The organism is Arcobacter ellisii, from assembly GCF_003544915.1.
Lineage (GTDB): Bacteria > Campylobacterota > Campylobacteria > Campylobacterales > Arcobacteraceae > Aliarcobacter > Aliarcobacter ellisii.
The window spans coordinates 2479869-2595211 of the sequence record NZ_CP032097.1 but is presented as its reverse complement, the minus strand read 5'-3'; the positions used below and the strand labels follow the sequence as shown (position 1 = coordinate 2595211).

The following is a 115343-nucleotide window of genomic DNA, read 5'->3' as shown; positions in this document are numbered from 1 at the left end:
ATGAGTTATTTGAAGAAGTTTGTAAAAAAGCTGAATCTGAAAAAGATGGAAGAAAATTTTTTATAACAAACTTTCAACCATATAAATTAATTGATAGTAAATCAAGTGATGAAGGTACTATCACAGGTTATTATGAACCACTTTTATATGGAAGTTTGAAAAAAACAAAAAAGTATAAATATCCAGTTTATAAAATTCCGAAAAATCTAATTTTTTCAGATGATGAAAATGTGAAAAATCATAAGTCAAGAGGAAAAATGGTTGGAAATAAGATTGTTCCTTATGACACAAGAAAAGAGATAGAAGAAAATCCTAAAAATCCAAATTTAGAAGTAATTGCTTATGTTGATGATAAATATGATCTATTTTTTCTTCATATTCAAGGTTCAGGGAAAATTCAATTAGATAATGGAAAATTGATAAATGTAGGTTATGCTGAACAAAATGGCTGGCCATATACAGGAATTGGAAATTATATGCTTGAAAAAGGGTATTTAACAAAAAATGATTTATCTATTCAAGGTATGAAAGAGTTTTTTATAAAAAATCCTTCAAAAATTGATGAAGTTTTGAATATAAATGCGAGTTACATATTTTTTAAAGTTTCAAAAGAGGGAGCAAAAGGAAGTCTTGGTAGTGTATTAACAGCAAAAAGAAATTTAGCAGTTGATAGAAGTTATATTCCTCTTGGAATGCCAATATTTTTAAGTACAAAAAATCCAATTACAAAAAAACCGATGAATCAATTAATGGTTGCTGCTGATGTTGGTGGGGCTATAAAAGGTGAAATTAGAGCTGATTTTTTCTGGGGATTTGGTTCTACTGCTTTTGAATATGCTGGAAGAATGAAAGAAAAAGGGAAAATGTATATTTTAGTTCCTAAAAAATAGTTGTTGCTTACATGCAACAACCATTTCCACAGCAATTATCTCTTGCTTCTGTATAAAATGAAATCACAAAATTATTAAACATCTCTTGAAGTTCAAAAGTGTGTTTTTTACAAAATTCTGTATTCATAATATTTCTCATTTCTATTGCTTTTGTTAATGCTTCATCTTTTGATTCAAAAGTTAAATTATTTTGTAAATTAGAATTTTTGAAACATCCACATTGATTTGCTACAACTATTTTGTACATTAAAAATATCCTTATAAAAATTGTTAAAATTAAAATGAAAGACTAGCTAAATTTCTATTAAAGCAATTTAAGAAGAAAAAAAGGATAAAATAATATCTTAACTGATTAAAAAAAGGAAAATAATGCATATTACAAATCTAATTTCTCAATATTTTGGAAAGTTCGCTAAAAAAGAGTTCCCAACATTTATTCAAAAAATTATAAATGCAAGTTATGTAAAACTGATGGGACTTAACATGAGTGAATTTAAAAATGCAAGATATTATAAATCTTTAAATGATTTATTCACTAGAGAACTAATAATTAAAAGAGAAATAGATACAGATATAAATACGATTATTTCTCCAACTGATAGTTTAATCACAGAGTGTGGAATTTTAAAAGATGATATTGCATTACAAATAAAAGGTATGGAATACAGCGTAGAAGAGTTATTAACATTCTACTGTACGGATAATTTTGAGAGATTAAAAGATGGTTCATTTATGAATTTTTATCTATCACCAAAAGATTATCATAGATATCACGCACCATGTAATTTTAAATTAAAAAAATTAATTCATGTTCCGGGAAAACTTTATCCTGTAAATTTAAAATATCTAAATAAAGAGTTTGAACTTTTTGTTCAAAATGAAAGAGTAATTTTAGAGTGCGAAAACAATGGAAAACTTTTTTATATGGTTTTTGTTGGAGCATTAAATGTAGGACAAATGGTATTTGAATTTGAAAATAGAGTTGAAACAAATACAGATACAAAAGAGATAAAAGTTTATACTTATGACAATATTGAAATAACAAAAGGTGATTGTTTAGGTTACTTTAAAATGGGTTCAACTGTTGTTATGATTTGGGAAAAAGATTCTGTACAAATAGAGGATTTATTAAATCAAAATGTTAGATTTGGTCAAAAAATAGCAAAAATATAATTTTAAAGAAGTAACATATGAATACTAGAATTTTTCTAAAGATTGCTTGGTTGTTTATTTTAGGACTTTTGTCTTATTTGTTTTTTGTTGTTTTCTTTTTATCGCCAAAAATTAATTATTTTTTAACAAATACAGAAATAAACAATTCTAAAACTCAATTTGATAGAATGGTTTGGGTAATAAATGAAAAATCTAGAAGTATTGAAAATAAAGAAAATTTTGAAAAAGAGATTCAATTATTACTTTCAGGAGTAATTTTAGGAAAATCAGGATATGCCTTTATCTTTGATAGTAAAGGAAAGATTATTTTTGACCCAAGTGGAGAATTTACATCAAAAGAGTTTGACAAATCTTTAATTCCTGGAGTTGAAAAAAAATATTTATTTGAAGAATTGAAAAAAGCTTATAATGAAAAAAGAGTTTTTGAATATAACTGGAATAGAGTTTATGACCCACATAATTATTCTTATGAAAAACTATCTTGGATTGATTATAATGAAAAATTAGATTGGTATATAGTTTCAAATATTTATAAAGATGATTTTACAAGTTTTGTTGCTGGAACTAACTCTTTAATTTTAAATATTTCAATGGTTTTATTTGGTGTATTATCAATTATTGCAATTATAATTAGTGTTAAAGTTATTGCACCTATAAATAAAATGTTTAAAGAAGTTCAAAAAGCAAATGTAACAACTGAGTTTGAAAATGGCGTTAAAGAAAAAGATGAAATAGGATTTTTAGCAACACAATTTAATACTTTACTCGACCAAGTTGAAAATAATAGAAAGAATTTTGAAGAACAAGTTCAAGTTAAAACAAAAGAGATTCAAGATAGGTTATATTATGATGATTTAACAAATCTAAAAAATAGAACAGCTTTAGAAGATGATATAAAAGATAATGATTTTGTATCAATTGCTTTAATTGATGTTGATGCTTTTGGTGATATAAACGAACTTTATGGTTTTTCAACTGGAAATTTAGTATTAATAGAAGTTGCAAAAATATTAAATGAATTTGCAACAAAATTTAGTGTTACTCCATATAGAATTTATGGAAATGTATTTTGTTTAGCAGATAAAAAAATGATGGGTTTTACAAAATATGACGAGTTTATAAGTGAACTTTGTACAATATTTAAAAATAGACCAATTCGTATAGAAGAGTTAGATATTGATGTTTTTATAAATGTTACTTTAGGTATTTCAATTGCTCAAGATGAACCAATAAAAGCAGCAACAATTGCACTTAAAAAAGCAAAAAAAGCAAATATGAAGTTTTTTGTTTACAATAATGAAATTGACACAAAAGAGATTATAAAAAAATCAATGTATTGGAGAGAAAAATTAAAAACAGCAATTGAAGAAGATGCTGTTGTACCTTTTTATCAACCAATTTTTAATAGAAATAATGAGATTGTTAAGTATGAAACATTGATGAGAATAAAAGATGTTAATGAAAAGGGTGAAACTGTTTATTTAAGTCCATTCTTATTTTTAGATATTTCAGTTAAAACAAAACAATATTTACAATTATCAAATCAAATTATTTCAAAAGCTTTTCTTGATTTATCAAAAACAAAAAGACAAATAACTTTTAATTTAAGTTTTAAAGATATTTTAGATACGGATTTTATAATCTCTTTAGATAAAAATATTGATAAATTAGAAAATGAAAATAAACAAAGAGTTGTATTTGAAATTTTAGAAAGTGATTATATTAGTGATTATACTTTGTTAGAAGATTTTATTTTAAAGTATAGAAAACAAGGTATAAAAATAGCAATTGATGATTTTGGAACAGGATATTCAAATTTTGCTCATATTCTAAAAATAAGACCAAACTATATAAAAATTGATGGTTCTTTAATAAAAAATATTAATAATGACAAAAACTCTTATGAAATGGTAAAATCAATAGTTGATTTTTCAAAAGCTTTAAATATAAAAGTTGTTGCAGAATTTGTACATTCAAAAGAAGTATATGAAAATCTTTTAGATTTAGGTGTTGATGAATTTCAAGGTTTTTATTTGGGTGAACCTTCTTTAAAGATTGAGTAATTTTAATTAAACAAAGGTTTATTTTTGTACAATAAAATTAAAATAATAAAGGATTAATATGTCTACAATTACTGAATTAGGAACAATAGCACTTTCTGGTACTAAAAAAGGAAAAATTTCTATCTCTAATGTAACTGAGCCTTATGGAAAAGATACAGCAGATATCGTAAGTATTGGTATTTCATTAAATGGACAAGATATCCAATGGAAATCTCATATCCCTTATGAAAACTTAGAAGAAGTTATCTCAATTTTACAAAAAGCATTAGAGGCTAAAAAGTAAATTTTGTAATTTTTCTGGAATAGTTTTGTGATATAATTAGCTTTTTAAGAGGTAAATTATGTCACAAAAAAAGATTATAGGAAGAAGAGAAATAGTTGATATTTTAGATTTAGAACTATATGGTTTAGATGCTAAAATTGATACAGGAGCTGATTCAAACTCATTACATTGCGATGATATTTTTATTGATAATGAAAATAAAATTGTAACTTTTAAATTATTGGATGAAGTTCATCCAGCTTACCATGGAAAAAAAATAGTAATGCCCCTTTACAAATTAAAAAAAGTAAAAAGTTCAAATGGAACAGTTCAATTAAGAGCGACAATTCAAGTAACAGTCTCTTTTTTTGGAAAAAAATATAAGACAGATATATCATTAACAGATAGGTCAGATATGAAGTATCCTATGTTAATTGGTAGAAAGTTTTTAGTTAATAGATTCCTAGTTGATGTTTCAAAAGAATATCTAACAAAAGTTATATAAAAGAAGGTTCCTATGAGGATTTATATATTATCAAGAAATAAAGATTTGTATTCAACAAAAAGATTAGTTGAAGAGGCAAATAACAAAGGCTGGGAAGTAAGAGTAATAGATTATTTAAAATGTACTATAGAAATTATGAAAGGTGAGTTAGTTGTAAATTATGAAGGTAAAGTTTTACCTCCACCTGATGCTATTATTCCTAGAATTGGAGCAAGTAGAACATTTTATGGGACAGCGATGGTGCGACACTTTGAGATGTTAGATGTATTTAGTACAACAGGAAATTTAGCACTAACAAGAAGTAGAGATAAATTAAGAAGTTTACAAGTTTTATCAAGAAATGGTGTTGATATGCCAAGAACAGTTTTTGCTTCAAATAAATCAAATGCAAAAGATGTGATAGCTTTAAGTGGTGGAGCACCTTTAGTTTTAAAGATTTTAGAGGGAACACAAGGTGTTGGAGTAGTTTTAGTTGATAGTGAAAAAGCTGCTAAATCAGTTCTTGATGCCTTTTATGGAATGGATGTAAATTTACTTGTTCAAGAGTATATTGAAGAAGCGGGTGGAGCTGATATTAGAGCTTTTGTTGTAAATAATGAAGTTGTTGGAGCTATGAAAAGACAAGGTGCAGAGGGAGATTTTAGGTCAAACTTACATCAAGGTGGAAGTGCAACAGCTTACAAACTAAATAGAAAAGAAAAAGCAACAGCAATAGCAGCAGCAAAAGCTATGGGGCTTGGAGTTTGTGGAGTTGATATGATACCATCAAGTAGAGGACCACTTGTAATGGAAGTAAATTCAAGTCCAGGTTTAGAAGGAATTGAAAAATCTACAAATATAAATATTGCAGCAAAAATAATGGATTATATTGAAAAAAGTGTAAAACCAAGATGTGCAATTAATCCTCAAAAAAGAAAAATCAAAAAAGATAATATTGGGGCTTAGGAGTTTTTTAAACTCCTAATTTTTAAAAAGTTTATAAGGAACAGTTTCTCTTTGTTCTTGTTGCCATAAAGCCATTCCTCCAAATAGATGAGCACAATTTTTATAACCTTGTTCGATTAAAAAATTTCCTATATTTCTAGTTCTATTTGCATGGGCACAAATTAAAACAAAAGTTTGTTCTTTTGATGTTACAAGTTTTTCAAATTCAGCCATCCATTTTTCAATATCATAATCACCAAATTCATCAAAAAAAGTAATCAAATGAGCATTTTTTATTACGCCAGTTCTAACCCACTCATCAGGTCGTCTTACATCAATCATCACAATATTATCATTTATCATTTTTTCAACAATTCTTGGTTGTAAATCAACTAATTTATTCATAAAAATATCCTTTATAAAATGTGATGTTAACATAAAATATATAATAAATTCTTATATATAAAAATAAATTTAAAATTATAAATTTGTATAAACAAACTCTTTACAAAGATTAAATATAATAAAAAAAATTTAAAAAGGTAAAGAATGAATAAAGTAATTTTTACACTTCTATTTAGTGTAATTTCTGTTTTTGCATATGAAAATCTAAATATAGATAATTTTGAGTCAAAAATAAAAGGTAAAAATGTTATCGTAGATTTTTATGCTTCTTGGTGTCCTCCATGCAAAATTTTGGCAAATAACTTAGAAGATTTCGATGTTATAAAACCTGAAAATGTTGAAATTTTTAAAGTTGATATTGATGAACAATATGTTTTGGCTAAAAAATATGGAGTTTCAAAACTTCCAACTCTTGTATATTTTAAAGATGGAAAACCAATTAAAGAGTATGTTGGTATTTTAAGTAAAGAAGAGTTACTTTTAACTTCTCAAGAAAATTTTAAATAAAAGATAAAAAATGAAAAAAATTTTACTATTTTTACTTACTTTTGTATATTCATTTTCATTAGAATTAAATCCAAAAGTTTTAGAACCTGAAGAGGCATTTAAAACAACTTTTACGAAAAATCAAGATGATTTGAATATAAAATTGGAGTTAGGCAAAGATATATATTTATATGATGATAAAATCAAGATTCTTGTATCAAAACCTCAAAAAATTGATATTACAGAAGAGCTTAATGTTCCTGAACCTGTAACTTATGATGAGTTTATAGTTCATTTTAATAATTTAGATTTAACTATTCCTTTTAGTTTATTAAAATCAAAAATTGATTCAAATGAATATGAAATAGAGTTTCATTTCCAAGGTTGTTCAAAACTTGGGCTTTGTTATGCGCCAATTAATGAAAAATATCTATTAACTTTGGCTGAAGTTGCACCAAAAGTTGAAACAAAAAAAGATATAGAGCAAAAGATAGAAACAAATGAAAATCTTAGTGAAACAGATAGTATTGCAAATAGTTTAAAAGAGAAAAATCTACTTTTAGTTTTAGTTACATTTTTTGGATTTGGATTACTTTTATCTTTAACTCCTTGTGTTTTTCCAATGATTCCAATTTTATCTTCGATAATTGTTGGTGCTTCAAAAAATGAAACTATGACAGCTAGTCGAGGTTTCTTTTTATCTTTAGTTTATGTTTTATCAATGAGTGTTGCATATACAATAGCTGGAGTGATTGCAGGAATTTTTGGAGCAAATTTACAAGTTGCTTTACAAAATCCTTATGTTTTAGTTGTTTTTGCTTTAGTTTTTGTTGCACTTGCATTTTCAATGTTTGGCTATTTTGAAATAAAACTTCCACAATCTATTCAAACAAAATTAAATAAAACTACTGATGGAAAAGAGAAACAAGGAATCGCTGGAATTGCTATTATGGGATTCTTATCAGCACTTATTGTTGGTCCTTGTGTTGCTCCACCACTTGCAGGAGCATTAGTTTATATTGGACAAACTGGTGATGCTCTTCTTGGTGGATTAGCTTTATTTGTTATGAGTTTAGGAATGGGAGTTCCATTACTTCTAATTGGTTTAGGTGCAGGAAAATTTATGCCAAAACCTGGTGGTTGGATGGAAAGTATTACAAGAATTTTTGGAATAGTAATGTTAGGTGTTGCAATTTGGCTTTTAGATAGAGTTTTAGATGCAACTATAATTATCTATTTATGGGCATTATTACTTTTAGGAAGTGCAATTTATCTAAAGATTTATCAACATATTTTAACTCAGTTGATTACAGTTGTACTTTTCATTTTAGGTGTTGTTTTATTTGTAGGGGCAATTAGTGGTGCAACTAATCCTTTAAATCCTTTGGAAAAATTCACTTCATCAAAAGCAGTACAAAGTTTAGATGAAAAACTTGTATTTACAAAAATAAAAAATATTCAAGAGCTTGAACTTGCAATTAAAAACTCAGATAAACCTGTGATGTTGGATTTTTGGGCTTCTTGGTGTATTGCTTGTAAAGAGTTTGAAGAGATAACATTTAAAGATGAAGAGGTTATTAAAAAACTTCAAGGTTTTACACTTTTAAAAGCTGATGTTACAGCAAATAATGATGATGACAAAGCTTTACAAAAAATGTTTGGAATAGTTGGACCTCCAGGAATTATTTTCTGGGATAAAGATAAAAAAGAGATTACCTCTTCAAAAATTGTTGGATATAAAAATCCAAAAGAGTTTTTGGAAATCTTAAATAAAAATTTCTAAACTTAAATCAAATTTATCTATAATAAATCTTTTTTAGGATTTATTATGGATTTTACCACTGACTTTTTAATTATCTTTTCTATTATCCTTTTAGTCTCTTCTTTAGTTCATGGAACTATTGGTTTTGGTTTTCCTATGATTGCAACTCCACTTTTAGCTATGGTAACAGATGTTAAAACAGCAATTTTATATATTGCAATTCCTACTCTTTTTATAAATCTTATATCTATTTACAGTGAAGGAAACTTTATACAAGCAGTAAAAAGATTTTATCCAATAGCAATTTTAGCTATGATAGGAAGTGCAATAGGAACACAAATATTGATTTTTAGTAGTTCAGATTTTTTTAAATTATTACTTGCACTTTCAATATTTTTATATCTATTTATTCAAAAATTTAGAATTGAAATGAAATGGATAAGGGAAAAGAAAAGATTATCTATGGTTGTATTTGGATTAATTGCTGGAATTATTGGTGGTTTAACAAATGTAATGGCATCTATTTTAATAATATATTCACTTGAATCGAAACATACAAAAAAAGAGATAATTCAATCAACAAATTTATGTTTTTTATTTGGAAAAGTTATTCAAATAGTTCTTTTTACAATTCATGGTTCATTTACTGAAGAGTTGATAATAACTTCATTTAGCAGTTTGATTATTGTATTTATTTCCATGTTTATTGGACTTAAAATTAAAGATAAAATTCCTCAAGAGAGTTATAAAAAAGTTATAAAAATAGTTTTATTTATGATAGCTTGTTTTTTAACATATCAAACGATTATTTAAAAGAGAGAAACTCTCTTTTAAATATTTTAGATAAATATAAATGCTCCAACAACAATAACGGCAAGATAAAGTGCTCCAAAAATTGCACCTAATGCCCACCATCTTGCTTGAGAGATATATCCAGCACCATACCAAATAGGAGAAGGTCCAGTTCCATATGGAGTGATAATTCCCATAACCCCTAAACTTCCAGCTAAAATAACTGTAAATGGAATTATTTGTTCTGGTGGTAACAGTGTTGCTGCAATAGTCATAAATACAGGAATTAAAGCTGTAACATGAGCAGTAACACTTGCAAAGAAATAGTGTAATAAAAAGAATAATATTACTAATGCTATTATCAGAGTTGTTGAATTCATTCCTGACAACATAGTTTGAGTATTTGCTCCAATCCAGTCTAAAATACCTACTTTTTTAAGTCCAGCTGCCATTGCAACTAAAGTTGAGAACCAAATAAGTACATTAAATGCAGCTTTATTTGAAAGTAAGTCATCCCATGTAATAACATTTGCTAAAACCATAATTGCAACAATAGAGATGGCAACAGTTGTAGAATCAACACCAAACTCTTTTCCAAAAATCCATAAAACAAGAGCAATTGTTGCTAAAGATGCCATTAAATACTCTTTAAAAGTAACAGGTCCTAGTTTTTTTAACTCTTCACTAGCCCAAGCTGGAGCTTCTGGAGATTTTTTTTGTGTTGGTGGATAGATTACATAAGTTAACCAAGGAGTTAATAAAAATAATGGAATCATTAATGGTAACATTACTCCTGCCCATTCTCCCCAACTAATAACATGACCTGTACTTTTTCCAATTAAATCAACTGCTAATAGATTTGGAGCAAGAGCTGTTAGGAACATAGAACTTGTAACACAAGTAGTTGCAATTGCAACCCAAGAGATATATGCACCTAATTTTCTTGGATCCTTGTCAGGATATGAGTCGAAAATATGTGGAATATTAATAGCAACAGGATAAACAGAACCACCACTTCTTGCAGTGTTTGATGGCATAAATGGTGCTAAAATTAAGTCAGAAAATGCAACAGCATATCCAAGACCTAATGAGCTTTTCCCCATAAATTTAACCATGATTAAAGAAACTCTTTTCCCAAGTCCTGTTTTTTCGTAACCTCTCGCAAACATAAATGCTGCAAAGATTAACCAAATAACACTATTTGAAAATCCTGAAAGTGCCCAAGTGATACTCTCTTTAGGATTTCCAACTAATCCTATTAGTGCAACAAATGAAATACCTGTAAAACCTACAAGCGCAGCAGGAACAGGCTCAAGAATAAGCCCTACAACAACAGCAAAAAATACTGCTAAAAAATGCCATGCGTTAGCTGACAAACCTTCTGGTGCAGGAATGAACCAGAAAATGACTAAGACTGCAAGTGGTGCAATCATTTTTAACATTTGATTTGACATAAATCCTCCTTATTGAAATTATGAAAACATTATATAATAATTTAGTTACAAAATAAATATAAGCTAATATTAAAAAATACGTATTTATCTAATATTTGTTATACTTCTAAAAAATTATTTATAAGGTTTTTAATGAATTTTGAAACAATTTTAGGAAAAGTAGATTTTTTAGAATTTTTGAGGGGTAAAAAAGCAACTTTTTTACTTAGTTGCAGTGTTACAAAAACATGTGAAATTCCAAACATTTCACAAGCTGGAATCCCTGGAAAACTTTATCTTACACCAACTCTTGATGCTGAGTTTTTATGCACAAAAGAAGTACGTTCACTTCCTGATATTGCACAAACTCCAAAGGGTGTTCCAACACCTGCACTTATAACAAGAGCAATCCATGAGTTAAATCCATATTCAAATATAGAGATTTTAAATTTAGGATTGGAGGTAATTCCTCAAATTAATTATTTTAAAATTCATAATTTTGATATAAAACCAAGTGAATCAATTACAGCTGGTGCAAAAATAGAAGCTATGGAAATATTTCAAAAAGGTTTAGAGTTTGGACAAAATTATCAAACAAAAGATGAATATGTGATTTTAGCTGAAACAATTCCAGCAGGAACTACAACAGCAAATGCAACTGCAAAAGCTCTTGGTTATGAATGTGATGGATATTTTTCAAGTTCATTTAAAAATAATCCAAGTGATATAAAAAATGAAACTATAAAAAAAGCACTTGATACTATAGATAAAAATGATGATATTTTTGAAAAATTATCAAAAGTTAGTGATAATATGATTATTTTTAATGCGGGATTTATACTTGGAAGTAGGGTAAATGAGTTAAAAGTTATTCTTGCTGGTGGAACTCAAATGGCATCAGTTTTACTTGTGGTAAATTCTATTTTAAAAAGTATGGATGGAGAGATAGATTCTTCAAATCTTGCCCTTTGTACAACTAAATGGATAAGTAAAGATGAAAATTCAAATATTAAAGCAATTTTAGAACAACTTGATTTTCCTATTAATACATATGCAAGTGAGTTTGATTTTTCTTTATCAAATCATCCTGCACTTAAACTTTATGATGAAGGTGAAGCAAAAGAGGGAGTTGGTTGTGGAGCAGCTTTATGTTATGCCACTATAAATGGTTTAACAAAAGAGCAAATTACAAATAAAATAGAGAGTTTTTTAGGATAAAAGATGAAAAAGATTTTGATATTGTTTTTTGGAAGTATGATTATGTTACAAGCTTGGCAAATACAAGATGACCCATATTATAAACATAGAAAGAGCCAATTTGAGATGTTGAAAAATAGTGATAAATATGAAACTATGATGTTAGGTGATTCAATAACAGACGAAGGTTTATGGGATGAACTTTTAGAAAATAACAAAGTTCAAAATAGAGGAATTAGTGGAGATACTACAAGTGGAGTATTGGATAGATTAGATAGTATAAATAAAAGTATAAAACAAGTTTTTATAATGATTGGTGTAAATGATATTATGCGAGGAAAAGAAGTTGATGAAATTTATAACAATTATATGAAAATAATTAAAACTTTTAAAGATAAAAATATAAAAGTTTATATTCAATCAACACTTTTTATTGGTGAAAAAAGAATGGAAAATTTTAACCCAAAAGTTGAAGAGTTAAATAAAAGATTAGAAAAATATGCAAATGAAAATCAAATCACATTTATAAATCTAAATCCAATTTTTGCACCACAAAAAGTATTAAAAAAAGAGTTTACATCAGATGATTTACATCTAAATGGAAGTGCCTATAAACTTTGGGCAAATGAGATTAAAAAATATTTTTAATCTTTATATAATTTAGGATTTTTATGGATTTATTTATTTCAACATTTTTAAAAATGTTTTTTATTATGGCACCTTTTTTTGCTTTGACAGTATTTTTAACTGTAACTCAAGAAGCAAGTGCAAAACAAAAAAAGGCTTTGGCTATTAAGGTTACCATTTCGGTAATCATTACAAGTATGATATTGTTATTTTTTGGAAAACATATATTTACAATCTTTGGAATTACCCTTGATGCCTTTAGAATAGGAGCAGGAGCTTTACTATTTTTAACAGCTATTGAGTTGGTAAAAGGAAGTAAAGATAGTGCAAAAGTTGGAGATAAAGATGTCCTTCAATTAGCTGTTGTACCTTTATCAATTCCTGTTATTGTAGGACCTGGAACAATAGGTATTTTACTTGTTATGGGTGCCACTTTTGAAGATACTTCTTCTATGTTAACTGGAAGTTTAGCTTTGATTAGTGCTGTTTTAGTAATAGGTTTTATGCTTTATAGTTCAAGTATATTTGAAAGAATGATGGGAAAACAAGGACTTTTAGTTATTTCAAAAATCACAGGTTTGATTTTGGCTGCTTTATCTGCTCAGATTGTATTTACTGGTATTAAAAACTTTTTGGAACTTTGATGAAAATATTTTATTTTGGTGGGCAAAAATCAGGAAAAACAAAAGCTGGAATTAAAAAAGCTTTAGAATTATCAACAAATGAAAAACCATATTATGTGGCAACTTATGATAACTCTTTTGGGGATGATTCTATGCAAAATAGAATAGATAAACATATTTTAGAGAGAAAAGAAGATTTTATCACTATTGAAGAGCCAAAAGATTTAACGAAAATTGTTGAAGTTAATAAAACATATTTGATAGATTGTGTTTCTATGTGGCTTTTTAACAATCTTGAAGAGAAAGAAGAGACTCTAAAAACACAGCTTCAAAAGATTTGCCAAATAGAAACAAATATCATTTTTATTTTAAATGATGTCTCTTGTGGAATAATTCCATTTGATAAAGAGTCACGAAGATTTGTAGATTTTTCAGGTCTAATTGGACAAGAGTTAGCAAAACTTTGTGATGAGGTTTATGAGGTGAAATATGGAATTGAAAGAAGATTAAAATGAAACAAATATCAAACGCTTTTTTCTTTGCACTTTCTTATTTTACTATAATTCCAGTATTTGTTAAAAACATGGAAATAAACAATGAAACTTACAAATATACTTTAGTTTTATTGCCACTTGTTGGAGCTATTTTATCTTCACTTGTAATTGGATTAAATTTTGGTTTAAATGAATTTTTTAATCCTTTATATTCTGCTTTTGTTTGCGCAGTTGTATATCTAGCACTTTATGGATTTATTCATACAGAAGCAATAATAGATGTGGTTGATGCTTGGTTTGCTTCATATAGTGGAAAAGATGCTTATAAAATCATGAAAGAATCAACTATTGGAGCAATTGGTGCTTTATATGGTGTGGCTTTTGTTTTATTAAAAGTAGGAATACTCACTTATGTTTTATATGAAAAACAATATGTTTTATTTTTGATTGTTTGCATTCTTTCAAGACTAAATTTGATTTATTTGCTTGGATATTTTAAATTTAGTAAAGATAGTTTTTTATCTTTGGCTTTTGCAAACTCTGGGATTTTTCAACTAAAAATTTTTGCTTTCATTTATGTGATTTTTGCATTTTTTATTGGCTCAAATGTTTTGGTTTTATTTGTTTTAAGTTTAGCTAGTTTTTATATTATTCTAAAAATCTTAAACAATAAATTCGGTTTTGTAAATGGTGATTGTTTAGGTTTTACCCTTGAACACACAGAATTAATACTTTTAAATATAGGACTAGCGATAATATTATGAAAACATTTGAACATGGTGGACAAATAGAAAAATTTGCCTTTGATTTAGGTTGTAGTGTGACTGAAATAATTGATTTATCTTCAAATATAAATTTTGTAAAACCTCAAATTAATATTGATTTTAACACTTTAGATATTTCATCATATCCAACTTATGATAAGTTATATGAAAAAATAGCTTTTAATTATGGAGTTGAAACTTCTCAGATAGAACTTTTTAATGGTGGAAGTTCTGCTATTTTTACTCTATTTAAACATCTAAATCTAAACTCTTGCACTATTTATTCACCTGCATATTTAGAGTATAAAAAAGCTGCTTTAAATTTTGAATATGAACTTCATACAATAGATAGATTTGAAAATATAAAAGAAGATGTAAAAGAGAACTCTTTAGTGATTTTTGTAAATCCTTCAACACCTGATGGAAAATATTATGATTTAGAAGAGTTGATGGAATTTTGGATAAAAAAATCTTGTACGATTTTGATAGATGAGAGTTTTTTAGATTTTTGTGATAAACCAAGTGCTATAAAATACCTAGAAACTTACGATAAATTGTATATTCTAAAATCAATGACAAAGTTTTATTCAAGTGCTGGAATACGAGTTGGAACAATAGTTTCTACAAAAGAGAACATAAAAAAACTAAAAGAGTTTGAACCTATGTGGAAATTATCACAGTTTGATTCAAATTATTTACAAGCAGCACTTGAAGATAAACTTTTTAAATCAATTTCAAAAGCTATAAATATTAAAAATAAAATAGAGTTAGAAAATATTTTAAAAAACTCAACTTTAGTGGAAGAGATTTTTGAAAGTAGTGCAAACTATGTTTTAGTAAAACTAAAAAATCTAAGTGCAAAAAAGTTTCAAGAGTTATTAAAACCATATAAAATTATGGTTAGGGATTGTTCAAATTTTGATTATTTAAACTCTTCACATGTAAGAATTGCAGTGAAAAGTTCAAATGCAAATGAAACTTTACAAAAGGCATTAAACGAGATATGTTAATAGAAAATAGATTTTTAAAATATCTTTCTTTTTTAATCTCTTTTGTTTTTATAACTTATGTGATTTATATAATCATCTCTTCATTTTTTATAGTTAAAAATCAGTTTATAGATATTGGGGATTCAACTTATGTAAACCAAGTTAGAACTGATGATTACACTATAAAATTAGCAGACTTTTTAACAAAAAATTGTAATAAAAATAAAATCTGCGAAGTTCAAGCAATGCTTGATTTTACGACAGCTATTCCATATAAAATAAATGAAAGTATCGCAAGAAGTGCAAAACAAGTGGTTGAACAAAACTTTGGAGATTGTGATGACAAATCAAATCTTTTGATTTCAATGTTAAAAGTGCGTGGATATGAAGCCTATTTTGTACTTGTTCCTGAACATATTTTTGTTATTGTGGATTTAGAAAAACTACCAAATAAAAAAGCACTTTATGTAAATGATAAACGGTTTTATATTTTAGAAAGTACAGCAACAAATTCTAAAATAGGATTTCCTTTAAAATATAAATTAGACGAAATAAATGCAATAATTGACCCTTTTGTAAATAAAAAACTTGTAGTAAATAAATTAGAATATAAGTAGGTAAAATGAAAAACATTATAATAACTGGTGCATCACATGGTATTGGACGAGCAATAGCAAAAAGTTTAAGAAAAAAATATCATGTTATAAATATAGATATTGTTGAAAACAAAATGGAAAAAGTTGATTTTTATAAATGTGATTTATCTGATAAAAGTCAGCTTTTAAAAACAATTGAAAAAATAAAAACAAATATTGATTCACTTGATGTACTTATTAATAATGCAGCGATTTTCTCTTCAAAAATTTTAGAAAAACAGACTTTTGAAGAGTGGGAAAATATAATAAATACAAACCTAACTGCTCCATATATTCTCTCTAAAGAGTTTGCAAGTTTTTTAAAAACTTCAAAAGGTCATATTATAAATATCTCTTCAACAAGAGCTTTGATGAGTGAAGTTGGAACGGAAGCTTATAGTGCTTCAAAAGGTGGAATTAGCTCTTTAACTCACGCTCTTTCTATGTCATTAAGTCCTGAAGTAAAAGTAAACTCAATAACTCCTGGTTGGATAAATACAAATGAAGAGTATATTCCAACAAAAAATGACAATCTTCAACATCCAAGTGGAAGAGTTGGAACTCCTGATGATGTGGTTGATGTTGTTAAATTTTTACTAAAAAATAAAGGTTTTATAACAGGAAGTGATTTTGTAGTTGATGGTGGAATGACTAAAAAAATGATTTATGTTTAGGAATTTATTATGGAAAAATCAAATCAACAAAGATTAGAAGAGTATTTAGTTGGAACTAATGGTTATTTGAAAAAAGATATTTCAAACGGTAAAGTTATTATGTTTTCTGGAAAATGGGGAAGTGGTAAAACTTTTTTTTGGAAAGAATTAAGTAACAATGAAATAATACAATATCAAGAAGAAAATCAAAAAGCTTATGTTTATTGTAGTTTATATGGAAATACATCAATTGAAAAAATCGAAGATAATATTTATGCACAAGCTTATTTGTGTTCTGTTGGTGGAGAAAATATTGTTTTGAAAGGATACAAAAAAGCTAAAGATTTTGGAAAAAGATTTGGTAGTTTTTGTTCACTTTTTGATGTATCAAAATTAGTTGATGGCATAGATGAAATTCAACAAAATAATATCAAAAAAAGTGCTTTATTATATCTTTCAAATGGTGGATTAATCTGTTTTGATGATTTCGAAAGAAAATCAAAAGATATAGATTTAAATGACTTATTTGGTTTAATTTCACATTTTGCAATAGATTTAGATTGTAAAGTAGTGATTATTTTAAATGATGATGTTTTTGAAGGTGAAGAAAAAAAGATTTTTTCAAATGTAAAAGAAAAATCTGTATCTAAGTTTTTGAAATATGAACCAACTATAAAAGAACTTTTTGAAACTATTTTTAGTATTGGAAAATATAGAGTTTTAGATAACTATAAAGATATTATTTTAAAAACTATTAAAGAAACAGAAGAGTTAAATGCAAGAATTTATATTCAAGTTTTAGATAATTTAGTTGAGTGGATTGATAAAAAACAAGAAACAGATGAAGATATTTTAAGATGTTTGATTTTGGTGAATATTAATTTTATTTTATATCACACAACTTTATGTAGAGAAAAACCTAAAGATGAGAAAAAGAATTTTTATATACATTATATTGGAAAATTAAAAGATTGGGAATTTGACTATTTTATGATTAATTGGTTTGGAATGGCAGGAGTTGATTTCGATTATACTGTTGACACAATGGAAAATGCTCATGTAAAACATCCAGAAAATTTTGAAAAATATGTAATTAGATTAAAAAATAAGAAAATATATAAAAAAGATATCTCCGAAGAAAAAGCTAACGAAATAAAAAAATTCATAGAGGATAATTTAATACTATTCAAAAGTGATTATTTCGCAAATAGCCTAGATATTTCAAAAAATGTAAATGATAAAACTTTCCAAAAAATCAACAACTTTATAGAAACAGGAATATTAATCTAAAACACAAACTATTTCAAAGGCAATTTGATAATAAATTTTGCACCAAATTGCCCATTTTTTGCTTCTACTGTTCCTTTAAAATATTTTTTGATTATATGGTAAGTGATATATAATCCAAGACCAGTTCCTTGACTTTGGTGTTTTGTTGTAAAGTATATATCAAAAACTTTTTTTAGATTTTCTTGTTTTATTCCACCTGCATTATCTTCAATCTCTATAAAAATAAAAGAGTTTTCCACATAAGTTTTTATATAAATCTCTTTATTTTCAATTTGATTAGTGATTAGAAAATCCCTTGAATTATTAAAAATACTTAGTAGTGCTTGGGATAATTTTGTGCTATTTCCTACTATAAAAATTTCATCTTTATAAAAATCTTTGTTTATATTGATATTGTAGGTTTTTAAACTCGAATCTAAAACAAAAAGAGTTTTTTCGATTATTTGATGTAATTTTATATTTTCCAAAATTTCATCAATTTTTATAAACTCATTAAAATTATTTATGGTATTTGATAGATAATCCACTTTTGACATAATAATATCGATTTTATCTGTTAGTTCTTCATTTGAGATTTTTATACTACTTGCAATAGTTGATATTACTGATAAAGGTTGTCGCCATTGATGGGAAACATTTACGATTACTTCTTCCATTTGTGAAAAATGAAATTGTTGTTGGATTATTTTCTCTTTTTCTAAATTTTCTTCTATAGCTTCATCTATTCTTGTTTTTAAAGAAGCATTTAGTTCATTTAACTCTTTTTCTTTTTGAGCACTAATTCTAATAGAAGGTATAACGATAAACAAGGCTTCAAGCAAAATTGTTAAAATAGTTCCAAATAGAATAAATTTTTCTCTTTTTAACAACTCTGCTGTTTTTTCATCACTCTCTTTTTGAAAAACATAAACAGCTTTATCTAAAAGAGGTAATAACTCAAAAGAGTCTTTTTCAATCTCTTTTAAAAGATTAAAATCATTTGATTTATAAAATTGTTCTACCAACTCAAAATAGTTTTTTACCTTTTTATCTAAATTATCATTTTGGGAAAAATAGATATTCCAAACTTCCTTTGAAGTTAGATTGTTTGAGATATGAAAGTAATCCTCTTTCATTAAGTTGATTAACTCTTTTAGATGAGTTTTTAGATTTTCATCTTTTGATTCAAAATATCTTTTTGCTATAAGTGTAGTTTTTTGGGAAAGCATTCTTTGTTTTCCACTAAGATTTATTATTTTGGCATAAATTTCTTGATTGCGAATTTGAGTATTCATTGTAAAATAGGCAAAAAATGCCCAAGCAATAAGACTCGAAAATACTATGAAGTAAATATATTTAAGGTTGAAAACATTTACAAATTTTTTCATTTTTTATTCTTTATTTTAAGAATTAATACATATACTTAGCTTTCATATTATATCTGTATTCTTAAAAAATTAATAAATAAACTGTATATAAAATAACTATAAAAAATATTAAAAAATCGGAAAAAATGATGAATAAAAAACTTCATAATATCTCAATCTTCGGCACAAGTAGTGATGCTGGAAAATCCACAATAACTTTTGTAATAGCAAAAATACTTCAAGATTTAGGTGTCAGCGTTGCACCATTTAAAGCTCAAAATGTATCAAATAACTCTCATGTTTGTGATGATGGAAGTGAGATTGCTATTGCTCAATATTTTCAAGCTGAGGTTTTAGGTGTAAAAACTTCATATCATCTAAATCCAGTTTTATTAAAATCTGGTCGTGGAAGTTCTGCTTCACTTATAGTTGAAGGAAAAGTTGTAACCAATAAAGATGTTAGGGAATATTATAGGGATTTAGATTTACTAAAGCCAGCTGTAAAGCGATGTTTTGATTATTTGGATGCAAAATATGATTGTGTTGTTTGTGAGGGTGCTGGAAGTCCCGTAGAGTTAAATCTTATGGATAAGGATTTATCTAATATTTTTATAGCTACAGAATATAACACAAAAATCATTTTAGTGGCAGACATAGAAAAAGGTGGAGTTTTTGCTTCTATTTGGGGAGTTTATAATCTTTTACCAGAAAAGTTACGAAAAAATGTAATAGGTGTAATTGTAAATAAATTTAGAGGTGATTTAACACTTTTTGATGAAGGAATAAGAATAATAGAAGAGGAGTTTAAAATTCCAGTTTTAGGAGTGTTGCCATATTTACCTTTTAATCTTGGATTTGAAGATAGTGCATCTTTAAAAAACTTTGTTCAACAACCACGAAATAAAAAACTTGATATTGCAGTGATTGCTTATCCATATATGAGTAATTACAACGATTTTGAGCCTTTGATTGCAGATGATGAGGTTTTTGTAGAGTTTGTTAGTTCAAATATTTCACTTGAAAAGTTTGATTTAGTGATTTTGCCAGGAAGTAAACTTGTAATCAAAGATTTAAAGTGGCTAAAAGAGAGTGGACTTTTTGAACAAATAAAAAACTACGAAAAAGATATTTGTGCCATTTGTGGTGGATATGAAATGATGTTTGAAAATCTTGAAGATAAATACTCTTTGGAAAATGAAGAAGCCATCAAAGAAGAGGGTTTTGCTTTAATTGATGATGTGATAACTTTTGAAAAAGAGAAAATCTTAGAGAAAAAAACTTATGACTTATTTGGTGAAAAAATAGAAGGTTTTGAAATACACCACGGAATGTGCCAAAATTATCCTTTATCTTTTGAAAAACAAAATTTCAAAGGAACTTTTGTACATCAAATTTTTGATAATAATGAGTTTAGAACAAAATATTTTAAATCAATAAAAGCTGATTATATAGGTTTTGACTTTCAAGAGTACAAAAAACAAACGGTAGACAATTTCATCTCTACTTTAAAAGCAAAGTTAGATGTAGAACACTTAATAAAAAGCATAAGCTAAAGAGCTTTTGCCTTTTTGATTATACTTTTTATCATATTGTTAAATACAAAATAGTGTAGGGGAACTAACGCATACCAGTATAATCTTCCCAAAACACCTTTTGGATAAAAATATGCTGATTGGATTAGTTTATTATCTTTGATTTTAAACTCAAGCCAAGCTTCCCCAGGAACTTTCATTTGAGCATAAAGTAAAAGCCTTTCATCTTTTTTTAAATCCACAACTTTCCAAAAATCTAAACAATCACTAATTCTTAAATCACATTGGCTTCTTCTTCCTCGTTTTAGTCCAACTCCACCAATCAATTTATCAATAATTCCTCTTAATTCCCATAAAAAATCAAAGTCAAACCAACCATTTTCACCACCAATTCCTATAAATGATTGATAAACTTTTGAAGCTTCTAAATTTGAAATATCTACTTCTTTTCTATCGATAAATACAGCTTTTGAGATTTCATTTTGAGCATTTTTCTCCCAAACACCATCTCCTTTGTCATTCCATCTGCTGATTACTTGATTCTCTTCTATCTCTTTTATAGCGTTTTTTACAGCTTCTTCATAAGAGATTGGTGTTATGTTTGGAAAATATTTTTTTGCGTGATCATTTTGAATTATTACCTCTGATTTAAGTCCTTCGATTAAAGCTTTTGCAACGGTAAAAGGAACAGGAGTAAAAAGATTTAACCAATATGAAGAGAGATTTATACTCATAAAAGGCAAGGTAATCAAATATCTTTTTAATCCCAAAACTTTTGCAGTTTTTAACATCATATTTTTATAACTTAGTTGTTCACTTCCAATATCAACAATCAAATTTTCTTTTTCATTCAAATACAAACCATTGTGTAGGTAGGATAAAACATCACTTACAGCGATTGGTTGAGCTTTTGTATTTACCCATTTTGGAGTTGTCATAATAGGAAGTTTTTCTGTTAAGTTTCTAATAATCTCAAAACTTGCACTTCCAGAACCTATTATTACACCAGCTCTAAACCAAATAGTTTGTACATTTTTATTTGAACTTAAAATTTCGCCAGTTTCTATACGGCTTAATAAATGTTCACTTGTATTTTCATTTTTAACACCAAGTCCACCAAGATAAATGATTCTTTTTACCCCACATAAAGCAGCCACATCCAAAAAGTTTTGAGCTGAAATTTTATCTAGGTCTTTATAGTTTTCATTACTTAAAGAGTGAATCAAATAATAAGCAACTTCCACATTTTTTAGGGCTTCTTTTAAAGATTCTTTATTAAATGTATCCCCTTCAATAATCTCTATTTTTTTATCTATAGATGAAACACTTTTTTTATTTCTAACAAGAAGTTTTAACTCTATATTTTCATCATTTAAAAGTATCTGTTTTAATCTTCTTCCAATATATCCAGTTGAGCCTGTTAGTAGTACTTTCATTTTGGACTCCTTTTAATAAAGTAATGATACTATTGCAACTTATAAATTATATCATTAAAAAAGAATTTAAAAATAGGGAATTTGTCATTTCGATGTTTTATGAAGTAGCTTTAATCGCATATATTATTGATAGAGTTTTTGGTGAGTTTGAAGATTTGAAATTTTTCAAACATCCTATTATTTTAATGGGAAACTATATCTCTTGGTTTCAAAATAAATTTTATAAAGACTCTATTTTTAGAGGAATTTTACTTACAAGCTCACTTTTAGTTATAGTTTTTTTTATCTCATATATTTTATCTTTGTTTGATAATGTTTTAGTTCAAGGTTTTTTAGCATCATTTACAATATCATCAAAAATGCTTTATGATAGTGTGAAAGAGGTGATTTCAAGTGAAAATTTAGAGATAAAAAGAGAAAAGATTTCTATGTTAGTTAGTAGGGATACTTCAAATCTAACTAATAGTGAAGTAAATAAAGCAGCCGTTGAAACTTATGGAGAAAACCTAAGTGATGGAGTTATTGCACCACTTTTTTATCTTTTATGTTTTGGAATAGTTGGAGCTTTTGTTTATAAAGCTATAAATACCCTTGATTCTATGGTTGGATATAGAAATGAAAAATATGAAAAATTTGGTAAATTTTCTGCAAGACTTGATGATGTGGCAAACTTTATTCCATCAAGAATAACTGCAATTTTAATTTCAATTCTATTTTTTAGCCTAAAAGCACTTTTAAAATTTAGAGAATTTGGGGAAAAACATGAAAGTATCAATGCTGGATTTCCAATATCAGCAATGGCACTAGCTATAAATGTTAAACTTGGTGGACCAACTTCATATTTTGGAAAAATAAAAAATAAACCATTTTTTGGAGATGGCAAAGAAAATATTGAAAATGAAGATGTTTTAAAGGCTTTAAGTCTTAGAAATCGTTTAGATATATTTATAATAATTGTATTAATTTTAGGAGTTTATATATGACTTATGAAGAGTGGTTTTTAAAACAAGGAGAACTACACGCAAATGTAATGAAAAAATTAACAGATAAATCAGTTGATGAAATAATAGAGTATTTTAGATTTGAAAATATGGTAAAAAATGAACCAGATTTTTGTCCACTTTATAAAGATAATAAAAAATGCCACGATATGGAAGATTTAAACTGTTATTTATGTGCCTGTCCAAACTTTAGATTTAAAGATGAGGGATTTGAAAAAGTTGAAGATAAAACTTTGTACTCAAAATGTAATATAAATTCAAGGGATGGAAGTCAATATGTGGGTGAAAATTATATTCATCAAAACTGTTCAGGCTGTATTGTTCCACATAGAGAAAAATATATCAAAAAGAATTTTAGTAGAAATTGGTTTGAAGTTATGAAAGATGTAAGAAGTTAAGAAATAACTACTTTGTCATATTTATGATAAAGTAGTTTTTCCCGTCTTCATATTTATATTCAAGTTTAAATCCATGTAAACTTACTATTGTTTTTACAATATAAAGTCCTAATCCAAAACCATCACTTCTTTTTTCCTCTTGTGAAAAAGCTTCTGTATAGTATGAAAGTTCATTTTTCAAAGGCTCACCTAAAGAGATAATTTCAATATGTTTTTTATTTGCATTGATTATTGCTTTTTTATTTGTTGAAAATTTTATTGCGTTATCAATTAAGTTTTTTAATGCAATTGACATCATATAAATATCAACATTGAATTTAAAATCTCTTATTTTAGCTGTTATATTTTCAGGATTTATCATCATAATTTCTAAAGTTTTTGAATAAATATTGAAAAAATTTGTTTCCTCTTTATAAATCATTGTATTTTTAGAAGTTAATTTCTCAACAGTTGCTAACTCTTTGATAATATCATCCATTCTTTTAAATGCTCTTTGAAGGTTTTCTCTTGTTTTGTCATCTTCTAAAGTTTCAGCAATAAACATAGCTTTTGTAATTGGAGTTTTTAATTCATGCATCATATTTCGCATAAACAAATCTTTTGATTTAGATTGATTATTTATAATATTTATTGCTTCATTAAAATTTCTAGCAATTGTTCCAATTTCATCATTACTTGTATAATTTAGTTTTATATCTTTTTTACCAGCTGAAAATTCTATAATTTGTTTATTTAGTGTATTTAAAGGTCTTAATTTTCTTTTTAAAATTTCATATAAAAATAAGAATGTAAATAAAGATATAGCAAATCCAACGATTATAAAAGCCATACTATAATTGTGATTTGCAGAATCTTTTAACATCAAGTTATATCCATATTGTTGAACATAAATATAGTATGTATCATTATATTTGTAAACTCTATAAGTTCCAAGATAATTTTGAGTGATTGTTAATTCTTGAGCATTTTTGATAATCTCTAATTTTTTGTCCCTATCTTCAACAGGCATAACTTGAAACTTTTTATATAAAGCTATTAAAGATTCAATTGTTGGCTGATTTTGGAATGAACTTAAAAAATTTTCTGCAATTAGTTCATATCTATTTTGAAGTGAAAGTTCATGTTTTTGTTTATCATAATTGATAAACATAGCAAAAGTTATAAAAATAGAGATAAATGCTAATGTAAATATGATATTTACAAAAGTAGAAATAGAGATATTTTTTATCATATTAACTGATATCCAATACCTCTTACTGATTTAATATGAGTTTCACTATCATCTATTTTAGATAGTTTTGTTCTAATTCTTGAAATAATTACATCGATATTTTTAAGTGAAGAATCATCTTCTATATTATCACTTGCATAAATAAAATCTTCCCTTGCTACTACTCCGTGATTTCTTTGAATTAGTAGTTTTAAAATATCATATTCTGCTAATGTAAGAGTTAATGCAACACCTTTAAAAAATATTTGCATATCACTCTCTTTCACTTCAAATAAAGAGTTTTGCTCTGTTTTTTTAGATTCATCTTTTGATTCAACTCTTTTTAGAATAGTTTTTATTCTAGCTTGTAGTTCTCTTGGATTGTAAGGTTTTGGAAGATAATCATCTGCACCTCTTTCTAATCCCATAACTTTATCTAAAATATCATCTCGCGCTGAACTAATGATAATTGGAATATCAGATTTTTCTCTTATTTTTGGAATTAACTCTAAACCATCAATTTCAGGAAGAGTTAAATCAAGAATAATAAGTTGATAATCTTTATGTACATTAAGCATTGATAGTCCATTGTAAGGACTATCTGTGTTAATAACTTCTATGTCAAATGATTTTAAATAATCAGTGATGATTTGAGCTAATTCTAAATCATCCTCTATCATAAGTACTTTTATTATGGCTTATCCTTTTATTGAATTACAAACATAATTGTTTGTCCATATCTATTTACATAAACTCTTTTATATTTGTTATTATATCTTTTTAATGCCGTTTCGATATTTGTAAAATTTTTAATTTCTACATCTTCTATTTGAATTATCACATCTCCTGCTTGGAAACCAACTTTTTCTGCTTTAGATTTTGGTTCCACATCAGAAATTAAAATTCCTGTTGTATCACTTGATAATCTAAATTGTTTTTGTGTTTCTGCATCAATTTGACTAAGTTTTAAACCACCTAAGAAAGTATTATTGTCTGATTGAATTTGTACTAAACTTGTTCTATCTCCTAGAACAATATTAAGTGACATATCTTTCCCGTCTCTTTCTAAATCTATTTTGATTTTTTCATCAGGTTTAAATGATGCAATTGTGTTTTGTAAAGAGCTTCTATCTTTTATTTCTTTTCCATTTATTGCATAAATTAAGTCACCTCTTTTTAGTCCATATTTAGCAGCAGGAGTTTCAGAAGATATATCTAAAATTAGCGCACCTTCTTTTCTTTTATAAACTTTTGATAATTCACTATCCATATCAGCAATAGCAACACCTAAATATCCTCTTGTTACTTTTCCATCTGCAACAAGTTTTTCAACAACATCTTTTACCATTGCTACTGGAATTGCAAATCCAATACCATTATTTCCACCACTTTTTGAAATAATAGCTGTGTTTATACCTATTAATGCACCTCTACTATCAACCAATGCCCCACCAGAATTTCCAGGATTTATAGAAGCATCAGTTTGAATATAGTTTTCATATCTATTTATCCCAACTTTATTTTTATTTAGTGCTGAGATAATACCTTGTGTAACTGTACTTCCTATTCCAAATGGATTTCCAATTGCAAAAATAACATCACCAACTAATAAACTATTTGAATCTCCTAATTTTATAGGATTAAGTGATACATTTGATTCAATTTTTATAACAGCAATATCACTATCAGCATCACGACCAATAAGTTTTGCGTTATATTCAGTAGTATCATCACCAATTGTTACAGTGATCTCTTCAGCATTTTCAATAACATGATTATTTGTAACGATGTAACCATCTTTTGAAACAATCACCCCTGAACCTAAAGATCTTTGAACTCTATTTTGTTTTAATTGGTTACCAAATTGGTCTCCAAAAAATCTTTTGAAAAATGGATCATTAAACATTTGAAGAGGTAAAGTTTCTAAACTTGTATCAACATGTCTTTTAGCAGAAATATTAACAATTGAATTTACAGAATTTTTAATACTACTATTAAATGACAAAATTTCATTTGTTGAATTTGGAGCAACTCTTACAGGATTTTTATCCATCATCTCAAAATCTATTGTTTTTGCAAATAGTTGAGTCGCAAGTATTGTAGAAATTATTAAAAGTTTTTTCTTCACTTTTATATCCTTTTTAGATTTTATTATTTTGACATTTTAAAGTATAAGAGTAAACTATTTTCCAATAAATAGTTAATAAAGAGTTAATTAAAATAGAGCAAAAGCCCTATTTTAATTATAAATCAGTTTTTAGAACAGCTCCGCTACTTGCATTTGTAACAAGTGCTCTATATTGTCCTAACCAAGAAGAGTTAAGAGGTTTTTTAAGTGGAACAAACTCATCTCTTCTTTGTGCAATTTCTTCAAATGTAAGATTTACACTTAAGATATATTGGTCAACATCGATATGAATTTCATCGCCATCTCTTAATAATCCAATCATTCCACCCTCAGCAGCTTCTGGTGAAACGTGACCGATACTTGCCCCTCTTGTAGCTCCAGAGAATCTTCCATCAGTAATAAGTGCAACTTTATCTCCAAGTCCCATTCCCATGATAAGTGAAGTTGGTGCCAACATCTCTTGCATTCCAGGACCACCTTTTGGACCTTCATATCTGATAACAACAACATCACCAGCTTTTACTTTACCACTTACAATTCCTTTGATAGCTTCAGGTTGTCCATCAAAACATACAGCTTTTCCTGTGAAAACTCTTGAACCAGTAATTCCAGCAGTTTTAATAACAGCACCTTGTTCTGCTAAGTTACCATAAAGAATCGCTAATCCACCAACTTGTGAATAAGGATTATCAATAGTATGAATAATATTTGTATCTTTAATATATGCATCTTTGATTTTTTCTAATACAGTTTCACCAGAGATTGTAAGGTTATCTAATAAAATATCATCACCTCTTTTTGTCATCTCTTTCATAACTGCATTTACACCACCAGCTTTGTTAATATCTTCCATATGAACAGTTGATAAAGATGGAGAAATTTTTGCAATATGAGAAACTCTTTTAGAAATTTTATTAATATCTTCAAGATTAAAGTTTACATTTGCTTCTTTTGCAATTGCTAACATATGTAAAACTGTATTTGAACTTCCACCCATTGCCATATCTACAGCAAAAGCATTTTTAACTGCATTTTCATTTAAAATATTTTTTAATTTATATTGTTCTCTAGCTTGTGCATCAAGTGCAATTTCACAAATTCTTCTAGCTGCTTTTCTATATAACTCTTCTCTTTCAGGAGTTAAAGCTAAAATAGTTCCATTTCCAGGAAGTGCAATTCCCATTGCTTCCATAAGTGTATTCATAGAGTTAGCTGTAAACATTCCTGAACAAGAACCACCACTTGGACATGCATTACATTCGATATCTTTTAACTCTTCATCACTCATTTGTCCAGCTTCATGTTTTCCAACAGCTTCAAATGCAGTAGCTAAGTCAATAGGAGTTCCATCTTTTGTGTAACCTTTTTCCATTGGACCACCACTTACAAAAATTGTTGGAACATTTACTCTTAAAGCACCCATAATCATACCTGGTACGATTTTATCACAGTTTGGAATAGCAATCATTGCATCAAGTTTATGTGCATTCATAACTGTTTCAATAGAGTTTGCAATTAATTCTCTTGAAGGAAGAGAAAATAACATCCCATCATGTCCCATTGCAATTCCATCATCTACTCCAATAGTATTAAACTCAAAAGGTACACAACCATTTGCTTTAATCTCTGCTTTTATAATATCTGATACTTTATCTAGGAAAAAATGTCCTGGAATTAATTCAATAAAAGAGTTTGCAACTCCAATAAATGGTTTATCAAAGTCTTCGTCTTTAAGTCCTGTTGCTCTTAATAATGATCTATGAGGTGTTCTATCAAATCCTTTTTTTACTTCATCACTTCTCAATGTATTATCCTTTAAATATGCGTAATTTATATGGCTAGATTATACATTTATTGCTGTTCATTTTTTATTAAATAGAATAAATATTTAGAAATTTACAATTTTTCTCAAAAAACTCTTGACAAAAAGAAAAAAAGCTATTATAATTCCAGTCCAATTTGAGTGAAAGACTTAAATTGTCTTACCTATAAAAGCGAGTGTGGCGGAACAGGTAGACGCGTTGGACTTAAAATCCAATTCCCGTTTGGGAGTATCGGTTCGATTCCGATCATTCGCACCATTATTAATGAGTAGAGAGTTGACAGAGTTGGTCGATTGTACCGGTTTTGAAAACCGGCGAGGTTCACGCCTCCGAGGGTTCGAATCCCTTGCTCTCTGCCATTTTTTAAACTTAAATCATTTAACTTTTTATCATTATTTGATTTAAATTATCCAATATTTTGTTGGAGGTATAGCAAAGCTGGTAATGCCTCGGATTGCAAATCCGACATGCGTTGGTTCGAGTCCGACTACCTCCTCCACTTTTCAATCTAAACTAACCCCAGAAAATAAATACTTTTAAAGCTTTTACTATAACTACACATTATTTATTTTTTACATTAAAATTCTTTTTCTCAATAATAAATTTTATATGTATATTGTTATTTATCTTTTATAAATAATGATTTGTTCGCTATAATCATATTCTACGAAAAAGGGAACAAATGGTATTTGAAAATGAAAAAAAGCTATTAAGAATTATAAAATATACTCCTACAATTTTTGTTCTTACAATTACAATTTTTGTTTTAACTGCATCTTTTTGGGATAATAAAAAGAAATTTGAAAAAGATAAAGAAAAAATTCGTTTAGAATATATTCAAAAAAATGAAGAACTTATTAAACAAAGGGTTTATGAAGTTTATGATTATATTAAAAGAGAACAAGAATATACAGAATTAGAATTAAGAAAAACTTTAAAAGAAGCAATTGATACAGCTTATAATATATCAAATACAATTTACCAAAATAATTTAGATAAAAGTAAAGATGAAATCAAAAAATTAGTTATTGATGCTTTAAGAAATGTAAGATTTAATAGTGGTAGAGGTTACTATTTTATATATGAAAACAGCGGAAAAAATATTTTATTACCACATAATAGAGAGCTAGAAGGAAAAAGTTTTTGGAATCATCAAGATGCAAAAGGTTCATATATAATAAGAGATATGACAAATCTTTTATCTAAAAATGACGAAGCATTTTACGAATGGTATTGGTACAATCCAACAAAGCCAGATGTGCAAAGAAAAAAAATTGGATTAGTTAAAAATCTTCCTCAATTTGATTGGTTTATTGGTACAGGTGAATATTTAGAAGATTTTGAAAAAGAAGTTCAAGAGAGAGTTTTAAGAAATATAAGAGAAATAAGATTTGGAAATAATGGATATATATTTATTATTAATTATGATTCAATATATTTAAGTCACATAAGAAAAGAGTTTATAGGACAAAATGCAATAAAAAATAATGATACTGTTGAAATAAAAAAAGTTATTGAAGATTTAATTGAAATATCTAAGAAAGGTGAAGGATCTTATACATATATTCAAAATAAAAAGCCAGATAATGAACAATCTATTAAAAAAATAAGTTTTGTAAAAGGTCTGAATAATTGGTCTTGGATGATTGGAACAGGATTTTATGAAGATGATATGCAAAGAGCTATTAATGATAAAAAAGAAGAATTAAATCAAGAATTTAGAGATTATCTTTTTAAAACGATAATATTTACATGTTTTTTAATCTTATTTTTACTGATAATATCTATTTATTTTTCAAAAATTTTACAAGAAAAATTTAAAAAATATCAAAATGAAAGAACTAAACAACAAAATATTATAGCTCAACAAGCAAAAATGGCTGCAATGGGTGAAATGATTGGAAATATTGCTCATCAATGGAGACAACCTTTATCTTCTATATCCACATCAGCAACAGGAATGAAGTTACAAAAAGAGTTAAATATTTTAGAAGATAAGTTTTTAATTGAAGGATTAGAACAAATAAACAACTCAGTACAATATTTATCAACAACAATTGATGATTTTAGAAACTTTTATAAACCAGATAAAAATAAAAAAGAGTTTAGAATTTTAGAAACAATAAATAAAGTTATAAATTTAGTTGATTTACAATTTAGGTCTAACGGAATAACAATAATAAAAAATGGTCAAGATGTAAAAATAAACTCTTTTGAAAATGAGTTAATTCAAGTATTGATTAATATTTTAAATAACGCAAGAGATGAACTTATCAAAAAAGATAAAGATTATGAAAAATTAATTTTTATTGATGTTTTAAAAAAACAAAAAAATCTTTTAATACAGATTAAAGATAATGCAGGAGGAATTTCTAAAAATATTATTACTAGAATATTTGAACCTTATTTTACAACAAAAAATCAATCTCAAGGTACTGGAATAGGTCTTTATATGAGTAGAGAAATAATTAATAAAAGTATGAATGGCGAAATAAATACTAAAAATGTAACTTTTGAGTATGAAGGAAAAAGTTATGAAGGTGCTTTATTTGAAATAATAATTCCAATTGATTAATAAAAGCTATTTCACACAATTCTTCCACAATAGTTTTGATATTATTCCACATTGTTTTTGAGGAAACAAAAAATTCAAAAAAGGACGCAATCCATGAAAAAAATTTTATTAGGAACAGTTGTAGCAGTAGCTTTATTAACAGGTTGTACAGAAGAGAAAAAAGCACCTGAAACTAAAACAGAAGTAACTACAACAGAAACTAAAACTGAAGCAACAACTCCTGCGCAAGAAACTCAAAAAGAAGAGACAGCACCAGCTGCTCAAACTGAAAATAAATAATTTATATTTTTTAAATCTGTGCTTTTTTAGCACAGATTTTTATAAAAAAACTCCATTAACTAAATAATATCTAATCACATAAAAAGAACATAAAAATACAAAAAGAGTATTAAATATCAAAGAGTATTTATATGTATAAGCTAAATCTTTATTAATAAAATTTTTTAAAATAAAACTAGAAACACCAAAAAAAGTTCCTAAAAATAGTGTTCCCCAAATAAAATATCCAATAAAATAATACTCCCTTTGAAGCATACAAAAAGGGCATTGATGAGTTGGAAGTTGATAAATGTAAGTTGAGAAAAAGTAAGTTACAGCATAATAACCAATATATAAAAACATAAAATTTATTATTAGATTTAGGAAAGATGATTTTTGTAAACTTAAAATAGTTGTTAAAATATATAAGAGATAAAAAACAATCAAAAGATTAGAAATTGATAAATCAAAAGGAATTTTACTTCCAGTATTATTAACTCCAAATATTACAGAACAACACATAACAGGCTCTTTTGTAGAAATATTCTCTAAAAATGAGAAATCTAAAAAAAGTTCAATAATAGATAAAATAAAAATAAAAATATATAAAAAGTATTTTTTCTTTGTAAATGGATATGTTTTTTCTTTTAAATCTAAAGAGTTTATTATCAACCAAACACCAATAAAAAACAATATCAAAATTTTTAAAGTTAGATTTATTTGACCAAATTCATTTGCTCCAACAATTCCAGCTGCACACATAGCACCTGGAACAATATTTGATAAATTATCTAAAGTATATGCAAAATAAGGAAATAAAACTATTTTTACAATTAGTGTAAAACTAATGATTAAAATTACTAAATAAGAGGTTTTTTCGAGTTTATATTGTTTGTTTGTAGTTTTGTTAAAATCCCAATTTTTTATAATAGAGAGTGAAAAATAAAAAGCAATACTTAATAAAATAAAAAGAATAATTTGAACAAATAAAAATATAATGATTTCATTTGATAATAAAATACTACTCACAAATCATTCCATTTTTTATGTTTATAACTTTATCAACAAAATCAAGATTATCAAAAATTGGGTCATGAGTTGCAACAATTATCGTTTTATTTAGTTTTTTTAACTCTTTTAGATTTTCAATAAATTTGATTGAATTATCAAAATCAAGATTTGCAGTTGGTTCATCACAAAGAATAATATCAGGATTATTTACAATTGCTCTTGCAATTGCACATCTTTGTTTTTCTCCACCTGAAAGATTTGATACTAATTCATCTTTTTTATGTGAAATATTTGCTATTTCTAAAGCTTTTAAAACTTTTTCATCTATCTCTTTTTGAGAAAATCCAAGAGGAATCAAAGGAATTGAAACATTGTCTTTTACACTTAATTCATTGAATAGATTATATGATTGGAAAATAAATCCTAGTTTTTTTGCTCTAAAATTAGAGCTATGTAAATCTGGAAGTTTTGCAACACTTTCATCATCAATAATAATTTCACCACTTGTTGGTTTTTCCATAGTTGCAATAAGTGATAAAAGAGTTGATTTTCCACTTCCACTAATACCTTTTAAAATTACGCAAGTTGAAGTTTCTATTTTTAAATTTATATCTTTTAGCGCATAAAACTCTTTTTTACTATTTTCGTAAAATATTTTATTTAGATTTTTTATTTCTATCATTTCATACTCTTTGTTGAATCAATAATTGCAACTTTCCAAACAGGAATTAAAATAGCACTTAAAAAAGGAATCATAAAAAATAAAAATAGGGTGATTAAACTACTTATTTCAATATTTGAAGATATTATAAAATCATTTTGAATATTTGAAAAACCTATAAAAATATTTTTTAGAATAGGAGCATTTAAAATGAATATAAAAATATAAGCCAAAATAACTCCAATAATAAATGCCATAAAACCAACTATAAAATTTTCCATAATTTTAAGTTTGATAATATCTTTTATACTCCAACCAACAGCTTTTAAAATACCAATTTCTCTTTTATCAGTTGAACTTATCATTGAGTATCTTTGGTATAAAATCAAAATAAAAGTAAATAAAACAACAATAAATAAAATTAAAAATATTCCGCCTTTATAGTTGAACATATTTTCATACATCTTTTTTAATTCATCTTTTTGTAAAACTCTTATATTTGAATGCTTTAATAATATTTGTTCTTTTACATTTTGTCTTTCTAAATTATTTGGAACGTTTAAAATAATATCTGTGGCTTCATCTTCATTTATGTTTAATATTTTTTTTGCAAGATTTATATCCATAATTATCAAATCATTTGCAACTATGTTTGCCTCTTTTGGCAAATCTTTGAAGATTTTTATAGTCTCTAAATTATTGTTTTGAAGTTTAAAATCATAAAAATCAAAATAGTGATATTTATCAAAGATTTTTTTTACTCCATTTCCTATAATCATCGAGTTTGTCTCTAAAAATTCAGAGATATTTAAAATATTTAGAAGTTCTTTTATATTTTTATTTATGTTTTCTTCAAACAAATCAACACCAACAATTGTAAAATAGATATTTTCTGGCATAAAATAATAGTATCCATAAACTCTTTGTTGAATCTGTTTTACACCATTAATTGAAGAAAAATCATCAATCCATAAAGTAGGAATATTTTCAATTTTTCCACTATTTATTTTTTGTATTATAAAATCACTTTGATTTTCTAAAGTAGAATTTACCTCTTTTTGTAAAGAGTTTTTTAAAAATAAAATTGATGATGTTAAAAAAACTATTAATATAGAAATTATAAAAATTGCTAAATGTTTTGATTTATGTTTACTTAAAAGTAAAAATAAGAAATTAAAAAAAACACTATTTTTCATATACAAAATCCAAATAATTTATTTGTATAGAAAGTGGATAAAGATTTGTTGAATAATCTTTATACTCTTTTATTCTAGCTTCAAAAATATTATTTGAATAAGCAAGATTAGGAAGTTTTGTAATATTTGTAATTTTTGATGAATAATCAACTCTTTTATTTAAACTTGGATGAATAAAAACAAAAAATAAAAATATTGATATAAACATTGATATAAAAGAAATATAAATTTTTGATAAAGTAGTGATAATAAACTCCTTTTGTTAAAAAATATTGTAGCAATTTTAAGTTAATTAACTGTTAAAGATAAATCAATAAAATTTATAAAATATATATTTTTTTGTGATTTTTAATATTATTTAATTTATTTAAAACTCCTTGAAATAGGGGCTTAAGCCTTATTTAATAAATTATATATAATAAAAAGTATATAATTGCGCGAATATTTAAGGAGAGAGTATGCCAAATAAAAATCAAATCGATGAGTTAAAAGAGATATTACTTGGAAGAAAAGAGAATATTTTAACGAACATTCAAAATAGTAGATCAAATATTGATCAACTTAAAGAACAAGATATTAATGATGAGTTAGATTATGCTGAACTTGTTAGTGATTCTTTCACTGAAGGAATGATTGCAAATCATCAATTAGATGAATTAAATCAAATTGAAGAAGCACTTAAAAAAATATCTGCTGGAACTTATGGTATTTGTGATATGTGTGGAGTTACTATTCCTTTAGGAAGATTAAAAGCGAAACCATTTGCAAAGTTTTGTACAGAGTGTAGAACTGTTTACGAACAAGAAGCTGGGAAAAGAGCAAAAAATTGATAAAAAGATTTTATCCTTTAAACGATAAAACTTTAGATTTTAAATTTATCCAAAATGAAGAAGATTTTATAGTTGAAGAACAACCTATAAAATTTTCTTTAAGTGGTAGTTTTCTAGTTTTAAAAATAAAAAAAACAAATTGTGATACATGGGAACTAATCGATAGATTAGCAAAATTCCTTGGTATTTACTCAAATGAGATAGGTTATGCTGGTTTAAAAGATAAAAGGGCAACAACTACTCAATATATTTCAATTCCTAAAAAATATTCAAAAGAGATAAAACTTTTTAAAAATAAAAAAATAGAAATACTTGAAACATATTTACATAATCAAAAGCTAAATATAGGCGATTTAGAAGGTAATAGATTTAAAATCAATCTACATAATGTAGAAGTTCCTGATATAAATCACATTCAAAAGATTATAAAAGTTATTACTAAAAATGGAATGCCAAACTATTTTGGTTATCAAAGATTTGGTAAAGATGTTATGGAAAATCTTGATAAAGCAAAATCAGTAATTTATGGTGAAGAGATTATAAAAGATAGAAAATTAGCAAAAATGTTAATCTCTGCTTATCAAAGTAGTTTTTTTAATGCTTGGTTAGTAGAAAGACTTAAATTAGATGAAAATGAATTTAAGTTACTTGATGGAGATATTTTTATGGATTTAGAAAAAGATAAATTATTTACTCCAAAAGTTATAACAGAAAAAATAACAAAAGATTTTAAAGATTCTAAAATTGTTCCAACTGGTTTACTTCCAGGAAGAAAAGTTTTTAAATCAATTGGTGAAGCTTTAAAAATAGAAGAAAAATATGATGATTTATATATCCAAGAAAAGGGTTATAGAAGAGAAGCTATAGTTTTTCCTAAAGATATCTCTTGTAAATATGATGCTTCAAAAAAAGTATGTAGTTTAGATTTTATTTTACCAAAAGGTTCATACGCAACTGTATTAGTGGAATTTTTAGCTAATAGAAATTTTTCTTAATAAAGATTATGGAAGTTTGAATCTAATCAAACTTCCATAAAAGATTTTTTTATGGAAGAGTTATATATTTTGAGTTGTAGTATATTCTATTGCCAATTGCAATCATTCTTTCTTCATTATCAAAACTGAAATCATAAACTGCATCTTGTTTAAAATCACTACTTACATTGATTAAAAACCCTTGAGATTCAACTGCATATAAAGAGTCTGTAAAAGCTAAAGCATGAATTTTTGCATATTTATATTTTTTCTTTGCAACTTCTTCTAGATTTGCTGTTAATTTAATTAATTGACCATCGATAGTTGCAATATAAACATTTTCTTTATTCACAATAATATCTCTTAAATCATACTCTTTTGATAAAACTTCTTTTGGAGAAATAGAAACAATTTTATTTGGAGTTGCAACAATTAATGTTTGACTACTTTCTATTACATTTAAAGAAATAATATTATTAAATTCATTATCTGGGTCAACAGCTATGTTTTTAACTGATTCATTATTAAGTGCAGAAACAATAATAACTTTTCCATTTAGTGTTGGAAATAAAATAAGATTACCCATAAAATATGGATTTGCAATTCTTGTATCATTTGCTAATGATATTGGTAAATACTCTTTAAATAGAGTTTTATCGTTATTCATATCAATTAATTCAATTGTATTATTTGAGTAAACAACAGCCAATTTACCATTTTTTATAGTTGCAGCAACAACTACATCTTTAACTTTTTTCTCTTGATTTCCAATTAATAATTTATCTATGTAATTAGTTGCAATTATTTTTCCATCATCAGTTAGATTTATAAAATCAAAACCTTCTGGTAACTCAAACTCCGATATACCATTTTTTGTGATAATTCTATTATCTTCTAGTGTAGCACCAATTTTATTCATAGATTTGATTGATGAAGACATTGACTCTTTGTTTAATTCTATATTGCTACTTACATCTTCTGGTTCATAATATTTTTTACTAGAACAAGCTGTAAATAAAAGTAGCGCTGATAATGAAATCAATAAATGTTTCATGTTTTTTCCTTATTTTGTAAGTAAATAGTGATTTAATAAATTTGCTAATTCATATGCTTTTGAAGTTTGTGGAATTTTGTTTAATGAAGTTTTTGCTTCTTCATATTTTCCTTCATTAACTAAAATTAATGCTTTATTAAATATTGCAAATTCTTTTATCAAAAAATCATTTTGTAGCGATAAATTATCTAATTTTTCAATATTGTTACTATGTGTTGCAAGTTGAAATTCTAATAACTCTTTTAACATTGGAATATCAATTTGTGCTGATTTATTCTCTTTTTTTGCATCTAAAAATAAAGCAATTTCATAAAGTTTTTGATTATTGTTTTTTAATATTTCTAAAGCATTTTTATCACCATTATTAAAATAATTGTTAAGAGCAACATTTGCTTCAAATTTATTTGCATTATCAATATTTTTTTTGATAATGATACCAATTGACCCAACAATAATTATAACTATAAATGCAAAGATTAATGTTTTATATTTTTTAAAAAATCTTTCACCTTTCACGAAATTTTCGAGAAATTTCTCTTCGTTACTTAGTTCATTTTTTACATAATTAACATCTTCTTTTATACTCATTTTAATGACCTTTTTCTAAAGTAGTTGATATGGTACAAGATTTTTAATAAAATCTTACTTTTATAAACTTTTTTGTATAATTTTTTTCTATAAATTTTAAAGGTTATTAAAAAAATGAATAGAATAATATTAGCTTCCACAATTGCATTAATCTTATCACAATCTCTTTTCTCAAAAGAGGAAGTTGTTCAAACTGAACAAAGTAGGTTTGAGTCTTTATCTAAATTAACAAAAGTTATAGGAACTGTTGAAAAATATTACGTTGATGATATTAAACTTCAAGAAATAGTTGACAAAGCATTAAAAGGTTTAATGCAAGAGTTAGACGCACATTCAAGTTATCTTGACAAAAAAGCCTCAAAAGAGATGAGTATTCAAACAAAAGGTGAGTTTGGTGGTTTAGGAATCACTGTTGGTATGAGAGATGGTGCTTTAACTGTTATCTCTCCAATTGATGATACTCCAGCATTTAAAGCAGGAATCAAATCAGGTGATATTATTTTAAAAATTAATGATACATCAACGATTGGTATGACTTTAGATGAAGCTGTAAATATAATGAGAGGTGAGCCTAAAACAGATATTGTTGTAACTGTTGTTAGAAAAGGTGAATTAAAACCACTTGAAATAAAAATGAAAAGAGATATTATAAAAATACAATCAGTTTTCGCTAAGAAAATAGAAAAAGAAGATGTGATGTATTTAAGAGTTTCAAGTTTTGATACAAAAGTTACAGAAGATTTAGAAAAAATAATAGCTGAAAACAAAAATGTTAAAGGGTTTATTTTAGATTTAAGAAATAATCCAGGTGGTTTATTAAATCAAGCAATTGGTGTTGTTGATCTATTTGTTGATAAAGGTGTTATTGTTTCTCAAAAAGGAAGAAGTGCTGAAGATGAAGAAAAATTTGAAGCATCAAGTTTTAACACAAAAACAAAATTACCTTTAGTTGTAATTGTAAATGAAGGTTCAGCATCTGCTTCTGAAATCGTAAGTGGTTCTTTACAAGATCATAAACGAGCAGTAGTTGTTGGAGAAAAAACATTTGGAAAAGGTTCAGTTCAAGCAGTACTTCCAATAGATAATGAAAGAAGTGAAAATATTAAATTAACAATTGCAAAATATTATTTACCAAGTGGAAGAACTATTCAAGCAACAGGTGTAACTCCTGATATTATAGTAGCAGCTGGAAAAGTAACTCAAAGTGATGATAATGCACTAAAAATAAAAGAAGCAGATTTGAAAAAACATCTTGAAGGAGAACTTGAAAAAGTAGATGATGTAAAAAAAGAAGAAAAAATCATAAATGATGAAACTAAAAAAACAATTACAGGTGAAGATTTACTAGAAGATAATCAATTGAATACTTCATTGGCAATCTTGAAAAGTTTAATAATAATGAATAAATAATAGGAAATTGAATGAAAATTAGTGATATTGTAGCACTTGGTCTTTGGCCAGAATCAAAAAAAACTACATCTTTAAAAGGTATTGCCGAACTTGAAGATTTAGGCTATAACTTATTTTATATTGGTAAAAATGCTGATCTTTATACTTGTCCAGGTGAAGATGCAAAAGTTTTATTAGTAAGAAGTGATAGATGTTCAGTATTTGATATTCCATTAAATCTTGAAATTGAAGGAAAAGGTGTTTCTCAAACTGCAATTTCAAATAATGGTGCAAAATTTGCTAAACAATCAGGTATTAGAACAGCTATTTTAGATGAAACAATTGACCAAAGTTTAAGTATCGCTCCTAGATGTCAATTAATGGAATTATGTAAACCATTAGAAGCAGAGATTGATGGAGAAGTAGTTCAATTTGAATTAATTTTTAGAAATTATTTAACAGGCTCTTTATTTGAAGCAACTAAAAAAGGTGAAGACCCTTATGGATTAAATCTTTCTTCAGATTTAAAAGAGTGGTCAAAATTTGAAACACCATTATTTACTCCTACAACAAAAGGTGTAAAAGATATTCCTTTAAATTCACAAAAAGTAAGAGAAATTTTCCCTGAAATTATCTCTAGTTTAGAAAAACTATTTAAAGAATTTACTGAATTTGCGCAAGAGAATGGAATTATTGTAGTTGATACAAAACTTGAAGTTTTTGTTAATTCAAAAGGTGAATGGATTTTAGGAGACGAAATTTTAACTCCTGAAAGTTCAAGATTTATCTCTAAAGAAGATTTTGATGCAGGTAATTATATCTCTATGGATAAACAAATTTTAAGAGATTTTGGTAAAGCTCAAAACTGGAAAGAACAAGCAAAAGAGTTAAAACCTGGTCAAAAATTAGAAGTAAATGTTCCACAAGAGATTAAAGATAAAATTTTAAGTGGATATACAACTATTCTTAATAGATTAAGTAAATAGGTAAAATCAAGCTAAATTGCTATAAGGCAGTTTTAGATATAATCGCAAAAAATATAAATTGAAGGTGACAAATGAAAGCAATTGTAAATGTAGGATTAAAACAAGGTGTTCTTGATGATCAAGGTAAAGCAACTCATCATGCTTTAGATACATTAGGTTTTAAAGAGATTGTTAAAGATGTAAGAATTGGAAAACAAATTATTATTGAATTAAATTCTTCAAACAAAGAAGATGCTGAAGTTGAAGTTAAAAAAATGTGTGAAAAACTTTTAGCAAATACAGTTATTGAAGATTATAATATAGAAATAGTAGGTTAATATGAAAATATCAGTATTACAATTTCCTGGAACAAACTGCGAATATGATACAAAATATGCTTTTGAGCAACTTGGTTGTGAAGTAGAAATTATATGGCACAAAGAGAATAAAATCCCATCGGACACTGATTTAGTTGTAATTCCAGGAGGATTCTCTTATGGTGATTATTTAAGAAGTGGAGCAATTGCAAGATTTGCAAATGTTATGGAATCTGTAAAAGAGTATGCTTCAAAAGGTGGAAAAGTTTTAGGAATTTGTAATGGATTTCAAATTTTATTAGAAGCTGGATTATTACCTGGGGCTATGAAAAGAAATGATTCTTTACATTTTATCTCTAAATATCACACTTTAAAAGTAATTAATAATGATAATACATTTTTATCTTTAACAAAAAAAGGTGAAGTATTAAATATTCCAGTTGCACACCACGATGGAAATTATTATATTGATGCACAAGGTTTAAAAGAGTTAGAAGAAAATAATCAAATCCTTTTAAAATATTGTGACAAAGATGGAAACTTAGTAAATATGAATGGTTCAGTTTCTAATATTGCTGGAATTTGTAATAAAGAGAAAAATGTATTCGGACTTATGCCACACCCTGAAAGAGCTATTGAAGAAATTTTAGGTTCAGTTGATGGTGTTAATATGTTAAAGGGTTTTTTACAATAAAGAGATGATAAATCTCTTTATGTAAAAAAATAAAATGAGAAAAACATTTTTATTAATAACTTTACTTTTCACTTTCTTTTCAATTGAGCTTTTTGCTGCAAAAAATTTATATTTATCTTATAAAAAAATTCCAAGTAATGTATATAAAAATCAAAAATTTGAAGTTGTTGTTAAAGCTTTAGTTACAACAAATAACTTTACAAATCTAACAAGTTCTTTTTCTGAATCATCAAATATAACTTTATTAAATCCAAACTCTTCATGGAAAAAAATATCAAACGATACTTATGAAAATAGTTATTATTTTAAAGTAAAATCAGGAAATTTTAGATTACCTGATATAGAAGTAAAACTATGGAGTGGTGATTCATTAATTGATATTAGCCAATTATCAAGTACACCAATTAGATATTCAGATATTGGAAATGGTGATGATAGATTTTCAAATATAATTGCAGATAATATTTTACTAAAAGCATATAAAACTAAACAATATAATAATAAAGAAGCATTGACAATCATAGATATAGATGCACAAAATTCAAATTTAGAAGATTTTAAATTAAAAAATATAGAAGAACAAGGTATTTCAAATATAAAAGAGTGGGAAGGAACACAGAATTTAGTTTATTATTTTGTAACACCTATTTATCAAAAAAATTTGATATTTACCTATTATAATTCAATGACTAAAAGTTTTAAAGATGTTAAAATTCCTTTAATTTTACAAAATGAATTAGTAAGTACTCAAACAGACTTAAACCCAAATGATTCTACTTTTGAAAAATATAAAAAAGTTGCAGCAATAATTGTTTTTATTTTATTTTTATTACTATTTATTTGGAAAAGAAAAAAATGGTTATTATTACTTGTTGTAATTACTTTTGTAGTTGCAGTTCTTTATAATTTACCAAATCAAAAAGGTATAGTAAAACAAGACTCTTTTGTTTATATTTTACCTACAAAAAATTCAACAATATTTTTCAAAGTTGATAAAGAAGAAAAAGTTGAAATTTTACAAAGAAAAAATGGTTTTATAAAAATTTTAGGTGTTGATAATGGTTTTATTGGCTGGATAAAGGAAGAGAGTTTTGGCACGAATTAGAGGAATCATACTTTTTATACAATTTTCAATAACTGTTGCAATTACAGTATTATGTATGTACATTTTTAGAAATCATACACATAAAGTAATAAAGGTTTGGATGAATTTTCAAATGTTTGTTCTTGGAATAAAACTAGAAATTGAAGGTAAACTTGATGAATCATGTGATATGTTAATTATGAATCATCAATCGTTACTTGATATTATTGTTATTGAATACATTCATTCAAGAGATTTAGCTTGGGTTGCAAAAAAAGAGATTACTGACTTGTTTTTCTTTGGTCATATTATAAAAGCTCCAAGAATGATAAGTGTTGATAGAGAAAATAAAGCAGGAATCATTCATTTATTAAAAGAAGCAAAAGATAGACTTGATAAAAAAAGACCAATTGCAATGTTCCCAGAAGGAACTAGAAGTGATGGAACTAAAATGGGAAGTTTTAAACCAGGTGCTAAAATGGTTGCAAATAAATATAATTTAAAAGTGCAACCAATTATTTTATTTAATACAAGAAATATTGTAGATTCAAAAAGTCTAAAAGCAGCCCCTGGTGTTGTAAAAGTTGTTTTTTTAGAACCAGTTCAAGCTTCAAAAGATTCAACTTGGTTTGAAGATACAGAAATAAAAATGAAAGAAGTGTTTAATAAAGAGTACAAAAAGTATGTTTCTTAGTTGGCAAACAATTTTAGCTATTGGTTTTGGAGGATTTCTAGGAGCAATAGCAAGAGCATATGCAGTTCATTTTACAAATAAACATATTCCTTTAGAATTTCCACTAGGAATATTATTAGTAAATTTAATAGGTTCTTTCATTATAGGTGTATTATTTGCCTATTTCTCTCATTATACAGTTTCAATGAATTTAAAAGCTTTTTTAACAACAGGTTTTTTAGGAGCTTTAACTACTTATTCTACTTTTGCAATTGAAACTTATTTACTATTTGGTACTTCAATTTATCTTGCAATTTTAAATATTTCATTAAATTTAATAGGAACAATTTTATTCGCTGGTAGTGGGTATAAGTTAGTTCAATTTTTTCTAAAGTAAGTATCACAAATTTTTTTAAGCATTATGTAGTTATAATATTTTCCAAAATCTATAGAATAAGGATAAGTCATGAGTATGCCAGGTGGTATGGAGTGGTTATTAATAGCATTAGTTGTATTATTATTGTTTGGTGGTAAAAAAATACCTGAGCTAGCAAAAGGATTAGGTTCTGGAATCAAAAACTTTAAAAAAGCTGTAAAAGATGATGATGAAGAAGTTGCAGATGCAAAAAAAGTTGATGAAATTGAAAAAAAATCAGAAGTAAATACAACTGATAAAAATGAAACAAAACAATCATAAGAGAAAGTATTGCAAAATTTAGTAAAAGAATTTATTGAAAAAACATTAGAGACAAATGTAGTCCTAGAAAAACCAAAAGATATAACTTTTGGTCATTATGCGACGCCAGTTGCATTCTCTTTAGCAAAAGAGTTAAAAAAATCACCAATGGCTATTGCTGATGAATTAGTTTCAAAATTTGATAACTGTGAAATGTTTGAAAAAGTTGAAGCTGTTAAAGGATTTATAAATTTTAAACTCTCTTCATCTTTTTTATTATCATTAGTAAATGATGCATTATTAAATAAAGATAATTTTGCAAAACAAGAAAAAAAAGATGAAAAAATTCTATTAGAGTATGTTTCTGCAAATCCAACTGGACCATTACACATAGGTCATGCAAGAGGTGCAATCGCTGGAGATTCATTAGCTAGAGTGGGAAGACATTTAGGTTTTGATATTACAACTGAATATTATATAAATGATGCTGGTGCTCAAATGGATATGTTAGGATTATCTATTTCTTTAGCAGCAAGGGATTTTTTATTAAATGAAGATGTTGAATATCCTGAAACTTACTATAGAGGTGAATATTTAATAGATATTGCAAAACAGATTCAAGCAACTCATGGAAATGAAATATTTTATGATGAATCAAGATTTAAAGAGATGGCTAGATTTGGTAAAGATGAAGTGATGAAAATCATCATTAAAGATTTAAAAGATTTAGGTATTGAGTTTGAAAATTTTGTTTCAGAACAGTCTTTATATTATGCTTGGGATGAAACAAAAAAAGTTCTTGAAAAAAATGGTTCATTATATGAAAAAAATGAAAAAATCTATTTAAAATCAACTCAATATGGTGATGATTCAGATAGAGTTGTTGTAAGAGATAATGGAATACCAACTTATTTAGCTGGAGATATCATTTATCACAAAGATAAATATGATAGAAATTATGACAGATATATAAATATTTGGGGTGCAGATCACCATGGATATATTCCAAGAGTAAAAGCTGCAATTGAATTTTTAGGAAATGATTCTTCAAAACTTGAAGTTATTTTATCTCAAATGGTTCAATTACTTAAAGGTGGAGAACCTTATAAAATGAGTAAAAGAGCTGGAAATGTTATTTTAATGTCAGATATAACTGAAGAAATTGGTGCTGATGCATTAAGATTTATTTTCTTAACAAGAAAAAGTGATACTCATTTAGAGTTTGATATTGATATGTTAAAAAATCAAGATTCATCAAACCCAATTTTTTATATAAACTATGCACATGCAAGAATTAATCAAGTTTTTGTAAAAGCTGGAATAACACAAGATGAGATAAAAGATATAAATTTTGAGAATTTAAACCAAGATGGTTTAAATTTAGTTTATGAATCACTACTTCTTGAATCAATATTAAATGAAGCATTTGCAAAAAGAGATATGCAAAAGATTACTGAGTATTTATATTCACTTGCATCATCAGTTCATAAATTTTACAATGAACACAAAGTTATTGGTAGTGATGAACAAAATTTATATTTAAAAGTATTAGCAATGGCAGCATTAAGTATTAATGTTGGATTATCTTTATTAGGGATTAAGGCTAAGGATATAATGTAATGAAATGGGTAATTGGGATTCTGATTATTATAGTTTGTTATGCGATTTATACAGGTAATATGGGTGGGGCAAGAGATGCAGCATCTAATTACAATAAGCTTTTAAGGGGAGGGGGAGAATAATAATTCTTCCCTTTTTTTATATCTCTTTATTACCTAAAGTAGATAAAAACTCTTCAAGTGAATATTTTGTTCTATATTTTTCACTCATTAAATGAATAAAAACATCACCTAAATCAATAATTGTCCACTCATCATCTTCATCAACTCTTAAAAACTCTTCACCTTGTGGTTTTAAATCTGTTTTTAAGTAGTTTAAAAGAGCAAAACCATGTTTTGGATTTAATGTTGTAGCAATTACAACATAATCAACAATATAGTCTTTTGATGTTAAATCAATAACTTCAATATTTTCTGCTTTTTTATCATCTAATATTTTTTTTATGTTTTCTAATCTTGTATTCAAAAACTTTTACCTTTTGTTAGATTTAATATATCATTTTTAATTTCAGATGGAATATATTTTATATCAATTTGTTCTCTTAATGAACTTGAACTAATATTTATATTTACATCCAAAATTTTAAATTTCTTAGCTTCATTTGATTCAAAACCTTTTCTAGTTACAACTACAAATTCTGTAATCTTTTTTAAATCTTCAATCTTATACCATTTATTTAAACTTTCTAGGTTATCTTCTCCTAAAATAAAATATATTTTAGAAGTTTGATATAAGTTTTTCAAATAAGATACAGTATCAAAGCTATAACAAACTTTTTCTTGATTTATTTCATAATCAGAAATTTCAACTTTTTTAAATTTATGAAAAACTTTTTTTAATAGTTCAAATCTAGTTTTAGGTTCAAAATAAAAGCTATTTTTAAAGGGATTCAAATATGTGGGAACAATTATTAATTTATCAATATCAAGTTGTTTTAATGCAGTTTCAACAATAGCAACATGAGCTATATGAATTGGGTCAAAACTACCACCAAATATTGCAATTCGCACCTATTTAAAACCTTTCTAATATACTTAAATATTATTATAGCAATTTTTCGATAAAATATCTACCATTTAGATTTATATTAAAGGGAACAAATGGCTGTTAAAGTTGCAATAAATGGTTTAGGAAGAATCGGAAGATGCGTAGCAAGAATAATTGCAAGTCGAGACGATGTTGAGTTAGTGGCTGCAAATGCTAGTGGTAGTGAAGAAATGATTCAATATAATTTAAAATATGACACAGTTCACGGACCAAGACTTGATGTAAAAGTTGAAGATGGATATATTTATATTGGTAAAGATAAAGCTAAATTGTTAAGTGAAAGAGACCCTTCTAAAATCGATTTTGCTTCATATGGTGCTGATGTTGTTTTAGAGTGTACTGGTGCATTTCTAACACAAGAGTCTTGCCAAGCTTATATTGATAATGGTGTAAAAAAAGTTGTTATTTCTGCACCTGCAAAAGATGATACTCCTACATTTGTAATGGGTGCAAATGAAGATACATATGCAGGACAACCAATTGTATCAAATGCTTCTTGTACAACAAATGGTTTAGCACCTGTGGCACGTGTATTAGATGATGCATTTGGAATTGAAAAAGGTTTAATGACAACAATTCACTCATATACTTCATCTCAACCAATTTTAGATGCAAAAGATAAAAAAGATCCAAGAAAAGGAAGAGCTGGAGCTACAAACTTAACTCCTTCAAGTACAGGTGCAGCTAAAGCAATTGGATTAGTAATACCTCACTTAAAAGGTAAATTAAATGGTCAAGCAATTAGAGTACCAACTCCTAATGTTTCTTTAGTAGATTTAACAGTAACTCTTAAAAAAGATGTAACTAAAGAAGAAGTAATTGCAGCATTTAAAACTTCAGCTGAAGGTAATTTAAAAGGTATCTTAGGTGTTGATGAAGAGTACAGAGTAAGTTCAGATTTTAATGGTGAAACTTTATCAACAGTTGTTCCACTTGATACAATTCAAGTTATTGAAGGAAACATGGTAAAAATTTTATCTTGGTATGACAATGAGTGGGGATATTCAACAAGATTAGTGGACATGGGTGTTCACGTAGCAACAAAATAATTTTTTCAAGGATAAAAATTGAAATTACAAGAAATCAAAAATATTGACATCACAGGAAAAAAAGTTTTTATTAGATGTGATTTTAACGTTCCAATGGATGAAGACAATAATATTACTGATGATAGAAGAATTAGAAGTGCATTAAATACAATTAGATATTGTATTGATAATGATTGTTCTGTTATTTTAGCATCACATTTTGGAAGACCAAAAGGTGGATTTGAAGAAAAATACTCTTTACTTCCAATTGCAAAAAGATTACATATTTTATTAAAACAAGATATTAAAATGGCACCAGGTGTTGTTTGTGACGAAACACTTAAAATGGCAAATGAATTAAAAGCTGGTGAAATTTTACTTCTTGAAAATATGAGATTTGAACTTGGTGAAACAAAAAATGATGAAGAGTTAAGTAAAAAACTAGCTTCAATGGCTGATGTTTATATCAATGATGCTTTTGGAGTTTCTCACAGAGCTCATGCTTCTGTTGAAGGTATTGCAAAATATTTTGATATGAATCATAAAGCTGCTGGATTCTTAATGGCAAAAGAGATTAAATTTTTCCATCATATAGTTCATAATCCAAAAAGACCATTTGTATCAATAGTAGGTGGTTCAAAAGTTTCTGGAAAATTAGAAGCACTTTATAACTTAGTTCCAAAAGTTGACAAAATCTTAATTGGTGGAGGAATGGCATTTACATTCTTAAAAGCATTAGGATATGAAATTGGAAACTCTTTAGTTGAAGATGATTTAATCCCTGAAGCACTAAAAATTATGGATGAAGCTAAAAAATTAGGTGTAAAATTATACTTACCTGTTGATGTTGTTGCAGCAGAAGCATTTAGTGCTGAAGCAATTGCTAAAATAGTTCCAGTTCAAGAGATACCAAAAGGTTGGATGGGATTAGATATTGGACCAGCAACAGCTTTATTATTTGATGAAGCTTTAGAAGATGCAAATACTATTTTATGGAATGGACCAATGGGTGTATATGAAATGGATAAATTTGCAAAAGGAAGTACAAAAATTTCTCACGCTGTAGCTAGTTCATTTGCAACAACTGTAGTTGGTGGAGGAGATACGGCAGACTTAGTAAGAATTACTGGTGATGAAGATGATATGACATTTATTTCTACTGGTGGAGGAGCTTCATTAGAATTAATTGAAGGAAAAATTTTACCAGGAGTTAAGGCTTTAGTTCTTGAGGAAGATAATTAATGTCTATAATTGCAAGTAATTTTAAAACAAATCATACAAGAAAATCAACAGCTTTATTTATAAATGAAGTGAATGAATATTTAAAAAAAGAGAATATTTTAAGTGAAGTTTATGTGTTCCCTACGGCAACTTCTCTTGATTTCTTTGAAACTGAAGCAAATTTTATTGTAGGAACTCAAAATGCTTATGCAACGGCAAGTGGTTCATTTACTGGTGAAATTGGTACAGTTCAACTTGATGAGTTTGAAATTAAAACAATTTTAATAGGACATAGTGAAAGAAGACATATTTTAGGTGAAACTCAAGATTTAATAGCTCAAAAATATGAATTTTATAAAAATTTAGGATATAAAATAATATATTGTATAGGTGAACCTTTAGAAGTTAAAAATCAAGGTATTGAAAAAACTTTAGAATATATTTATGAACAATTTGTTGGAATTGATACAAATTATGAAAATCTTATTCTTGCATATGAACCTGTTTGGGCCATTGGAACAGGAGTTACTGCAACAAATGATGATATAAAAAATGTACATAATGCAATAAAAGAGAAAATTAATAAACCACTTTTATATGGTGGAAGTGTAAAAGTTGAAAATGTAAGAGAAATTTGTCAAATACCAAATGTTGATGGTGCTTTAATTGGAACAGCTTCTTGGAAAGTTGAAGACTTTATACAAATAATAGAAAATACAAAGGATTTATAAGATGTTTATGAAAGGTAAAAAAGGTGTAATTTTAGGTGTTGCAAATGATAAATCAATTGCTTATGGAATTGCAAAAGCATGTGCAGCTCAAGGTGCACAAATAGCATTTACTTACTTAAATGATGCTCTTAAAAAAAGAGTTGAACCAATCGCAGCTGAGTTTGGAAGCGAAAATTTAGTTTATCCTTGTGATGTTTCAAAACCTGAGGAAATTAAAGCTTTAAAAGAGTCTTTAGAAAAAGATTTAGGACAAATTGATTTTATTGTTCACTCTATTGCTTTTGCTCCAAAAGAGGGATTATCAGGAAGATTTTATGATATTTCTAAAGAGGCATTTGATATTGCTATGGATATTTCTGTTTACTCTTTAATTGAAGTTGTAAGAGAATTAAAACCTTTATTATCTGAAAATTCATCTGTTTTAACTCTTTCATATTATGGTGGAGTAAAATATATTCCAAACTATAATTTAATGGGTGTAGCAAAAGCTGCACTTGAAATGACAACAAAATATTTAGCTGAAGATTTAGGAAAAGATGGAATTAGAGTAAATGCTATTTCTGCAGGACCTATTAAAACTTTAGCAGCAGCTGGAATTGGTGATTTTAGATTTATGCTAAAATGGAATGAAGCTCACTCTCCACTTAAAAAGAATGTTTCAATTGATGAAGTTGGAAATTCAGGAATGTATCTATTATCAGATTTAAGTAGTGCGGTAACTGGTGAAATTCATTATGTTGATAGTGGATTTAACATTATGGGAATGCCAGCAGTTGAGTTTGAAGATGGAAAACCAAGAATTGCTTGGAATGGTGAAAAGTAGTCAAAAGCTTTTGCTTTTGACTATAAAATAAAATTTTACTTTTAAATTTATAAAAATTTTAAATTAAGATTTTAAAGATAGGATAATTATAAAAGATGAGTATTAATTTTAAAGAGTTAGCAAATAAATATCAAACACCATATTATGTATATGATTTTGACCACATTACAAAACAATATGAAGAATTAAAAGGTGCATTTAGAGCAAGAAAATCTCTAATTGCATATGCAGTTAAAGCAAATTCAAACTTAAGTGTAATTAAACATTTGGCAAATCTTGGAGCTGGAGCTGATTGTGTTTCTATTGGTGAAGTAAAACGAGCTTTAAAGGTTGGAATTCCAGCATATAAAATCATATTTTCAGGTGTTGGGAAAATCGATGATGAAATAAGACAAGCTTTAGAACTTGATATTTTAATGATAAATGTTGAAAGTGATGCTGAATTGCAAAGAGTTGAAATTATTGCAAAAGAGTTAGGAAAAGTTGCAAGAATTTCTATTAGAGTTAATCCAAATATAGACCCAAAAACACATCCATATATTTCTACTGGATTACATGAAAATAAATTTGGAGTTGATATTGATACAGCAAAAAGAATGTATATTCAATGTAAAAATTCTGAAAATTTAGACCCAGTTGGAATTCACTGTCATATAGGTTCTCAATTAACTCAATTACAACCAATTAAAGAATCAGTAAAAATTATTGCAGATTTAGTAAGAAATTTAAAAGCAATAAAAATCGAACTTTCATTTATGGATATCGGTGGAGGACTTGGAATTGTTTATAAAGATGAAAAACTAATTGATACAAATGAATATGCACAATCTGTATTAGAGACGATGTTTGGTTTAGATATAACAGTTATTTGTGAACCAGGGAGATTTATGGTTGGAAATGCTGGAACATTTGTAACAAAAGTTTTATATGAAAAAGTAAATGGAAATAAAAGATTTGTTATTGTTGATGGAGCTATGAATGATTTAATTAGACCAGCTTTATATAATGCTTATCATAAAATTGAAGTGTTAAATGATAATCAAGAGTTCTCTGATTGTAATTTAGTTGGTCCTGTTTGTGAAAGTGGAGATTTTTTTGCAAAAAATATTGAATTACCAAAAACACAACATAATGATTTAGTTGCTATTTATAGTGCTGGAGCTTATGGATTTACGATGTCAAGCAACTATAATACAAGAGGAAAAGTTGCTGAAATTGCTATTGAAAATGGACAAGATAGATTAATTAGAAGAAGAGAAACTTTTGAAGATTTAATTGCTTTAGAAGAAGAGTTTATAAAATAGAAAGGTCATTATGAGTGATGAAAATGGATTATTGGAACTAAGAAACCAATTAGATACAATTGATAATAAACTTTTAGATTTAATTAATGAAAGAATGCAAATTGTTCATAAAGTTGGAGCCTTAAAAGCCAAAAGTGGTGGAGCAATTTATAGACCTGAAAGAGAAAAAGCAATTATTGAAAGACTTGAAAAAATAAATCAAGAAAAAAAAGGTTTATTAAATAAAAGTGCAATTGAAGCACTTTTTTTAGAGATTTTTGCAATTTCAAGAAATTTAGAATTACCTGAAAATATTGGTTATTTAGGACCTGAAGGAAGTTTTACACACCAAGCAGCAGAAGCTAGATTTGGTGCGATGAGTTCTTATATTCCAATTAGTTCAATCAAAGGTGTATTTAAAGAGGTTGATACAAAAAAAGTTAAATTTGGAGTTGTTCCTATAGAAAACTCTTCAAATGGAATTGTAAATGATACAATCAATGGGTTTAGTAAATATAATTTAAAAATTATTGCAGAAGTTGTACTTGATATTCATCACACTTTAGCTTCAACTTGCGATAAAATAACTGATATTAAAAAAATTTATTCAAAAGATATTGCATTTGACCAATGTAGAAGATTTTTAACAAATTTTGGTTTAGATGAAGCGGAATTAATTCCAATAGAATCAACAACAAAAGCAGCAAAAATAGCTGCAAGTGAACCAAATAGTGCAGCAATTTGTCCTCATGTTGGTGCAAAACTATACAATCTTCCAATATTATTTGAAAATATTGAAGATAAAGATAACAATAAAACAAGATTTTTTATAATTAGTGATTTTGAAAATGCTCCAAGTGGAAATGACAAAACATCAATTTTAGTAAAATTTCCAAATGAACAAGGTGCACTTGTTAGATTTTTAAATGATTTTAATGATGCAAAAATAAATTTAACAAAAATAAAATCACATATTGTTGAAGGAAATTCAATCTTTTTTATAGATTTTGATGGTCATAAAGATGATGAAAATGTGAAAAAAGTTTTAGAAAAACACAAAAATAGTGTAAAAATCTTAGGTTCTTACGTAAAAGAAGTAAACGATATATAAAATAGGAAATATTATGGAATTTAATAAAGTATTAGAAAATGTTTCAACATATGAAGCAGGAAAACCAATCGAATTAGTTGTAAGAGAGTATGGGGTTAAACCTGAAAATGTAATCAAATTAGCTTCAAATGAAAATCCTTATGGAACATCTCCAAAAGTTGTAGCAAAGATTCAAGAATTAGCAAAAAATATGTTTGTTTATCCAGATGATTCAATGTATGAATTAAAAGAAGCTTTAGCAAATAAATTTGAAGTTGATAGTAAAAATGTAATCATAGGTTCTGGAAGTGACCAAATTTTAGAGTTCTGTGTTCATGCAAAATGTGAAAAAGGTTCAAAAATTTTAATGGCAAAAACAACTTTTGCTATGTATGAAATTTATGGAAAACAAACTGGTGCAACTATTATTAAAACAGATTCTGAACAACACAATCTTGAAGAGTTCTCAAAACTATATAAAGAACATGGTGCTGATGTAATCTTCTTATGTATTCCAAATAATCCTTTAGGTGAATGTGTAGATAAAGATGATGTTTATGCATTTTTGCAAACGGTTAGTCCTGAAACTTTAGTAGTTGTTGATGGAGCTTATCAAGAGTATGCTTCTTTTAAAGATGAGAAAAAAAGAATTGTAGCAAAAGATTTAATTACAAAGTTCCCAAATGCAATCTATTTAGGAACTTTTTCTAAAGCTTATGCACTTGGTGGAATGAGAGTTGGTTATGGTATCGCGCAAGCTGATATTATTCAAACTTTATATAAATTAAGAGCTCCATTTAATATTACAACTTTGACTTTAGCGGCAGCTATTGAAGCATTAAAAGATGAAGAGTTTGTAAATGAGTGTATTGCTAAAAACTTTGAAGAGATGAAAAGATATGAAGAGTATGCAACAAATAAAGGATTTGAATATATTCCTTCGTATACAAATTTTATAACAATTAGATTTGCAGATAAATTTGTATCAAAAGTTGTAGCACAAAAACTTCTTGAACGTGGAGTAATTGTAAGAGATTTAACTGGTTATGGTCAAAATGCAATTAGAATTACAATAGGAAGAACTGAACAAAATACAAAAGTATTTGAACAATTAGACGAAGTATTAGAAAATTTAAAATAAAGTTTGTTTGAAATGGAAATAAAAGATAAATCACTAGAAGAGTTAAAAGAACTTTCTTGCGAAATAAGAGAAAGAATCATTGATGTTGTATCAAGAAAGGGTGGACACTTTTCATCTACACTTGGTGCAGTTGAGTTAACTCTTGGTATGCATTATGTGTTTGATGCATATAGTGACCCTTTTATTTTTGATGTATCCCATCAATGTTATCCACATAAATTATTAACTGGACGTTGGGAAGAGTTTGAAACTATAAGACAATTTGGTGGCTTAAGTGGTTTTACAAAACCAAATGAATCTGTCGCAGATTATTTTGTAGCAGGGCATAGTTCGACATCAATTTCACTTGCAGTTGGTGCAGCAAAATCAATAAAATTAAAAAATGAAAATAGAATTCCAGTTGTTATGATTGGTGATGGTTCTATGACAGCAGGAATGGTTTATGAAGCTTTAAATGAGCTTGGTGATTTAAAACTTCCTGTTGTGATTATTTTAAATGATAATGAAATGAGTATTGCAAAACCAATTGGTGCAATTTCAAAATATCTTTCAAAACTTCTTGCTGGAAAATATTATCAAGGTTTTAAATCAAAAGTTGATAAATTTATAAGAAATAATATGCCTGAAGGTACTACATATATAGCTAAACGTATGGAAGAGGCTATGAAACTTATTACTCCTGGAATTTTATTTGAAGAGATGGGACTTGATTATATAGGTCCTATTGATGGACATGATTTAGAAGAGGTAATTGAAACTTTAGAAATTGCAAAAGCTATGCAAAAACCTGTTATTGTTCATGCTCATACAATAAAAGGAAAAGGTTATAAAATAGCAGAAGGTCAACACGAAGAGTGGCATGGAGTAGGACCATTTAACATTGAAGATGGTGAATTTGTAAAAAAAATAGCTCCAAAATCAGCAACAGCTGTTTTTGCTGATGCTTTAGTTGAACTTGCAACAAAATATGAAAATGTTGTGGGTGTAACTGCTGCGATGCCAAGTGGTACAGGAATAAATAAACTTATGGATAAGTTTCCTGAAAGATTTTGGGATGTTGCAATTGCAGAACAACATGCAATTACTTCAATGGCAGCAATGGCAAAAGAGGGATTTAAACCATATATTACAATTTATTCAACATTTTTACAAAGAGGATTTGACCAAATAATCCATGATGTTTGTTTGATGAATTTACCAGTTGTTTTTGCAATGGATAGAGCTGGAATTGTTGGAAATGATGGAGAAACACATCAAGGTGCATTTGATATTTCATATTTAAGATTTATTCCTAATATGGTTTTATTTGCTCCAAGAGATAATAAAACTTTAGAATTAGGTCTAGAATTTGCTTATGGTTTACAAAGTCCTTGTGCAATCAGGTATCCAAGAGGAAATTTTAAAGAGTTAAGTAATTTATCTACACAATTTGAATTAGGTAAAGCTGAAATCTTAAAAGAGGGAAAATCAAATAAACTTTTTATTGGTTATGGGGCAGGAGTAAGTCGTGCTATTGAAACAGAAGCTTTACATGAAGAAGATATATCAATTTTAGATTTAAGATTTGTAAAACCAATAGATAAAAATAGTTTGATTGAACTTTCAAAAAAATATGATGATTGGTATGTATTTAGTGATTCACAAAAACAAGGTGGAGTATCAAGTGCTATTTTAGAAGTTCTAAATGATGAAAAAATTCATAACGTACAACTAACATCTTTTGAATATGAAGATAGTTTTATCGAACATGGTGACACAAAACAAGTTGAAGAGAGTCTAGGTTTATTACCTTCTCAATTAGTAAAAAAAATAAAATGATAAAAGATAATTTCACAAACTTATTAAATAATTCATCTTTAGAAGAGTTATCAACTCTTTTAGAAAAAGAGATTATCCAAAGTAATGAAGCAGATTTTTGGAGAGAAAAAACAATACCTTTTTTTGAAGCAGTTTTATCTGTTTTGTTGCCTTTAAAAGAACAAAATTTACTTTTTAATCCTGAAGGGAAAATTGTAGAAAAGTTAGATAGTACTCTATTTTTTAGATGGAGTGATTTAGTTTGTTTAAGAATTTTATATTTTATAATCAAACAAAGTAATGAAAAACAACAACTGTTAAGAACAGGGTATCAAAATAAAACCTACCAAATAATCAATATAGAAAAATTAGAAAACTATCTTTACTCAAATAGAATAAATATTTCAGATGAAGATATTTTAGACTTCCCAATATCTATTTATAATCTTCATATTGGTATAAATTCTATAATAAAAAATCTACTTAAATAAAAAATATTTATATCTTTATAAGTTCAATCAAGATAAAAAATATCCTAAATTAATCTAATAAATCCCATTAAATAGGATATTTTTTATCTTAAATTATAAGAAAAAATTATAAAAAAAATAGTATAAAATTAATTTTCATTTAATAATAATTATCCTATAGTTAAAATTATTAATTTAAAGGAGTGTTTATGAAAATTGTAACATCATTAGCAATTTGTTTATTGGGAGCAAGTTCATTATTTGGAACAACTTTAGTTGAAAAAGCTAAAAATAGTGGTTTAGAAGCAATACCAGCTGATAAAACAAAATTAATGAAGATGATTGATGATAAAAATGATCCAATTACAAAAGAAAAAGTTGAACTTGGTAAAAAATTGTATTTTGATCCAAGACTTTCAAGAAGTGGATTAATTTCATGTAATACTTGTCATAATTTAGCTTTAGGTGGAGCAGATGGAGTTCCTGCTGCAATTGGACATGGATGGACAGCAAATCCTCATCATCTAAATTCACCAACAGTTTATAACTCTGTATTTTTTAAAGCACAATTTTGGGATGGAAGAAGTCCTCACTTAGCAGATCAAGCTCAAGGACCAGTTCAAGCAGGACCTGAAATGGCTGCACCTCCTGCACTTGTTGAGCAAAGAATAAATTCTATTCCAGAATATGTGAATGAATTTAAAACAGCATATGGAAAAGATGTAAAAGTTGATTTTGCAAAAATTACAGCAACAATTGCAACTTTTGAAAAAACTTTAGTAACTCCATCAAGATTTGATAAGTTTTTAAGTGGTGATGAAAAAGCTTTAACAAAAGAGGAAAAAGAGGGATTAAATACATTTATTGACAAAGGTTGTACGGCTTGTCATAGTGGAATAGCTCTTGGTGGAACAATGCAACCATTCCAAGTGGCTTCACAATATAAATTTACAAATGTAGGTGATTTTAAAGGTGATGCAAATGGTATGGTTAAAACACCAACATTAAGAAATATTACAGAAACAGCACCATATTTCCATAATGGACAAATTTGGTCTTTAAATGAAGCTGTAAAAGAGATGGGTTCAGTTCAATTAGGAATTAATATTTCTGATGAAGATTCAGCAAAAATTGTAACTTTCTTAAAATCATTAAAAGGTGACAAACCACAAATTATCTACCCACAACTTCCAGAATCTACAATGGAAACTGAAAAACCAACATTTAACTAAAAATTTAAGAGGAAATATCCTCTTAAATTAAAAAAACATTTTTAATTTTTCAACACACAATCCCATTGCACAACTTTCATATCCAACAACGTTTTTAATATAAGGTTTACAAAAACCTTCTACCATTATTGCTCCTGCTTTTCCAAAACAAACTCCAGAATCTAAATAATTTTTTACATCTTTTTCATCAAATTTTTCAAACTCATAAGAGGTAATAGAAATATCTATAAGTTCAATTTTTTTTGATTTATAAATCATACAAGTAATAACAGAAGTTTTATTTCCACTTTGAAGTTCAAGCATAGCTTTAGCGTCATTATAATCTTTTGCTTTTCTTAAAAGTTTTCCTTCACAAGTTACTACAGAATCAGCGACAAGTAAAGGCATATCTTCGATTCCATATTTTTTATAAAGTTCTTGAAATTTTCCAAGTGTTGCTTCATAACAAAAAGATTTTGGATTTGTTGTTTTTATTGAATCTTCATCAAAATTTCCACCATTTTGAATAAAATCTATTCCAAAATTTTTTAATAATAGTGCTCTTGTTGGTGAATTTGAACCAAGTCTTATCAAAATTGTCCTTTTTTATTTGGATTATACTCAATTTGAATATAATAAATTTTTAAAAATAAGATTTGAAAGTTAATTATGAAGTATTATGTTTTTTTAGTGTTGACTGTACTTTTTTGGTCAGGAAACTTTATTTTTGGACGTTTAGTATCTACAAGTATTGAACCTATGCAATTATCATTTTTTAGATGGTTTTTTGTACTTATAATATTATTACCTTATATTGTAATTCATTATAAAAATATATTTAGTGTGTTTAGAAAAAAGTATATTTCACTTTTGATTTTAGGAACTTTAGGAATCTCAGGTTTTAATACCTTTTTATATTATGGTTTACAAACAACAACAGCAACAAATGCTTTATTGATTAATTCGAGTATCCCAATATTTATAATAATTTTATCAGCATTAATTTTTAAAACAACTATTACAAAAATACAATTTATTGGAGTTCTTTTTTCAACTTTAGGAGTTATTTATTTGATTTTAAAAGGGGAAATAAATCATATCTTTGAACTAAAATTTACTATTGGAGATTTATGGATAATTGGTGCTTGCATTGATTGGGCTTTATATACTGTTCTTTTAAGATATAAACCAAAAGAGTTAGAACCTATGGAGTTTTTTTCTATAACAACACTTCTTGGAACAACAATTTTATATCTAGTTTTTATTTTCCAAGGTTACAGTATAGAATTTAGTTTTTTAGAAAAAAATGAAGTTTTATATTCTTTGATTTATATTGTGATTTTTCCTTCAATTTTATCTTTTTATTTTTGGAATAGGGCAATTCTTGAAATTGGAGCAAATAAAGCTGGTCAGTTTACTCATCTAATGCCAATATTTGGTGCAGTTTTAGCATATTTCTTTTTAGGAGAAGTCTTACAAACTTACCATATTGTAGGAATAATTTTAATTGCCTTTGGAATTTATTTATCAATTTTTCTAAAAAAAGATGAAAAATAAAATGTTGTTTTTGTCTAAAATCTCTGGAATTTTGATATTTTTGTCATTTATAACAACTTTGTATTCATATTTTTTTCAAGCAAATATTTTAATAATTTCTGGAATTTTGGCTTGGATGGCTTTTTTTATTCTTTTTCCTACACTAAAAAATAAACGTATAATTATTATATTATTGAGTTTGAGTATTCTTGCATTTTTTATTTGTTATATAAATAGTTATCAAATAAATTTGATAAAAGTATTTACAGTAAATCAATATTTATTAACTTTATTAATAGGTGTTGGTTTTTTAAGATTAATAGCAATTCCAAGAAAAGATAAAAATATAGATTTACCAAAAGGAAAACAATCTTTTATAAAAACATATTTGAGTGTACACCTTTTTGGTTCAGTTATAAATATCTCTTCACTTATTTTAGTTGCAGATAAAATGTACAAAAAAGCACCTTTGACAAATGCTCAAATAGTTTTATTAACAAGAGCTTTTGCAAGTGATGCATATTGGTCACCTTTTTTCGTAGCTTTTGCAGCTGCAATTACTTATGCGCCAAAATTAGAAACTTCAACTATTGTATTAAATGGAATCGTTTTAGCAGTTTTAACTTTTTTAATTACTTATTATGATGTGATAAAAAATAAAGAGTTTAACATAAAAGAGTTTTATGGTTATCCTTTATCTTTAGATTCACTTTTTTTACCAATTTTACTTGCCTTATTAGTTTTAATAACTAATCATTTTTATCCTGAAATAAAAGTGATAATTTTGATTTCTTTATTTTCTATATTAATGACAATTGTTATTTTACCAATGAAAAAAAGTATATTAGAATCTTTAAAAATTTTAAAATTTCATATTACTGATGAATTACCAAATATGAAATCAGAAATATCACTTTTTTTAGTTGCAGGAATGTTTGGTATCTCAATTAGTTCTATTTTAATTGGATTAAATTTATCTTTGCCTTTTGAAGTTTTTGATTGGCAAATAGCATCAATCTTACTTTTGATATTTGTTTTTTTAGCATTTATAGGAATTCATCCAATTATTACAATAGCAATTATTGGAGATTTTTTAAGTGGAGTGAATCATACTTTATTAGCAATGACTTTTTTGATGGCTTGGTCAACTACAGTTTCAACTTCTCCATTTTCAGGATTAAATCTCACAATTGTATCAAGATATAATTGTAGTGCAAAAGAGATATTTAAACTAAATATAGTATATGCGATTAAAATGTATTTTATTTGTACATTTTGTCTATTTTTATTATCAAAATATTTGCATATGTAATAAAATCATACAATTATCATATGATTTTATTAAAATTCTTTTCATAAAGGTAAATGTATAAGCATTCATTTGTATCCTTTCTGCTTCCTGTGTTGAAAATTATATGTTTACCTTATTTTTATTATAATTAGTTACAATTAGTCTAAATTATATTAAGAAGCTTTTATGAATTTATTTTTTATTTTGTTAGGAAAAATCTCTCCATTATATTTGAATATAGCAATAGGTTATATTTTATCACGTTATTTTAAAGTAAAAAGAGATTTGATAGCTTCACTTCTTATTTATATTTTAGGTCCAATTGTAATTTTTTTTGCTACTTTATCTATTAATATAAATCTTCAACTAATATTCTTACCATTATTTGTTTTTTTCTTTGGTTCTGCAATAGCTTTTTATATCCTTAAAAGATATAAGAAAGAGTGGAATGATGCAAGTATTAATACTTTAGCTTTTACTTGTGGTACAGGAAATACAGGATACTTTGGTATTCCACTTGCTATGATATTATTAAGTCCTGAATCAGCAAATATTTTTATCTTTGCAACTTTAGCATCTTTACTTTATGAAAATACAACAGGTTTTTATGTAACAGCAAAAGGAACTTTTACCGCTCGTCAATCAATTATGAAAGTAATTAAACTTCCATTACTTTATGCCTTTATTGCTGGGGTTTCTTTAAATATCTTAGGATTTAGAACACCTGAATTTTTAATTCCACATTTTGAGAATTTAAAATGGGCTTATGGAATTTTAGGAATGATGATGCTTGGTATGGGAATGAAAGGCTTTAATTTAAAAGAAGATTTGGATAAAAAATATCTAAAAGTTGCATATTTTTATAAATTTATCTTTTGGCCAGGAGTAATTTTATCAATAATAATTATAGATAGAAATTTTATTGGATTTTTAAATGAAGAGATTTATAAAGTATTGTTTTTATTCTCAGTAGTTCCACTTGCTGGAAATACAGTAACTTTAGCTGTATTATTAAAAGCAAGACCAGAAAAAGCCTCTTTTACAGTATTACTAAGTACCTTGATTTCAGTTGTTTATATACCAGTTGCTTTGATAATTTATGGAGGGTTTTAAAAGAGGAAGAATTAATTTATAATTCTTCTTGAAGTCCAATAATTTTTTTTGTAAAAAGGTTTATCAAGACTTGTATATTGGATTCCTTTAATTGATGCGTGCATAAAATTTCCATTTCCTACATAAACACCAACATGTTTATCTGTTTTACTTGTTTTAAAGAAAACTAAATCACCAGGAATTAGTTCAGCTTTTTTTACTTCTACACCCATATTAACTTGAGTAACAGTTGTTCTTGGTAATTCTATCCCAAATTTATCTTTATATACTCTTTGTGTGAATGCAGAACAATCAATACCTTTTTTAGATTCTCCACCAAGTTTATATCTAACATTTTTCCATTCATTATAGAATTCATTAAAAGCTTGTTTACGTTTAGGAATTTCTGAAGTTATAATATCTTTTGCATTTGATAACTCAAGATTTTTATTATAATTAGAGCTTTTATACTCTTTTGGATTAAATAATGTTTCATAATTTGCTAAAACACTTGGTTTTTGTGTTTTATTTTTAGTGTCATACAATTTTGCATAATCATCATAAGATAGAGTCGTTTTATTTTGATTGTTATTTAGATTTGAAGATTTATCTAAAGTTTGAATATTATTACTACAAGCAGTGAATAATAAGATTGTAGGTACTGTAATTAAATACTTTTTTATCATTGTTCTCCTTCTTATAATTGATATCAATCAATTATTCTTTGGGCTTTCCAATAATTTTTATTAAAATAATCATTGTCTAAATCTGAAATGGTAACACCGATTTTAGTTGAAGCATGCATAAATTTACCATTATCTATATAAATACCAACGTGCTTGGTTTTTCCTGTTTTAAAGAATACTAAATCACCAATTTCAAGCTCATTTTTCTTAATCTCTTTTCCAACATTAGCTTGCATAAGAGTAGTTCTTGGCATTTCTAAATCAAATTTCTCTTTAAATGCTTTTTGAATAAAAGCAGAACAATCGATACCTTTTTTAGATTCTCCACCAAGTTTATATCTTACACCTTCCCATTTACTGTAAAAATCGAATAATTCATTATTTAGTGCTGTTTTTTTAGTTACATAGTTTGTATTTGTAAATTCATCAAATATGCTACTTTTAGAATGGTTTTTAGAAAGTTGTTGTTGTTTATAATTTTTGTATTTTTGGTAATCACTTTCTTGAAATGAAGCATTTGAGTGAATAGAGTTTTTATTTTTGTAGTATGTAGACATATCTACACTTTCTTCGCTAGTTTTATAAGAACAACCTGTCAGAAATAAGGAAATATAAACAGACATAATCAATAAATTTTTTATATTCATATTTTATTTTCCCCCTGATAAAGCCATTTTCTATTAAAGATTTTATTTATGATATAAAAAAATGATTAATATGTCAAGTCTAAATTGATTAGGAGTATAATAAACTATTATTCTAAGGGGGAAAATTTGAAAAAATATTTTTTATTTTTAGGACTCATTTTTGTGTTAAATTCTTGTGTTTCGTCTCAAAACTTAAATTTAGATGAAAAAATAAAATTAATTAATGAAAAAAAAACTCTTACATTTGACAACTGTACAAATTTTTCATACATTTCAAATTCAGATGATAATTTATATGGAAAGATTTTTAGTGAATATATTAGATTAGATAGCTCTTGTAAATGGAATGGATTACAAAGAGGATTTTTTGTAGATTTATTTAAAGATACTATTAAAGCTAAATCATTAAAATTAGTTGAAAGGATTGAAAATAAAAATCTTGAAATATCAACTTATTTAGTAGATAATATATATTATGTAAACATAATAAATAGATATACAGTTTTTGAAGATTTATTGATTATAGATTATAAAGGTATATATTCAACTAATTTGATAAAAGAGTTTAATAAAGAGTATAAAAATATCTATTTAGATAAACTAAGACTTATGTCTAATTATTCTAATAGTTTAGTAAGAATGAATTTTATAAAAGGTTATTTTTCTAGAGAAAGTGAAAGGTTTGATAATTAAGAGGAATTAGTATCCTCTTAATGTAATTCCTAAAATAATTGCAATTAAACCTAAAACTATATTTGTAGGAATAAGATACTTAGCTAAAGGAACTAAGTGATTTTTTGCTGTTGCAAAATCACCATTATCAAAAGCTTTTTGAGCTTTGTTTCTTTTCATATATATAATGATAAAAATAATAGTCATTACAGTCCAAATAAGCTCTTTAGCAATTGCATATTTATAAAGTTCACTCTCTTTTAATTGTAAAGCTAAAATCATAATAATAGCTGTAATTAAAAGAAGAATAATAGAAGGAATAACCATAGAAAAAAATCTTTTTAGATTTTCTAAAGTTCTTCCTAATTTTATTTTTGGGTCTTCAATATTTTGCATAGAGTAATGAACTGCAAATCTAATTACAATCATTCCTCCAATCCAAATTATTGCAGATATAAGATGTAAAAAAATAATTAAAGTTGAGAAATTGTTAAATAATTCACTCAATTTCTAATCCTTATAAATTTTCTTTCGCATAATTTAAAGCAGCAATTTTTGCTTCTTCAACTTTTGTTACATCTTTTCCACCAGCTTGTGCGAAGTCAGGTCTTCCACCTCCACCTCCACCAACTATTGGAGCAATGTTCTTAATCCAATCACCAGCTTTGATGTTTGTATTTTTACTTCCTGCAACAATTAAAACTTTGTCATCTTTTGCTTGTAAAAGTAAAATTGCAAGTTTCTCATTTGCATTTTTCATATCATCAACAATTTTCTTTAAATCACCATTTTCAACAACAGCAACTACAACTTTTGTATCACCAATTAACTCTTCATTTATTGGCGTTGAAGTTTGGCTTTGAGCCACTTCAACTTCTTTTTTTAAGTCTTTAATTTGTTCTTTTAATTTTTTGATTCCAGAAATTACATCGCTATTTTTAACTTCAGCTTGAATTTCATTCATTTTTGAAATGATATCTTTAGTATATTTAATTGCTGAAGCTCCACAAACAGCTTCAATTCTTCTAACACCAGCGCTTACACCTGATTCTTTTACAATATAAAAACTTCCAATATCAGCTGTATTTCTTACGTGTGTTCCACCGCAAAATTCAACTGAAACATCTGAGAAACTAACAACTCTTACAACATCACCATATTTTTCACCAAACATAGCAATTGCACCTTTGTTTTTAGCTTCATCAATAGGTAATTCTTCAATATTTCCAGAAATTCCTCTTGCAATCATAGAGTTTACTAAATCTTCAACTTCTTCAATTTGTTCAGTTGTCATTGCTTTTGGATATGTAAAGTCAAATCTTAATCTATTTGCATCATTTAAAGAACCTGCTTGTGAAACACTTTCTCCTAAAACCATTTTTAATGCACTTTGTAAAAGGTGAGTAGCACTATGATGTTTTGCAATTTCATATCTATTTACAACAACTGCATCAACACTTTCACCTTGAGTTAAAGTAGAATTTTCTACTTTTACTTTAGATAGATTTAATCCATGGAATTTTGAAGTCTCTTCAATAATAGCAACATGTTTATTATCTTCTAAAGCTCCAATATCTCCCATTTGTCCACCACTTGTTGCATAAAATGGTGTTTTATCTAACATTACCCAACCAGTAGTGCCTTTTTCTAAAGTTTTTACTTCTTTAAAATGTTCATCTAATAATGCAACAATTTTTGATTTATAAGTGATATTTTCATAACCAACAAATTCGTTTATCCCATATTTTTCAATTAATTGTTTGAAATCACCATCATTTGAAGCGTCACCACTTCCTTTCCATGCAGCTTTTGCCATTGCTTTTTGTGCATTCATTAATTCATCAAATTTAGCTAAATCAACTTTTAAATTTCTATCTCTTAACATATCTTCCGTTAAATCTAAAGGGAATCCATATGTATCATAAAGTTTAAATGCAATTTCTCCAGAGAAAATCTCTTTTGTATTTGCTAACTCTTCATTAAATAATGACATACCTAAATCAATAGTTTTAAAGAATCTATCTTCTTCTAAAGTCAATTGTTCTTTTATGAAGTTTTTATTTTCAACAAGTTCTGTATAGTGTCCACCCATAATTTTGATAAGTGTATCAAGAAGTTGTGCCATAAATGGTTTTCTAAATCCAATTAAATAACCATGTCTTACAGCTCTTCTTAAAATTCTTCTTAAAACGTAAGGTCTTCCTTCATTTCCAAATAAAATACCTTGAGATAACATAAATGAAGTTGCTCTTAAATGGTCTGCAATTACTCTATATGAACCAATATTTTCAGAAGTTGCTTTTTTATTTGCAAGTTCTTCGATTTTTTCAATAATAGGTTTGAAGTTTGAAGAATCGAAGTTATTAAATACGCCTTCTTTAATTGCAATTACTCTTTCAAGTCCCATTCCTGTATCAATAGATGGTTTTGGAAGTGGATTTAATTTTCCATCAGCTGTTCTTTCATATTGCATGAATACTAAATTCCAGATTTCTAAAAATCTATCTCCATCTCCACCCATATAATCTTCAGAACTATTAAAATGTTCTTCACCTTGGTCATAGAAAATTTCACTACATGGACCACAAGCCCCTGTATCTCCCATAGACCAGAAATTATCTTTATCTCCAAATCTCATAATTCTTGATGGATCAATGTGTTTTGACCAAATTTCAAAAGCTTCATCATCATCATTATGAACTGTAACCCATAATTTATCTGTTGGGAAGGCTAAATTTACTGTAACAAATTCCCATGCATAAGCAATTGCATCTTTTTTAAAATAATCTCCAAAAGAGAAATTTCCTAACATCTCAAATAAAGTATGATGACGAGCTGTGTAACCTACATTTTCTAGGTCATTATGTTTTCCCCCAGCTCTTACACATAATTGGCAAGAAGTAGCTCTTGGGTTTTGTGGAGTTGGAATTGCACCAGTAAATATATCCTTAAACTGTACCATTCCTGCATTTGTAAACATAAGTGTAGGGTCGTCAGGAACTAAAGGCATTGATGATATTACTTCATGACCTTTACTTCTAAAAAATTCTAAATATTCTTTTCTGATATCCATAAATTATCCATTTTAAATTAAATTCTCTTATTTTATCTAAAAAAATATTTAGGCTTTATTAGTAAAAAGTTAAATAATTGTAAAACTAAATTTAAGTTTTCACAAGTTATAATCAAACATTATATTTTTATATAAGTTATATTGACAAAATCAAGAAATAGAAAATTAATAATAAGGAAATAAAATGGGAAAATATATTGAAGTAACAGCAGCTAATTTTGAAGAAACAACAAAAGAAGGTGTTTCAATGGTAGACTTTTGGGCTCCATGGTGTGGACCTTGTAGAATGATTGCTCCAGTTATTGAAGAATTAGCAGCAGATTTTGAAGGTAAAGCTAAAATTTGTAAAGTTAATACTGATGAAGAACAAGATTTAGCAGTTAAATATGGAATTAGATCAATTCCTACAATTTTATTTATGAAAAATGGTGAAGTAGTTGATCAAATGGTTGGAGCTTCATCAAAACAAGCATTTACTGATAAAATTAATTCATTATTATAATAATTAAAATAATAATTTATTTAAGGGAGAAGTTTTACTTCTCCCTTTTTTTATTTTAAATTAGTTTTTAAGATAGATATAAATTATTAAATGATAAAATTTTTCCTTAGTATTTTAAGATATAATTTAACCTATAACTTACAAATATTTTAGTATCATACGATTTTAAAAATCTTATGAACTATAAACTTAATTATATATAAGGACTTGATATGTTAGATTTAGCAATTATTGGTGGAGGACCAGCTGGATTAACAGCTGGATTATATGCGACAAGAGGTGGATTAAAAAATGTAGTTATGTTTGAAATGGGTATGCCAGGAGGACAAATTACAAGTTCATCAGAAATTGAAAATTATCCAGGACAAATAGAAGTTGTATCTGGAATGGATTTAATGATGAAATGGCCAGAACAATGTCAAAGATTTGGATTAAAACATGAAATGGCACAAATTGAGAATGTTACAAAAGTAGGTGATATTTTTAAATTAACAACATCAGATAAAAAAGAGTATGAAGCAAAAACTGTTTTAATTGCAACAGGTTCAGTTCCTAGACGTGCTGGATTTAAAGGTGAAAATGAATTTTTTGGAAAAGGTGTATCTACTTGTGCAACTTGTGATGGATTTTTCTACAGAGGAAAAGAAGTTACTGTAGTTGGTGGTGGAGATTCTGCTATTGAAGAAGCTATCTATTTATCAAAAATGTGTTCAAAAGTTTATTTAGTTCATAGAAGAGACACATATAGAGCAGCTCCAAGTACAATTGAACATATGAAACATGCTCAAAATATTGAAGAAGTTACTAATGTTACTGTTGAAGAAGTGTATGGTGACATGAGTGGTGTTCAAGGAATAAAAGTTAAACATAAAGAGACAGGTGAGATAAGAGATTTACCAACTCCTGGGGTATTTATATTTGTAGGAAGAGATGTTTTAAATGCTCCTTTAAAACAAGAAGATGGTTCATTTTTATGTGATGTTAATGAAGCAGGAGAAGTGATTGTTGATTTAAGAATGAGAACTTCTGTACCTGGACTTTATGCAGCAGGGGATATTAGAATTGATGCTCCAAAACAAGTTGTTTGTGCCGCAGGTGATGGTGCAACTGCAGCTGTTAATATTATTGAATATTTAGGATAAGGAATAATTTATAAATGATTAAAATAGGTATTTTAGGAAGCTCTGGAAGAGTTGGAACTCTATTGATTGATGATTTAGCAAATGACAAAGAAGCTAAATTATCTGCAGTTTATGTTTCTAAAAAGATTGAAAAAATTTTACCATCTGATACAGTTGTAACAAATGATATGAAAGTTTTATTTGATTCATCTGATGTAATTATTGATTTTTCTGCTCCAGTTGCAACTGAAGCACTTTTAACTGAAGTTGTAGAAAAAGGTGCTAATAAACCACTTGTTATTGCAACAACTGGCTTAAATAAACACCAACAAAATTTGTTATTAGAAGCTAGTAAAATTGTACCTATTTTATATGCTACAAATATGAGTTTAGGAGTTGCTGTATTAAACAAATTAGTAGCATTAGCTTCAAAAACTTTAAGAGATTTTGACATAGAGATTGTTGAACAACATCATAGACATAAAGTTGATTCTCCATCTGGAACGGCTTTAACATTAGCTGAACATGCAGCAAATGCAAGAGATTTAGACTTAGATGAAGTAAGAATTTCAGGTCGAGATGGGCAAATTGGTGCTAGAACTAAAGATGAAATAGCAGTAATGGCTTTAAGAGGTGGAGATATAGTTGGTCGTCATACAGTTGGATTATATAATGATGGTGAGTTCTTAGAATTAAATCATACTGCAACTGCAAGAAATACTTTTTCAAGAGGTGCAATTAAAGTTGCAAAATGGATAGTTGGTAAAGAAGCCAAATTATACTCAATCAATGACGCTTTAGGTCTATAAGGAATAATAAATATGTGCGCAATAGTTGGAATTTATGGGAATGATAATGCAGCAAGATTGGCTTCGATTGCTCTGTTTGCAATGCAACACAGAGGTCAAGAAGCAACAGGTATTTCTTCTTCATGCGATGGGAAAATCTATACAAAAAAAGATAGAGGTTTAGTTTCTGAAGTTTTTACAGATGAAGCATTACAATATTTAAAAGGTAATATGGCAATTGGACATAATAGATATTCAACTGCTGGAGGAGATTCTATTTTAGATGCTCAACCTGTTTATGCTAAATATAAATTAGGTGAAATTTCTATTGTACATAATGGAAATTTAATCAATAAAGATGAAGTAAGACAAGACTTGATTGACAAAGGTGCAATTTTCCAAACAGGAATGGATACAGAAAATTTAATTCATCTAATTGCAAAAAATACAAAAGATAGATTAAGAGATAGAATTAAAGAAGCTTTAAATAGAACTATTGGTGCATACTGTTTTATTGTTCAAAGTAGAAGTAAACAATTTGTTATTAGAGATAGATATGGTATTAGACCTTTATCTTTAGGTAAACTAAAAAGTGGTGGTTATATTGTTGCTAGTGAAACTTGTGCTTTTGATTTAGTTGGTGCAGAGTTTATTAGAGATGTAATACCTGGTGAAATGTTAATTTTTGATGAAGATAAAGCTGAACCAGAATCTATTCAACTATTTGAGCCTGAATTTAGACCTTGTGCATTTGAGTATGTTTATTTTGCTAGACCTGATTCAGTAATTGATGGTAAAAATGTTTATGTTACTAGAGAAAATATGGGTAAAGCACTTGCTTTAAATGATAAAGATAAAAATATTAAAGTTGATATGGTTATTCCAGTTCCAGATTCAGGAGTTCCAGCAGCTCTTGGATATGCAGCACAAAGTGGAATTCCTTTTGAGTATGGAATTATTAGAAATCACTATGTTGGAAGAACTTTTATTGAACCAACACAAGAGATGAGAGATTTAAAAGTAAGAATGAAATTAAGTCCAATGAAATCTTTAATTGAAGGTAAATCTTTACTTGTAATTGATGATTCAATTGTAAGAGGAACTACTTCAAAAAGAATTGTTAAAATCTTAAAAGAGGCTGGTGCTAAAGAAGTTCATTTTAGGGTTGCAAGTCCTGAGATTAAATTCCCTTGTTATTATGGAATTGATACACCACATAAAGAAGAGTTAATTTCAAATAATATGAGTAAAGATGAAGTTTGTAAGTATATTGAAGCTGATTCTTTAGAGTATTTAAGTGTTGAAGATTTAGTAAATGCAATTGGAAATGATAGAAATTACGCATTAGAGAGTTTTAACGGGGATTATTTCGTAAAAGCATAATGAGTGAATTAAAAAATGTATTAACTATTGGAAGATATTTAAAAAATAAATTTGGCGAAAAGATTTATAAAGTTCCTATCTCAATATCTGGGTTTACATGCCCAAATATTGATGGTACTGTTGCAAGAGGTGGATGTTCATTTTGTGAAAATGATTCTTTTAGCCCTAACTTACAAGAAAAAAAAACTAAATTCAAATTAAATCCTAATGTAAAAGAAAATCCTTATTTAGATAATCAATTAAAACAATTAGAATTACAATTTTTAGCTACTAAAAAAAGATTAGAAAATAAATTTGGTGCTAAAAAATTTATAGTATATTTTCAATCATTTACAAATACATACGCACCTTTTCCTACTTTAAAAGCCTTATATGAAAAAGCTTTGAGTTTTGATAATGTTATTGGACTTAGTATTGGAACAAGAACAGATTGTGTGACTGAGGAAATTTTAGATTTTTTAGTAGAAAAATCTAAAACTAAAGAGATTTGGGTTGAATATGGTATTCAATCATTTTTTGATGAAACACTTGTAAGAATAAACAGAGGAGACAATGTTTCAAATATGAAATATTGGATTAAAAGAACAAAAGAAAAAGGCTTAAATGTTTGTGGACATTTGATTTATGGACTGCCTAATGAAACTCAAGAGATGATGCTTGAAACCTTTAAACAAACAATTGAATTAAATGTTGATTCAATAAAATTCCACCCTTTATATGTGGTTAAAAATACTCTTTTAACTAACGAATACAAAAAAGGAAAATTTACTCCAATTTCAGAAGAATTATATATTGATACAGTGGTAAAATCGATAATTAATTTACCTTCAAATATCTCTGTTCAAAGAATCACAGCAGGAATTGATGATGATACACTATTATCACCTGAATGGTGTAGAGATAAACATACTCAAATGAAAAATATCAGATTAGCTTTAGAAAAAGAGGGATTTAATTATTAGAAATAAATACTAGATTTTCTAGTATTTATTTGATTTTTAGAAGATAATCAACAACATTTTCGATAAATGCATCGTGTTTTCTATCTTTTCTATATGCAATATATAACTTTCTTATCATTTTTTGATTACCAATTCTTGATTCATATAAAGCACCTGCTTTTAATAATGATTCAATTGCATTTCTTGAAACAATAGAAACAGTTGGAGTTGAATTTTTATCTGAATGTAAAACAGTTTGAACTATAGTTGTTGCACTTGTAACTTCACTTGTTACATTAAAAGTATCACAATCAGGATAATTAGCTTTTTCAAGATTTTCTTTAAATAATAATCTAGTATTTGATTCAGGATTTCTACAAACCCATTTATATGATAATAAATCTTCTGCTTTTGCTTTTAAAGGTAATTTTTGATTTGAAAAAATTACAATTTCATCTTCCATCCATTCTCTATATATTATATCTTCGTTTGGAACATAATTTTCAACTAAAGCAATATCAATTTTTTTATCTAATAAATCTTCAATAGCTTCATGAGAAACAGAAACATTTATTGATACATCATTGTGAATATTTTCTTTTAAATTATTTAAAAATCTAGGCAGAATATAATTTCCGATTATAAATGAAGCACCAAATACAAAAGTTACATTTTTATTCATAATTTTTAATAATTCTTTTTCTGCATTTGTAATACATTTTTCAATTTTTAAAGCAATACCATGAAGTATTTGACCTTCTTTAGTCAATTTTATACCGTTTTTCTTTCTATCAACAATTTGCACATCTAAATAATCTTCAATAAATTTCATTTGTTGTGTAACTGCTGGTTGAGAAATACCAAGTTTTGCAGATGCTTTTGAAAAAGATTTTTCTCTAACAACAGTTAGAAAAGTTTCCAATTTGGCAAAATCTGTGAGCATTATAATCTCCGTAAAATAAATTATGAAAATGATAACATTTATTTATATATAGAATAATTAAGAGAAATAATGAATTTATATAATATATGATATAATAAATAATAATTGGAGAAAAAATGTCTGAAAATTTATTAACATCATTAAATGAATCACAGAGAATTGCTGCTCAACATATAGATGGACCACTATTGATTTTAGCTGGGGCTGGTTCTGGTAAAACAAAAACAATTACTACAAGACTTGCTTATTTAATATCAATTGGTATTGATCCACGTTCTATATTAACACTTACATTTACAAATAAAGCTGCAAGTGAAATGCGTGAGAGAGCATTTAATATGTTAGATTCTTCAATGATAAATACTCCACCTTTATTATGTACATTTCATAAATTTGGTTTACTATTTTTAAAATTTCACATAAGTGAATTAGGAAGAAAAAACAATTTTATTATAATTGATACTGATGATAAAAAAAGAGTTTTAAAATCATTAGACAAAGATATTACAACTTCATTATTAGTTTCTGAAATATCAAAATATAAAAACTCTTTAATGACACCTTCTGAAGCTAAAAGTGCTGCTCAATTAAAACTTTATCAACAAATTGCAGAAATTTATGAACAATATGAAGAGTATTTAGAAAAAAACAATTTAGTAGATTTTGATGACTTATTATTATTACCTTATAAGATTTTAAAAAATAATGAGAATTTAGCAAAAGAGATTAGCCAAAAATATCAATATATAATGGTAGATGAGTATCAAGATACAAATGAATTACAATATAGATTATTAAGATTATTATGTTCAGACCACAATAATCTTTGTGTAGTTGGTGATGATGACCAATCTATTTATGGATGGCGTGGGGCAACTATTAAAAATATTTTGAATTTTTCTGAACATTTTGAAAATACTATAGTTGTAAAATTAGAAGAAAACTATAGATCAACTGATACAATTTTAAATCATGCAAACCAATTAATAGAACACAATCGAGATAGATTAGGTAAAAAATTAATAGGAACAAGAGTTAAAGGTGATTCTATAAAAGTGTATGAATCACAAGATGAAAATGAAGAAACTAGAAAAATAGTTGAAGATATTAGAAAATTGATTGATAGTGGAGAAAATCCAAAAAATATAGCTATTTTATTTAGAGTAAATGCTTTGTCTCGTTCTTTAGAAGAAGGTTTTAATAAAGCTGGACTTCATTATAAACTTGTTGGTGGTATGAAGTTTTACGAAAGAAGTGAAATCAAAGATTTAATTGCATATTTTAGAATTTTGACAAATTCTAATGATAATTTTTCTGTAAAAAGAATTATCAATAAACCAAAACGTGGAATTGGAAAAACAACTATTGATAAACTTGAAGCAAAATCAATAGAAACAGGAAAATCAATTTTTGATTTAATCCAAAATTTAGATTCAGATGAAATAAGTGCAATAGTTGGTAAAAAAAATTCAAGAACTTTAAAAGTATTTGAAGCTTCTATTTTAGATTTAAAAGAGTTATTATCAGAATCAAAAATGAAATTTTTAGATAGTTTTGAAGAAACCTTTGATTATAGAGCTTCATATGATAATTTACCTGATGGATTTGAAAGACAAGCAAATATTGATGAGTTTTATGGATATATCAGGGATTATTTTATTCAAAATCCACACTTAGATTTAAAAGACTTTTTAAATGAAATTGCACTTGAAAGTGAAAATGATGATTATAGTGGTGAAGCTGTTTCAATGATGAGTATCCATGCTTCAAAAGGTTTGGAATTTAAAAAACTTTTTATTATTGGATTTGAAGAAGGATTTTTCCCTATTACTGGTGATGGTTGTGATTTAGAAGAGGAAAGAAGATTAGGTTATGTTGCACTTACAAGAGCAATGGATAATCTTACATTATCTTTTGTACACTCAAGATTTTATAAAGGTAAAAGAACAAGTTTAGTTAAAAGTAGATTTTTAAGTGAATGTGGACTTATCAAAGGAAGTTTAACTATAGAAAAACAATCAGGTTTTAAAAAAGGTGATTTAGTTCAACATAAAATTTTTGGAATGGGTAGAGTTGAAAAAGCTACAAATGCAGGTAAAGATTACAAACTTACAATAAATTTTGGTGGAACAAAAAGAGATATTTTATCTTCGTTTGTAGAAAAAGCTTAATAGGATAAGTTCTTGCAAGTTAGATTTTACGAAAAAGAACAGATTAATAAATTATTGGTTGTAAATAAACCAATTTTTATAAGCTCAAATTCTTATTTAAACAGAATAAAAAGAAAATTTAAAAATAAAAAAGCTGGGTTTAGCGGGACATTAGACCCTTTTGCAAAAGGTTGTTTAATAGTTGCATTTGGACAATATGCAAAACTTTTTAAATATATTTCAAAAACACCCAAAACATATAAAGCTGTAATTTGGTTGGGAATTCAATCTGAATCATTTGATATAGAACAAATTATTGATATTAGTTTAGTTGATAATGTAGATGAAAAAAAAATAATTCATGAGTTGAATTCGTTAAATGGAAGAATTGAATATACACCACCAAAATTTTCAGCAAAAAAAGTTGATGGGAAAAGAGCTTATGAACTTGCTAGAAATGGTGAAGAAGTTGAATTATCAAAAACAACGATGAATGTATATAATACGAAATTTATTTCATATAGACATCCTTTTATTACTTTTGAAGTAACTGTTAGTGAAGGAACATATGTTAGGTCATTTGCACAAATTTTATTAGAAAAACTAAACAGAGTGGGAACTTTATCTTATCTTGAGAGATTAAATGAAGGTAAATTCTTTTTTGAAAATGAAAAAGAGTTAGATCCTTTAGATTACATTGATTTGCCTATAAATAAATATTTTGGAACACAAGAGTGGTTGGTTCAAGGTAAAAAAATAGGTATAGATTATGTTGAAAAAAAAGAGAATGGAAAATATCTTATAATTACTGAAAACTATTTTTCAATAATTGAAATAATTGATGGTGAAATAAAATATTTAGTAAATAGGGTACCAAAATATGAAAAATGAGATGATTGAAAAGTCGTATGCTAAAGTAAATATTTTTCTAAAAATTGCTGATAAAAGAGAAAATTATCATGAACTCGTATCAAGATTTGTACGAGTTCATAATTTGTATGACATTATATCATTTGTTAAATCTAGTAGGAAAGCAATTACAATTATAGGTGATTTTGGTTGTGAAATTAACTCAAATACTGTATATAAAGCATACAATTTAATAAAACATTTTTATGGTGTTGAAGAATTTTTTTTAAATCACGAAATAAAAATTGAAAAAAATATTCCAGAGTTTGCAGGACTTGGTGGTGGAAGTTCAAATGCCGCAACTTTTTTGATTATGGCAAATAAATATTGTAAATTAAATTTATCAAAAGATGAATTAAGTAAAATTGGTTCACAAGTTGGTGCTGATGTTCCATTTTTTATATATGAATATGATAGTGCAAATGTAACAGGAATTGGTGAAATTGTAGAAAAATTTGATGAAGAGATATTAGATATAAAAACTATAACACCAAAAATAAAATGTAATACAGGTGAAATTTTTAAAATATTTAGAGAAAAATTTTATAAACAAATATCTAAAGATGAAGCAAAAAAATTGCTTGATATGAAATCAACTGATATTTTAAAAGAATTAGATATAAAACAAGCAAATGATTTGTATGAAAGTGCACTTAGTCTTTACCCACAACTAAGTGATTATGAAAAAAAAGATTGGTTTTTTAGTGGAAGTGGAAGTTCATTTTTTAGGATAAATTATGGCAAATAAAAAAGATACAAAAAAAAATTTAGTTTTTAAAAATAAAAAAGCATTTCATGATTTTACGATTTTAGATTCATTGGAAGCTGGAATTATGTTAGAAGGAAGTGAAGTTAAAGCAATAAGAGAAGGAAGAGTGAATTTGAAAGACTCTTTTGTAAGAATTATAAAAGGTGAAGTTTTTTTATTAAATGCACATATTTCTCATTTAAGTACAACTCATACAACATATAGACCAGATGAAAGAAGAGCAAGAAAATTATTACTTCATTCTAAACAAATTGATAAATTATATTCAAAAGTGACAAAAGATGGAATCACTTTAGTTGCTTTAAAACTTTATTTTAATGATAAAAATATGATTAAAGTTGAAGTTGCAACTGCACAAGGTAAAAAATTACACGATAAAAGAGAAGATTTAAAAGTAAAAACCCTAAAAAGGGAGACTGAGCAGGTATTAAAATCTTATAAATAAGATATTTTCTATCTTATTTATAAGTAAAAATTATAATAAAAATAGTGTTTTATTTGTTAATTTTTCGTTAATTTTTTTGTTGATTTTAAGTTTTGCTTAGCTATGATTACCGCAATGAGTGACATTTTTGTGACTTGTATATAAAATTAGTAGGAGGAGATTGATGCAAAACGGTGCACAAATTGAGTACGATTACTCAGTTGCAAAAGCCTTTACATTTGCAACAATTTTGTTTGGTATCATTGGTATGACAATTGGTGTTGTACTTGCGTTTCAATTGGCATTCCCACAGTTAAACTATTTAGCTGGGGAGTATGGTACATTTAGTAGATTAAGACCTTTACACACAAATGGTGTTGCATATGGTTTCGCACTAAGTGGTATTTTTGCTGGATGGTATTATATTTCGCAAAGAGTTTTAAAAGTATCATTAAAAGAGTCACCTTTTTTAATGGCTATTGCTAAGTTACACTTTGTTTTATATTTTATTACAATCCTATTAGCTGTTGTAACTTTATTTATGGGTATTACAACATCAAAAGAGTATGCAGAGTTAGAGTGGCCAATCGACATTTTAGTTGTTGTATGGTGGGTATTATGGGGTATTTCAATCTTTGGAATAATCGGTATTAGAAGAGAAAGAACTCTTTATATTTCATTATGGTATTTTATTGCTACATTTATCGCAGTTGCAATGTTATACTTATTTAATAATATGGAAGTTCCAACAGCTTTAGTATCTGGATATGGTTCATGGATTCACTCTGTTTCTATGTATGCAGGAACTAATGATGCATTAGTTCAATGGTGGTTTGGTCATAATGCTGTTGCATTCGTTTTCACAACTCCAATTATTGCATTAATTTATTATTTCTTACCAAAAGAATCAGGACAAAATGTTTATTCTTATAAACTATCTATCTTAGCATTCTGGGGATTATTATTTGTTTATTTATGGGCTGGTGGACACCACCTTATTTATTCAACTGTTCCAGATTGGATGCAAACAATGGGTTCTGTTATGTCAGTTGTTTTAATTTTACCATCATGGGGATCAGCTATTAATATGCTTTTAACAATGAAGGGTGAATGGCAACAATTACAAACAAATACATTAATTAAATTCATGGTATTAGCTTCAACATTCTATATGTTATCAACAATCGAAGGACCAATTCAAGCTATCAAATCTGTAAATGCTATTGCACACTTTACAGACTGGATTCCAGGTCACGTACATGATGGTGTTTTAGGATGGGTTGTATTTATGATTATGGCTGCATTATTCCATATGGTTCCAAGAATGTTTAAAAGAGAAATTTATTCTAAATCATTAATGGATACACAATTCTGGTTACAAACTACAGGTATCGTATTATACTTTACTTCTATGTGGATTGCAGGTATTACACAAGGTATGATGTGGAGAGCTTATGATGAATATGGTTCATTAGTTTACTCATTTATTGATACAGTTACTGTATTACATCCATACTATACAATTAGAGCAGTTGGTGGTTTATTATACCTAATTGGATTCTTCTTATTTGCTTACAACATTTACAAAACAGTTAGATGTGGTAGAGTACTTGACAAAGAACCAGTAAATGCTACACCAGTAGCTGCGTAAGAAAAGGAGAAATTATGTTTCATTGGTTTGAACAAAGACCGTTTTTCTTTGCGGTATTAGTGTTTGTATTTGTTGCATTTGCAGGTATTGTTGAAGTTATTCCAGATTTTGCAAAACAAAGTAGACCAACTGTTGGTACAAAACCATACAGTGTTTTAGAGTTAGCTGGTAGACAAGTATATATAAAAGATTCTTGTAATGCTTGTCACTCTCAATTAATTAGACCATTTAAGTCAGAAACTGATAGATATGGTATGTATTCTTTATCTGGTGAGTATGCTTATGATAGACCATTCTTATGGGGATCAAAAAGAACAGGTCCAGATTTAATGAGAGTTGGAAATTATAGAACTACAGATTGGCATGAAAACCATATGTGGGAACCATCTGCTGTTGTACCTGGAAGTATTATGCCAGCTTATAAACATCATTTTAGTAATATAGCTGATATTGAAACAGCTTATGCAGAAGCATATACTGTTAAAAATGTATTTAATACACCTTATGATCAAGAAGGAATGCCTAAACTTGGATCATGGGAAGAAGCAAAAGCTTCTGCTTTAGAAGAGGCAAAAGTAATTGCTGCTGATATGAAAAATGAGTCAGTTAAACAAGCTGTTGCAAATGGTCAAGTTCCTGAAATAGTTGCATTAATTGCATATTTGAATTCTTTAAAATAAGGCTTATCGATGGATTATGAAACACTTTTAACAGTGCAAGGTTATGCTAAATTCTTTTTGATTTTAGCAGTTTTTATAATTTTCTATTCTTATGCTTATTCTATTTATAAAAGACAGAAGACAGGGGAAAGAGATTTTGAGAAGTATTCTAAACTTGTACATGATGATTCAAGTGTTTCTATGCCTTTAGAAGAAAGAAAAAAAGATAAAGATATAGATAATAAGGAGAAATAAGATGAAATCTATGGTTATAGGTGGAATAATTCTTATCATCGCTTTATTAGCAGGAACTTACTTTGCAGCAGGTGATGCTTTTAACAGTGATGATTATATTAATAGCCTAACAATGTTAGGTGCTGTTGCAATTATTACAATTACTGTATTTGTTGCGTTAAAATATGTTAATCAAATGAAAAATGATACAGCAAGTGGTGAACTAGCTGAAGAAAAATGGGATGGTATCGGTGAATACAAAAATCCAATTCCTACAGGTTGGGGATTAGCATTTATTGGTGCTATTATTTGGATGTTTTGGTATTTTACAGTTGGTTATCCAATTAATGGTTTCTCTCAAATTGGTCAATGGAATGAAGAGACTTTAGAGTACAATGCAAAATTTGAGAAAAAATGGGAAAACCCATCTGAAGAGACTTTAAAAGCTATGGGTCAATCAATTTTCTTAGTACAATGTGCACCTTGTCATGGTGTTGATGGAGAAGGAATTGAAGGTAAAGCTCAAAATCTTACTCATAGAATGTCAAAAGAACAAGTTGTTCATGTAATTAAAAATGGTGCTAATAATTTAAAAACTGCTTATCCAGCAGGAATGCCTCCAATGATGTTAACAGAAGATGCTGATATTAATGAAGTAGCTTCTTATGTTGCTGGTGGATTCAAAGGTGAACAACCTGCAAGTTTCGCAGTTTGTGCTGGTTGTCATGGTGCAGATGGAAATGGTATGGAGATGGTTGCTCCAAATATCAGAGCTTATGATGATGCTTTAGTTATGGCTGTATTAAAAGATGGTAAAAAAGGTATTATAGGTGCTATGCCAAGCTTTGATGGAAGACTTAACGAAACTCAAGAAAAAGCTTTAGCTTCATATTTAAGAAGTTTAGGAGAGTAAGATGGCTGGAAATACACAAATGAATGAAAATGAAAGAGGTATTTTTAAACTTAATGGTATTACAGGTATGTTAATTGCAGTTGTTCTGTTATTATCTATTCTTGCTGTATTAACGATTAATGGTATAAAAGTACAACAAAATGAAGCTAGTAATTTCTATAAAATCAATCAAGATTTGAATGGTTTAAAAATGAATAGTTCTGATAATCATACACATTACCAACTTGTTGGTAATGGTAAATAAGGGGTAAAATATGGAAAAAATTATTGGTATTTTACTTTTAGTGTCAGCTGTAATGACTGTATATTATGGTTTCTTTGATGCTACAAAAGTGTTTGTTGGTTAAATGAAAAAAAGTATTTTTTTTAGAGTAGGGGTGATTTTATCACTTCTACTTTTTTTCTGTCAAAATTTATCAGCTCAAAATTTTATATTAAATGATGATAGTTTAATAGACCAAAGAGCAAAAGATAAAATCAATCAAATAGGTGATGAGGCTAAATCTAAATTAGGTGTTAATATTTATGTATATGCAAAATCTACTTTAGGATTAGATGAAAATATCAAAACAAAAGAAAAAATTGAAGCAATTAAAAACTTTGAAAATCAAATACTTATTAATGTTGAAAAACCATATGTTTTATTGACTATTGCAGTTGAAGAGACACATGTTAATTTACTTTTTAGTGATGATTTAAAAAATCAAATTAATAAAAATGAGATTTTAGATGGATATGTTGTTCCATTGCTTGCTTCAAAAGATAAAAATACACTATTTGCAAAGGTAAGTGCTGCAACTTTAAATGGTTATGCTGCAATTGCTGATACATTAGCTGAGTCAAAAAATATTAAACTTGAAAGTAGTATAGGTAATTCAGGAAAAGTTTCTAGTACTATTTGGAGAGTTGTAATGTATACTTTAATAGTTTTAGGATTATTAGCATATACTTATGCAATTTTAAAAAAAAGAAAGTAAATTTATGAAAAGAAATTATTGGCCACTGTTTTTTATAGGAATTTTTAGTTTTGTATTTTCAATGATTATTTGGACTATTATGAGTGCTTCAAAAGTACCAGTTATAGAAGACCATAGTTTTATGAAAAAATATCAAGATGTTGATGATAATTATAATAATATGATGGAATCAAATATTGCATTTTTATCTAAATACAATTTTGAGTTTTATCTAAATGATAAAAAGTTTGATTTAACAACAGAAGATATAAAATTATCTCAAAGAGCAATTGAAAAATATTCTTTACATAGAAATTTATTAAAAGTTGGACAAAATAACTTAAAAGTTGTAGTTTTTGATAAAAATACAAATGAAAAAAAAGATATAAATATTGAATTGGTAGTTTCAAAAACAATTTCAGATGATAGTGATATTGTTTTAAAAGATGAAAATTTTACAAATAGTGAAAAATCATATAATGCTACTTTTGAATTAAAAGAGGCAAATAACTGGATTATTACAGGTAGTTTCAAAGTTGATGAAACTATAGGATATATTTTTATTAAAACAAATGCTATTTAAAAAAAAACTATTAGTTTTTCCTACTTCAAGGGTTATTAGAAATTTTATTTCTAATCAAAAGAGTGAAAATACTCTTTTGCCTTTTATCCTTACAATCGACGAATTTTTTAAAAAATCAATAACACTTAATAAACTAAAATATTGCGAAGAAGAACAACGAGTTCTTTTTTTAAATGAAGCAATAAAAAATGTAGATATAAAAAAGCTTGGTATTTCTGATAATTTTACAAAATTTCTAAAACAAAGTGATTATATTTATAGATTCTTTTTAGAACTTGCAAGTGAAAAAGTTGAAATATCTCAAATTCAAAATGTTGATACTTATGATTTTTATTTAGAGCATTTACAAATATTAGAAGTAATAAAAAACAATTATATAAATATTTTAGAGAAAAATCACTATGTAGATAGAATAAATATAAATAATCATTATAAAATAAATGAAAATTTTTTGAATAAATTTGACTCAATAGAGTTACATTTTGAAGGATACTTTACAAAAGTAGAATTTGATATGATTGAAAAAATATCAAAATACATAAATATTACAATTCTATTTTATTCAAATATTTACAATCAGAAATCATTGGAAGTTTTTAAAAATCTTGGTTTAGAAATTAAACTTGATTATAAATATAAATATGATTTATCAAAAAATGAACTTATTGAAATTGAACCTATAAATAGCAAATTAGAGTTTTTTGAAACAAAAGGTTTTAGTTCTAGGTTAAATCAAATAGCTTATATAAAATCTTGTATTGAAAAATCAGTAAAAAATGGTATTAATCCATCAAATATTGCTTTAGTTTTACCTGATGAAAATTTTGCTTCTTATATTCAACTTTTTGATGATGAAAAATATTTCAACTATGCAATGGGGAAAAGTATAAAAAATACAAATCTTTATCAAATAGCAAATGCAATATATTTATATTTGAATGAAGATGAAATTAAAAATATAGAAAATCTAAAATTTTTAGAAATTGATAAATCATTTGTAGATAAAAATCTAAAATTTTTATGGAATAAAAATGTTACAAAAGATATTTTTCTTTTTATTACAGATTTTATAAAATCAAAAGAGAGTAATGTAGAATTAATTGAAAAATATGATGAATTACTTTATAAACTAAATATTATTCTATTTTCTAAAGAAAATAATATTTTACTAAAAGATGTATTTAAAATATTTTTACAGAAACTTGCAAAAATTACTCTTGACGATGTTAATTCTGGAAAAATTACTGTTTTAGGATTACTAGAAACAAGAGCTTTGGAGTTTGATGTAGTAATTATATGTGATTTTAATGAATCGTTTATTCCAAAAATATCTTTAAAAGATAAATTTTTATCAACAAAATTAAAACAATTGGCAAATCTCCCAACTCAATTTGATAGAGAATCTTTACAAAAGTATTATTATAAAAGATTAATAACTTCAACAAAAAATGTTTTCATCTCTTATGTAAATTCAGACACAAATCAAATTTCAAGATTTGCAAATGAGCTGTTTAATAAACATATTAAAACAGATACAAATGATAATTTTTATAAACATATACTTTATGATAATCATAAAATATCACACTTTGAAGAAGAGATTATTGCTAAAATTGATTTAACAAAATTTACATGGTCGGCAACTTCATTTAAAGCTTTTTTACAATGCAAAAGAAAATTTTATTTACAAAATATCTTAAAAATAAAAGAACACTCAATTTCATTAAAACCTAAACCTTATGAATTAGGAGATATTATTCACTCTATTTTAGAGGATTATTACACTCTTGATGAAAATTCAAATGAATTGAGTTTTGAAAAGATTGAGAATTTATTTAGTAAGTATAAAAGTTCAAATCCATTTTTGATATTGGATTTGGAAATCTGGAAGAAAAAACTTTATGAATTTTATTTACATGATAAAGAGCGATTAAAAAATAGAAAAATTATTGCTTTAGAAAAGAATTTTGAGTGTGAATTTAATGGAATAAAAATAAAAGGAATAATTGATAGAATAGATAGTTTTGAAGATGAATATGAATTGATTGATTATAAAACTTCTTCAAGTTTAAGTGTTGATACTCTTAAAAACTATGAAAAAAGTGATGATTTCCAACTTGAATTTTATTATATAGCAATGAATCAGTATTTTAAAACAAATAAAATACAGGCATATTATTATGACTTACATAATACAGAACTAATTCCTGAAATAGCACTTGAAAGTAAATTAGAACTTTTAAATCAAAAGTTTGAAGAGTTAAAAGAGATTTCAAAACAAGAAATCTCTTTTTCTAAATGTGAAGATAAATCAATATGTAATTATTGTATCTATAACATAATTTGTGATAGAGAATAGACTATTTAGAAGTAGAAGTTGCTATTAATACATCTTCAATAATTTTAGTGATATCTCCATCTAAAATAGCATCAACATTTGAATAACCAATATTACTTCTACTATCTTTTACTTGTTGGTATGGTTGTAAAACGTAAGATCTAATTTGATGTCCCCATCCATTATCACTTTTTTCAACACCATCTTTTGTTGCTTGTTGTTTTTCAAGTTCAAATTCATATAGTCTTGATTTTAGCATTTTAAAAGCACTATCTTTATTTTTATGCTGAGATCTGTCATTTTGACATTGAACAACAATTCCTGTTGGAATATGAGTGATTCTAATAGCTGATTCTGTTTTATTAACATGTTGTCCACCAGCACCACTTGCTCTATAAGTATCAATTCTAATATCTTTATCTTCTATTACAATATTGATATTATCATCAATCTCTGGACTTACCATAACAGATGAAAAAGATGTATGTCTTTTTGCATTTGAGTCAAATGGAGAGATTCTAACAAGTCTATGAATACCATTTTCAGCTTTCATATAACCATATGCATTTTCACCTTTGATGATAAAAGAAACATCTTTGATACCAGCTTCATCACCATTTTGATAATCAAGAAGTTCAACTTTAAAATCATTTCTTTCTGCCCATCTAAGATACATTCTATATAAAATACTTGCCCAATCTTGTGATTCAGTACCACCAGCTCCTGGATGAATAGAAACAATAGCATTTGAAGCATCATCAGGGTTTGAAAGCATAACTGAAATCTCTGTTGATTTGATTAGTTTTTCAAGTTCGGTTGCTTCATCATAAAGCATTTCTAAAGTCTCTTCATCTTTTTCTTCAGTTGCCATTTCATAAAGCTCATTTGTTCCTTTTAATGAATCATTTGCTTTATTAAATTTATTTAGCTTTCCTAAAATTCTATTTTTTTCAATCCCAATTTTAGTTGCATTTTCAACATCATTCCAAAAATCTTGAGATGATTCTAATTCTTGTATCTCTTCTAATCTTTTGTTTAAATCATCAGGTTTTAAAATACCTTTTATGTTGTTAAGTTTTGTGTTTAGAAGTTTTAATAGTTCTGAATATTCGTATGCGTCCATATTAGCTTTAATCCTTTAAAAAAGGAAATTATACTTAAAGTTTGTATAAAGAGTGATTAGAGTAAAAAAGAAGAGAAAAAGGAATAAAATCCTTTTTCTTTATTTGTTGATACTTTGTAAATAAGCGTGGATACCTTTGATCTCTTTATAATCAACAAAGTTTGCATAAGGTGCCATAATATTTGCATTCATAGAATCAACTTTTCCAACTTTATAGTTTTTGATTGATTCTTGCATATCTTCAACTGATAAATCTTTTAGAGGTCTTGCTGTGTTATAAGCGCTTTTTTCACCATTTGCTCCATGGCAAGTTTGACATTTGTTTGTATAAAGCTCTTTTGCTATAACAGCTGCATCTTTTAACTCTTTTTCAACTTTTGCTTTTTCTTCAGCCTCTTTTTTTGCTTCAAGTTTTGCTAAAATATTTGCTTCCATTTGAGCTTGATTTCCAACAAATTGAGATGATTGTGTAGGAGCTGATACAGTTACACCATTTTTTAGAATATAAATAAAATTCATACCAGTTGAACTTTGAGAGATTTTTATATCTTCTACACTCCAACCTTTGGCTTTCATATCATTTACAGATAATTTTCCATTACAAATACCTCCATCAAGTGGAGTTTTTTCAATAGTACTCATAGAAGCATTTTCTTTAAAACACATTGTTGTTTCAGCGAATATTGATGTAGTTCCAAGAAGTAGTATAGATGAAAGAATAACTTTTTTCAAGATTTAATCCTTTTTTTAAATTTGTAGATTTTATCATAATAAGATTAAATAATCATAATAAAAAAAGGGTTGGAGTAAACCCCAACCCTTCGAAAGAGAAGTTAAACAATTCTAAAAATATTAGAATGTATATTCAACTTGTAATCTTCCTCTTGTATCGTCATTATCTTTAACAGTTGCAGCACCAGCAGCTGTTGTTTCTTTAGTATATGTTCCGTATCTTACATAAGTAGAGAAGTTTTTACTCATTTTATATAATAATTGAGCATACACCTCTTCTTCTTCTATATCAGTCGTAGAATTTGCTGCAGCGATATATTGTAAGTTACCATAGTTAGCTGATAAGTTTAAGTTTGATAAAATATCAAATCCTAATACTGCTTGCCAATAATCAGCATCAGTTTTACCATTAAGTGCTAAATTCCAACCTAATAATGTAGTTACCGCATCATTATCTAAAGCAGTTAAACCACCATCTTTACCAGTCATACCATAAGCAATTTTTCCATCAACTAAACCTGCGTCAGCTGTTAGAACAAGTTTTGCCATAGTGTTTGTATCCACTACACTACTAGTACCGCTTGTAGCATTATTAACAACATCTAATGCTGTTGCAACATCTTTATCTAAAGATAATGATGCCCATCTTGCATCTGCACCAAATTTGATTCCAGATAAATCTAAAGCAGCTTTTGCACCAAGTGTGTAAGAATCAGCAAGATCATTTATATCAATATACCACGCATCAACTGTAACTGGTTCAAATGTACCAATTGCACCTAATGTTACTACATCTAATGAACCATCTACTGCATCATCACCAATAACAGTCGCAACAGTTGCATTAGAATGACCTAAATTACTTCCATTTCCTGTTGCTCCAGCTCTATTATTTTTATATAATGCTACACCATTCATTGCAGAATCTGAAGAAACATTAAGATTTGTTTGATTGAAATATGCACCAGCTAAAGTTACTGGTCCAACTGTTGAAAGAGCTAAAACTCCTGTTCCAGTTTGCTCATTTCCATCAGAATCTAAAGCAACAGTCCATGGAGTTGTTAAACCTTGTTTACCAACGTTAACAGTTGTATTAGCAAGACCTGTATATCCGAAATAAGCATTAGTTAACTCTACACCAACATTTTGGTCAGCATTATCACTTGAATTTAAAGTTGCAAAACCAGCATCACCAGTACCAGTGTTAGATGGTTGACCAACAACAAATCTTGAATTAAATTTAACATCTTCATTTACTTTTGAAGAAAGATTTAATCCAACTTTATAGTTATTTGTGTTTGTAGCTGTTGGATTTGCTGTATTAGCCACATCATTTTTATAATCATTATATCTATAAACTACAGATCCAGATACGTCTACATTTTTGATTGCTTCTTCTAATGGTTGAGCGTTAGCTGAAGTTAATCCTGCAACTGCTACAGCAGCTACTAAACTTAATTTTGCGATTTTTTTCATTTGTTCTCCTAAAATTTCGAAATCTATTATCAGTCTACCGGAGCGCGCGAACTCATCTAAAACATAGGTTTTAAACCTTTTCCGACATACCGTTGCGACCATTCTACACCACTAAATTTTAAAGTTTTCTTAAAATCATTAATTCTGTGTTAATTAACTGTTAATTTAAGTTATTTTTTAATTAACAGCAAAATAATGCTGTGTTAATGCTATTTTAGGACTTTTTTACTCTTATATCTTTTTTGTAGATTTTTTGAAAAGTTATTTATTTGAAAGACTAACTATACAGTTTGTTAAAATATTTGGTTTTGAGATTTTGATATATAAGTTTGATATATTATATGTAGAGTTGAGAAGATTTTCTATATGTAATATTGCATCTTCAAGTAAAAGAAATTTTTCTTTTTTCATTGTTGTTTTTAGAAGTTTTGAAACCTCTGCATAGTTTATGAATTTATCTTTTGAAAACTCATATTCAAAAGATAAATCTATTACTACTTTTTGTTTTTTAATTCGTTCGAAGTCAAGTATTCCAATAATACATTTGAAGTTTAAATCATTTATATGTATTTTCATATAACTTTTTTCTCTTCACCTTTGATGATTCTTATGATATTTGGAATATGTTTATAAATGATTATAAAAGCAATTAAATACATAGGAACATTTGAACCTACATTTAATCCATTATTTATAAAAGTTGCACTAACAACAACAGCAACCAAACCTAAAAGTGATGATAAAGATGAGATTTTTAAAACTTTTGCACAAACTATCCAAACAAGTGCACCAATTAAAGTTGCATATGGAATTAATACAATATAAACACCAAGTCCCGTTGCAACTCCTTTTCCACCTTCAAGTCCTAAATAAATAGAGTAACAATGTCCTAAAACAGAAAGAATAGCAATTGCCCATAAAGTTGAATCACTAACACCATAATACATAGCAAATAGTAAAACAACAGTTCCTTTTAGTGCGTCTAATAAAACTGTTGCAATTCCTAATTTTTTTGCTAATTTTGGGTTAGTCTCTTTTACAACTCTTAATACGTTTGTTGCTCCGATTGATTTACTTCCTGCTGTTGTAATATCAACACCTGCAAATGTTTTTGCTAAAATTGAACCAAAAGGAATAGAACCTATTAAGTATGCTGCTATAAAAAATAGAATATTTGTATTTGTGAAAAAATCCATTTATTACCTTTGTTTAAAGTCTATAATTAAATGAGATTATAACTAAACTTTTGTTATATTCACATTTAATAAAAATTTGAAGGTTTATTTTGGATTTAAAAGAAGAAATTATAAAACTAAAAAAAGAGTTAGATGTGACTTTAGTGGCACATTTTTACCAAAGAGATGAAGTTTTTGAGTTGGCTGACATAACAGGAGATTCATTAGAACTTGCAAAAAAAGTAATGCTTACTGATTCTAAATTTGTAGTTTTCTGTGGTGTTGGTTTTATGGGTGAAAGTGTAAAAGTAATGAGTCCCAAAAAAAGAGTTTTAATGCCAAAAATTGCTTGTTGTGCAATGGCTAGAATGATTGATGAGGGTTACTTTGAACAAAATCTAAAAAAGATAAATGAAGCAGGTATTCCAAACGAAAATATTTTACCAATAACATATATAAACTCAAGTGCAGCAGTTAAAGCAAAAGTTGGACAAATGGGTGGAATGGTTTGTACTTCTTCAAATGCTTATAAGATTATTGAAAAAGGTTTAGAGTCTGGTAAAAAAATATTTTTTGTTCCAGATAGATGTTTAGGGCAGAACTTTGCTAAATCACTAAATCTAAAATCTGCAGTTGTTGGTGATGGAAGTGATTTAAAAGAGGCTGATATTATTTGTTATAATGGTTTTTGTTCAGTTCATCAACAATTCACTGCTGATGATATAGATTTTTATAGAGAAAGATTTCCAGATATTTTGATTGCTGTTCATCCTGAATGTGACCCAAGTGTTTGTGATAAAGCTGATTTTGTTGGTTCAACTTCTCAACTTATTACATATATAAAAGGATTAGATGAAAATCAAAAAGTAGCTGTTGGAACTGAGTTTAATATGGTAAATAGATTAAGAACAAAAAATACATATATTTTAAGTTCAACAAAACCTGAGTGTCCAACTATGAATGAAACAACTTTAGAAGATGTTTATAAAACTTTAAAATCTATTAAAGATGATAATATTTCAAAAGAGAATGAAATATTTGTAAGTGATGAAACTGCTAAGTGGGCTAAAGTAGCATTAGAAAGGATGTTTGAAGTATGATTAATATCAAAAAATTTGTAAAAAATGCCATTATTGAAGATAATGGAAGAGGAGATTTATTCTTCGATGTTGCTCCAAAAGGAAGATTTACGGCACGTGCTATTTGTAAATCAGATGGAATACTTGCAGGTGTTCAATATGCAAAAGTTTTAGCAAGAACTGAAAAATTTGATTGTAAATTTTTAAAAAATGATGGTGATGAGATAAAAGTTGGTGATGTAATTGCTGAACTTGAAGGAAAAGCTTCTGTTTTATTGTCATCAGAACGAACTTTTTTAAATATGCTTCAACATGCATCTGGAATTGCAACAATGGCAAATAAATATGCAAAATTGATTGAAGGAACAGGTGTTGTTTTACTTGATACTAGAAAAACAAGACCACAATTAAGAGATTTTGAAAAATATGCAAGTAGAGTTGGTGGAGCAATTAATCATAGACTTGGACTTGATGATTGTTTGATGTTAAAAGATACACACTTAAGAACAATAGATAATTTAGAAGAATTTATAAAAAAAGCAAGAAAAAGAATATCTTGGGTTACAAAAATAGAAATTGAGTGTGAAACATTTGACCAAGTAAAAGAGGCTATGCATGCAGGTGGTGATATAATAATGTGTGATAATATGAATATTGAACAAATAAAAGAGGTTGTAGAATTCAGAAATGCAAATTATCCACATATTTTACTTGAAGCTAGTGGAAATATAAATTTAAAAACAATAAAAGAGTATGCAACAACAGGAGTTGATGCAATTAGTAGTGGAAGTATTATTCATCAATCAACTTGGCTTGATTTTTCAATGAAGTTTGATTAAAAAATATTTGATTAACTTTTTGTTAGTAAGTTTTAGTTAAATTAAAAAATATAAGAAAGGAGAAGGATGAAAAAGGATTTTATAACAAGTAATAAAGTTGATATGTCAGAATATACAAAAGCATTGGAACTTATTGAAAAAAGTAGATATATTTTAATTATTACTCATGTAAATCCTGATCCTGATTCAATAGGTTCTGCATTGGCTTTATCAAATCTATTTCATGAAAATAAGATAAAACATAAAGTTTATAATGTAAGTTCTGATTTACCTCAAAATCTTGATTTTATTCCAAGATTTGAGAAAATAACAGATCAATTACCAGCATTTTTTGATTTAGCTATTAGTGTTGATTGTGGAACTTATAAAAGATTAGGATTTGAATTAGACCCATCAATTCCTCTTATAAATTTTGACCATCATAAATCAAATAATAAATTTGGAACTGTAAATATTGTTGATCCAATGAAAAGTTCAACAGCTGAATTAGTATATGAATTTTTTAAACATAACGGTTTGTATATTACAAAAAATTCAGCAACTGCACTTTATGTTGGAATTTATGATGATACATTAGCTTTTTCATTAGCTAGATGTGATGAAATTACATTTGAAAAAATTAACTTTTTAGTTGAATGTGGAGCAAGTCCTTCTGATATTGCAAATAAACTTCTAAGAAGAGATTCTTTAGCAAAATATAGAATTATCCCAAAAGTTTTAGAGAGTCTTGAACTTTTTAAAGAGGGTGAAGTAGCTTCTATAATAGCAAAAGAGGAGTGGTTTAAACAAACAGGTGCTCACAATAGAGATTGTGAAGATGCCTTAGATATGGTGATGAGCATAGCAATAGTAAAAATTGCTTTTTTTGTAAGAGTTGTAAATGGAGTATCAAGGGTATCTTTACGTTCAAAAGGTAAAATTGATGTTTCATCTATTGCTGGTCATTTTGGTGGTGGCGGTCATTTTAATGCCGCTGGTTGTACATTAGATATGCTTGATGTTGAAAAAGCAAAAAATATAGTTTTAAAGGAAATTCTTGAAGTTTACAAATAATAAAAATAGTATTAAGGGATTATGGATTTATGTAGTTCTATTTATATTAATTGGAATAGTTGGTTTTTTATTTTTATCTCCTACTTTTGAGAGAAATGCACCTAAAATTACAGTTGAAGAACAAATATATTGGAATTTTCAAAAGCCAATTAAAATAAATATTTCAGATGATGAAGATATTAAATCTTATGAAATTTTATTTGTTGATGGGGAAAAACAAGTAAGATTAGATACAAAAGTTTTAAAAAATGAAAATGGCTCTTTAGATTTAGAGATAGTTCCACCTGTATTTGATGAATTTTATAAACCAACAAATGGTGTATTACAAATTCATGTATTTGATACAAGTAAATGGAATTTCTTTAGAGGAAATGAAGCAACTAAAAAATCAAATATAATTATTGATAAAAGAAGTCCAATTGCTAATGTTGTAACTAACTCATATTTATTAAGACAAGGTGGAAGTGGAGTTATTGTTGTTGAAATTGCTGACGAAAATTTAAAAGATTATTACATAACATTTAATGATGAAGAGATATTTGAGTTATTTCCTTTTTATAAAAAAGGATACTATATTTCTATTATAACTTGGCCTGTTGATATTAAAGAGTTTAAAAGAGTAAATTTAGTTGCAATTGATATGGCAAATAATAAAACTGTAACAAAAGTTCCATTTTATATAAAACCATTTAAAGAAAAAATTGACCAAATTAAAGTATCTGATGAATTTGTAAATAGTGTAAGTAAACATGTTTTAGAAAATAGTAATATGAATGTTCCTTCTGATACTATTGAAGCATTTGTAAAAACAAATAGAGAATTAAGAGAAAAGAATGTTAAAACTATAAAAGAGGTTGTAAGAAAAAATTTAGCTAATAGTGGAAAAATTCCATTTGATGTTAAAACATTTACAAGAATGTCAAATGCAGCAACTTTTGCACAATTTGGTGAAAGAAGACATTACTTTTATAATGAACAAGAAATTGACCAAGCTTGGCATTTAGGAATGGATTGGGCAAGTACAAAAAGAGCAGATGTAATAGTTACAAATCCTGGAAAAGTTATTTTTAAAGATTATTTAGGAATTTATGGAGATTCAATTATTGTTGACCATGGTTTAGGATTAGCTTCATTATATGCACACACAAGTAGCCAAAATGTTGAAGTTAATGATGAAGTAAAAACAGGTGATAAAATAGCAAATACTGGTTCAACTGGTGCAGTTTTTGGTGATCACTTACATTTTGGAATTTTAATTCAAGGAATTGAAGCAAATCCAAATGAATGGCTAGATTATGATTGGATAAAAGTAAATCTTACTAAAACAATAAATGATTCGATTAAAATTATAGATGGAACAAAAAAATGAAACAAAGAACAATCGCAAAAAGTGTTGAAATAGTTGGTATTGGACTTCATAAAGGTGTTCCAGTTAAAATGAAACTAGAACCCCTTGATAGTGATATGGGGATAGTTTTTTATAGAGTTGATGCTGGAGTTACAATTCCATTAAAAAAAGAGTTTGTTGTTGATACAAAAATGGCAACAGTTATTGGAAAAGATGGAGTAGTTATTTCTACAATAGAACATCTATTATCTGCTGTTTATGCATATGGAATTGATAATTTAAGAATTATTATAGATAATGATGAAGTTCCTGTTCTTGATGGAAGTTCTGCTGGTTATTGTATGTTAATAGAAGAAGCTGGAATTAAAGAATTAGATAAATCAAAAAAAGCTATAAAAATCAAAAAAATGGTTGAAGTTACAACTCTTGATGGAAAAAAAGTTTGTTTAAAGCCATCAAATAGAATTGTATATGATTTTGAAATAAATTTTGAACATCCTGCAATTGGAAAACAAAATTTCCACTTTGATTATTCAATTTCAGAATATAAAGAAAATATAAGTCGAGCTAGAACTTTTGGATTTTTACATGAAGTTCAATATCTAAGAAGTATTGGACTTGCCCAAGGTGGAAGTATGGAAAATGCAATTGTACTTGACCAAACAAAAGTTTTAAATCCAGAAGGTTTAAGATTTGATGATGAATTTGTAAGACATAAAATTTTAGATGCGATTGGTGATATGGCACTTTTAGAATATACTTTAGTAGGTGAATATGATGCAATTGCTGGAAGTCATCATCTAAATCATTTATTAACAAAAAAACTTTATGAAGATGAATCAAATTATGAAATAATAGATTTAGAAGAAGCAAGTAGTGAAGCTAGCGTATTTGAAATGGCTTATGCGAAAGTTGAAAGTTAAAAATTGATTGAAGTTTTAGTTATAACTATTTCAAATCCTTTATTAGTAGGAATTTATGAAAATAAGAAATTGATAAAAGAGTATAAACTTGATGGTAAAACATCTGATTTATTGCCAAGTTTATTTGAAAATCTTTTATTAGAATTTGATATAAAAAAAATAATTTATGTAAATTCCCCAGGTTCATTTATGGCTATTAAAGTTGCTTATATATTTTTAAAAACAATTTGTATAACAAAAAATATAGAATTTAATGCAATAGATGGTTTTTATTTTAATAAAAATTCTCCAATTAAGGCTTTGGGTAAAAAGTATTTTATTAAAGAAGAAAATAAAATTAAAGTAGATTTTTTAGAAAAAGATTGTATAATCCACGACTTTGAATTACCGACGGGTATAGAAAAATATAATTTTAATGAAGAAACACTGCCAATATATAATTTACCGGCAGTTTAAGAAGGAAATGGATGAAAGTAAGCGTTCCAGCTACTAGTGCAAATTTAGGACCAGGTTTTGATTGTCTTGGTCTTGCAATCTCAATGAAAAATCAAGTAATTATCAGACCCTCAAAATTTCATAGTGTATCTTTAAAAGGTGAAGGGGCAAATAATCCTGCTTTAAAAGATAACAATATGTTTATCTCTATTTTTAATGATTTTTATCATAATTTATCAAATAAAAAAAGACATTTTAGATTTGAATTTCAAAATGAAATCCCACTATCACGTGGTTTAGGAAGTTCTTCTGCTGTTATTGTTTCAGCAATTGCAAGTGCTTATGCAATTGAGGGAATCAAACTTGAAAAAGATAAATTATTAAATTTAGCTCTTGCATATGAAAGTCATCCTGATAATATTACGCCAGCTGTAATGGGTGGATTTAATGTTGCTTGTGTTCAAGAAAATGAAGTTAAATATATTAATAAATCAATTCCAAAGAGTTTAAAAGCAGTAATAGTTGTGCCAAATAGAGCAATATCAACTCAATTATCAAGAAAAACTTTACCTTTTAAATATTCTAAAGAGGATACAGTATTTAATATTTCTCATTCATCATTATTAACAGCTGCATTTATGGCAGAAAATTGGGAAATGTTAAAATATGCATCAAATGATCAAATTCATCAAAAATATAGAATGAAACAGATGCCAGAGCTATTTGATGTACAAAAAACAGCATTAAAAGAGGGTGCTTTAATGAGTACATTATCAGGTTCAGGGTCAACGTTATTCTCAATAGCATATACTGATGATAGTAAAAATTTAGAAAAAGTATTAAAACTTAAATTCCCTCATTTTAGAGTTTTTATAACAGATTTTGATAATACTGGTGTGAGAATAGAAATTTGATAATTTTTGATATTAAGTATATTTTGGGTATAATGTTTGCCTAGTTTAAAAAAAATCTTAAGAACTTGCATTATTTGTAAGAACAAATTAGAACAAAAAGAGTTAATAAGATTAAAATGTGAAGATAAAAAATTGTCTTTTTATGATAATTTTGGAAGAAGTTTTTATATCTGTAATGAGTGTAGTTCAAAATTACATTTAGATATAAATGGAAAAGATTATAAAAAAATTGAAAAATCACTTTGTAAAGAGTGTAAAAATAAAGATAAGTATGTTACACAACTTAAGGAGATGCTAACAAATGTCAGATAAAGTAAGAGTTTATGAAATTGCAGAAGAAGCGGGAGCAAGTAGCCAAGACGTTATAACGAAAGCTAAAGATTTAGGAATAGAACTAAAATCACCGCAAAGTGCAGTATCATTTGAAGATGCTGAAGAGATTGCAAACTATATTATGACAGGAAAAAGTTCAAAAATTTCTGATAAATCACCTTCGAAGATAAAGAAAACAATCAAAAAAGAAGATACTAAAGAAAACGAAAAAGTTGAAGTTTTAGTTGAGAAAAAAGAAAAAGAAGAAATAATTGAAAAAAAAGATAATGAACAAATAAGAAAACCTGAATTAAAAAAAGTAGCAATTTCTAAACCTATTTCAAAAGCTCCTTCAAAAACTCAAGAAGAATTTGACAAACCTGAATTAAATGCTGATAACTCAAATAAAATTGTTCCTAAGAGAAGAGGATTAGTTATTATTAAGAAGAAAAAAGCAAAAGATGATTTAGATGTTAGAAGTAATAATAATATTGATTCAGAAATTCAACCAAAAAAACAGATGAAATCTTTAAGTGAGATTTTAGGTGGGAATGAAGAAGAAGAAAAATCAAATAATAACAATTATTCTGTAAATACAAGTGAAGAAGCTAAAAAAGCTAAAATCAAAAAAGAGAAAAAGAAAACGATTGTTAAAGCACAAGACCATGGTAAAAAACTTGAAGTTGCAAGAGAATATTCAGATGATTTTGTAAGTTCAGATGACTCTTTATTAGGTGAAGAAGTAGTTTTACTTGATATGGATTTAGGTGATACATTTAAAATATTTGATGAACCAAAACCACAAAATCCAGCAAAACAATCAAGAAGTTCAAGACCAGCTGCATTTGGAAATGCTCCTCAAGGTTTAAAAAGAGGAAAAAGAAAGAAAAGAATAGCAAGAACTAATGAAGTAGTTGAAATTAAAGAAGTTACAATTCCTGAAGATATTAGAGTATATGAGTTCGCTGAAGCTTGTGGAAAATCACCTGCTGAAGTTATAACGGTATTATTTAGTTTAGGTATGATGGTTACAAAAAATGACTTCTTAAAACAAGATGAGTTAGAAATTCTTGGTGAAGAGTTTGGTATTGAAGTTACAGTTAAAGATGCATTAGAAGATGTTAATTATATTGAAGATTATCATGGAGAAGATGTTGATGAATCATCATTTGTAACCAGACCTCCAGTTGTTACAATTATGGGACACGTTGACCATGGTAAAACATCTTTATTAGACAAAATTAGAAGTTCAAAAATTGCAGCTGGTGAGGCTGGTGGAATTACACAACATATTTCATCATATACTGTAGAAAAAAATGGACAAAAAATCACTTTTGTTGATACTCCAGGTCACGCTGCTTTCTCTGCTATGAGAGCAAGAGGTGCAAATGTAACAGATATTATTATTATTGTTGTTGCTGCTGATGATGGTGTTAAAGCTCAAACTGAAGAAGTTATTTCTCATGCAAAAGCAAGTGGTTGTCCAATTATTGTTGCGATGAACAAAATGGATAAAGAGAGTGCAAATCCAGATATGGTTAAAGCACAAATGGCAGAAAGAGAATTAACTCCTATTGATTGGGGTGGAAATACAGAATTTATTGGCGTATCTGCAAAAACAGGTGAAGGAATAGATGAATTATTAGAAAATATTTTAATTCAAGCAGAATTATTAGAATTAACTGCTGATCCATCTGCAAAAGCTAAAGCTACAGTTATTGAATCTTCATTAGAAAAAGGAAGAGGACCAGTTGCAAATATTATTGTTCAAAATGGTACACTAAGAATTGGTGATAATATTGTTTGTGATACAACTTTTGGTAGAGTAAAAGCAATTACTGATGATAATGGAAGACCAGTTAAAGAGTTAGGACTTTCAGAAACAGGTACAGTTTTAGGATTAAATGAAGTTCCAACAACTGGTTCAATCATGGTAGTTATGGATTCTGATAAAGAAGCAAGAGATATCGCAACAACAAGAGCTGAACACGCACGTGCTAAAGAGTTATCTAAATCTACAAAAGTTTCATTAGAAGAGATGAGTGGATTGATTGCAGAAGGTAAAATTAAACAATTACCAGTAATTATTAAAGCTGATGTTGGTGGTTCTTTAGAAGCTATTAAAGGTTCGTTAGAAAAAATTGCAAATGATGAAGTAAAAGTAAAAGTTATTCATGCCGCAGTTGGTGGAATTACTGAATCAGATTTAGTTCTAGCAGGTGCAAGTGATGGTTGTATAATCTTAGGATTTAATGTAAGACCTACAGGATCAATTAAAGCAAAAGCAAAAGCTGATGGTATAACTATTAATACTTATTCAATCATCTATGATTTAATAGATGACATTAAAGATGCATTATCTGGAATGATGAGTGCAGTAATTAGAGAAGAGAATACTGGACAAGCTGAAGTTAGAGATACATTCGTTGTTCCAAAAGTTGGAACAGTTGCTGGATGTTTAGTAACTGATGGTAAAGTTATCAGAGGTGGACATGCAAGAATTATTAGAGATGGTGTTGTAACTTATACAGGTAAAATCTCATCACTAAAAAGATTTAAAGATGATGTTAAAGAAGTTGCAAATGGATATGAGTGTGGTATTATGTTTGAAAAATTCAATGATATAAAAGTTGGAGATTTTATCGAAACATTTATCCAAATTGAAGAAAAAGTATCTGTAGATAATTAATGAAAAGTATAAATTTACAAAGAACAGAATCATTACTTATGGAGTTAATTCCTGAAGCATTATCAAATTTAAGTGATGCAAAAATCAACTCTTTACCAATTACAGGTGTTAACTGTAAAAATGGTAAATATGATGCAATAGTATATTTTGATGGTTCTGACTATGATAAAAATGAAATTAAAGAGATTATTTCATCTTTGAATAAGGCTAATGGAAGATTAAAAACTCATATATTAGCAAGTACTGGTTGGTATAAATGTCCAAATTTTACATTTGTAAATGATACTTCATTAGAAAAATCAAAACATATTGAAGATCTATTTGCACAAATTAGAAAAACAAAGAGTAGTGAAGAATGAATTTAGAAGAATCAATTAAGTTAGCAGTTGAAAGCTTAGGTGCAAAACTTTATGATATATCTACTGTAAAAGAGCATGATAAAAATATTTTTAGAGTTTCTGTTACAGCAGAAGGTGGAGTAAGTTTAGATAAATGTGCAGAAATCTCAAGAATGATTTCTCCAATATTAGATGTTAATGAACCAATGAGTGGAGAATATGTTTTAGAAGTTAGTTCTCCAGGAATTGAAAGAAAATTAAAAAAGAAAGAACATTTTATAGCTTCAGTTGGTGAAAAAGTAAGAGTTAAAGATTTTTCAACAGAAGTTTATAAAGGACAATTAATTTATGCAGATGATGAAAAAATAGTAATCAAAACCGAATTTGGTGAAGATGAATTATCATATGATTCAATTTTAGCTGCATCTACATATTTTGAATGGTAAAATTAGAAGAGATTTTCTCTTTTAATTTTTAACTACTAATTAAAACTACTTAATATATACTACTTTCCTAAAATTTATTAAAAAAGCGATTTATAAAATGAAAATAGATGATAATTTTTATATGAAATTAGCAATTGATGAAGCATGGAAATATCAACTTTTAACTTATCCAAATCCTGCTGTTGGTTGCGTAATTGTTAAAGATGGAAAATTACTTGCAATTGAAGCTCATAAAGAGGCTGGAATGCCACATGCAGAGATTAATGCACTAAAAGCTGCATATTTGAAAGTAAATCCAAATTCTGTAGTTAAAACAAAAAGTAGTTCAAGTGATATTCATGAATTTTTTTTAAAGAATCATAACGATTTTTTTAATGATTGTGATATATATGTAACATTAGAACCATGTAATCACATAGGTAAGACTCCATCTTGTGCTAATCTTCTAAAAGAGTTAAAACCAAAAAGAGTAATAATTAGTGTCAAAGATCCAAATAAAACTGCAGCAGGAGGCTTAGAAACATTAAAAAATGCAAATATTGATGTATCAGTTGGAATATTAGAAGAAGAAGGTTTAAACCTTCTTTTACCTTTTATTTCCTGGCAAAATAAAAGTTGTATTTTTTTCAAAATGGCACAAACTTTAAATGGAAGTATTGATGGTAAAATATCTGGGAATAGGGCATTGGCTTATGTTCATACTTTAAGAGATAAAATTGATTTACTTGTTATTGGTGGAAATAGTGTAAGAGTTGATAAACCAACCCTTGATGCAAGATATATTGCTGGCCGAGCTCCTGATGTTTTTATCTATAGCAAAAACAAAATATTTGATAATAATATCCCTTTATTTAGAATTCCTAATAGAAATGTAATTATTTCAGATGATTTGTTTAAATTACTTGATTATAAATTTGTTATGATAGAAGGTGTTTACACACTATTAGATAAATTAAAAGAGAGAATAGATTTTTTAATATTGATTGTAAATTCGAAGATAAAAAATGGTCAAAATGCTCTAAATGATATTGATATAAACTTTGAAATATTACATGAGAATTATATTGGAGAAGATAAGATTATGTTTCTAAAAAGAAAATAGTAGCAAAGCTACTATTTTACTTTTTCTAAGTATTCACCAGTTCTAGTGTCTACTTTGATAATATCACCTTCTAAGATATGGAAAGGAATTTGAACAACTGCACCTGATTCTAAAGTTGCAGGTTTTCTTCCACCTTGAGAATCACCTTTGAAGTTAGGTGGAGTTTCAACAATTTTTAATTCAACTACCATTGGTGGTTCAACTGTGATTGCTTTTCCATTAAAATACATCATATCACAAGTCATACCATCGATAATCCAATCAAATGCATCACCAACTTGCTCGTAAGTTAAACCTTCTTGCTCATAAGTTGTGTTATCCATAAATTGTAATAATTCACCATCATCATATAAAAATTGCATTTGTTTTTGTTGTAAATTTGGAACTTCACATTTATCACCAGCGTGGAAAGTTTTTTCAATAACTTTTCCATTTAAAAATGATTTGATTTTACATCTAACAAATGCAGCACCTTTTCCAGGTTTTACATGTTGATATTCTGTAATTTTGTAAGGAATTCCATCAACTTCGATTTTTAATCCTTTTTTTAATTCACTCATACCAATTGCCATATTCTCTCCTTATATTTCAGCGTAAGCAACTGCAATTGCAGCTTCTAAATTATCAAGTTTTTTAATTACTTCTGAACTTGGTTTTTCATCAAGAAGAATAACTGCTAATGCACCCTCTTTACCTCTTGATAATCTAAAGTCAGCAATATTTATTTTGTTATCACCTAAGATTTTTCCAACTTCACCAATAACACCAGGTACATCGTTGTTTCTCATGATAATCATTTTACCTTTTGGTTCAATGTCTAATTGGAAACCACTTAGTTCAACAATTCTTTGTACATCGTCATTAAATACAGTTCCAGAAATAGTTTTAACACCCGTTGGAGTTGTTATTTTGATTGTAACTTTATTTTGGTATCCACTTAAGTTAGATAATTCAGACATTGTTAATTCAATACCTTTTTCTTTTGCGATGAAGTTTGCATTAACGTAATTAACTTCACTTCCAGAACTTACAGCTAAAACACCAACTGTTGCAAAAGTTTGTAAAGAGTCTAAATATTCAGAGATTTTACCTTCTGCTGAGATATTGATAGATCTAATTTCACTTTTACTAATTTGAGCCAATAAAAATGCCATTTTTTGAGTTAATTCAATATATGGTTTTACAAATGAAGGAATTTTACTTTCATCAATTGGTAAATTTAAGGCATTTGGATATGCAATTCCTCTTGCTGATTCAATAGCATTATTTGCTGCTTGAATAGAAATCTCTTTTTGAGACTCTTTTGTATTTGCACCTAAGTGTGCAGTTACAGTTATATTTGGTAAATCTAGTAAAGGATTATTTGTTGCAGGTTCTTTTTTGAATACATCGATTCCAGCCATTGCAATTTTTCCAGATTTTAGGTTTTCATATAATGCATCTTCATTATATAATCCACCTCTAGCACAATTTATTAAAATTACACCATCTTTCATTTTTGCAATTTCATCAAAAGAAATCATATCAATAGTTTCTTTATTTTTTGGTGTGTGAATTGTAATAATATCACAAGCTAAAATGTCTTCGAAATTTGTTGTGTATTTGATACCTAAATCAGTTGCTTTAGTTGAAGGAATATATGGATCGTATGTAACTACATCCATTTCAAATGATTTAGCTCTTAATGCAACTCTATGTCCAATGTTACCAAAACCGATAACACCTAATTTTTTACCATAAAGTTCATTTCCATACCAATCTTCTCTTTTCCATACTCTATCATTTTTTAATTGATTGTGAGCATATGGGAATTTTCTCATACAAGATAACATATGTGTCATTGTTAATTCAACTGCTGCTATTGTGTTTGCAGTTGGAACATTCATTGCGATTATTCCTCTTTTACTACATCCATCAATATCAACATTATCGTATCCAACACCAGCTCTAATAAGTGCTTTTAAATTTGTTGCAGCATTTAAAAATTTTTCATCAACATCAGTTGAAGATCTAGTAATTGCCACATGAGCATCTTTAATAATATCTAATAGCTCTGTTTTATTTACGTCTGCTGCATATACGTAGTTTACATCTTCTGTATTTTGAAGAATTTGTAAACCAGCTTCATGTATATGATCACAAACTACAATTGTATGTTTACTCATTAAATAATTCCTATTATTTTATTTGATCTTTTAAAATATCACCTAAAGTCATAGATGAATCATCATTAACAGATTTTAAAACTTCTCTCTCTTGTTGTTGCTCTAATCTTTTTACTGATAATCTAACTCTATTTTTTTTAGTATCAATATTTACAATTACAGCTTCAATTTCATCACCATTTTTGATCTCTTCAGGTTTTAATGGTCCAAAATCTTCATTTCTGATTAATCCATCAAGATTATTTTCTAATTTAATGAACACACCGAAATCTTTAGTATCTTTTACTGTTCCTTTTACAATATCACCAAGTTTATATGTATCTTGGAATCTTTTTGCAGGAGAATCAGCTATTTCTTTGATTGATAATGAAATATTTTCTTTTTCTTTATCAATTTTGATGATTTTTACTTCAACATCATCACCTTTTTTAAACAGTGTTTTACATTTTGCGTTTGGTTCCCAAGAAGCTTCTTCATTGTGTAATAAACCATCAACTTCACCAATTGATACAAATGCACCAAAATCAGTTAAAGTAGCAATTCTACCTTTTATAACATCACCAACTTTGTGCTCATTAGTAAATTTAGTGAAAGGTTTTTCTTGTAAATTTTTTAAAGATACTCTTAATCTTTTTTGCTCAACATTTAATTCAATAACTTCAACATTGATTTCTTCACCGATTGTTAAAAGTTCTTTTGGATTTTTTAAGTTTTTATTCCATGAAATTTCAGAAATATGTAATAAACCTTCAATGTCATTTCCTAAATCAACGAATGCCCCATAAGATTCAAAATTAGAAACAGTAACAGTAATTGTATCACCAACTTCTAATTCATCTTTAATCTCTTCCCAAGGATTTGATAAAGCAGCTTTGATTGATAATGATAAGTGTTGTTTTGCTTTGTCATAAGATAAAACTACAACAGAAACTTCATCACCTTCGTTGTAATAATTTGCAGGATTTACAGGACCTTTGTAAGAGATTTCATTGTAGTTTACTAAACCATCAATTCCACCTAAATCTACAAACATTCCATAAGAAGTAATTTTTTTGATAATACCATTGATTGGTTCTTTATTATCTAAAATTTCAGTAACTTTGTTATCTTTTACAGCTTTTGATTCTTCAATTAATTTTTTTCTTGAAACAATAATTGAATTTTGAGCTTTATTAACTTTGATAACTTTAGCTTTTACAGTTTTTCCAATTGCACCTTGTGCTTTTAGGTAAGATTGTGCCATAGGCATGAAATATTCACAACCATCAGCATCTTCGATAATAAAACCACCTCTTTGTTTAACAGAAACGATTTTACCTTCAATAGTTACATCTTCAAAGTTTTCACCATGAGCTTTTACAAAAGCATCAAATTTTTCTTTTTGTAAAACTTTTTTGTGAGAAATACTTGGTCTTTCTCCTCTATTACCCATTAACATAACAGGGATTACATCACCAACTTTGTATTTTACTTCACCACCGATTGTAATTTCTGAAACAGATAATTGACCTTCAATTTTTTGACCAACATCAACTAAAACTCTTTCATTAGTAATTTCAACAATTACACCATCAACCACAGAATTATTTTCCGAATTCTCAAAAGACTCATTAAGCATTTGCTCAAAATCAAAGTCTTCACCTAAATCAATATCTTCGATACCCATTTTATTCCTTCATATTTACCAGTTTTATTAAATGGAACGATTATACAGAAAAAAGGCTTAAAAACTCTTAGTTAAATGATTTTATTTTGTTTACTACTTGTTGAATTATCCAGTCAGGCGTGCTTGCACCAGCAGTTATTCCACACAATTTTTTGTTTAAAAACCAATTTATATCTAGTTCATTTTCATTTTCTATTAGATATGAATCGGGACAATTTTCAATACAAATTGAGTGTAATTGTTTTGTATTTGATGAATTTTTACCACCAATTACAATCATAATATCAACTTCTTTTGATAGTTCTCTTGCTGCATCTTGATTCTCAAATGTAGCATCACAAATTGTGTTAAATACTCTAACTTCTTTATTTTTTAAAATTAAGGCATTTACAATTTCAAGATACTTTTCTTTCTTTTTTGTAGTTTGTGCAACGGTTGCAATTTTATTATTTTTAAAAGTGATTTTTTCTAAATCAGATGGTTCTAAAATAATATGTACATCATCTTGGTCTTCTCCATATGATTGTACACCTTTTACTTCAGGATGATCAGCATCTCCAAAAATAAGAATAGAGTACCCTTCACTTGACATTTTTTTAACTATTTGTTGAGGAGTAGTAACAAAAGGACAAGTTGCATTTATGACTTTTGCATTTAATTTTCTTAAATTTTTTAAATCATTTTTAGGAATACCATGTGTTCTGATGATTACTGTATCATTCTCTTTCACATCACTTAAATTTGTATATAAACCTACATTAAAATCATTTTTTAATCTATTTATTTCATCTTGATTATGAATTAGTGGTCCCATTGTTGCCGAATTCTTATAGTCTTCAGCAATTTTAATAGCTCTTTTTACACCAAAACAAAATCCATAATTTGATGCTAATTTAATTTCCATTATTTACCTTATTTATATAACGAGTCAACAATCTCTTTAAAATTTGGAAATGAAGTTTCTATACATTGAGTATCTTCAATATCCATATCACAATTTAATCCAGCAATTGAAAAGCTCATTGCAATTCTATGGTCTCCATGTGAATTTATTATAGCTTTTTTCATCGTTCCACCAACTATTTCGTAACCATCTTCAAACTCTGTATATTCAACACCACAAAGTTTAAGATTATTTACAACACTTGAGATTCTATCACTCTCTTTAACTCTTAATTCTTTTGCATTTGAAACTTTTGATTTTCCTTTTGCTAAACTCATAGCAATTGAAAGAGCAGGTAATTCATCAATTAACCAAGAGATATTTTCACTAACTTCTACACCATTTAATTCATTGTAAATTACTTCAATATCTCCAATTGGTTCATAAACATTCTCTTTTTCAATAAAGTTTACAATTACACCCATTCTTTTTAAAACTTCATAAGCTTCAACTCTTGTTGGATTTAATGTTACATTTTTTATTAGAACTCTTGAATCTGGAGTAATTGCAGCTGCAACAGCAAAGAAAAATGCTGAACTTGGATCGGTTGGGACTGTAATATTTAGAGGTTTTAAATGTCCAGTTAAAGGATGAATATTTATATATCCTTCACTATCATTTTCTAAAGTTGCACCCATACCTTTTAACATTCTTTCAGTATGATCACGTGTAAGTTCATTTTCTTTATATTTTGAAATTCCATTTGCTCTAAGAGCTGCAAGAATCATAGCTGATTTTACTTGTGCAGAATCAACAGGTGAATGATAAGTAAATGGTTGAAGTTCTTTTACTCCTCTAATAAATAAAGGAGCTTTATTTCCATTTTCTCTTCCATCAATTAAAGCACCAATACTTCTTAAAGGATCTGCAACTCTTTTCATAGGTCTATTTCTTAAGTATTTATCACCTGTTAGTGTAAATGCTCCATCAACACTTGCAAGTAAACCACAAAATAGTCTCATCGCAGTTCCAGAGTTTCCACAATCTAAAACATTAGATGGTTCAGTTAAAGTTTGTGTTGGAGTTATTTCAACATAACTTCCATCTCTTTTTATAATTGCTCCAAGTTGTTCAACAATACTCAAAGTATTTAAAGTATCTTCAGCCGTTAAATAATTTTTTATATATGAAGTTTGAGACGAAAAAAGTGAAAACATAGCACATCTGTGTGATATTGATTTATCACTTGCAATTGAATCTATTTCAATATTAAATGGTTTTACTAATTTTTTTATACTAAATTTTTCCACTTTTTCCCTTTTTTATTATCTTAAGCCAATTGATAATTTTTGATTTAATACATCAAGAATTGAATTCATTGTTGTTGTAATATCTTCTTCTTCCATTGTTTTTTCATCATTTTGTAAAACAAATCTAATTGTTAAACTTTCATTTTCACCTAATTTTTCATCATTATAAACATCAATTAAGTTGAATTGTTTAATATTTTTATTGTTTAATGAATCAATTGCTTTTTTAATCTCTTTGTATTCTAAAGATTTTGGAGCAATAATACTTAAATCTTTTTTTGATGATTGGAATTTCGAATATGATGTTGTTTTAATAATATCATTTTTAATTGCTTCAAAATCTATTTCAGCAATAAATGTATCACTTAAATCATAATCTTCACAAACACTTGGATGCAATTTTGAAATAAATCCAACAACTTTTCCATCAATTAAAACATTTGCATTTTGATATGGATGAATAAATTGATTATCAATTGTAGTCATCGCTTCTAAATCAAATTTACCAACTGTATTTAAAATCTTTTTAGCAAAAGAGAAAAAATCTATATTTTTTGGTTTTCCAGCATTTTGTATCTCTTCAAGTTCAAAAAAACCTGTTTGAATAAAAGATATTTTTTTACTCTCTTTTCTATTTTCATCAAAAATTGTACCAATTTCAAAAAATGCAGTTGATCTTGCCCCAATTTTGAAGTTATTTGCACATGCTTCAACTAAATTTAAAAGCATAGTTGTTCTATATGTATTTAACTCTTTTACAATAGGATTTATAAGTTCAAGTTCATCTTTTACAGTTTTAAATCCATATTTTTCAAGATTTTCTTTTGAAGCAAATACATAAGTTAATGTTTCAAAAAAACCGTTTTCAATTGCTTTAAATCTTAATTTATTTTTTTTGATTAAATCAATTGAAGTTTTATTTACTCTATTTACTTCATCTATTTCTAAAGGTTTTGAAATAATATTATCAATACCAATAATTCTTACTATCTCTTCTGTTACATCGGCAACATTTTTTATGTCATGTCTGTAGTATGGAATTTTTATTGCTAAAACATTATCAACAGTATCTTTTACTTCAAATCCTAATGAAATAAGAATTCTTTCAATCTCAATTTTAGGAATTTCTTGACCAATTATCGAATTGATTTTTTTTGTACTAACATCTAAAGTTAATTTTTCTTTATCTTCTATAAATGTTTCACTTCCTCTATAAACTAAAGCACCAGATTTTGAAACTAAATTTGCTAGATAATCCATACCAAATTCTATATTTGGTTCACTTCCTCTTGAAGCTTTATAATACACATCTCCAGTTTTGATTTTTTTGTCAAAAACTTTTTTTGATATTAATTCAGGATTGATATAAGAAGCTTCAATTATAAAATCATTACCAATTAATTCAATATCTTTTTGCTCAACACAAATTTTACTTAATTGTTCCATTCCATAGATGTTGTCAAATCCATCTTCATCTTTTTTTACGTGTAAAATACTTAAATTGTTGTTTTTTAAAGTTTTCTCTTTTGAATAAGCATTTAAAATTACACCTGTTGAATGTGTAACATAAGTTAAAATATTTTTAATATCGTTATTGTCTTGATATTTTCCAATTATTGCTGTTCTATATTTTGTTAATACATTCAATTTGAAATTTTCAAAATTTACAGCTTTGAAAGATAAAGAAGCATCAACACAACTTTCACAATCTATTTCAAACACTTGACCAATTCCAAATTCATTATAATTAATTTGTTTATCAAGTTCTAATAATGGTAGAGAATAAAATGCACTTAATTCTCTTACTATTCCATAAATACTTAAACAATCACCTCTGTTTGCAGTTAATCCAATTTCAATTACTGAGTCATTTAATTTTGGGTACTCTTTTAACTCTTTACCTAAAACTAATTCACCAATAGAGTTATCTAAAACTAAAATTCCATCATTAAGTTTTGGAAGACCAAGTTCAGTTGATGAACAAATCATTCCGTTTGATTCAACACCTCTTAATTTTGCTTCTTTAATAATAAAATCATTTCCTAAATCACAACCAACAGTTGCAATTGGTACATATTGGTTTACATCAACATTTTTTGCACCACAAACAATTTGAACAACTTTATCACCTAAATCAACTTGACAAATGTTTAGTTTATCAGCTTCAGGGTGTTTAACTTTTTCTAATACTTTTCCAACAACAACTTTTGAAGGTACACAAAGATTTTCTACACTATCAACTTCAAGACCAATAGAGTTTAATGTTTTACAAATCTCTTCAACAGATATTTTTGAAATATCGATAAAATCTTCTAACCAATTTTTTGTAATAATCATTTGAATTGTCCTAATAGTCTTGTATCACTTTCAAACAGTGATCTTAAATCTCCAATATTATGAATTAGCATTGCAAATCTTTCAACACCTAATCCAAAAGCATATCCAGATTTATTTTCATATCCAACTGCTTTAAATACATTTTCATCAACAACACCACAACCTAGAACTTCAAGCCATCCTGTTTGTGAACAAACTCTACATCCATCACCTTTACAGAATACACATGAAATATCAACTTCAGCCGATGGTTCCGTAAATGGGAAAAATGAAGGTCTAAATCTAACTTCTACATCTCCAAACATATGTTGTAAAAATTCAACTAAAACATGTTTTAAGTTTGCAAACGAAACTTTATCAGCTTCATCAACAACCAAGGCTTCAATTTGATGAAACATTGGAGTATGTGTAATATCAAAATCTCTTCTAAATACAGTTCCTGGTGCAATCATTCTAATAGGAGTTTTTTGACTTAACATAGTTCTAATTTGAACAGGAGAAGTATGAGTTCTCAATAGAGTGTAATCTTTGTTATAAAATGTATCTTGCATATCTCTTGCTGGGTGATATTTAGGAAGATTTAATGCTTCAAAGTTATGAAAATCATCTTCTACTAATGGACCTTCTTCAACAGCAAAATTTAAGTTTTGGAAATATCTAATTATTCTATCCATTGTTTCAACAACTGGATGAGTTGCGCCACATGATAATTCATTATTAAATCTTGTTACATCAATTTTTTCATTTTCTAATTTTTCATTTAATGCAATTTTTTCTAAAACAATTTTTTTTGATTCTAAAGCTTCTGTTATTAAAGTTTTTTGTTTGTTTAAGTTTTCAGCAAAAGCTTTCTTTTCTTCATTTGGTACACTTTTCATTTTAGCAAATTCTAAAGTAAGTACACCTTTTTTCCCTAAAGTGTCAATTCTTAAATTTTCTAACTCTTCAAGTGATTCTGCATTGGTTATTTTTTCAATCCACTGTGTCACTTTTTCTCCCTATTTTTTTGAATAATTATCTGTATAAATAAACTATATAATTCTATGAAATTGCGATTATACATAAAGATTTATTAGAGTTTGGTTATAATAATTTACTAATTAAATTCAAGGAAAAATAATGTGTATATTCTGTAAGATTGTAAAAGGTGAAATACCAAATCAAACTATTTTAGAAGATGAAAATTTTTTAGCTTTTAATGATATAAATCCAACAAGAAAAATTCATGTTTTAATTATTCCAAAAGAACATTATGATTCATTTGATGTAATTCCTCCAAAAATTATGTCAGGAATGACTGAATTTATTCAAAAAGTTGCTTCAAAATTAAACGTAAGAGAAAGTGGTTATAGATTGATTACAAATATAGGAAATGATGGTGGACAAGAGGTCCATCATTTACATTTTCATTTAATAGGTGGGGAACCTGTTGGAAGATTGGTAAGAGATAGACAAGATATGTAATCTTGTCTATTATTTATCTTCGAAAGATCCTAAAGCCATAATTTTTTCATATTTCTTTTGAGCTCTTTGTGCTGGAGTTAATTTTTTTAACTCTTCTAAAGAAGTTAAAAAATACTCTTTTAATGCAAAAATAGCTTCTTCTTTTTGTCTATGTGCTCCAATTAAAGGCTCATTAATTACATCATCAATTAAATTTAATTCTTTTAAATTTTCAGCTGTAATTTTTAGTGCATTTGCAGCCGTTTCAACTTTTGATGGGTCGTTCCATAAAATTGCACTACATCCTTCAGGCGAAATAACAGCATAAACAGAGTATCTCATCATTGCAAGTTTATCAGCAACTGAGATAGCTAATGCTCCACCTGAACCACCTTCTCCAATTACAACAGAAATAGTAGGAGTTGTTAAATCAGCAAATTCGTATAGATTTTTCGCAATAGCTTCACTTTGATTTCTCTCTTCTGCTCCAATTCCTGGATATGCACCCGGAGTGTCAACTAACATTAAAATTGGTATTTGAAATTTATCTGCCATTTTAGCAGCTCTTAAAGCTTTTCTATATCCTTCAGGACTAGGCATTCCAAAATTTCTGTAAAGTTTATCTTTTGTCCCTCTACCTTTTTGTTCACCAATTACTAATACTTTTTGTGTTCCAATATAACCCAAATAACATACAATAGCATGATCATCTACATAATGTCTATCACCATGTATTTCATAAGAATTAGTTAATAATCCTGAAATATAATCAAGTGCATAAGGTCTATCTGGATGACGTGCAAGTTGAAGTTTTTGATAGTCACTTAAATTTTTAAAAGTTTTTTCTACTTCTTTTTCTAATTTTTTTTCTAAAATTTCTACTGCATGTTCATCAGCTTTTGTTTTAGCTATTATAATATCTTCTTCAATCTTTTTGATTTTATCTTCAAATTCTAGGTAAGCTGCCAAAGTTTTTCCTTAAAAAAAAAAGAGCTAATTTTTAATTAGCTCTTTAATAGTTAGGTTAGTTTTAAATTATTTTATATACTTTCTGAAAATAACTGAACCGTTTGTTCCACCAAAACCAAAATTATTACTCATTACAGTTGTTAATTCTACTTTTCTTGCAACATTTGGAACTATATCTAAATCACAATCAGGATCTTGATTTTCTACGTTAATTGTTGGAGGAATAATTCCTTCTTCTAATGCTTTAATAGCCATAATAGCTTCAATTGCACCAGCTGCTCCTAAGCAGTGACCAATTTGTCCTTTAGTTGAAGAAACAGGAGGACAATTTTCTTTTCCACCAAATGCCTCTTTAATTGCAGCAGTTTCATTTTTATCTCCAACAGGAGTAGAAGTACCATGAGTATTGATATAATCGATTTTTGGATATTCACCAGTTATATTCTTAGCCATTTCAAAAGCTGCTTTCATAGCTCTTAATGGACCATCAGTAACCGGAGACGTAATGTGATTTGCATCTCCAGATTCTCCAAAACCAATAATTTCACAATAGATTTTAGCACCTCTTGCTAAAGCTATTTCTAAATCTTCAACTACAAGTGCACCGGCACCTTCTCCCATTACAAAACCATCTCTATCCATATCAAATGGTCTAGAAGATTTTTTTGGATCATCATTTCTTGTTGATAGTGCTTTCATTGCTGCAAATCCACCAACTCCAGCTCCACAAATAGCTGATTCAGCTCCTACTACAAGAATTCTATCTGCACCATTTAACATAATTGTTTTTACAGCATCATTTAAAGCATGAGTTGAAGCAGCACAAGCTGTTACATGAGATAAAGATGGACCTTTTAAATTATGTTCAATTGAAATAAATCCACTTAGCATATTTGCTAAAGATGAAGGAATAAAAAATGGTGAAATTTTTCTTGAACCTTTTGTTTCACAAACTACTGAATTCTTTTCAATAGTCGATAATCCACCAATTCCAGAACCTGAAATAATTCCAAATCTATCAGCAATTGATGCATCAACTTTTTTACTTTCTTCTGTAATATATCCCGAATCTACCATTGCTTCAAGAGCTGCTTTAATACCTAATTGAATAAATCTATCCGCTTTTTTTACTTCTTTTTTATCCATAACTGTTGTTGGATCAAAATCTTTTACTTCTCCAGCAATTTGTACTGAAAAATCACTTGCATCAAATAGTGTTATAGTATCAATACCACAAACACCGTTCACAACAGCTTCAAAAGAATCTTTTACGTTATGTCCTGTAGAATTTATAGTACCTATACCTGTTACAACAACTCTTCTCATTAAATATGCTCCATGTTAATTATTTGAATTATTCAATTTTTTTACAAAAAACTCAATAGTTTAAATATATAAATAGAAGATTTTCTCTTCTATTTACAGCGTATAAATTACGCGTTATTTTCGATGTATTTTATAGCATCAGCAACAGTTAAGATTTTTTCAGCATCTTCATCTGGGATTTCAATGTCAAATTTCTCTTCTAAAGCCATTACAAGTTCAACTACATCTAGTGAATCAGCACCTAAATCTTCAATGAATTTTGAATCTTCTTTTACTTCTGCTGGATCACAATCTAATTGCTCAACAACTACTGCTTTTACATCATCTAATAATGCCATATTTATTTCCTTTTATAAAATTATCTTTGTATTATACCAAAAAAGTTTTTAAAAACTCTTTTAAATTATATATTTAAACTTTTTAAGACTATATTAAACGTATAATCCACCATTAACTTTTAATATTTCACCTGTAATATATGAAGCATGATCACTCAATAAAAATGCTACTGCATCAGCGATTTCACTAGGTTTACCAAATCTTGAAAGAGGAATGTTTTTTTCATATTCTGCTTTAACTTCTTCTTTTAATTCATGAGTCATATCAGTTTGAATAAATCCAGGAGTTACGGCATTGTATCTAATTCCTCTTGATGCTGCTTCTTTTGCAAAAGATTTAGTCATTGCATTTAACCCACCTTTTGAAGCTGAATAATTAGTTTGACCAGGATTTCCCATTTCTCCTACAATTGAAGAAATATTAACAACTGAACCAAATCTTTTTTTACCCATAACTTTTAAAGATTCTCTACATCCAATAAATGCAGAAGTTAAATTTGCATTAATTACATCATTAAAATCAGCAACACTCATTCTTAATGCTAATTTATCTTTTGTAATCCCCGCATTATTAACTAAATAAGATAATTCTCCATCAGCATCTACAATTGTTTTAATTGCATTTGAAAATTCTTCTTCATTTGTTACGTCAGCTTTGATGATAGCAGCTTTTCCACCAGCTTTTTCAATTTCTTCTTTGATAGCTTCAGCTGCTTCAGCTCCACTTCTATAATTTATCCAAACTTTTAGTCCAAAATTTGCAAGTGTTTTTGCAATTTCTGCACCAATTCCTCTACTTGCACCTGTAACTAATACATTAGAACCTGAAAATTTCATTTTTTTCCTTTTTAATTTACATTAATTGTATATTATAGCAACACTTTTATAAATAATGTATTTGACTATATTTAAACGCCTCTTTTGTTGTTCCAAACTCTTATATGTAATCTATCACAATATTTAAAACCATTTTTTATTGCCATATTAATTACATCTTCACAATTTTTATTGATTTCATCTGCTGTATCTCCAAGAGGCATAAGATAAACTTCAGATTTTGGGATATCTTTTAAAATTTCATTTATTTCTTCATTTGCATTTTCTAAGAAATCTTTTCCTATTACAAATTTTAAATAAGACTCTTTTGTATTTGTCAAAATTTTTGTTAGTGTTTCTTTATTTATTCTCTTTTTTGATGGTTCCAAAGAATTGCTTAGTTTTACACTCATTGAAAATAAAATATTTTTTTGATAATCAAATTCAAAATTTAGATTTAAAGAAGCATTAGTTTCAATAGTTACCTTATGCCCATCATTAATATAATGTTCTAATAGTTTTTGGAATTCAATTTTATTCCAATACAATAAAGGTTCACCACCAGTTATTACTATATCAATCTTATAATTATTTGGATAGCTTGATAATAAATCATCTACTTCTTTTACTATTTCATCATAAGATTTATATTTTGTCCATGTATCTTTGAATTCAGTATCAACAGCAAAATATGAATCACAAGCACATTTTTTAATCCCACTTGGTGTTTCATATTCAACTTGAAAACCTTCACATTTAAAATTACATTTTCCAAATCGAATAAAAATTGAGGGAGTTCCTACAAGTTTTCCTTCCCCTTGGATTGTAGGTCCAAATATTTCATTTATTTCAAGCATAAAAAGTACTTTTACTTTTGGGAGTTTCTAAAAATTCAACATGTGAAACTTTTATATTTAATTTATCCATCTTTTTTTGAACAATTTTTAAAAACCAAGCTGATAAATTTTCACTTGTTGGTACAAAATCTACTAAAACATAACCTTCGTATAATTCTTTTATATGAACTTCATCATCTTTGAATTTTGTTAAGTCTACTAAATAATAGTTCTCTTCAAATTTTATTAGTTCATCTTTATTAATATGAGGAAGTAAGGTGTTAAATAATGGGTCGTTTAAATCTAAAATAAATTTATGGTCAAGTACATCATCAATAAATTGTTTAAACCAATTTAGATGTTTGAAATCTGTAACCATTCCATCTTTTAGTTCACTTGCTTCTAAATAAACTAAAATTTTTCCTTGATGACCATGTAAATGTCTGCATTTTAAACAACCATCAAGGGAAAATTCTGTGTTTAAAGTTTGTGACCAAACTCTATGTCCATAACAAAATTCAAACTCTTTTGATATTTTCCAATGCATTATGAAGCCTTATAAGAAATTGGGTCTTTAAGACCTGCAATTTTAAAACCATTTAATCTTAATCTACAAGAATCACAAACTCCACAAGCTTCATTTTCTTCTTTATAACATGACCATGTATGTTCAAGTGGTACATTTAATTTTATTGCTTCTTGTACGATTTGTGCTTTTGTTAGATGAACTAAAGGCGTGATTATATCAATATGAGTATCTTCTTTTGTTCCTTGATTTATAGCTTTTTTCATTTTATCTATAAACTCATCTGTACAATCAGGATAACCTGAACTATCTTCTTGAACAACTCCAATGTACATAGCACTTGCTCCTTCTTTTTCAGCAATAGCAGCTGTAATTGAAAGAAAAATTCCATTTCTAAATGGAACATAAGTTATAGGAACTCCAGCTTCAATTCCACCTGTTGGGACATCTATTGTTTTATCTGTTAATGCACTTGCACCAATTTGTGTAAAAAAAGGAATATCAATTTCATATTTTTCTAAAATCTTTAAATCTTCACAAATGTCTCTAAATGCTTTTAATTCTCTATCTTGTGTTCTTTGTCCATAATTAAAATGAACAGCAATTATTTCATATCCATCATTTTTTGCTATATATGAAGCTAATGTTGAGTCCATTCCTCCACTTAGAATACATATTGCTTTTTTTGTTGAATTATTCATGTGTAAAAAAATCCTTATTTGTATTGCTAAAAAATTTCCAGTTTATTGGTAGAATTTTTATAAAATTATCTTTTTTTATATTTTCAACTTTATCTGTAATTACAATCATAGAGTTGCATGAAGCTAGTGTTGATACCATACCTGGAGATCTTTTTTGTGATATATCAAAATATTCCCCATCAAAATAACCTGGAATAATTGTATCTCTTCCTTTTTTTGTTTTAAAATCATCTTTCATTTTTCCATAAATAAAATTATGAAATATATCTTTTGAACCTATAAGTTTTTGAATTAAAACTCTTCCAAAAAGTTCAAATATTAAGGCTGATGCAAGAGGATTTCCTGGAAGATTTAAGATATAAGAGTCTTTAATTTTCCCAAAAATAGTTGGTTTACCTGGTTTTATTTGAATACCTTCAAAAATAGTTTCAAAATTTAATTCTTTAAAAGCATCTTTTGTAAAATCAGCATCTCCAACAGAAACTCCACCTGAAGTAATTATTAAATCCGCATCAAGTGAATTTAAAATTAGCT

General features: G+C 27.2%; 121 protein-coding genes and 3 tRNA genes (2 of these 124 cut by a window edge). 81 read left to right on the top strand and 43 right to left on the bottom strand.

Annotation, left to right across the window (positions count from 1 at the left end; translation table 11 throughout):
- Positions 1-890, top strand: partial view of a murein transglycosylase A gene (mltA, locus tag AELL_RS13210; protein ID WP_118918399.1) — the 3' portion only. Its footprint begins 229 nt before the window's first position; 890 of the gene's 1119 nt are visible here — the last part of the coding sequence; its start codon lies beyond the left edge, outside the window; its stop codon occupies positions 888-890.
- A gap of 7 nt (positions 891-897) precedes the next feature.
- On the opposite strand, the gene AELL_RS13205 is transcribed toward mltA, so the two are convergent.
- The gene (locus AELL_RS13205) at positions 898-1137 is read right to left on the bottom strand and encodes a hypothetical protein (RefSeq protein WP_118918398.1); all 240 of its coding nucleotides are present in this window, start codon (positions 1135-1137) and stop codon (positions 898-900) included.
- 122 nt (positions 1138-1259) lie between these two features.
- Between AELL_RS13205 and AELL_RS13200 the strand changes: the two genes are divergently transcribed.
- The 5 genes from AELL_RS13200 to rimK are packed head-to-tail and all read left to right on the top strand — an operon-like array spanning position 1260 to position 5838.
- Complete coding sequence (locus tag AELL_RS13200; RefSeq protein ID WP_118918397.1) at positions 1260-2063, top strand: phosphatidylserine decarboxylase; 804 nt, start codon at positions 1260-1262, stop codon at positions 2061-2063.
- A gap of 17 nt (positions 2064-2080) precedes the next feature.
- A complete protein-coding gene (locus AELL_RS13195; protein WP_118918396.1) occupies positions 2081-4126 on the top strand; it encodes a sensor domain-containing phosphodiesterase in 2046 nt (681 codons plus the stop codon).
- A 58-nt stretch (positions 4127-4184) separates the two neighbouring features.
- Positions 4185-4409 (top strand): hypothetical protein, encoded by a 225-nt coding sequence (locus AELL_RS13190; RefSeq protein WP_118918395.1) that lies wholly within the window; start codon positions 4185-4187, stop codon positions 4407-4409.
- A gap of 58 nt (positions 4410-4467) precedes the next feature.
- A complete protein-coding gene (locus AELL_RS13185; protein ID WP_118918394.1) occupies positions 4468-4893 on the top strand; it encodes an ATP-dependent zinc protease family protein in 426 nt (141 codons plus the stop codon).
- A gap of 12 nt (positions 4894-4905) precedes the next feature.
- Positions 4906-5838, top strand: coding sequence for a 30S ribosomal protein S6--L-glutamate ligase (gene rimK / locus AELL_RS13180; protein ID WP_118918393.1), 933 nt, complete (start codon positions 4906-4908; stop codon positions 5836-5838).
- Positions 5839-5853: 15 nt separating this feature from the next.
- Here rimK and AELL_RS13175 read toward each other — a convergent pair whose 3' ends face one another.
- A complete protein-coding gene (locus AELL_RS13175; RefSeq protein WP_118918392.1) occupies positions 5854-6222 on the bottom strand; it encodes a rhodanese-like domain-containing protein in 369 nt (122 codons plus the stop codon).
- Positions 6223-6366: 144 nt separating this feature from the next.
- Here AELL_RS13175 and AELL_RS13170 point away from each other — a divergent pair, with 144 nt between their 5' ends.
- The 3 genes from AELL_RS13170 to AELL_RS13160 are packed head-to-tail and all read left to right on the top strand — an operon-like array spanning position 6367 to position 9283.
- Positions 6367-6729, top strand: a complete 363-nt coding sequence (locus AELL_RS13170) for a thioredoxin family protein (RefSeq protein ID WP_118918391.1) — start codon at positions 6367-6369, stop codon at positions 6727-6729.
- 10 nt (positions 6730-6739) lie between these two features.
- Positions 6740-8491 (top strand): protein-disulfide reductase DsbD, encoded by a 1752-nt coding sequence (gene dsbD, locus AELL_RS13165; protein ID WP_118918390.1) that lies wholly within the window; start codon positions 6740-6742, stop codon positions 8489-8491.
- Between the two features lie 45 nt (positions 8492-8536).
- Entirely contained in the window at positions 8537-9283 is a 747-nt protein-coding gene (locus AELL_RS13160; RefSeq protein WP_118918389.1) for a sulfite exporter TauE/SafE family protein, read from the top strand.
- A 26-nt stretch (positions 9284-9309) separates the two neighbouring features.
- On the opposite strand, the gene AELL_RS13155 is transcribed toward AELL_RS13160, so the two are convergent.
- Positions 9310-10716 (bottom strand): anion permease, encoded by a 1407-nt coding sequence (locus tag AELL_RS13155; RefSeq protein WP_118918388.1) that lies wholly within the window; start codon positions 10714-10716, stop codon positions 9310-9312.
- A gap of 132 nt (positions 10717-10848) precedes the next feature.
- Between AELL_RS13155 and cobT the strand changes: the two genes are divergently transcribed.
- The 9 genes from cobT to AELL_RS13110 are packed head-to-tail and all read left to right on the top strand — an operon-like array spanning position 10849 to position 17967.
- Positions 10849-11913 carry a nicotinate mononucleotide-dependent phosphoribosyltransferase CobT gene (gene cobT, locus AELL_RS13150; RefSeq protein WP_118918387.1) on the top strand — a complete coding sequence of 355 codons (1065 nt, stop codon included), beginning with the start codon at positions 10849-10851 and terminating at the stop codon, positions 11911-11913.
- A gap of 3 nt (positions 11914-11916) precedes the next feature.
- Positions 11917-12540, top strand: coding sequence for a GDSL-type esterase/lipase family protein (locus tag AELL_RS13145; protein WP_118918386.1), 624 nt, complete (start codon positions 11917-11919; stop codon positions 12538-12540).
- A gap of 23 nt (positions 12541-12563) precedes the next feature.
- A complete protein-coding gene (locus tag AELL_RS13140) occupies positions 12564-13163 on the top strand; it encodes a MarC family protein (protein ID WP_118918385.1) in 600 nt (199 codons plus the stop codon).
- Positions 13163-13657: a bifunctional adenosylcobinamide kinase/adenosylcobinamide-phosphate guanylyltransferase gene (locus AELL_RS13135; RefSeq protein ID WP_118918384.1), complete on the top strand. Its 495-nt coding sequence runs from the start codon at positions 13163-13165 to the stop codon at positions 13655-13657. The genes AELL_RS13140 and AELL_RS13135 overlap by 1 nt, the downstream gene beginning before the upstream one ends.
- A complete protein-coding gene (locus AELL_RS13130; RefSeq protein WP_118918383.1) occupies positions 13654-14400 on the top strand; it encodes an adenosylcobinamide-GDP ribazoletransferase in 747 nt (248 codons plus the stop codon). Before AELL_RS13135 ends, AELL_RS13130 begins: the two co-directional genes overlap by 4 nt.
- Positions 14397-15410 (top strand): aminotransferase class I/II-fold pyridoxal phosphate-dependent enzyme, encoded by a 1014-nt coding sequence (locus AELL_RS13125; protein ID WP_118918382.1) that lies wholly within the window; start codon positions 14397-14399, stop codon positions 15408-15410. The genes AELL_RS13130 and AELL_RS13125 overlap by 4 nt, the downstream gene beginning before the upstream one ends.
- Positions 15404-16006 carry a transglutaminase-like domain-containing protein gene (locus tag AELL_RS13120; RefSeq protein WP_118918381.1) on the top strand — a complete coding sequence of 201 codons (603 nt, stop codon included), beginning with the start codon at positions 15404-15406 and terminating at the stop codon, positions 16004-16006. Before AELL_RS13125 ends, AELL_RS13120 begins: the two co-directional genes overlap by 7 nt.
- 5 nt (positions 16007-16011) lie before the next feature.
- Positions 16012-16698, top strand: a complete 687-nt coding sequence (locus tag AELL_RS13115; RefSeq protein WP_118918380.1) for an SDR family oxidoreductase — start codon at positions 16012-16014, stop codon at positions 16696-16698.
- Between the two features lie 9 nt (positions 16699-16707).
- Positions 16708-17967, top strand: a complete 1260-nt coding sequence (locus AELL_RS13110) for a P-loop NTPase fold protein (RefSeq protein WP_118918379.1) — start codon at positions 16708-16710, stop codon at positions 17965-17967.
- An 8-nt stretch (positions 17968-17975) separates the two neighbouring features.
- On the opposite strand, the gene AELL_RS13105 is transcribed toward AELL_RS13110, so the two are convergent.
- Complete coding sequence (locus AELL_RS13105; RefSeq protein WP_118918378.1) at positions 17976-19334, bottom strand: sensor histidine kinase; 1359 nt, start codon at positions 19332-19334, stop codon at positions 17976-17978.
- A 128-nt stretch (positions 19335-19462) separates the two neighbouring features.
- Here AELL_RS13105 and AELL_RS13100 point away from each other — a divergent pair, with 128 nt between their 5' ends.
- A complete protein-coding gene (locus tag AELL_RS13100; protein WP_306461044.1) occupies positions 19463-20866 on the top strand; it encodes a cobyric acid synthase in 1404 nt (467 codons plus the stop codon).
- On the opposite strand, the gene AELL_RS13095 is transcribed toward AELL_RS13100, so the two are convergent.
- Positions 20863-22281, bottom strand: a complete 1419-nt coding sequence (locus AELL_RS13095) for an SDR family oxidoreductase (RefSeq protein WP_118918376.1) — start codon at positions 22279-22281, stop codon at positions 20863-20865. The two genes, AELL_RS13100 and AELL_RS13095, sit on opposite strands and share 4 nt — an antisense overlap.
- Positions 22282-22373: 92 nt before the next feature.
- Here AELL_RS13095 and cbiB point away from each other — a divergent pair, with 92 nt between their 5' ends.
- Together cbiB and AELL_RS13085 are read left to right on the top strand one after the other, a co-directional pair.
- The gene (gene cbiB, locus AELL_RS13090) at positions 22374-23264 is read left to right on the top strand and encodes an adenosylcobinamide-phosphate synthase CbiB (RefSeq protein ID WP_118918375.1); all 891 of its coding nucleotides are present in this window, start codon (positions 22374-22376) and stop codon (positions 23262-23264) included.
- Positions 23261-23680, top strand: coding sequence for a hypothetical protein (locus AELL_RS13085; RefSeq protein ID WP_118918374.1), 420 nt, complete (start codon positions 23261-23263; stop codon positions 23678-23680). Before cbiB ends, AELL_RS13085 begins: the two co-directional genes overlap by 4 nt.
- 7 nt (positions 23681-23687) lie before the next feature.
- Here the strand turns inward: AELL_RS13085 and AELL_RS13080 are convergent, their stop codons facing one another.
- The 4 genes from AELL_RS13080 to ilvD all read right to left on the bottom strand — a co-directional run bounded on the left by AELL_RS13080 (position 23688) and on the right by ilvD (position 28822).
- The gene (locus AELL_RS13080) at positions 23688-24911 is read right to left on the bottom strand and encodes an ArsS family sensor histidine kinase (protein WP_118918373.1); all 1224 of its coding nucleotides are present in this window, start codon (positions 24909-24911) and stop codon (positions 23688-23690) included.
- On the bottom strand, positions 24908-25585 hold the full coding sequence (locus tag AELL_RS13075; RefSeq protein WP_226806040.1) for a response regulator transcription factor: 678 nt from the start codon (positions 25583-25585) through the stop codon (positions 24908-24910). The genes AELL_RS13080 and AELL_RS13075 overlap by 4 nt, the downstream gene beginning before the upstream one ends.
- An 11-nt stretch (positions 25586-25596) precedes the next feature.
- The gene (locus AELL_RS13070; RefSeq protein ID WP_118918371.1) at positions 25597-27018 is read right to left on the bottom strand and encodes a Do family serine endopeptidase; all 1422 of its coding nucleotides are present in this window, start codon (positions 27016-27018) and stop codon (positions 25597-25599) included.
- A gap of 115 nt (positions 27019-27133) precedes the next feature.
- Positions 27134-28822, bottom strand: a complete 1689-nt coding sequence (gene ilvD, locus AELL_RS13065; protein ID WP_118918370.1) for a dihydroxy-acid dehydratase — start codon at positions 28820-28822, stop codon at positions 27134-27136.
- A 190-nt stretch (positions 28823-29012) separates the two neighbouring features.
- On the opposite strand from ilvD, the gene AELL_RS13060 reads away from it, so the two are divergent.
- The 5 genes from AELL_RS13060 (at position 29013) to AELL_RS14340 (ending at position 31695) form a co-directional block, all read left to right on the top strand.
- Positions 29013-29099, top strand: a tRNA-Leu gene (locus AELL_RS13060).
- Between the two features lie 12 nt (positions 29100-29111).
- Positions 29112-29200: transfer RNA gene (locus AELL_RS13055), tRNA-Ser, on the top strand.
- 64 nt (positions 29201-29264) lie between these two features.
- Positions 29265-29340 (top strand) — tRNA-Cys (locus AELL_RS13050).
- A gap of 183 nt (positions 29341-29523) precedes the next feature.
- Positions 29524-31416, top strand: a complete 1893-nt coding sequence (locus AELL_RS13045; protein WP_118918369.1) for a sensor histidine kinase — start codon at positions 29524-29526, stop codon at positions 31414-31416.
- Positions 31417-31509: 93 nt separating this feature from the next.
- On the top strand, positions 31510-31695 hold the full coding sequence (locus AELL_RS14340; protein ID WP_192941200.1) for a hypothetical protein: 186 nt from the start codon (positions 31510-31512) through the stop codon (positions 31693-31695).
- Between the two features lie 39 nt (positions 31696-31734).
- Here AELL_RS14340 and AELL_RS13035 read toward each other — a convergent pair whose 3' ends face one another.
- The 4 genes from AELL_RS13035 to AELL_RS13020 are packed head-to-tail and all read right to left on the bottom strand — an operon-like array spanning position 31735 to position 34750.
- Positions 31735-32703 carry a hypothetical protein gene (locus AELL_RS13035; RefSeq protein ID WP_118918368.1) on the bottom strand — a complete coding sequence of 323 codons (969 nt, stop codon included), beginning with the start codon at positions 32701-32703 and terminating at the stop codon, positions 31735-31737.
- The gene (locus AELL_RS13030) at positions 32696-33367 is read right to left on the bottom strand and encodes an ABC transporter ATP-binding protein (RefSeq protein WP_118918367.1); all 672 of its coding nucleotides are present in this window, start codon (positions 33365-33367) and stop codon (positions 32696-32698) included. The genes AELL_RS13035 and AELL_RS13030 overlap by 8 nt, the downstream gene beginning before the upstream one ends.
- Complete coding sequence (locus AELL_RS13025; RefSeq protein ID WP_118918366.1) at positions 33364-34542, bottom strand: ABC transporter permease; 1179 nt, start codon at positions 34540-34542, stop codon at positions 33364-33366. The genes AELL_RS13030 and AELL_RS13025 overlap by 4 nt, the downstream gene beginning before the upstream one ends.
- Positions 34532-34750, bottom strand: coding sequence for a hypothetical protein (locus AELL_RS13020; protein WP_118918365.1), 219 nt, complete (start codon positions 34748-34750; stop codon positions 34532-34534). The genes AELL_RS13025 and AELL_RS13020 overlap by 11 nt, the downstream gene beginning before the upstream one ends.
- 250 nt (positions 34751-35000) lie before the next feature.
- Between AELL_RS13020 and dksA the strand changes: the two genes are divergently transcribed.
- Together dksA and AELL_RS13010 are read left to right on the top strand one after the other, a co-directional pair.
- A complete protein-coding gene (gene dksA, locus AELL_RS13015) occupies positions 35001-35372 on the top strand; it encodes an RNA polymerase-binding protein DksA (RefSeq protein WP_118918364.1) in 372 nt (123 codons plus the stop codon).
- The gene (locus AELL_RS13010; protein ID WP_118918363.1) at positions 35369-36367 is read left to right on the top strand and encodes a tRNA pseudouridine(13) synthase TruD; all 999 of its coding nucleotides are present in this window, start codon (positions 35369-35371) and stop codon (positions 36365-36367) included. The genes dksA and AELL_RS13010 overlap by 4 nt, the downstream gene beginning before the upstream one ends.
- Before the next feature lie 49 nt (positions 36368-36416).
- Here AELL_RS13010 and AELL_RS13005 read toward each other — a convergent pair whose 3' ends face one another.
- Together AELL_RS13005 and AELL_RS13000 are read right to left on the bottom strand one after the other, a co-directional pair.
- The gene (locus AELL_RS13005; protein ID WP_118918362.1) at positions 36417-37400 is read right to left on the bottom strand and encodes a hypothetical protein; all 984 of its coding nucleotides are present in this window, start codon (positions 37398-37400) and stop codon (positions 36417-36419) included.
- A gap of 9 nt (positions 37401-37409) precedes the next feature.
- The gene (locus AELL_RS13000; protein WP_118918361.1) at positions 37410-37988 is read right to left on the bottom strand and encodes a hypothetical protein; all 579 of its coding nucleotides are present in this window, start codon (positions 37986-37988) and stop codon (positions 37410-37412) included.
- Positions 37989-38102: 114 nt separating this feature from the next.
- Between AELL_RS13000 and AELL_RS12995 the strand changes: the two genes are divergently transcribed.
- From AELL_RS12995 to argS, 9 genes are all read left to right on the top strand, one after another.
- Positions 38103-39398 (top strand): S41 family peptidase, encoded by a 1296-nt coding sequence (locus AELL_RS12995; RefSeq protein WP_118918360.1) that lies wholly within the window; start codon positions 38103-38105, stop codon positions 39396-39398.
- An 11-nt stretch (positions 39399-39409) separates the two neighbouring features.
- Positions 39410-40363, top strand: coding sequence for a phosphoribosylaminoimidazolesuccinocarboxamide synthase (locus AELL_RS12990; protein ID WP_118918359.1), 954 nt, complete (start codon positions 39410-39412; stop codon positions 40361-40363).
- A 71-nt stretch (positions 40364-40434) separates the two neighbouring features.
- Complete coding sequence (purS, locus tag AELL_RS12985; RefSeq protein WP_118918358.1) at positions 40435-40680, top strand: phosphoribosylformylglycinamidine synthase subunit PurS; 246 nt, start codon at positions 40435-40437, stop codon at positions 40678-40680.
- 1 nt (position 40681) lies between these two features.
- On the top strand, positions 40682-41353 hold the full coding sequence (gene purQ / locus AELL_RS12980) for a phosphoribosylformylglycinamidine synthase subunit PurQ (protein ID WP_118918357.1): 672 nt from the start codon (positions 40682-40684) through the stop codon (positions 41351-41353).
- A gap of 34 nt (positions 41354-41387) precedes the next feature.
- Positions 41388-42458: an SH3 domain-containing protein gene (locus AELL_RS12975; RefSeq protein ID WP_118918356.1), complete on the top strand. Its 1071-nt coding sequence runs from the start codon at positions 41388-41390 to the stop codon at positions 42456-42458.
- Positions 42445-43131, top strand: coding sequence for a lysophospholipid acyltransferase family protein (locus AELL_RS12970; RefSeq protein ID WP_118918355.1), 687 nt, complete (start codon positions 42445-42447; stop codon positions 43129-43131). Before AELL_RS12975 ends, AELL_RS12970 begins: the two co-directional genes overlap by 14 nt.
- The gene (gene crcB / locus AELL_RS12965; RefSeq protein WP_118918354.1) at positions 43121-43507 is read left to right on the top strand and encodes a fluoride efflux transporter CrcB; all 387 of its coding nucleotides are present in this window, start codon (positions 43121-43123) and stop codon (positions 43505-43507) included. Before AELL_RS12970 ends, crcB begins: the two co-directional genes overlap by 11 nt.
- Before the next feature lie 69 nt (positions 43508-43576).
- Complete coding sequence (locus AELL_RS12960; RefSeq protein ID WP_118918353.1) at positions 43577-43807, top strand: Sec-independent protein translocase subunit TatA/TatB; 231 nt, start codon at positions 43577-43579, stop codon at positions 43805-43807.
- Positions 43808-43816: 9 nt separating this feature from the next.
- Entirely contained in the window at positions 43817-45406 is a 1590-nt protein-coding gene (gene argS / locus AELL_RS12955; RefSeq protein ID WP_118918352.1) for an arginine--tRNA ligase, read from the top strand.
- 138 nt (positions 45407-45544) lie between these two features.
- On the opposite strand, the gene rsfS is transcribed toward argS, so the two are convergent.
- Both rsfS and nadD read right to left on the bottom strand, forming a co-directional pair.
- Complete coding sequence (rsfS, locus tag AELL_RS12950) at positions 45545-45871, bottom strand: ribosome silencing factor (RefSeq protein ID WP_118918351.1); 327 nt, start codon at positions 45869-45871, stop codon at positions 45545-45547.
- Entirely contained in the window at positions 45868-46416 is a 549-nt protein-coding gene (gene nadD / locus AELL_RS12945) for a nicotinate (nicotinamide) nucleotide adenylyltransferase (protein ID WP_118918350.1), read from the bottom strand. The genes rsfS and nadD overlap by 4 nt, the downstream gene beginning before the upstream one ends.
- Positions 46417-46506: 90 nt before the next feature.
- On the opposite strand from nadD, the gene gap reads away from it, so the two are divergent.
- From gap to AELL_RS12895, 10 genes are all read left to right on the top strand, one after another.
- Positions 46507-47502: a type I glyceraldehyde-3-phosphate dehydrogenase gene (gene gap, locus AELL_RS12940; protein WP_118918349.1), complete on the top strand. Its 996-nt coding sequence runs from the start codon at positions 46507-46509 to the stop codon at positions 47500-47502.
- 18 nt (positions 47503-47520) lie between these two features.
- Complete coding sequence (locus AELL_RS12935; RefSeq protein WP_118918348.1) at positions 47521-48723, top strand: phosphoglycerate kinase; 1203 nt, start codon at positions 47521-47523, stop codon at positions 48721-48723.
- Positions 48723-49433, top strand: a complete 711-nt coding sequence (locus AELL_RS12930) for a triose-phosphate isomerase (protein ID WP_118918347.1) — start codon at positions 48723-48725, stop codon at positions 49431-49433. Before AELL_RS12935 ends, AELL_RS12930 begins: the two co-directional genes overlap by 1 nt.
- Before the next feature lies 1 nt (position 49434).
- Positions 49435-50256, top strand: coding sequence for an enoyl-ACP reductase FabI (gene fabI, locus AELL_RS12925; protein WP_118918346.1), 822 nt, complete (start codon positions 49435-49437; stop codon positions 50254-50256).
- Positions 50257-50351: 95 nt separating this feature from the next.
- A complete protein-coding gene (gene lysA, locus AELL_RS12920) occupies positions 50352-51560 on the top strand; it encodes a diaminopimelate decarboxylase (protein WP_118918345.1) in 1209 nt (402 codons plus the stop codon).
- 10 nt (positions 51561-51570) lie between these two features.
- Positions 51571-52650 carry a prephenate dehydratase gene (pheA, locus tag AELL_RS12915; RefSeq protein ID WP_118918344.1) on the top strand — a complete coding sequence of 360 codons (1080 nt, stop codon included), beginning with the start codon at positions 51571-51573 and terminating at the stop codon, positions 52648-52650.
- Positions 52651-52663: 13 nt separating this feature from the next.
- Positions 52664-53770, top strand: a complete 1107-nt coding sequence (hisC, locus tag AELL_RS12910; protein WP_118918343.1) for a histidinol-phosphate transaminase — start codon at positions 52664-52666, stop codon at positions 53768-53770.
- Positions 53771-53782: 12 nt separating this feature from the next.
- Positions 53783-55588, top strand: coding sequence for a 1-deoxy-D-xylulose-5-phosphate synthase (dxs, locus tag AELL_RS12905; RefSeq protein WP_118918342.1), 1806 nt, complete (start codon positions 53783-53785; stop codon positions 55586-55588).
- Positions 55585-56058, top strand: coding sequence for a hypothetical protein (locus AELL_RS12900; RefSeq protein WP_118918341.1), 474 nt, complete (start codon positions 55585-55587; stop codon positions 56056-56058). Before dxs ends, AELL_RS12900 begins: the two co-directional genes overlap by 4 nt.
- Positions 56059-56246: 188 nt before the next feature.
- Entirely contained in the window at positions 56247-57269 is a 1023-nt protein-coding gene (locus AELL_RS12895; protein WP_118918340.1) for a cytochrome-c peroxidase, read from the top strand.
- A gap of 27 nt (positions 57270-57296) precedes the next feature.
- Here AELL_RS12895 and maf read toward each other — a convergent pair whose 3' ends face one another.
- Entirely contained in the window at positions 57297-57842 is a 546-nt protein-coding gene (maf, locus tag AELL_RS12890) for a septum formation inhibitor Maf (protein WP_118918339.1), read from the bottom strand.
- Positions 57843-57917: 75 nt separating this feature from the next.
- Between maf and AELL_RS12885 the strand changes: the two genes are divergently transcribed.
- The 3 genes from AELL_RS12885 to AELL_RS12875 all read left to right on the top strand — a co-directional run bounded on the left by AELL_RS12885 (position 57918) and on the right by AELL_RS12875 (position 61188).
- Positions 57918-58805, top strand: a complete 888-nt coding sequence (locus tag AELL_RS12885; RefSeq protein ID WP_118918338.1) for a DMT family transporter — start codon at positions 57918-57920, stop codon at positions 58803-58805.
- 1 nt (position 58806) lies between these two features.
- The gene (locus AELL_RS12880) at positions 58807-60096 is read left to right on the top strand and encodes a tellurium resistance protein TerC (RefSeq protein ID WP_118918664.1); all 1290 of its coding nucleotides are present in this window, start codon (positions 58807-58809) and stop codon (positions 60094-60096) included.
- 165 nt (positions 60097-60261) lie between these two features.
- Positions 60262-61188 (top strand): AEC family transporter, encoded by a 927-nt coding sequence (locus AELL_RS12875; RefSeq protein WP_118918337.1) that lies wholly within the window; start codon positions 60262-60264, stop codon positions 61186-61188.
- A gap of 11 nt (positions 61189-61199) precedes the next feature.
- Here the strand turns inward: AELL_RS12875 and AELL_RS12870 are convergent, their stop codons facing one another.
- Positions 61200-61853: an NlpC/P60 family protein gene (locus AELL_RS12870; RefSeq protein WP_118918336.1), complete on the bottom strand. Its 654-nt coding sequence runs from the start codon at positions 61851-61853 to the stop codon at positions 61200-61202.
- Positions 61854-61876: 23 nt separating this feature from the next.
- Positions 61877-62500 carry an NlpC/P60 family protein gene (locus tag AELL_RS12865; protein WP_118918335.1) on the bottom strand — a complete coding sequence of 208 codons (624 nt, stop codon included), beginning with the start codon at positions 62498-62500 and terminating at the stop codon, positions 61877-61879.
- Positions 62501-62626: 126 nt separating this feature from the next.
- Between AELL_RS12865 and AELL_RS12860 the strand changes: the two genes are divergently transcribed.
- The gene (locus AELL_RS12860; protein WP_118918334.1) at positions 62627-63193 is read left to right on the top strand and encodes a hypothetical protein; all 567 of its coding nucleotides are present in this window, start codon (positions 62627-62629) and stop codon (positions 63191-63193) included.
- Positions 63194-63199: 6 nt separating this feature from the next.
- Here AELL_RS12860 and AELL_RS12855 read toward each other — a convergent pair whose 3' ends face one another.
- Complete coding sequence (locus tag AELL_RS12855) at positions 63200-63679, bottom strand: hypothetical protein (protein WP_118918333.1); 480 nt, start codon at positions 63677-63679, stop codon at positions 63200-63202.
- Positions 63680-63689: 10 nt separating this feature from the next.
- Positions 63690-66245, bottom strand: coding sequence for an alanine--tRNA ligase (gene alaS, locus AELL_RS12850; protein WP_118918332.1), 2556 nt, complete (start codon positions 66243-66245; stop codon positions 63690-63692).
- A 184-nt stretch (positions 66246-66429) separates the two neighbouring features.
- On the opposite strand from alaS, the gene trxA reads away from it, so the two are divergent.
- From trxA to mnmL, 5 genes are all read left to right on the top strand, one after another.
- The gene (trxA, locus tag AELL_RS12845; protein ID WP_118918331.1) at positions 66430-66747 is read left to right on the top strand and encodes a thioredoxin; all 318 of its coding nucleotides are present in this window, start codon (positions 66430-66432) and stop codon (positions 66745-66747) included.
- A gap of 212 nt (positions 66748-66959) precedes the next feature.
- Entirely contained in the window at positions 66960-67889 is a 930-nt protein-coding gene (gene trxB, locus AELL_RS12840; protein WP_118918330.1) for a thioredoxin-disulfide reductase, read from the top strand.
- A 14-nt stretch (positions 67890-67903) separates the two neighbouring features.
- On the top strand, positions 67904-68677 hold the full coding sequence (dapB, locus tag AELL_RS12835) for a 4-hydroxy-tetrahydrodipicolinate reductase (RefSeq protein WP_118918329.1): 774 nt from the start codon (positions 67904-67906) through the stop codon (positions 68675-68677).
- Between the two features lie 12 nt (positions 68678-68689).
- Complete coding sequence (gene purF / locus AELL_RS12830) at positions 68690-70039, top strand: amidophosphoribosyltransferase (RefSeq protein ID WP_118918328.1); 1350 nt, start codon at positions 68690-68692, stop codon at positions 70037-70039.
- On the top strand, positions 70039-71001 hold the full coding sequence (gene mnmL / locus AELL_RS12825) for a tRNA modification radical SAM protein MnmL/YtqA (RefSeq protein WP_118918327.1): 963 nt from the start codon (positions 70039-70041) through the stop codon (positions 70999-71001). Before purF ends, mnmL begins: the two co-directional genes overlap by 1 nt.
- 25 nt (positions 71002-71026) lie before the next feature.
- Here the strand turns inward: mnmL and AELL_RS12820 are convergent, their stop codons facing one another.
- Positions 71027-71923, bottom strand: coding sequence for a LysR family transcriptional regulator (locus AELL_RS12820; RefSeq protein WP_118918326.1), 897 nt, complete (start codon positions 71921-71923; stop codon positions 71027-71029).
- A 116-nt stretch (positions 71924-72039) separates the two neighbouring features.
- Between AELL_RS12820 and AELL_RS12815 the strand changes: the two genes are divergently transcribed.
- The 12 genes from AELL_RS12815 (at position 72040) to AELL_RS12760 (ending at position 83530) form a co-directional block, all read left to right on the top strand.
- A complete protein-coding gene (locus AELL_RS12815; RefSeq protein ID WP_118918325.1) occupies positions 72040-74094 on the top strand; it encodes an ATP-dependent helicase in 2055 nt (684 codons plus the stop codon).
- 12 nt (positions 74095-74106) lie between these two features.
- Positions 74107-74964 (top strand): tRNA pseudouridine(55) synthase TruB, encoded by an 858-nt coding sequence (gene truB, locus AELL_RS12810; protein WP_118918324.1) that lies wholly within the window; start codon positions 74107-74109, stop codon positions 74962-74964.
- Complete coding sequence (locus tag AELL_RS12805) at positions 74954-75730, top strand: 4-(cytidine 5'-diphospho)-2-C-methyl-D-erythritol kinase (RefSeq protein WP_118918323.1); 777 nt, start codon at positions 74954-74956, stop codon at positions 75728-75730. The genes truB and AELL_RS12805 overlap by 11 nt, the downstream gene beginning before the upstream one ends.
- Positions 75720-76196, top strand: coding sequence for an SsrA-binding protein SmpB (smpB, locus tag AELL_RS12800; protein WP_118918322.1), 477 nt, complete (start codon positions 75720-75722; stop codon positions 76194-76196). The genes AELL_RS12805 and smpB overlap by 11 nt, the downstream gene beginning before the upstream one ends.
- Positions 76197-76359: 163 nt before the next feature.
- Complete coding sequence (gene ccoN / locus AELL_RS12795) at positions 76360-77826, top strand: cytochrome-c oxidase, cbb3-type subunit I (RefSeq protein WP_118918321.1); 1467 nt, start codon at positions 76360-76362, stop codon at positions 77824-77826.
- Positions 77827-77840: 14 nt separating this feature from the next.
- On the top strand, positions 77841-78506 hold the full coding sequence (ccoO, locus tag AELL_RS12790) for a cytochrome-c oxidase, cbb3-type subunit II (RefSeq protein ID WP_118918320.1): 666 nt from the start codon (positions 77841-77843) through the stop codon (positions 78504-78506).
- Positions 78507-78515: 9 nt separating this feature from the next.
- Positions 78516-78740: a cbb3-type cytochrome oxidase subunit 3 gene (locus AELL_RS12785; RefSeq protein WP_118918319.1), complete on the top strand. Its 225-nt coding sequence runs from the start codon at positions 78516-78518 to the stop codon at positions 78738-78740.
- 1 nt (position 78741) lies between these two features.
- Positions 78742-79632, top strand: a complete 891-nt coding sequence (locus AELL_RS12780) for a c-type cytochrome (RefSeq protein WP_118918318.1) — start codon at positions 78742-78744, stop codon at positions 79630-79632.
- A 1-nt stretch (position 79633) separates the two neighbouring features.
- Entirely contained in the window at positions 79634-79876 is a 243-nt protein-coding gene (locus tag AELL_RS12775) for a DUF4006 family protein (protein WP_118918317.1), read from the top strand.
- A 103-nt stretch (positions 79877-79979) separates the two neighbouring features.
- A complete protein-coding gene (locus tag AELL_RS12770) occupies positions 79980-80609 on the top strand; it encodes a hypothetical protein (protein ID WP_118918316.1) in 630 nt (209 codons plus the stop codon).
- A gap of 4 nt (positions 80610-80613) precedes the next feature.
- On the top strand, positions 80614-81171 hold the full coding sequence (locus tag AELL_RS12765) for a hypothetical protein (RefSeq protein WP_118918315.1): 558 nt from the start codon (positions 80614-80616) through the stop codon (positions 81169-81171).
- Positions 81161-83530: a PD-(D/E)XK nuclease family protein gene (locus AELL_RS12760; RefSeq protein WP_118918314.1), complete on the top strand. Its 2370-nt coding sequence runs from the start codon at positions 81161-81163 to the stop codon at positions 83528-83530. The genes AELL_RS12765 and AELL_RS12760 overlap by 11 nt, the downstream gene beginning before the upstream one ends.
- Position 83531: 1 nt before the next feature.
- Here AELL_RS12760 and prfB read toward each other — a convergent pair whose 3' ends face one another.
- The 5 genes from prfB to plsY all read right to left on the bottom strand — a co-directional run bounded on the left by prfB (position 83532) and on the right by plsY (position 88036).
- Positions 83532-84632 (bottom strand): peptide chain release factor 2, encoded by a 1101-nt coding sequence (gene prfB, locus AELL_RS12755; RefSeq protein ID WP_118918313.1) that lies wholly within the window; start codon positions 84630-84632, stop codon positions 83532-83534.
- 99 nt (positions 84633-84731) lie between these two features.
- Positions 84732-85364 (bottom strand): c-type cytochrome, encoded by a 633-nt coding sequence (locus AELL_RS12750; protein ID WP_118918312.1) that lies wholly within the window; start codon positions 85362-85364, stop codon positions 84732-84734.
- Between the two features lie 120 nt (positions 85365-85484).
- A complete protein-coding gene (locus tag AELL_RS12745) occupies positions 85485-86840 on the bottom strand; it encodes a major outer membrane protein (RefSeq protein WP_118918311.1) in 1356 nt (451 codons plus the stop codon).
- 261 nt (positions 86841-87101) lie between these two features.
- Complete coding sequence (locus tag AELL_RS12740) at positions 87102-87416, bottom strand: dihydroneopterin aldolase (protein ID WP_118918310.1); 315 nt, start codon at positions 87414-87416, stop codon at positions 87102-87104.
- On the bottom strand, positions 87413-88036 hold the full coding sequence (gene plsY / locus AELL_RS12735; RefSeq protein WP_118918309.1) for a glycerol-3-phosphate 1-O-acyltransferase PlsY: 624 nt from the start codon (positions 88034-88036) through the stop codon (positions 87413-87415). The genes AELL_RS12740 and plsY overlap by 4 nt, the downstream gene beginning before the upstream one ends.
- Positions 88037-88125: 89 nt before the next feature.
- Here plsY and nadA point away from each other — a divergent pair, with 89 nt between their 5' ends.
- The 12 genes from nadA (at position 88126) to ribD (ending at position 99493) form a co-directional block, all read left to right on the top strand.
- Positions 88126-89115 carry a quinolinate synthase NadA gene (gene nadA / locus AELL_RS12730; protein WP_118918308.1) on the top strand — a complete coding sequence of 330 codons (990 nt, stop codon included), beginning with the start codon at positions 88126-88128 and terminating at the stop codon, positions 89113-89115.
- Positions 89112-89933, top strand: coding sequence for a carboxylating nicotinate-nucleotide diphosphorylase (gene nadC, locus AELL_RS12725; protein WP_118918307.1), 822 nt, complete (start codon positions 89112-89114; stop codon positions 89931-89933). Before nadA ends, nadC begins: the two co-directional genes overlap by 4 nt.
- Positions 89934-89999: 66 nt before the next feature.
- Positions 90000-90986, top strand: a complete 987-nt coding sequence (locus AELL_RS12720) for a DHH family phosphoesterase (RefSeq protein ID WP_118918306.1) — start codon at positions 90000-90002, stop codon at positions 90984-90986.
- Positions 90970-92355, top strand: a complete 1386-nt coding sequence (locus AELL_RS12715; protein ID WP_118918305.1) for a M23 family metallopeptidase — start codon at positions 90970-90972, stop codon at positions 92353-92355. Before AELL_RS12720 ends, AELL_RS12715 begins: the two co-directional genes overlap by 17 nt.
- Positions 92352-93257, top strand: coding sequence for a UDP-3-O-acyl-N-acetylglucosamine deacetylase (lpxC, locus tag AELL_RS12710; RefSeq protein WP_118918304.1), 906 nt, complete (start codon positions 92352-92354; stop codon positions 93255-93257). The genes AELL_RS12715 and lpxC overlap by 4 nt, the downstream gene beginning before the upstream one ends.
- A gap of 3 nt (positions 93258-93260) precedes the next feature.
- Positions 93261-93713, top strand: coding sequence for a hypothetical protein (locus tag AELL_RS12705; protein ID WP_118918303.1), 453 nt, complete (start codon positions 93261-93263; stop codon positions 93711-93713).
- An 11-nt stretch (positions 93714-93724) separates the two neighbouring features.
- On the top strand, positions 93725-94606 hold the full coding sequence (gene thrB / locus AELL_RS12700; protein WP_118918302.1) for a homoserine kinase: 882 nt from the start codon (positions 93725-93727) through the stop codon (positions 94604-94606).
- Positions 94607-94642: 36 nt separating this feature from the next.
- Positions 94643-94918, top strand: coding sequence for a YlxR family protein (locus tag AELL_RS12695; protein WP_118918301.1), 276 nt, complete (start codon positions 94643-94645; stop codon positions 94916-94918).
- A complete protein-coding gene (infB, locus tag AELL_RS12690) occupies positions 94908-97607 on the top strand; it encodes a translation initiation factor IF-2 (RefSeq protein WP_118918300.1) in 2700 nt (899 codons plus the stop codon). Before AELL_RS12695 ends, infB begins: the two co-directional genes overlap by 11 nt.
- On the top strand, positions 97607-97966 hold the full coding sequence (rbfA, locus tag AELL_RS12685) for a 30S ribosome-binding factor RbfA (RefSeq protein ID WP_118918299.1): 360 nt from the start codon (positions 97607-97609) through the stop codon (positions 97964-97966). The genes infB and rbfA overlap by 1 nt, the downstream gene beginning before the upstream one ends.
- Positions 97963-98391 carry a ribosome maturation factor RimP gene (rimP, locus tag AELL_RS12680; protein ID WP_118918298.1) on the top strand — a complete coding sequence of 143 codons (429 nt, stop codon included), beginning with the start codon at positions 97963-97965 and terminating at the stop codon, positions 98389-98391. The genes rbfA and rimP overlap by 4 nt, the downstream gene beginning before the upstream one ends.
- A 97-nt stretch (positions 98392-98488) precedes the next feature.
- Positions 98489-99493 (top strand): bifunctional diaminohydroxyphosphoribosylaminopyrimidine deaminase/5-amino-6-(5-phosphoribosylamino)uracil reductase RibD, encoded by a 1005-nt coding sequence (gene ribD, locus AELL_RS12675; protein WP_118918297.1) that lies wholly within the window; start codon positions 98489-98491, stop codon positions 99491-99493.
- A gap of 11 nt (positions 99494-99504) precedes the next feature.
- Here ribD and efp read toward each other — a convergent pair whose 3' ends face one another.
- The 7 genes from efp to pheS form a co-directional block, all read right to left on the bottom strand.
- On the bottom strand, positions 99505-100065 hold the full coding sequence (efp, locus tag AELL_RS12670; RefSeq protein ID WP_118918296.1) for an elongation factor P: 561 nt from the start codon (positions 100063-100065) through the stop codon (positions 99505-99507).
- Between the two features lie 9 nt (positions 100066-100074).
- A complete protein-coding gene (gene serA, locus AELL_RS12665) occupies positions 100075-101658 on the bottom strand; it encodes a phosphoglycerate dehydrogenase (RefSeq protein WP_118918295.1) in 1584 nt (527 codons plus the stop codon).
- A 13-nt stretch (positions 101659-101671) separates the two neighbouring features.
- The gene (locus AELL_RS12660; protein WP_118918294.1) at positions 101672-103324 is read right to left on the bottom strand and encodes a 30S ribosomal protein S1; all 1653 of its coding nucleotides are present in this window, start codon (positions 103322-103324) and stop codon (positions 101672-101674) included.
- A gap of 67 nt (positions 103325-103391) precedes the next feature.
- Positions 103392-104228: a 4-hydroxy-3-methylbut-2-enyl diphosphate reductase gene (locus tag AELL_RS12655; protein WP_118918293.1), complete on the bottom strand. Its 837-nt coding sequence runs from the start codon at positions 104226-104228 to the stop codon at positions 103392-103394.
- Between the two features lie 8 nt (positions 104229-104236).
- A complete protein-coding gene (gene aroA / locus AELL_RS12650; RefSeq protein WP_118918292.1) occupies positions 104237-105517 on the bottom strand; it encodes a 3-phosphoshikimate 1-carboxyvinyltransferase in 1281 nt (426 codons plus the stop codon).
- A 15-nt stretch (positions 105518-105532) separates the two neighbouring features.
- Positions 105533-107854: a phenylalanine--tRNA ligase subunit beta gene (gene pheT, locus AELL_RS12645; protein ID WP_118918291.1), complete on the bottom strand. Its 2322-nt coding sequence runs from the start codon at positions 107852-107854 to the stop codon at positions 105533-105535.
- Positions 107851-108843: a phenylalanine--tRNA ligase subunit alpha gene (gene pheS / locus AELL_RS12640; protein WP_118918290.1), complete on the bottom strand. Its 993-nt coding sequence runs from the start codon at positions 108841-108843 to the stop codon at positions 107851-107853. Before pheS ends, pheT begins: the two co-directional genes overlap by 4 nt.
- Before the next feature lie 130 nt (positions 108844-108973).
- Between pheS and AELL_RS12635 the strand changes: the two genes are divergently transcribed.
- Positions 108974-109318 (top strand): histidine triad nucleotide-binding protein, encoded by a 345-nt coding sequence (locus AELL_RS12635; RefSeq protein WP_118918289.1) that lies wholly within the window; start codon positions 108974-108976, stop codon positions 109316-109318.
- 9 nt (positions 109319-109327) lie between these two features.
- On the opposite strand, the gene accA is transcribed toward AELL_RS12635, so the two are convergent.
- The 8 genes from accA to AELL_RS12595 all read right to left on the bottom strand — a co-directional run.
- Positions 109328-110266 (bottom strand): acetyl-CoA carboxylase carboxyl transferase subunit alpha, encoded by a 939-nt coding sequence (gene accA / locus AELL_RS12630; protein WP_118918288.1) that lies wholly within the window; start codon positions 110264-110266, stop codon positions 109328-109330.
- Positions 110267-110332: 66 nt separating this feature from the next.
- Positions 110333-111592, bottom strand: a complete 1260-nt coding sequence (locus tag AELL_RS12625; protein ID WP_118918287.1) for a beta-ketoacyl-ACP synthase II — start codon at positions 111590-111592, stop codon at positions 110333-110335.
- 107 nt (positions 111593-111699) lie between these two features.
- The gene (acpP, locus tag AELL_RS12620) at positions 111700-111930 is read right to left on the bottom strand and encodes an acyl carrier protein (RefSeq protein WP_004510944.1); all 231 of its coding nucleotides are present in this window, start codon (positions 111928-111930) and stop codon (positions 111700-111702) included.
- A gap of 93 nt (positions 111931-112023) precedes the next feature.
- Positions 112024-112767, bottom strand: coding sequence for a 3-oxoacyl-ACP reductase FabG (gene fabG / locus AELL_RS12615; protein WP_118918286.1), 744 nt, complete (start codon positions 112765-112767; stop codon positions 112024-112026).
- A 71-nt stretch (positions 112768-112838) separates the two neighbouring features.
- Positions 112839-113603, bottom strand: a complete 765-nt coding sequence (locus AELL_RS12610; RefSeq protein WP_118918285.1) for a 7-carboxy-7-deazaguanine synthase QueE — start codon at positions 113601-113603, stop codon at positions 112839-112841.
- Positions 113596-114129: a 6-carboxytetrahydropterin synthase gene (locus tag AELL_RS12605; protein WP_118918284.1), complete on the bottom strand. Its 534-nt coding sequence runs from the start codon at positions 114127-114129 to the stop codon at positions 113596-113598. The genes AELL_RS12610 and AELL_RS12605 overlap by 8 nt, the downstream gene beginning before the upstream one ends.
- Entirely contained in the window at positions 114129-114809 is a 681-nt protein-coding gene (gene queC / locus AELL_RS12600) for a 7-cyano-7-deazaguanine synthase QueC (RefSeq protein ID WP_118918283.1), read from the bottom strand. Before queC ends, AELL_RS12605 begins: the two co-directional genes overlap by 1 nt.
- A protein-coding gene (locus AELL_RS12595) for a molybdopterin molybdotransferase MoeA (RefSeq protein ID WP_118918282.1) crosses the window boundary here: on the bottom strand, positions 114802-115343 show its 3' portion. 682 nt of this gene lie beyond the right edge of the window; the window shows 542 of its 1224 coding nt (coding positions 683-1224); the start codon falls outside the window, past its right edge; its stop codon occupies positions 114802-114804. Before AELL_RS12595 ends, queC begins: the two co-directional genes overlap by 8 nt.

Coding starts and splice junctions, on each gene's coding strand:
- AELL_RS12605 (WP_118918284.1), bottom strand. CDS start 114,129: ATGCATTGGAAAATATCAAAAGAGTTTGAATTTTGTTATGGACATAGA.
- AELL_RS13200 (WP_118918397.1), top strand. CDS start 1,260: ATGCATATTACAAATCTAATTTCTCAATATTTTGGAAAGTTCGCTAAA.
- AELL_RS12740 (WP_118918310.1), bottom strand. CDS start 87,416: ATGAAAATACATATAAATGATTTAAACTTCAAATGTATTATTGGAATA.
- AELL_RS13080 (WP_118918373.1), bottom strand. CDS start 24,911: ATGATAAAAAATATCTCTATTTCTACTTTTGTAAATATCATATTTACA.
- AELL_RS12625 (WP_118918287.1), bottom strand. CDS start 111,592: ATGAGAAGAGTTGTTGTAACAGGTATAGGTACTATAAATTCTACAGGA.
- AELL_RS13175 (WP_118918392.1), bottom strand. CDS start 6,222: ATGAATAAATTAGTTGATTTACAACCAAGAATTGTTGAAAAAATGATA.
- AELL_RS12780 (WP_118918318.1), top strand. CDS start 78,742: ATGAAATCTATGGTTATAGGTGGAATAATTCTTATCATCGCTTTATTA.
- AELL_RS13170 (WP_118918391.1), top strand. CDS start 6,367: ATGAATAAAGTAATTTTTACACTTCTATTTAGTGTAATTTCTGTTTTT.
- AELL_RS12775 (WP_118918317.1), top strand. CDS start 79,634: ATGGCTGGAAATACACAAATGAATGAAAATGAAAGAGGTATTTTTAAA.
- AELL_RS14340 (WP_192941200.1), top strand. CDS start 31,510: ATGAAAAAAATTTTATTAGGAACAGTTGTAGCAGTAGCTTTATTAACA.
- AELL_RS12720 (WP_118918306.1), top strand. CDS start 90,000: ATGAAAAAGGATTTTATAACAAGTAATAAAGTTGATATGTCAGAATAT.
- pheT (WP_118918291.1), bottom strand. CDS start 107,854: ATGATTATTACAAAAAATTGGTTAGAAGATTTTATCGATATTTCAAAA.
- trxB (WP_118918330.1), top strand. CDS start 66,960: ATGTTAGATTTAGCAATTATTGGTGGAGGACCAGCTGGATTAACAGCT.
- purF (WP_118918328.1), top strand. CDS start 68,690: ATGTGCGCAATAGTTGGAATTTATGGGAATGATAATGCAGCAAGATTG.
- gap (WP_118918349.1), top strand. CDS start 46,507: ATGGCTGTTAAAGTTGCAATAAATGGTTTAGGAAGAATCGGAAGATGC.
- AELL_RS12880 (WP_118918664.1), top strand. CDS start 58,807: ATGTTGTTTTTGTCTAAAATCTCTGGAATTTTGATATTTTTGTCATTT.
- infB (WP_118918300.1), top strand. CDS start 94,908: ATGTCAGATAAAGTAAGAGTTTATGAAATTGCAGAAGAAGCGGGAGCA.
- AELL_RS12660 (WP_118918294.1), bottom strand. CDS start 103,324: ATGGGTATCGAAGATATTGATTTAGGTGAAGACTTTGATTTTGAGCAA.
- AELL_RS12635 (WP_118918289.1), top strand. CDS start 108,974: ATGTGTATATTCTGTAAGATTGTAAAAGGTGAAATACCAAATCAAACT.
- ribD (WP_118918297.1), top strand. CDS start 98,489: ATGAAAATAGATGATAATTTTTATATGAAATTAGCAATTGATGAAGCA.
- AELL_RS13160 (WP_118918389.1), top strand. CDS start 8,537: ATGGATTTTACCACTGACTTTTTAATTATCTTTTCTATTATCCTTTTA.
- AELL_RS13135 (WP_118918384.1), top strand. CDS start 13,163: ATGAAAATATTTTATTTTGGTGGGCAAAAATCAGGAAAAACAAAAGCT.
- AELL_RS13125 (WP_118918382.1), top strand. CDS start 14,397: ATGAAAACATTTGAACATGGTGGACAAATAGAAAAATTTGCCTTTGAT.
- AELL_RS12785 (WP_118918319.1), top strand. CDS start 78,516: ATGGATTATGAAACACTTTTAACAGTGCAAGGTTATGCTAAATTCTTT.
- AELL_RS12930 (WP_118918347.1), top strand. CDS start 48,723: ATGTCTATAATTGCAAGTAATTTTAAAACAAATCATACAAGAAAATCA.
- AELL_RS12760 (WP_118918314.1), top strand. CDS start 81,161: ATGCTATTTAAAAAAAAACTATTAGTTTTTCCTACTTCAAGGGTTATT.
- AELL_RS13145 (WP_118918386.1), top strand. CDS start 11,917: ATGAAAAAGATTTTGATATTGTTTTTTGGAAGTATGATTATGTTACAA.
- AELL_RS13030 (WP_118918367.1), bottom strand. CDS start 33,367: ATGATAGAAATAAAAAATCTAAATAAAATATTTTACGAAAATAGTAAA.
- AELL_RS12990 (WP_118918359.1), top strand. CDS start 39,410: ATGAAAATTAGTGATATTGTAGCACTTGGTCTTTGGCCAGAATCAAAA.
- AELL_RS13130 (WP_118918383.1), top strand. CDS start 13,654: ATGAAACAAATATCAAACGCTTTTTTCTTTGCACTTTCTTATTTTACT.
- AELL_RS12820 (WP_118918326.1), bottom strand. CDS start 71,923: ATGCTCACAGATTTTGCCAAATTGGAAACTTTTCTAACTGTTGTTAGA.
- AELL_RS13140 (WP_118918385.1), top strand. CDS start 12,564: ATGGATTTATTTATTTCAACATTTTTAAAAATGTTTTTTATTATGGCA.
- cbiB (WP_118918375.1), top strand. CDS start 22,374: ATGTTTTATGAAGTAGCTTTAATCGCATATATTATTGATAGAGTTTTT.
- purS (WP_118918358.1), top strand. CDS start 40,435: ATGAAAGCAATTGTAAATGTAGGATTAAAACAAGGTGTTCTTGATGAT.
- AELL_RS13155 (WP_118918388.1), bottom strand. CDS start 10,716: ATGTCAAATCAAATGTTAAAAATGATTGCACCACTTGCAGTCTTAGTC.
- AELL_RS12865 (WP_118918335.1), bottom strand. CDS start 62,500: ATGAATATAAAAAATTTATTGATTATGTCTGTTTATATTTCCTTATTT.
- AELL_RS13185 (WP_118918394.1), top strand. CDS start 4,468: ATGTCACAAAAAAAGATTATAGGAAGAAGAGAAATAGTTGATATTTTA.
- AELL_RS13095 (WP_118918376.1), bottom strand. CDS start 22,281: ATGAAAGTACTACTAACAGGCTCAACTGGATATATTGGAAGAAGATTA.
- ccoN (WP_118918321.1), top strand. CDS start 76,360: ATGCAAAACGGTGCACAAATTGAGTACGATTACTCAGTTGCAAAAGCC.
- AELL_RS13000 (WP_118918361.1), bottom strand. CDS start 37,988: ATGAGTATAAAAGAAGATGTTAATTATGTAAAAAATGAACTAAGTAAC.
- lpxC (WP_118918304.1), top strand. CDS start 92,352: ATGAAACAAAGAACAATCGCAAAAAGTGTTGAAATAGTTGGTATTGGA.
- AELL_RS13105 (WP_118918378.1), bottom strand. CDS start 19,334: ATGAAAAAATTTGTAAATGTTTTCAACCTTAAATATATTTACTTCATA.
- serA (WP_118918295.1), bottom strand. CDS start 101,658: ATGAGTAAACATACAATTGTAGTTTGTGATCATATACATGAAGCTGGT.
- AELL_RS12770 (WP_118918316.1), top strand. CDS start 79,980: ATGAAAAAAAGTATTTTTTTTAGAGTAGGGGTGATTTTATCACTTCTA.
- lysA (WP_118918345.1), top strand. CDS start 50,352: ATGAGTATTAATTTTAAAGAGTTAGCAAATAAATATCAAACACCATAT.
- AELL_RS13025 (WP_118918366.1), bottom strand. CDS start 34,542: ATGAAAAATAGTGTTTTTTTTAATTTCTTATTTTTACTTTTAAGTAAA.
- crcB (WP_118918354.1), top strand. CDS start 43,121: ATGTTTCTTAGTTGGCAAACAATTTTAGCTATTGGTTTTGGAGGATTT.
- AELL_RS13115 (WP_118918380.1), top strand. CDS start 16,012: ATGAAAAACATTATAATAACTGGTGCATCACATGGTATTGGACGAGCA.
- AELL_RS12745 (WP_118918311.1), bottom strand. CDS start 86,840: ATGAAAAAAATCGCAAAATTAAGTTTAGTAGCTGCTGTAGCAGTTGCA.
- fabG (WP_118918286.1), bottom strand. CDS start 112,767: ATGAAATTTTCAGGTTCTAATGTATTAGTTACAGGTGCAAGTAGAGGA.
- AELL_RS12995 (WP_118918360.1), top strand. CDS start 38,103: ATGAATAGAATAATATTAGCTTCCACAATTGCATTAATCTTATCACAA.
- prfB (WP_118918313.1), bottom strand. CDS start 84,632: ATGGACGCATACGAATATTCAGAACTATTAAAACTTCTAAACACAAAA.
- trxA (WP_118918331.1), top strand. CDS start 66,430: ATGGGAAAATATATTGAAGTAACAGCAGCTAATTTTGAAGAAACAACA.
- pheA (WP_118918344.1), top strand. CDS start 51,571: ATGAGTGATGAAAATGGATTATTGGAACTAAGAAACCAATTAGATACA.
- alaS (WP_118918332.1), bottom strand. CDS start 66,245: ATGGATATCAGAAAAGAATATTTAGAATTTTTTAGAAGTAAAGGTCAT.
- queC (WP_118918283.1), bottom strand. CDS start 114,809: ATGAATAATTCAACAAAAAAAGCAATATGTATTCTAAGTGGAGGAATG.
- ccoO (WP_118918320.1), top strand. CDS start 77,841: ATGTTTCATTGGTTTGAACAAAGACCGTTTTTCTTTGCGGTATTAGTG.
- AELL_RS13020 (WP_118918365.1), bottom strand. CDS start 34,750: ATGTTTATATCAATATTTTTATTTTTTGTTTTTATTCATCCAAGTTTA.
- AELL_RS13045 (WP_118918369.1), top strand. CDS start 29,524: ATGGTATTTGAAAATGAAAAAAAGCTATTAAGAATTATAAAATATACT.
- nadC (WP_118918307.1), top strand. CDS start 89,112: ATGATTAATATCAAAAAATTTGTAAAAAATGCCATTATTGAAGATAAT.
- AELL_RS12610 (WP_118918285.1), bottom strand. CDS start 113,603: ATGCTTGAAATAAATGAAATATTTGGACCTACAATCCAAGGGGAAGGA.
- plsY (WP_118918309.1), bottom strand. CDS start 88,036: ATGGATTTTTTCACAAATACAAATATTCTATTTTTTATAGCAGCATAC.
- smpB (WP_118918322.1), top strand. CDS start 75,720: ATGGCAAATAAAAAAGATACAAAAAAAAATTTAGTTTTTAAAAATAAA.
- AELL_RS13005 (WP_118918362.1), bottom strand. CDS start 37,400: ATGAAACATTTATTGATTTCATTATCAGCGCTACTTTTATTTACAGCT.
- rimP (WP_118918298.1), top strand. CDS start 97,963: ATGAATTTAGAAGAATCAATTAAGTTAGCAGTTGAAAGCTTAGGTGCA.
- thrB (WP_118918302.1), top strand. CDS start 93,725: ATGAAAGTAAGCGTTCCAGCTACTAGTGCAAATTTAGGACCAGGTTTT.
- dapB (WP_118918329.1), top strand. CDS start 67,904: ATGATTAAAATAGGTATTTTAGGAAGCTCTGGAAGAGTTGGAACTCTA.
- AELL_RS13110 (WP_118918379.1), top strand. CDS start 16,708: ATGGAAAAATCAAATCAACAAAGATTAGAAGAGTATTTAGTTGGAACT.
- acpP (WP_004510944.1), bottom strand. CDS start 111,930: ATGGCATTATTAGATGATGTAAAAGCAGTAGTTGTTGAGCAATTAGAT.
- efp (WP_118918296.1), bottom strand. CDS start 100,065: ATGGCAATTGGTATGAGTGAATTAAAAAAAGGATTAAAAATCGAAGTT.
- dsbD (WP_118918390.1), top strand. CDS start 6,740: ATGAAAAAAATTTTACTATTTTTACTTACTTTTGTATATTCATTTTCA.
- mnmL (WP_118918327.1), top strand. CDS start 70,039: ATGAGTGAATTAAAAAATGTATTAACTATTGGAAGATATTTAAAAAAT.
- AELL_RS13120 (WP_118918381.1), top strand. CDS start 15,404: ATGTTAATAGAAAATAGATTTTTAAAATATCTTTCTTTTTTAATCTCT.
- AELL_RS12875 (WP_118918337.1), top strand. CDS start 60,262: ATGAATTTATTTTTTATTTTGTTAGGAAAAATCTCTCCATTATATTTG.
- AELL_RS12975 (WP_118918356.1), top strand. CDS start 41,388: ATGAGAAAAACATTTTTATTAATAACTTTACTTTTCACTTTCTTTTCA.
- fabI (WP_118918346.1), top strand. CDS start 49,435: ATGTTTATGAAAGGTAAAAAAGGTGTAATTTTAGGTGTTGCAAATGAT.
- hisC (WP_118918343.1), top strand. CDS start 52,664: ATGGAATTTAATAAAGTATTAGAAAATGTTTCAACATATGAAGCAGGA.
- AELL_RS12960 (WP_118918353.1), top strand. CDS start 43,577: ATGAGTATGCCAGGTGGTATGGAGTGGTTATTAATAGCATTAGTTGTA.
- AELL_RS12870 (WP_118918336.1), bottom strand. CDS start 61,853: ATGATAAAAAAGTATTTAATTACAGTACCTACAATCTTATTATTCACT.
- rimK (WP_118918393.1), top strand. CDS start 4,906: ATGAGGATTTATATATTATCAAGAAATAAAGATTTGTATTCAACAAAA.
- AELL_RS12815 (WP_118918325.1), top strand. CDS start 72,040: ATGTCTGAAAATTTATTAACATCATTAAATGAATCACAGAGAATTGCT.
- rbfA (WP_118918299.1), top strand. CDS start 97,607: ATGAAAAGTATAAATTTACAAAGAACAGAATCATTACTTATGGAGTTA.
- AELL_RS12885 (WP_118918338.1), top strand. CDS start 57,918: ATGAAGTATTATGTTTTTTTAGTGTTGACTGTACTTTTTTGGTCAGGA.
- purQ (WP_118918357.1), top strand. CDS start 40,682: ATGAAAATATCAGTATTACAATTTCCTGGAACAAACTGCGAATATGAT.
- AELL_RS12765 (WP_118918315.1), top strand. CDS start 80,614: ATGAAAAGAAATTATTGGCCACTGTTTTTTATAGGAATTTTTAGTTTT.
- dxs (WP_118918342.1), top strand. CDS start 53,783: ATGGAAATAAAAGATAAATCACTAGAAGAGTTAAAAGAACTTTCTTGC.
- AELL_RS13190 (WP_118918395.1), top strand. CDS start 4,185: ATGTCTACAATTACTGAATTAGGAACAATAGCACTTTCTGGTACTAAA.
- dksA (WP_118918364.1), top strand. CDS start 35,001: ATGCCAAATAAAAATCAAATCGATGAGTTAAAAGAGATATTACTTGGA.
- AELL_RS13085 (WP_118918374.1), top strand. CDS start 23,261: ATGACTTATGAAGAGTGGTTTTTAAAACAAGGAGAACTACACGCAAAT.
- AELL_RS12895 (WP_118918340.1), top strand. CDS start 56,247: ATGAAAATTGTAACATCATTAGCAATTTGTTTATTGGGAGCAAGTTCA.
- AELL_RS12805 (WP_118918323.1), top strand. CDS start 74,954: ATGAAAAATGAGATGATTGAAAAGTCGTATGCTAAAGTAAATATTTTT.
- cobT (WP_118918387.1), top strand. CDS start 10,849: ATGAATTTTGAAACAATTTTAGGAAAAGTAGATTTTTTAGAATTTTTG.
- AELL_RS13100 (WP_306461044.1), top strand. CDS start 19,463: ATGAATAAAAAACTTCATAATATCTCAATCTTCGGCACAAGTAGTGAT.
- AELL_RS12655 (WP_118918293.1), bottom strand. CDS start 104,228: ATGGAAATTAAATTAGCATCAAATTATGGATTTTGTTTTGGTGTAAAA.
- AELL_RS12900 (WP_118918341.1), top strand. CDS start 55,585: ATGATAAAAGATAATTTCACAAACTTATTAAATAATTCATCTTTAGAA.
- AELL_RS13195 (WP_118918396.1), top strand. CDS start 2,081: ATGAATACTAGAATTTTTCTAAAGATTGCTTGGTTGTTTATTTTAGGA.
- AELL_RS13205 (WP_118918398.1), bottom strand. CDS start 1,137: ATGTACAAAATAGTTGTAGCAAATCAATGTGGATGTTTCAAAAATTCT.